The sequence below is a fragment of the Enterobacter cloacae complex sp. IR5401 genome (assembly GCF_049238425.1).
Classification (GTDB): Bacteria; Pseudomonadota; Gammaproteobacteria; order Enterobacterales; family Enterobacteriaceae; genus Enterobacter; species Enterobacter hormaechei_C.
The window spans coordinates 57,672-173,014 of record NZ_JBMKHN010000001.1 but is presented as its reverse complement, the minus strand read 5'-3'; the positions used below and the strand labels follow the sequence as shown (position 1 = coordinate 173,014).

At 55.8% G+C, this 115,343-nt stretch carries 101 protein-coding genes and 8 tRNA genes (1 of these 109 only partly in view); 54 read left to right on the top strand and 55 right to left on the bottom strand.

The features are described 5' to 3' along the window. Positions 1–176 precede the first annotated feature (176 nt). A complete protein-coding gene (lpxP, locus tag ACOTX1_RS00795; protein ID WP_086527955.1) occupies positions 177–1,097 on the top strand; it encodes a kdo(2)-lipid IV(A) palmitoleoyltransferase in 921 nt (306 codons plus the stop codon). Between the two features lie 359 nt (positions 1,098–1,456). Continuing rightward, on the top strand, positions 1,457–1,528 hold the full coding sequence (ypdK, locus tag ACOTX1_RS00790) for a membrane protein YpdK (RefSeq protein WP_099458937.1): 72 nt from the start codon (positions 1,457–1,459) through the stop codon (positions 1,526–1,528). 58 nt (positions 1,529–1,586) lie between these two features. On the opposite strand, the gene alaC is transcribed toward ypdK, so the two are convergent. Then, positions 1,587–2,822: an alanine transaminase gene (gene alaC / locus ACOTX1_RS00785; RefSeq protein WP_023314600.1), complete on the bottom strand. Its 1,236-nt coding sequence runs from the start codon at positions 2,820–2,822 to the stop codon at positions 1,587–1,589. Between the two features lie 385 nt (positions 2,823–3,207). Here alaC and ACOTX1_RS00780 point away from each other — a divergent pair, with 385 nt between their 5' ends. Both ACOTX1_RS00780 and ACOTX1_RS00775 read left to right on the top strand, forming a co-directional pair. Next, entirely contained in the window at positions 3,208–4,905 is a 1,698-nt protein-coding gene (locus tag ACOTX1_RS00780; protein ID WP_003861356.1) for a sensor histidine kinase, read from the top strand. Between the two features lie 13 nt (positions 4,906–4,918). Then, on the top strand, positions 4,919–5,650 hold the full coding sequence (locus ACOTX1_RS00775) for a LytR/AlgR family response regulator transcription factor (RefSeq protein WP_003861354.1): 732 nt from the start codon (positions 4,919–4,921) through the stop codon (positions 5,648–5,650). A 35-nt stretch (positions 5,651–5,685) separates the two neighbouring features. Here the strand turns inward: ACOTX1_RS00775 and glk are convergent, their stop codons facing one another. After that, the gene (gene glk / locus ACOTX1_RS00770) at positions 5,686–6,651 is read right to left on the bottom strand and encodes a glucokinase (protein ID WP_003861352.1); all 966 of its coding nucleotides are present in this window, start codon (positions 6,649–6,651) and stop codon (positions 5,686–5,688) included. Between the two features lie 205 nt (positions 6,652–6,856). Between glk and ACOTX1_RS00765 the strand changes: the two genes are divergently transcribed. Continuing rightward, entirely contained in the window at positions 6,857–8,092 is a 1,236-nt protein-coding gene (locus ACOTX1_RS00765; protein WP_023314601.1) for an ion channel protein, read from the top strand. Here the strand turns inward: ACOTX1_RS00765 and ipdC are convergent, their stop codons facing one another. Further along, the gene (ipdC, locus tag ACOTX1_RS00760; protein WP_126497653.1) at positions 8,093–9,751 is read right to left on the bottom strand and encodes an indolepyruvate decarboxylase; all 1,659 of its coding nucleotides are present in this window, start codon (positions 9,749–9,751) and stop codon (positions 8,093–8,095) included. Between the two features lie 186 nt (positions 9,752–9,937). Here ipdC and ACOTX1_RS00755 point away from each other — a divergent pair, with 186 nt between their 5' ends. Beyond that, positions 9,938–10,936: an aldo/keto reductase gene (locus ACOTX1_RS00755; RefSeq protein WP_023314603.1), complete on the top strand. Its 999-nt coding sequence runs from the start codon at positions 9,938–9,940 to the stop codon at positions 10,934–10,936. A 126-nt stretch (positions 10,937–11,062) separates the two neighbouring features. Further along, positions 11,063–11,410: a DUF2502 domain-containing protein YpeC gene (ypeC, locus tag ACOTX1_RS00750; RefSeq protein ID WP_003861345.1), complete on the top strand. Its 348-nt coding sequence runs from the start codon at positions 11,063–11,065 to the stop codon at positions 11,408–11,410. A gap of 33 nt (positions 11,411–11,443) precedes the next feature. On the opposite strand, the gene ACOTX1_RS00745 is transcribed toward ypeC, so the two are convergent. Beyond that, entirely contained in the window at positions 11,444–12,682 is a 1,239-nt protein-coding gene (locus tag ACOTX1_RS00745) for an Nramp family divalent metal transporter (protein WP_023314604.1), read from the bottom strand. Positions 12,683–13,027: 345 nt separating this feature from the next. Between ACOTX1_RS00745 and nupC the strand changes: the two genes are divergently transcribed. After that, positions 13,028–14,215, top strand: coding sequence for a nucleoside permease NupC (gene nupC / locus ACOTX1_RS00740; RefSeq protein ID WP_003861341.1), 1,188 nt, complete (start codon positions 13,028–13,030; stop codon positions 14,213–14,215). A gap of 45 nt (positions 14,216–14,260) precedes the next feature. Here nupC and ACOTX1_RS00735 read toward each other — a convergent pair whose 3' ends face one another. The 3 genes from ACOTX1_RS00735 to ACOTX1_RS00725 all read right to left on the bottom strand — a co-directional run bounded on the left by ACOTX1_RS00735 (position 14,261) and on the right by ACOTX1_RS00725 (position 16,854). Next, positions 14,261–16,450 (bottom strand): EAL domain-containing protein, encoded by a 2,190-nt coding sequence (locus ACOTX1_RS00735; RefSeq protein WP_032634217.1) that lies wholly within the window; start codon positions 16,448–16,450, stop codon positions 14,261–14,263. 211 nt (positions 16,451–16,661) lie between these two features. After that, positions 16,662–16,737 (bottom strand) — tRNA-Ala (locus tag ACOTX1_RS00730). Positions 16,738–16,778: 41 nt separating this feature from the next. Further along, positions 16,779–16,854, bottom strand: a tRNA-Ala gene (locus ACOTX1_RS00725). Positions 16,855–17,071: 217 nt separating this feature from the next. Between ACOTX1_RS00725 and ACOTX1_RS00720 the strand changes: the two genes are divergently transcribed. Continuing rightward, a complete protein-coding gene (locus ACOTX1_RS00720) occupies positions 17,072–17,431 on the top strand; it encodes a YfeC-like transcriptional regulator (RefSeq protein WP_023314606.1) in 360 nt (119 codons plus the stop codon). Between the two features lies 1 nt (position 17,432). After that, a complete protein-coding gene (locus ACOTX1_RS00715; RefSeq protein ID WP_017383469.1) occupies positions 17,433–17,819 on the top strand; it encodes a YfeC-like transcriptional regulator in 387 nt (128 codons plus the stop codon). A gap of 52 nt (positions 17,820–17,871) precedes the next feature. Here ACOTX1_RS00715 and gltX read toward each other — a convergent pair whose 3' ends face one another. After that, a complete protein-coding gene (gene gltX / locus ACOTX1_RS00710) occupies positions 17,872–19,287 on the bottom strand; it encodes a glutamate--tRNA ligase (protein WP_003861336.1) in 1,416 nt (471 codons plus the stop codon). A 258-nt stretch (positions 19,288–19,545) separates the two neighbouring features. Between gltX and ACOTX1_RS00705 the strand changes: the two genes are divergently transcribed. The 7 genes from ACOTX1_RS00705 (at position 19,546) to ACOTX1_RS00675 (ending at position 20,599) form a co-directional block, all read left to right on the top strand. Then, a tRNA-Val gene (locus ACOTX1_RS00705) sits at positions 19,546–19,621 on the top strand. A gap of 41 nt (positions 19,622–19,662) precedes the next feature. Then, a tRNA-Val gene (locus tag ACOTX1_RS00700) sits at positions 19,663–19,738 on the top strand. A gap of 41 nt (positions 19,739–19,779) precedes the next feature. After that, a tRNA-Val gene (locus tag ACOTX1_RS00695) sits at positions 19,780–19,855 on the top strand. Between the two features lie 29 nt (positions 19,856–19,884). Continuing rightward, positions 19,885–19,960 (top strand) — tRNA-Val (locus tag ACOTX1_RS00690). A 4-nt stretch (positions 19,961–19,964) separates the two neighbouring features. Further along, positions 19,965–20,040, top strand: a tRNA-Val gene (locus tag ACOTX1_RS00685). Positions 20,041–20,044: 4 nt separating this feature from the next. Beyond that, positions 20,045–20,120, top strand: a tRNA-Lys gene (locus ACOTX1_RS00680). Between the two features lie 137 nt (positions 20,121–20,257). Next, a complete protein-coding gene (locus tag ACOTX1_RS00675) occupies positions 20,258–20,599 on the top strand; it encodes a FlxA-like family protein (protein WP_023314607.1) in 342 nt (113 codons plus the stop codon). Here the strand turns inward: ACOTX1_RS00675 and ACOTX1_RS00670 are convergent. Beyond that, complete coding sequence (locus tag ACOTX1_RS00670) at positions 20,590–21,531, bottom strand: LysR family transcriptional regulator (protein ID WP_023314608.1); 942 nt, start codon at positions 21,529–21,531, stop codon at positions 20,590–20,592. The two genes, ACOTX1_RS00675 and ACOTX1_RS00670, sit on opposite strands and share 10 nt — an antisense overlap. A gap of 89 nt (positions 21,532–21,620) precedes the next feature. Here ACOTX1_RS00670 and ACOTX1_RS00665 point away from each other — a divergent pair, with 89 nt between their 5' ends. Then, positions 21,621–22,616, top strand: a complete 996-nt coding sequence (locus tag ACOTX1_RS00665; RefSeq protein ID WP_023314609.1) for a bile acid:sodium symporter family protein — start codon at positions 21,621–21,623, stop codon at positions 22,614–22,616. Here ACOTX1_RS00665 and ACOTX1_RS00660 read toward each other — a convergent pair. The 3 genes from ACOTX1_RS00660 to zipA form a co-directional block, all read right to left on the bottom strand. Beyond that, positions 22,613–22,828 (bottom strand): DUF3820 family protein, encoded by a 216-nt coding sequence (locus ACOTX1_RS00660; RefSeq protein WP_003861328.1) that lies wholly within the window; start codon positions 22,826–22,828, stop codon positions 22,613–22,615. The genes ACOTX1_RS00665 and ACOTX1_RS00660 overlap by 4 nt on opposite strands. 1 nt (position 22,829) lies before the next feature. Further along, positions 22,830–24,845: an NAD-dependent DNA ligase LigA gene (gene ligA, locus ACOTX1_RS00655; protein ID WP_032634218.1), complete on the bottom strand. Its 2,016-nt coding sequence runs from the start codon at positions 24,843–24,845 to the stop codon at positions 22,830–22,832. A 67-nt stretch (positions 24,846–24,912) separates the two neighbouring features. After that, a complete protein-coding gene (gene zipA, locus ACOTX1_RS00650; RefSeq protein WP_032609784.1) occupies positions 24,913–25,944 on the bottom strand; it encodes a cell division protein ZipA in 1,032 nt (343 codons plus the stop codon). 229 nt (positions 25,945–26,173) lie between these two features. Between zipA and cysZ the strand changes: the two genes are divergently transcribed. The 5 genes from cysZ to crr all read left to right on the top strand — a co-directional run bounded on the left by cysZ (position 26,174) and on the right by crr (position 30,968). Continuing rightward, on the top strand, positions 26,174–26,935 hold the full coding sequence (cysZ, locus tag ACOTX1_RS00645) for a sulfate transporter CysZ (RefSeq protein ID WP_023314612.1): 762 nt from the start codon (positions 26,174–26,176) through the stop codon (positions 26,933–26,935). 163 nt (positions 26,936–27,098) lie between these two features. Beyond that, the gene (gene cysK / locus ACOTX1_RS00640) at positions 27,099–28,070 is read left to right on the top strand and encodes a cysteine synthase A (RefSeq protein ID WP_006811453.1); all 972 of its coding nucleotides are present in this window, start codon (positions 27,099–27,101) and stop codon (positions 28,068–28,070) included. 317 nt (positions 28,071–28,387) lie between these two features. After that, a complete protein-coding gene (gene ptsH / locus ACOTX1_RS00635) occupies positions 28,388–28,645 on the top strand; it encodes a phosphocarrier protein Hpr (RefSeq protein WP_000487600.1) in 258 nt (85 codons plus the stop codon). Positions 28,646–28,690: 45 nt separating this feature from the next. Then, positions 28,691–30,418 carry a phosphoenolpyruvate-protein phosphotransferase PtsI gene (gene ptsI / locus ACOTX1_RS00630; RefSeq protein ID WP_023314613.1) on the top strand — a complete coding sequence of 576 codons (1,728 nt, stop codon included), beginning with the start codon at positions 28,691–28,693 and terminating at the stop codon, positions 30,416–30,418. 40 nt (positions 30,419–30,458) lie between these two features. Continuing rightward, positions 30,459–30,968, top strand: coding sequence for a PTS glucose transporter subunit IIA (gene crr / locus ACOTX1_RS00625; protein WP_003861316.1), 510 nt, complete (start codon positions 30,459–30,461; stop codon positions 30,966–30,968). Between the two features lie 44 nt (positions 30,969–31,012). Here crr and pdxK read toward each other — a convergent pair whose 3' ends face one another. The 10 genes from pdxK to ACOTX1_RS00575 form a co-directional block, all read right to left on the bottom strand. Then, entirely contained in the window at positions 31,013–31,849 is an 837-nt protein-coding gene (gene pdxK / locus ACOTX1_RS00620) for a pyridoxine/pyridoxal/pyridoxamine kinase (RefSeq protein WP_023314614.1), read from the bottom strand. A gap of 5 nt (positions 31,850–31,854) precedes the next feature. Further along, the gene (gene cysM, locus ACOTX1_RS00615) at positions 31,855–32,766 is read right to left on the bottom strand and encodes a cysteine synthase CysM (RefSeq protein WP_023314615.1); all 912 of its coding nucleotides are present in this window, start codon (positions 32,764–32,766) and stop codon (positions 31,855–31,857) included. A 67-nt stretch (positions 32,767–32,833) separates the two neighbouring features. After that, the gene (gene cysA, locus ACOTX1_RS00610; protein ID WP_003861309.1) at positions 32,834–33,928 is read right to left on the bottom strand and encodes a sulfate/thiosulfate ABC transporter ATP-binding protein CysA; all 1,095 of its coding nucleotides are present in this window, start codon (positions 33,926–33,928) and stop codon (positions 32,834–32,836) included. Further along, positions 33,918–34,793 carry a sulfate/thiosulfate ABC transporter permease CysW gene (gene cysW, locus ACOTX1_RS00605; protein WP_003861305.1) on the bottom strand — a complete coding sequence of 292 codons (876 nt, stop codon included), beginning with the start codon at positions 34,791–34,793 and terminating at the stop codon, positions 33,918–33,920. Before cysW ends, cysA begins: the two co-directional genes overlap by 11 nt. Continuing rightward, the gene (cysT, locus tag ACOTX1_RS00600; RefSeq protein WP_003861303.1) at positions 34,793–35,626 is read right to left on the bottom strand and encodes a sulfate/thiosulfate ABC transporter permease CysT; all 834 of its coding nucleotides are present in this window, start codon (positions 35,624–35,626) and stop codon (positions 34,793–34,795) included. Before cysT ends, cysW begins: the two co-directional genes overlap by 1 nt. Further along, positions 35,626–36,639 (bottom strand): sulfate ABC transporter substrate-binding protein, encoded by a 1,014-nt coding sequence (locus ACOTX1_RS00595; RefSeq protein WP_023314617.1) that lies wholly within the window; start codon positions 36,637–36,639, stop codon positions 35,626–35,628. Before ACOTX1_RS00595 ends, cysT begins: the two co-directional genes overlap by 1 nt. 175 nt (positions 36,640–36,814) lie before the next feature. Further along, a complete protein-coding gene (locus ACOTX1_RS00590; protein WP_421766812.1) occupies positions 36,815–37,714 on the bottom strand; it encodes a Dyp-type peroxidase in 900 nt (299 codons plus the stop codon). A gap of 92 nt (positions 37,715–37,806) precedes the next feature. Beyond that, the gene (locus ACOTX1_RS00585) at positions 37,807–38,382 is read right to left on the bottom strand and encodes an RpoE-regulated lipoprotein (RefSeq protein ID WP_003861296.1); all 576 of its coding nucleotides are present in this window, start codon (positions 38,380–38,382) and stop codon (positions 37,807–37,809) included. Positions 38,383–38,445: 63 nt separating this feature from the next. After that, positions 38,446–38,895 (bottom strand): DUF2919 domain-containing protein, encoded by a 450-nt coding sequence (locus ACOTX1_RS00580; RefSeq protein WP_023314618.1) that lies wholly within the window; start codon positions 38,893–38,895, stop codon positions 38,446–38,448. Continuing rightward, positions 38,882–39,307: a GNAT family acetyltransferase gene (locus tag ACOTX1_RS00575; RefSeq protein WP_003861292.1), complete on the bottom strand. Its 426-nt coding sequence runs from the start codon at positions 39,305–39,307 to the stop codon at positions 38,882–38,884. Before ACOTX1_RS00575 ends, ACOTX1_RS00580 begins: the two co-directional genes overlap by 14 nt. A gap of 212 nt (positions 39,308–39,519) precedes the next feature. Between ACOTX1_RS00575 and amiA the strand changes: the two genes are divergently transcribed. Together amiA and hemF are read left to right on the top strand one after the other, a co-directional pair. Further along, a complete protein-coding gene (gene amiA, locus ACOTX1_RS00570) occupies positions 39,520–40,395 on the top strand; it encodes an N-acetylmuramoyl-L-alanine amidase AmiA (protein ID WP_023314619.1) in 876 nt (291 codons plus the stop codon). Continuing rightward, entirely contained in the window at positions 40,395–41,294 is a 900-nt protein-coding gene (hemF, locus tag ACOTX1_RS00565; protein WP_023314620.1) for an oxygen-dependent coproporphyrinogen oxidase, read from the top strand. Before amiA ends, hemF begins: the two co-directional genes overlap by 1 nt. Positions 41,295–41,358: 64 nt before the next feature. Here hemF and maeB read toward each other — a convergent pair whose 3' ends face one another. Continuing rightward, positions 41,359–43,638, bottom strand: coding sequence for an NADP-dependent oxaloacetate-decarboxylating malate dehydrogenase (gene maeB, locus ACOTX1_RS00560; protein WP_003863546.1), 2,280 nt, complete (start codon positions 43,636–43,638; stop codon positions 41,359–41,361). Positions 43,639–43,924: 286 nt separating this feature from the next. Between maeB and tal the strand changes: the two genes are divergently transcribed. Together tal and tkt are read left to right on the top strand one after the other, a co-directional pair. Further along, positions 43,925–44,875, top strand: a complete 951-nt coding sequence (tal, locus tag ACOTX1_RS00555; RefSeq protein WP_023314621.1) for a transaldolase — start codon at positions 43,925–43,927, stop codon at positions 44,873–44,875. 19 nt (positions 44,876–44,894) lie between these two features. Beyond that, positions 44,895–46,883: a transketolase gene (gene tkt / locus ACOTX1_RS00550; protein WP_023314622.1), complete on the top strand. Its 1,989-nt coding sequence runs from the start codon at positions 44,895–44,897 to the stop codon at positions 46,881–46,883. A gap of 59 nt (positions 46,884–46,942) precedes the next feature. On the opposite strand, the gene ACOTX1_RS00545 is transcribed toward tkt, so the two are convergent. From ACOTX1_RS00545 to aegA, 3 genes are all read right to left on the bottom strand, one after another. Then, positions 46,943–47,986 carry a DUF1176 domain-containing protein gene (locus ACOTX1_RS00545; protein WP_023314623.1) on the bottom strand — a complete coding sequence of 348 codons (1,044 nt, stop codon included), beginning with the start codon at positions 47,984–47,986 and terminating at the stop codon, positions 46,943–46,945. A gap of 106 nt (positions 47,987–48,092) precedes the next feature. Beyond that, positions 48,093–48,686, bottom strand: a complete 594-nt coding sequence (nudK, locus tag ACOTX1_RS00540; RefSeq protein WP_023314624.1) for a GDP-mannose pyrophosphatase NudK — start codon at positions 48,684–48,686, stop codon at positions 48,093–48,095. A gap of 67 nt (positions 48,687–48,753) precedes the next feature. Further along, on the bottom strand, positions 48,754–50,730 hold the full coding sequence (gene aegA / locus ACOTX1_RS00535) for a formate-dependent uric acid utilization protein AegA (RefSeq protein WP_023325026.1): 1,977 nt from the start codon (positions 50,728–50,730) through the stop codon (positions 48,754–48,756). A 152-nt stretch (positions 50,731–50,882) separates the two neighbouring features. Here aegA and narQ point away from each other — a divergent pair, with 152 nt between their 5' ends. Next, positions 50,883–52,577, top strand: a complete 1,695-nt coding sequence (gene narQ, locus ACOTX1_RS00530) for a nitrate/nitrite two-component system sensor histidine kinase NarQ (protein WP_023314626.1) — start codon at positions 50,883–50,885, stop codon at positions 52,575–52,577. A 141-nt stretch (positions 52,578–52,718) separates the two neighbouring features. After that, positions 52,719–55,832, top strand: coding sequence for a multidrug efflux RND transporter permease AcrD (gene acrD / locus ACOTX1_RS00525; protein WP_126497654.1), 3,114 nt, complete (start codon positions 52,719–52,721; stop codon positions 55,830–55,832). A gap of 110 nt (positions 55,833–55,942) precedes the next feature. Here the strand turns inward: acrD and ypfM are convergent, their stop codons facing one another. Beyond that, positions 55,943–56,002 (bottom strand): protein YpfM, encoded by a 60-nt coding sequence (gene ypfM, locus ACOTX1_RS00520; RefSeq protein ID WP_015572204.1) that lies wholly within the window; start codon positions 56,000–56,002, stop codon positions 55,943–55,945. 387 nt (positions 56,003–56,389) lie between these two features. On the opposite strand from ypfM, the gene ACOTX1_RS00515 reads away from it, so the two are divergent. From ACOTX1_RS00515 to ACOTX1_RS00505, 3 genes are read left to right on the top strand one after another with little or no spacing between them, the layout of a single operon-like run. Next, complete coding sequence (locus tag ACOTX1_RS00515; RefSeq protein ID WP_015572203.1) at positions 56,390–56,746, top strand: ArsC family reductase; 357 nt, start codon at positions 56,390–56,392, stop codon at positions 56,744–56,746. Positions 56,747–56,749: 3 nt separating this feature from the next. Next, complete coding sequence (dapE, locus tag ACOTX1_RS00510) at positions 56,750–57,877, top strand: succinyl-diaminopimelate desuccinylase (RefSeq protein WP_003863566.1); 1,128 nt, start codon at positions 56,750–56,752, stop codon at positions 57,875–57,877. 24 nt (positions 57,878–57,901) lie between these two features. Beyond that, positions 57,902–58,099, top strand: a complete 198-nt coding sequence (locus ACOTX1_RS00505) for a YpfN family protein (protein ID WP_000383991.1) — start codon at positions 57,902–57,904, stop codon at positions 58,097–58,099. Positions 58,100–58,197: 98 nt separating this feature from the next. Here the strand turns inward: ACOTX1_RS00505 and ypfH are convergent, their stop codons facing one another. The 6 genes from ypfH to dapA form a co-directional block, all read right to left on the bottom strand. After that, on the bottom strand, positions 58,198–58,893 hold the full coding sequence (gene ypfH / locus ACOTX1_RS00500; RefSeq protein ID WP_023314628.1) for an esterase: 696 nt from the start codon (positions 58,891–58,893) through the stop codon (positions 58,198–58,200). Between the two features lie 73 nt (positions 58,894–58,966). Further along, positions 58,967–60,913 carry a tRNA(Met) cytidine acetyltransferase TmcA gene (locus ACOTX1_RS00495; RefSeq protein ID WP_023314629.1) on the bottom strand — a complete coding sequence of 649 codons (1,947 nt, stop codon included), beginning with the start codon at positions 60,911–60,913 and terminating at the stop codon, positions 58,967–58,969. Beyond that, a complete protein-coding gene (locus ACOTX1_RS00490; protein WP_001303362.1) occupies positions 60,913–61,782 on the bottom strand; it encodes a neutral zinc metallopeptidase in 870 nt (289 codons plus the stop codon). Before ACOTX1_RS00490 ends, ACOTX1_RS00495 begins: the two co-directional genes overlap by 1 nt. Before the next feature lie 120 nt (positions 61,783–61,902). Further along, complete coding sequence (gene purC / locus ACOTX1_RS00485; protein WP_001171626.1) at positions 61,903–62,616, bottom strand: phosphoribosylaminoimidazolesuccinocarboxamide synthase; 714 nt, start codon at positions 62,614–62,616, stop codon at positions 61,903–61,905. A 109-nt stretch (positions 62,617–62,725) separates the two neighbouring features. Further along, the gene (bamC, locus tag ACOTX1_RS00480) at positions 62,726–63,760 is read right to left on the bottom strand and encodes an outer membrane protein assembly factor BamC (RefSeq protein ID WP_003860539.1); all 1,035 of its coding nucleotides are present in this window, start codon (positions 63,758–63,760) and stop codon (positions 62,726–62,728) included. Positions 63,761–63,776: 16 nt separating this feature from the next. After that, positions 63,777–64,655, bottom strand: a complete 879-nt coding sequence (gene dapA, locus ACOTX1_RS00475; protein WP_003860542.1) for a 4-hydroxy-tetrahydrodipicolinate synthase — start codon at positions 64,653–64,655, stop codon at positions 63,777–63,779. Positions 64,656–64,800: 145 nt separating this feature from the next. Here dapA and ACOTX1_RS00470 point away from each other — a divergent pair, with 145 nt between their 5' ends. Then, positions 64,801–65,370 carry a glycine cleavage system transcriptional repressor gene (locus ACOTX1_RS00470; RefSeq protein WP_000213743.1) on the top strand — a complete coding sequence of 190 codons (570 nt, stop codon included), beginning with the start codon at positions 64,801–64,803 and terminating at the stop codon, positions 65,368–65,370. Continuing rightward, positions 65,370–65,840 carry a thioredoxin-dependent thiol peroxidase gene (gene bcp / locus ACOTX1_RS00465; RefSeq protein WP_023314630.1) on the top strand — a complete coding sequence of 157 codons (471 nt, stop codon included), beginning with the start codon at positions 65,370–65,372 and terminating at the stop codon, positions 65,838–65,840. The genes ACOTX1_RS00470 and bcp overlap by 1 nt, the downstream gene beginning before the upstream one ends. 140 nt (positions 65,841–65,980) lie before the next feature. Here the strand turns inward: bcp and ACOTX1_RS00460 are convergent, their stop codons facing one another. Further along, positions 65,981–67,045 carry an AI-2E family transporter gene (locus tag ACOTX1_RS00460; RefSeq protein ID WP_023314631.1) on the bottom strand — a complete coding sequence of 355 codons (1,065 nt, stop codon included), beginning with the start codon at positions 67,043–67,045 and terminating at the stop codon, positions 65,981–65,983. Between the two features lie 220 nt (positions 67,046–67,265). Between ACOTX1_RS00460 and bepA the strand changes: the two genes are divergently transcribed. Both bepA and arsC read left to right on the top strand, forming a co-directional pair. Next, on the top strand, positions 67,266–68,729 hold the full coding sequence (gene bepA / locus ACOTX1_RS00455; protein ID WP_023314632.1) for a beta-barrel assembly-enhancing protease: 1,464 nt from the start codon (positions 67,266–67,268) through the stop codon (positions 68,727–68,729). 13 nt (positions 68,730–68,742) lie between these two features. Next, positions 68,743–69,099: an arsenate reductase (glutaredoxin) gene (arsC, locus tag ACOTX1_RS00450; protein ID WP_003860549.1), complete on the top strand. Its 357-nt coding sequence runs from the start codon at positions 68,743–68,745 to the stop codon at positions 69,097–69,099. On the opposite strand, the gene ACOTX1_RS00445 is transcribed toward arsC, so the two are convergent. Next, on the bottom strand, positions 69,096–69,920 hold the full coding sequence (locus ACOTX1_RS00445) for a hypothetical protein (protein ID WP_023314633.1): 825 nt from the start codon (positions 69,918–69,920) through the stop codon (positions 69,096–69,098). The two genes, arsC and ACOTX1_RS00445, sit on opposite strands and share 4 nt — an antisense overlap. A 147-nt stretch (positions 69,921–70,067) precedes the next feature. On the opposite strand from ACOTX1_RS00445, the gene celB reads away from it, so the two are divergent. From celB to ACOTX1_RS00430, 3 genes are read left to right on the top strand one after another with little or no spacing between them, the layout of a single operon-like run. Next, positions 70,068–71,387: a PTS cellobiose transporter subunit IIC gene (celB, locus tag ACOTX1_RS00440; protein ID WP_003860552.1), complete on the top strand. Its 1,320-nt coding sequence runs from the start codon at positions 70,068–70,070 to the stop codon at positions 71,385–71,387. 3 nt (positions 71,388–71,390) lie between these two features. Then, a complete protein-coding gene (locus ACOTX1_RS00435; protein ID WP_023314634.1) occupies positions 71,391–72,347 on the top strand; it encodes a N(4)-(beta-N-acetylglucosaminyl)-L-asparaginase in 957 nt (318 codons plus the stop codon). Continuing rightward, positions 72,347–73,765, top strand: a complete 1,419-nt coding sequence (locus ACOTX1_RS00430) for a leucyl aminopeptidase family protein (RefSeq protein WP_126497691.1) — start codon at positions 72,347–72,349, stop codon at positions 73,763–73,765. The genes ACOTX1_RS00435 and ACOTX1_RS00430 overlap by 1 nt, the downstream gene beginning before the upstream one ends. A gap of 86 nt (positions 73,766–73,851) precedes the next feature. Here ACOTX1_RS00430 and ACOTX1_RS00425 read toward each other — a convergent pair whose 3' ends face one another. The 4 genes from ACOTX1_RS00425 to ACOTX1_RS00410 all read right to left on the bottom strand — a co-directional run bounded on the left by ACOTX1_RS00425 (position 73,852) and on the right by ACOTX1_RS00410 (position 78,295). Beyond that, on the bottom strand, positions 73,852–74,553 hold the full coding sequence (locus tag ACOTX1_RS00425; RefSeq protein WP_211482948.1) for a DnaA inactivator Hda: 702 nt from the start codon (positions 74,551–74,553) through the stop codon (positions 73,852–73,854). Between the two features lie 96 nt (positions 74,554–74,649). Next, positions 74,650–75,939 (bottom strand): uracil permease, encoded by a 1,290-nt coding sequence (gene uraA, locus ACOTX1_RS00420; RefSeq protein ID WP_017692944.1) that lies wholly within the window; start codon positions 75,937–75,939, stop codon positions 74,650–74,652. Positions 75,940–76,021: 82 nt separating this feature from the next. Next, entirely contained in the window at positions 76,022–76,648 is a 627-nt protein-coding gene (upp, locus tag ACOTX1_RS00415; RefSeq protein WP_003860560.1) for a uracil phosphoribosyltransferase, read from the bottom strand. A gap of 216 nt (positions 76,649–76,864) precedes the next feature. Then, on the bottom strand, positions 76,865–78,295 hold the full coding sequence (locus tag ACOTX1_RS00410; RefSeq protein WP_126497655.1) for a 6-phospho-beta-glucosidase: 1,431 nt from the start codon (positions 78,293–78,295) through the stop codon (positions 76,865–76,867). A 266-nt stretch (positions 78,296–78,561) separates the two neighbouring features. On the opposite strand from ACOTX1_RS00410, the gene purM reads away from it, so the two are divergent. The 4 genes from purM (at position 78,562) to ppx (ending at position 84,068) form a co-directional block, all read left to right on the top strand. Beyond that, the gene (purM, locus tag ACOTX1_RS00405; RefSeq protein ID WP_003860563.1) at positions 78,562–79,599 is read left to right on the top strand and encodes a phosphoribosylformylglycinamidine cyclo-ligase; all 1,038 of its coding nucleotides are present in this window, start codon (positions 78,562–78,564) and stop codon (positions 79,597–79,599) included. Beyond that, positions 79,596–80,237, top strand: coding sequence for a phosphoribosylglycinamide formyltransferase (purN, locus tag ACOTX1_RS00400; protein WP_003860566.1), 642 nt, complete (start codon positions 79,596–79,598; stop codon positions 80,235–80,237). The genes purM and purN overlap by 4 nt, the downstream gene beginning before the upstream one ends. 228 nt (positions 80,238–80,465) lie before the next feature. After that, complete coding sequence (gene ppk1, locus ACOTX1_RS00395; RefSeq protein ID WP_003860568.1) at positions 80,466–82,526, top strand: polyphosphate kinase 1; 2,061 nt, start codon at positions 80,466–80,468, stop codon at positions 82,524–82,526. Between the two features lie 3 nt (positions 82,527–82,529). Then, a complete protein-coding gene (gene ppx, locus ACOTX1_RS00390; RefSeq protein ID WP_003860570.1) occupies positions 82,530–84,068 on the top strand; it encodes an exopolyphosphatase in 1,539 nt (512 codons plus the stop codon). A gap of 4 nt (positions 84,069–84,072) precedes the next feature. On the opposite strand, the gene ACOTX1_RS00385 is transcribed toward ppx, so the two are convergent. Next, the gene (locus tag ACOTX1_RS00385; RefSeq protein WP_023314636.1) at positions 84,073–86,313 is read right to left on the bottom strand and encodes an EAL domain-containing protein; all 2,241 of its coding nucleotides are present in this window, start codon (positions 86,311–86,313) and stop codon (positions 84,073–84,075) included. Between the two features lie 368 nt (positions 86,314–86,681). Here ACOTX1_RS00385 and ACOTX1_RS00380 point away from each other — a divergent pair, with 368 nt between their 5' ends. Beyond that, the gene (locus tag ACOTX1_RS00380; RefSeq protein WP_017383512.1) at positions 86,682–86,852 is read left to right on the top strand and encodes a YfgG family protein; all 171 of its coding nucleotides are present in this window, start codon (positions 86,682–86,684) and stop codon (positions 86,850–86,852) included. On the opposite strand, the gene ACOTX1_RS00375 is transcribed toward ACOTX1_RS00380, so the two are convergent. Continuing rightward, the gene (locus ACOTX1_RS00375) at positions 86,849–87,739 is read right to left on the bottom strand and encodes a LysR family transcriptional regulator (RefSeq protein WP_023314637.1); all 891 of its coding nucleotides are present in this window, start codon (positions 87,737–87,739) and stop codon (positions 86,849–86,851) included. The genes ACOTX1_RS00380 and ACOTX1_RS00375 overlap by 4 nt on opposite strands. A gap of 97 nt (positions 87,740–87,836) precedes the next feature. Here ACOTX1_RS00375 and ACOTX1_RS00370 point away from each other — a divergent pair, with 97 nt between their 5' ends. From ACOTX1_RS00370 to ACOTX1_RS00360, 3 genes are read left to right on the top strand one after another with little or no spacing between them, the layout of a single operon-like run. Next, positions 87,837–89,066, top strand: a complete 1,230-nt coding sequence (locus tag ACOTX1_RS00370) for an MFS transporter (RefSeq protein ID WP_023314638.1) — start codon at positions 87,837–87,839, stop codon at positions 89,064–89,066. Between the two features lie 51 nt (positions 89,067–89,117). After that, positions 89,118–89,585: a DUF6130 family protein gene (locus tag ACOTX1_RS00365; RefSeq protein ID WP_023314639.1), complete on the top strand. Its 468-nt coding sequence runs from the start codon at positions 89,118–89,120 to the stop codon at positions 89,583–89,585. 10 nt (positions 89,586–89,595) lie between these two features. Next, positions 89,596–90,342, top strand: a complete 747-nt coding sequence (locus tag ACOTX1_RS00360; RefSeq protein WP_023314640.1) for an alpha/beta fold hydrolase — start codon at positions 89,596–89,598, stop codon at positions 90,340–90,342. Between the two features lie 129 nt (positions 90,343–90,471). Here the strand turns inward: ACOTX1_RS00360 and ACOTX1_RS00355 are convergent, their stop codons facing one another. Continuing rightward, entirely contained in the window at positions 90,472–91,308 is an 837-nt protein-coding gene (locus tag ACOTX1_RS00355) for a MipA/OmpV family protein (RefSeq protein WP_003860587.1), read from the bottom strand. Between the two features lie 203 nt (positions 91,309–91,511). Between ACOTX1_RS00355 and ACOTX1_RS00350 the strand changes: the two genes are divergently transcribed. The 3 genes from ACOTX1_RS00350 (at position 91,512) to ACOTX1_RS00340 (ending at position 94,224) form a co-directional block, all read left to right on the top strand. Beyond that, positions 91,512–92,189, top strand: a complete 678-nt coding sequence (locus ACOTX1_RS00350) for a response regulator (RefSeq protein WP_022651566.1) — start codon at positions 91,512–91,514, stop codon at positions 92,187–92,189. Then, entirely contained in the window at positions 92,189–93,577 is a 1,389-nt protein-coding gene (locus ACOTX1_RS00345) for a sensor histidine kinase (protein ID WP_023314641.1), read from the top strand. Before ACOTX1_RS00350 ends, ACOTX1_RS00345 begins: the two co-directional genes overlap by 1 nt. A 167-nt stretch (positions 93,578–93,744) precedes the next feature. After that, entirely contained in the window at positions 93,745–94,224 is a 480-nt protein-coding gene (locus ACOTX1_RS00340) for an RrF2 family transcriptional regulator (protein WP_003860591.1), read from the top strand. Positions 94,225–94,290: 66 nt separating this feature from the next. Here the strand turns inward: ACOTX1_RS00340 and oqxB are convergent, their stop codons facing one another. Beyond that, the gene (gene oqxB / locus ACOTX1_RS00335; RefSeq protein WP_003860594.1) at positions 94,291–97,443 is read right to left on the bottom strand and encodes a multidrug efflux RND transporter permease subunit OqxB; all 3,153 of its coding nucleotides are present in this window, start codon (positions 97,441–97,443) and stop codon (positions 94,291–94,293) included. A gap of 23 nt (positions 97,444–97,466) precedes the next feature. Next, positions 97,467–98,642 (bottom strand): efflux RND transporter periplasmic adaptor subunit, encoded by a 1,176-nt coding sequence (locus tag ACOTX1_RS00330; protein ID WP_003860596.1) that lies wholly within the window; start codon positions 98,640–98,642, stop codon positions 97,467–97,469. A 338-nt stretch (positions 98,643–98,980) separates the two neighbouring features. On the opposite strand from ACOTX1_RS00330, the gene ACOTX1_RS00325 reads away from it, so the two are divergent. Continuing rightward, a complete protein-coding gene (locus ACOTX1_RS00325; RefSeq protein ID WP_022651570.1) occupies positions 98,981–99,334 on the top strand; it encodes a helix-turn-helix domain-containing protein in 354 nt (117 codons plus the stop codon). A gap of 102 nt (positions 99,335–99,436) precedes the next feature. Here the strand turns inward: ACOTX1_RS00325 and guaA are convergent, their stop codons facing one another. Together guaA and guaB are read right to left on the bottom strand one after the other, a co-directional pair. Beyond that, the gene (gene guaA / locus ACOTX1_RS00320) at positions 99,437–101,014 is read right to left on the bottom strand and encodes a glutamine-hydrolyzing GMP synthase (RefSeq protein ID WP_003860599.1); all 1,578 of its coding nucleotides are present in this window, start codon (positions 101,012–101,014) and stop codon (positions 99,437–99,439) included. Between the two features lie 67 nt (positions 101,015–101,081). Further along, a complete protein-coding gene (gene guaB, locus ACOTX1_RS00315; RefSeq protein WP_003860601.1) occupies positions 101,082–102,548 on the bottom strand; it encodes an IMP dehydrogenase in 1,467 nt (488 codons plus the stop codon). A 159-nt stretch (positions 102,549–102,707) separates the two neighbouring features. Here guaB and xseA point away from each other — a divergent pair, with 159 nt between their 5' ends. Genes xseA through ACOTX1_RS00300 form a run of 3 tightly spaced genes read left to right on the top strand, consistent with a single transcriptional unit; the run spans position 102,708 to position 105,509 of the window. Further along, positions 102,708–104,081: an exodeoxyribonuclease VII large subunit gene (gene xseA / locus ACOTX1_RS00310; RefSeq protein WP_023314642.1), complete on the top strand. Its 1,374-nt coding sequence runs from the start codon at positions 102,708–102,710 to the stop codon at positions 104,079–104,081. A 58-nt stretch (positions 104,082–104,139) separates the two neighbouring features. Next, the gene (locus tag ACOTX1_RS00305; protein WP_023314643.1) at positions 104,140–105,159 is read left to right on the top strand and encodes a M4 family metallopeptidase; all 1,020 of its coding nucleotides are present in this window, start codon (positions 104,140–104,142) and stop codon (positions 105,157–105,159) included. Next, complete coding sequence (locus ACOTX1_RS00300) at positions 105,159–105,509, top strand: protealysin inhibitor emfourin (protein WP_003860606.1); 351 nt, start codon at positions 105,159–105,161, stop codon at positions 105,507–105,509. The genes ACOTX1_RS00305 and ACOTX1_RS00300 overlap by 1 nt, the downstream gene beginning before the upstream one ends. Here the strand turns inward: ACOTX1_RS00300 and ACOTX1_RS00295 are convergent. The 9 genes from ACOTX1_RS00295 to ACOTX1_RS00255 form a co-directional block, all read right to left on the bottom strand. After that, positions 105,506–105,727, bottom strand: a complete 222-nt coding sequence (locus ACOTX1_RS00295) for a zinc ribbon domain-containing protein (RefSeq protein WP_003860607.1) — start codon at positions 105,725–105,727, stop codon at positions 105,506–105,508. The genes ACOTX1_RS00300 and ACOTX1_RS00295 overlap by 4 nt on opposite strands. A gap of 58 nt (positions 105,728–105,785) precedes the next feature. Beyond that, a complete protein-coding gene (locus ACOTX1_RS00290; protein ID WP_023314644.1) occupies positions 105,786–107,327 on the bottom strand; it encodes a peptide MFS transporter in 1,542 nt (513 codons plus the stop codon). Between the two features lie 300 nt (positions 107,328–107,627). Then, a complete protein-coding gene (der, locus tag ACOTX1_RS00285) occupies positions 107,628–109,100 on the bottom strand; it encodes a ribosome biogenesis GTPase Der (RefSeq protein ID WP_003860611.1) in 1,473 nt (490 codons plus the stop codon). A 112-nt stretch (positions 109,101–109,212) separates the two neighbouring features. After that, positions 109,213–110,391, bottom strand: a complete 1,179-nt coding sequence (bamB, locus tag ACOTX1_RS00280) for an outer membrane protein assembly factor BamB (RefSeq protein WP_023314645.1) — start codon at positions 110,389–110,391, stop codon at positions 109,213–109,215. Positions 110,392–110,401: 10 nt separating this feature from the next. Then, positions 110,402–111,022: a YfgM family protein gene (locus tag ACOTX1_RS00275; protein ID WP_003860614.1), complete on the bottom strand. Its 621-nt coding sequence runs from the start codon at positions 111,020–111,022 to the stop codon at positions 110,402–110,404. A gap of 13 nt (positions 111,023–111,035) precedes the next feature. Next, positions 111,036–112,310 carry a histidine--tRNA ligase gene (gene hisS, locus ACOTX1_RS00270; protein WP_022649001.1) on the bottom strand — a complete coding sequence of 425 codons (1,275 nt, stop codon included), beginning with the start codon at positions 112,308–112,310 and terminating at the stop codon, positions 111,036–111,038. A gap of 81 nt (positions 112,311–112,391) precedes the next feature. Further along, entirely contained in the window at positions 112,392–113,510 is a 1,119-nt protein-coding gene (gene ispG / locus ACOTX1_RS00265; RefSeq protein ID WP_023314646.1) for a flavodoxin-dependent (E)-4-hydroxy-3-methylbut-2-enyl-diphosphate synthase, read from the bottom strand. A gap of 26 nt (positions 113,511–113,536) precedes the next feature. Beyond that, a complete protein-coding gene (gene rodZ / locus ACOTX1_RS00260; protein ID WP_003860621.1) occupies positions 113,537–114,544 on the bottom strand; it encodes a cytoskeleton protein RodZ in 1,008 nt (335 codons plus the stop codon). A 291-nt stretch (positions 114,545–114,835) separates the two neighbouring features. Beyond that, on the bottom strand, positions 114,836–115,343 hold the 3' portion of the coding sequence (locus ACOTX1_RS00255; RefSeq protein WP_003860623.1) for a bifunctional tRNA (adenosine(37)-C2)-methyltransferase TrmG/ribosomal RNA large subunit methyltransferase RlmN. Its footprint extends 659 nt past the window's final position; 508 of the gene's 1,167 nt are visible here — the last part of the coding sequence; the start codon falls outside the window, past its right edge; the stop codon is at positions 114,836–114,838.

The following is a 115,343-nucleotide window of genomic DNA, read 5'->3' as shown; positions in this document are numbered from 1 at the left end:
GTGATAGCTCATAATGTATAACGGTGCTACATTATGCCGCCCACCCAAGTCAGCAATGGCCAGGCAACGTCGTAAAGAACGGTAAAGCCTGCAACCATGACCTCGTCCTACGGTCTTAATGGCACGTGGTATCGCGAAGTCTGCGCTACCTTCACAGGCTTTACATAGGTTCCACTATTTTGTCTCAATCCAAATTTCAGCGGGCGTTTCTGCACCCGCGCTACTGGTTTACGTGGTTTGGCCTTGGCGTACTTTGGCTGCTGGTTCAACTTCCTTATCCCGTGATCCGTTTCCTGGGTTCGAAGCTCGGCAGCGCATCGCGTCACTTCCTTAAGCGTCGTGAGTCCATTGCCCGAAAAAATCTCGAACTTTGCTTTCCGCATTACAATGCGCAGCAGCGCGAAACGCTGATTGCGGAAAACTTTAAATCTATCGGTATGGCGCTGCTTGAAACCGGTATGGCCTGGTTCTGGCCAGACGAGCGTGTCCGTAAATGGTTTGACGTGGAAGGTCTGGATAACCTGAAACGTGCCCAGATGCAAAACCGCGGCGTGATGGTTGTGGGTGTGCATTTTATGTCGCTTGAGCTGGGTGGCCGCGTTATGGGCCTTTGTCAGCCGATGATGGCAACCTATCGCCCGCATAACAGCGCGCTGATGGAATGGGTACAAACGCGGGGCCGCATGCGTTCAAATAAGGCGATGATCAGCCGTAACAATTTGCGCGGTATGGTTGGCGCCCTGAAAAAAGGTGAAGCAGTCTGGTTTGCCCCGGATCAGGACTACGGTCCTAAAGGCAGCAGCTTTGCCCCTTTCTTTGCGGTTAAAGATGTCGCTACGACGAACGGTACCTTTGTGATTTCACGTCTCTCAGGCGCCGCGATGTTGACGGTGACCATGGTCAGAAAAGCGGATAAGTCAGGCTATCGTCTGCATATCTCCCCAGAGATGGCGAACTATCCTGAAGATGAGAGTGAAGCCGCGACCTTTATCAATAAGGTGATTGAGTTTGAGATTATGCGTGCGCCTGAGCAGTATCTGTGGATGCACCGCCGCTTTAAAACCCGTCCCCTGGGCGAAGCCTCACTTTATATCTGACCCCTTTCGAAGGTTAGTTTCGCTAAGAAACTAACCTTTTCAAACACCTGTAATCACAGTGCGTAACGGCTTTTATCGACCGTCGCTCAACAGGCATTTATTGCGTACCGAAATCAAACTGTCGCCGTTCCACGACACTCGTAAGTGTCGGAAATTATTTAAAAAAATGCCTCTTGTCACTCCTGAAATTTAGGCGTACATTAGCGCCGTCTGGCGACAGGAAAGCACAGAATTCAGAGCTGAAGTTAGCGACGTAACGGGATAATTCCGATTTCCCCTTTCGCATGATTTCAACTCTCTATACTCAGTTGGACTCTGTTTTTTTAATGCGTACCGGAAGATACGCGGAGCGATGAAACGTGAAATATTTCTTTATGGGCATTTCGGTTATTGTTTTAGTTTGGGCCGGAACGTTTGCTCTGATGATCTAGTTAAGAAAATGCAGTCAAAAAAACAGGCGCCGTTGGCGCCTGTTTTTTTTGGGGTCTGTTACGACTCGGGTTGTTCCGCAACGCTCTTCGCTGCAAGCAGGCCATCCGCACGGAACATGCTTTTAATGCCCCGCACTGCCTGACGAATACGGTCGCTGTTTTCAATCAGCGCGAAACGCACATGCGTGTCACCGTAGTCACCAAAGCCAATGCCTGGAGAGACGCAAACCTTCGCATCCTGAAGCAGTTTTTTGGCAAATTCCAGAGAACCCATCGCCGCATACGGCTCGGGGATTTTCGCCCAGACGTACATGGAGGCTTTAGGCATTTCCACCATCCAGCCTGCTTCATGAAGCCCTTTTACCAGCACATCACGACGGCGTTTGTACTGAGCGGCAATATCGAGCACGCACTGCTGATCCCCTTCCAGCGCCGCGATGGCCGCGACCTGTAACGGCGTAAAGGTGCCATAGTCATGGTAGCTTTTAATACGCGCCAGGGCACTCACCAGCGTTTTGTTTCCCACCATAAAACCAATTCGCCAGCCCGCCATGTTGTAGCTTTTCGACAGGGTGAAAAACTCAACCGCCACATCACGGGCACCCGGTACCTGCATAATTGACGGCGCTTTCCAGCCATCATAAACGATATCGGCGTAGGCGAGATCGTGTACCACCAGCACGTCGTAACGCTTAGCCAGCGCGACCACTTTCTCGAAGAATTCGAGTTCAACGCATTGTGCCGTTGGGTTTGACGGGAAACCGAGGATCATCATTTTCGGCTTCGGATAGCTTTCACGAATCGCCCGTTCCAGCTCGTTAAAGAAGTCGACGCCTTCCACCAGCGGGACAGAACGCACCTGCGCCCCGGCAATCACCGCCCCATAGATGTGAATCGGGTAGCTCGGATTCGGCACCAGTACGGTATCGCCGTGATCCAGCGTCGCCAGCATCAGGTGGGCCAGCCCCTCTTTGGAGCCAATGGTCACAATCGCTTCATTTTCAGGATCGATATCGACCTGATAACGATCCTGATACCAGCGGGAGATCGCCCGACGTAAGCGTGGAATGCCGCGTGAGGTGGAATACCCATGGGTATCGGGACGCTGGGCAACCGTGCAGAGTTTCTCAACAATGTGCGGCGGCGTTGGGCCGTCAGGGTTACCCATACTGAAATCGATAATGTCTTCGCCGCGCCGACGCGCAGCCATTTTCAGTTCAGCAGTGATATTGAAAACATAAGGGGGGAGACGATCGATACGCGTAAAACGGCGTTCAGGACTGAATTCAGCCATAGATTCCTCAGAGTCACGTTAGCGCCCGGACCGTCCGAGCGACGCTGCCACCCGTGTGGCATGCTTAGAAAATAACCTGAAGAAAAAGACGCTGTCGAGAGGATAACGGCAAAACAATATTTTGCGCTAAAACGGGAATGCGATTGCAGTGAAAAGCGGAACTCCTATCGCGAACAGGCAGTTTTAAGCTCTACAATTTAACACAATATTTTCAGTATCGTTACTTGACGTTTCTCCCCAAACGGAAAAGCGCCGGCTTTTAGTCAAAAGCCAGCAATCCCCTTTGAGAATTATGGTTTTCCCCATTTGATAAATCTGATGGATAGCTGGTCATCAGGCCCTATGTTTTCTATCATAGATTTTTCCCGTTTTCCCAGGCCTGACCGTGCACGAAATCTTCAATATGCTCCTCGCGGTGTTCGACCGCGCGGCATTAATGCTGATCTGTCTCTTTTTCCTTATCCGCATCCGCTTGTTCCGCGAACTGTTGCATAAATCTGCCCATTCGCCAAAAGAGCTGCTGGCCGTCACGTTTATCTTTTCGATGTTTGCCCTGTTCAGCACCTGGTCCGGGGTGCCGGTAGAAGGCTCGCTGGTGAACGTGCGCATCATCGCCGTCATGTCGGGCGGGATCCTCTTTGGTCCCTGGGTCGGGATTATCACAGGCATTATCGCTGGCACCCATCGATACCTGATTGATATTGGCGGCGTGACGGCAGTTCCCTGCTTTATCACCAGCATTATTGCCGGGCTGCTCTCGGGCTGGATTAACCGCAAAATCCCGAAAAAGCAGCACTGGCGTGCGGGGATTATCGCGGGGATGGTCTGCGAAACGCTGACCATGATCCTGGTCATCGTCTGGGCGCCAACCGTTGCGCTGGGGCTGGATATCGTCTCGAAGATCGGTATTCCGATGATCCTCGGGAGCGTCTGTATCGGTTTTATCGTGCTGCTGGTGCAAAGCGTGGAAGGTGAAAAAGAGGCCAGCGCCGCGCGTCAGGCCAAGCTGGCGCTGGATATCGCCAACAAGACGCTGCCGCTTTTCCGGCACGTTAACGCCGAATCTTTACGTCAGGTTTGCGATATCATCCGCCGTGATATTCATGCCGATGCGGTCGCTATCACCAATATTGATCACGTGCTGGCTTACGTTGGCGTCGGTGAGCACAATTATCGCGACAGCGACGACACCATCAGCCCAACCACCAGACAGGCGATTAACTACGGAAAAATCATCATTAAAAACAATGACGAAGCCCACCGGACGCCAGAGATCCACTCAATGCTGGTGATCCCGCTGTGGGAAAAAGGCGTGGTCACGGGGACGCTGAAAATTTACTACTGTCATGCGCACCAAATCACCTCCTCGCTCCAGGAGATGGCGATTGGCCTGTCGCAGATCATCTCCACTCAACTAGAGGTTTCGCGTGCAGAGCAGCTGCGAGAGATGGCAAATAAGGCAGAGCTGCGCGCCCTGCAAAGCAAGATCAATCCCCATTTTCTGTTTAACGCGCTGAACGCTATCTCCTCTTCCATCCGTCTGAATCCGGACACCGCGCGGCAGCTGATATTTAATCTGTCGCGCTATCTTCGCTACAACATTGAGCTAAAAGACGACGAGCAGATCGACATCAAAAAAGAGCTGTATCAAATCAAGGATTACATCGCGATCGAGCAGGCTCGCTTTGGCGATAAGCTGACGGTCATTTACGATATTGATGAAGAGGTCAACTGCGTGATCCCAAGCCTGCTGATCCAGCCTCTGGTGGAAAACGCCATTGTTCACGGTATTCAGCCGTGTAAAGGCAAAGGCGTGGTAACAATTAGCGTAACGGAAAGCGGTAACCGCGTGCGTATCGCCGTGCGCGATACCGGGCACGGCATCGATCCGAAAGTTATCGAACGCGTCAAATCAAACGAAATGCCGGGCAACAAGATCGGACTGCTGAATGTGCATCACCGGGTCAAACTGCTGTACGGTGACGGGCTGCATATTCACCGCCTTGAGCCGGGCACCGAAATTGCCTTTTATGTTCCGAATGAGCGAACGCCCGTGAATGCCCCCATATCCTTGTTGCCGTAGGCCGGAGTAACAGATGAAAGTCATCATCGTAGAAGATGAATTTCTGGCTCAACAGGAGTTGAGCTGGCTTATCAAAACCCACAGCCAGATGGAGATTGTTGGCTGTTTTGAGGATGGTCTGGACGTGCTGAAATTTTTACAGCATAACCGGGTCGACGCGATATTCCTCGATATTAATATTCCGTCGCTGGACGGCGTCCTGCTGGCGCAAAATATCAATCAGTTCGCCCACAAGCCGTTTATTGTGTTTGTCACCGCGTGGAAAGAGCATGCCGTGGAGGCCTTCGAGCTTGAGGCGTTTGACTATATTCTAAAGCCGTACCAGGAGTCGCGTATTATCAGCATGCTGCATAAGCTGGAAGCCGCGTGGCAGCAGCAGTCCTTACCCGCCAGTGCCAGCCCGGCAGCGCGGGAAAACGACACGATTAATCTGGTGAAGGACGAACGGATCATCGTCACGCCTGTCGACGATATTTACTATGCCGAAGCGCATGAAAAAATGACATTTGTCTATACGCGGCGTGAATCCTACGTCATGGCGATGAACATCACCGAATTCTGCAATAAACTCCCGGCCGCCCACTTCTTCCGCTGCCACCGCTCGTTCTGCGTCAACCTGAACAAGATCCGCGAAATCGAACCCTGGTTTAACAACACCTATATATTGCGGCTGAAGGATCTGGATTTTCAGGTGCCGGTAAGCCGCAGCAGAGTGAAAGAGTTCCGCCAGCTCATGCACCTGTAGCACGTTCCCTCTCCCGCAGGAGAGGGAAATGAGCGTCAGAGGATCTGACCAAGAACCTGACGCAGATGCGCGCCGGATCCCAGTAAGCCTGGGTTGTCGTGGACAATCAGGTAAACAGGAATGTCCTGGACATAGCTCCTGAAGCGGCCTTTGTCTTCGAAGCCGCCACGGAAGCCGGAGGCGGTAAAGAAATCGAGGAAGCGCGGCACGATCCCGCCCGCAATATAGACCCCGCCAAAGGTGCCAAGGTTCAGCGCCAGGTTGCCGCCAAAACGCCCCATGATGACGCAGAACAGCGACAAAGCACGGCGGCAGTCAATACAGCTGTCGGCCAGCGCGCGTTCGGTCACATCTTTCGGTTGCAGATTTTCCGGCAGACGACCGTCTGATTTGACAATCGCCCGATACAGGTTCACCAGACCCGGACCAGAAAGCACCCGCTCGGCCGACACGTGACCAATCTCGGCGCGTAGCTCCTCAAGAATAATGCCCTCTTCTTCGCTGTTCGGCGCAAAATCCACGTGACCGCCCTCGCCCGGCAGGCTGACCCAGCGTTTGTCGACGTGGACCAGGTGCGCCACCCCCAGACCGGTTCCCGCGCCGTAAACGGCAATCGGTTTGCCTTCAACCGGGGCCGTACCGCCGAACTGAATCAGATGCTCTGGTTTAAGCATTGGGATAGCCATGGAAACCGCAGTGAAGTCGTTGATAATTTCAAGGTGCGAGAAGCCGAGGTTTTTCCGCATTTCGGCAATTGAGAAGGCCCACGTGTGGTTGGTCATCGCCACCCAGTCGCCGGTGATCGGACAGGCGATGGCGATACAACCGTCTTCAACGCTCACTTTATGCTCTTCCAGATAGACGCGAACCACCGCTTCCAGGCTTGGGTAATCCAGCCCTGAATAGGTTTTCGCCTGAGAAATTTCACCGCTGTTCACATCGCACAGGGCAAGGCGCGCGTTGGTGCCGCCTACATCACCTACCAAAGCATACTTTGTCATTCTTCTACTGCTCCGCTAAAGTCAGAATAAATCTTTGGGACACTGTAAATTCAAGGCGTGATAACAACAACGACCAGAAGGTGACTGCCCATGGATTATCGATCTTCGTCACATAATAACTTTACCGTTTCAGCACCTTTTGCACTATTGCCACAATGCTGATTGTGCAAAGTAACGTTAAGCCGTTTTGTACAAGGAAATCATCATGCTCCATCCGCGAGCCAAAACCATGCTGTTATTGGCTGTCCCGGCGCTGATTATTGGCGTGGCGTCGAGCCTGGTGCTCATCGTCGTCATGAAAGTGGCGGCGGTGCTGCAAACGATTTTATGGACCGCGCTTCCGGTAAAACTCGGCATCAGCAGTGACTCGCCGGGCTGGATCATGGTGATGCTGACCCTGACCGGGATTGCCGTAGGGCTGGTGATCCGCTATAGCCCGGGCCATGCCGGGCCGGACCCGGCACTGGAACCCTTGATTGGCGCGCCTGTCTCTCCCTCGGCTCTGCCGGGGCTTATCATCGCGCTGATAATCGGTCTTGCGGGCGGCGTAAGCCTCGGGCCTGAACATCCCATTATGGCGGTGAATATCGCGCTGGCGGTCTTTCTGGGGGCGCGTCTTTTCCCGCGCGTTGGCGCGCTGGACTGGACGATCATGGCCTCCGCTGGCACCATCGGGGCGCTGTTTGGCACTCCGGTCGCGGCTGCGCTCATTTTTTCGCAAACGCTCAGCAGTGATCATGAGGTGCCGCTTTGGGATAAACTCTTCGCGCCGCTAATGGCCGCCGCTGCGGGAGCCCTCACCACCAGCCTGTTTTTCCATCCCCATTTTTCACTCTCCATTCCCCACTACGGCCAGATGCAACTCACCGATATTTTCAGCGGCGCCGTCGTCGTCGCGATCGCCATTGCGTTGGGGATGGTCGCGGTGTGGTGTCTTCCTCGCCTGCATCGCCTGATGCACAGGCTGAAGCATCCGGTGCTGATTCTGGGCATGGGGGGTTTTATTCTGGGCGTTTTAGGCGCTATCGGCGGGACGGTTACGCTGTTTAAGGGTCTGGACGAGATGCAGCAGCTGGCCTTCAGCCAGGTCTTCAGCGTCTCAGATTATCTGCTGTTCGCGCTGGTGAAACTGGCGGCGCTGGTGGTCGCGGCGGCCTGTGGTTTCCGGGGAGGTCGTATCTTCCCGGCGGTATTTGTTGGCGTCGCGCTGGGGCTGATGCTGCATGAGCACGTTGACGCTGTCCCTGCGGCGATTACCGTCTCCTGCTCCATTCTGGGGCTGGTACTGGTGGTCACGCGCGATGCGTGGCTGAGCCTGTTTATGGCGGCCGTTGTCGTGCCGGATACCACGCTTCTGCCGCTGCTCTGTATCGTGATGTTGCCCGCCTGGCTCCTGCTGGCGGGCAAACCGATGCTGATGGCATGGCGAAACGACAGGTAATCAGGAGTTATTGCGCGCCTCCAGCGCTTTGGTCAGCGCGCTCAGCAGCGGCGGAATATCGGCTTTCGGCAGCATGACCTCGATCAGCGAAAGCCGCTCATGGTGTGCCACTTTATCCAGCACCTCCGCCAGCGCTTCCGCTTCGCTGACGCGCCAGCACTCTGCCTGAGGCGCCAGGCTCAGCGCCTGCGGTATCTGCGTCCAGTTCCAGAGGGCAATATCGTTATAGCGCTGCTCCGGCCCGTGGATGGCCCTTTCCACCGTGTATCCTTCGTTGTTAAGCACCAGAATAATCGGGCGCTGCTTGTCGCGCAGCATGGATCCCAGCTCCTGAATGGTCAACTGCGCGGCGCCGTCGCCCGTCAGGACAATCACGCGTCGATTCGGACACGCCGTTTGCGCGCCAAACGCCGCCGCCAGCGTGTAGCCAATCGATCCCCACAGCGGCTGGACGATAAAGTTCACGTCCGCCGGTAAACGCAGATCGATAGCGCCGAAAGCAGACGTCCCCTGGTCAGCCAGAATAATGTCTCCGGGGCGAATAAACGTTTGCAGGGTGCGCCAGAAGCTCTCCTGAGTCAGCGCCCCTTCAATAGTCGGGAACGAAAAGCCGCTGTGATCCGATGGCGCTCGCGTATCACGAACATAGGTTTTACACAGCGCTGTCAGCGTTTCAATGGCCTCCCTCATCGGGATACCCGTAAACCAGACGTCGCCGACGCGGGACGCGTGAGGCTGAACCTCTATCGTCTGGTCTGGCGTAAGCTGGTGGGTAAATCCGGCAGTGAGCGTATCGGTAAAGCGCGTGCCAATGCACAGCACCGTATCAGCACCCTCGATGGCCTCTTTGACCGGCGCGGCGCTCGCCGATCCGCTGTAGGTGTCGTAAAAACCGCTCTGTCGTTCGTCAAAAATGCCCTTGCCCATCAGCATGGTGGCGTGTGCCATCGGCACCTCTTTCACCCAAGTCTGAAGGGCCGCGCGCAGACCGTGGCGGAGTACCAGGAAGTCAGCTAACAGCGCGGTGCGTTTGCTCGTAGACAAGCGCTTTTCGGCAGCCTCACGGAACGCCTGCAAGCAGGCTGAATCGGCCGGTGCGGGGTTAACAGTGAGAGCGCTTACAGGAGGTGTAGCGGCTTTTTTCGCCACATCGGCGGGCAGCATCAGATAGCCCGGACGGCGCTCCCGCAGCATGGTGGTCAGGACTCTGTCAATTTCATAGCAGGCGTTTTGTTCCGTAAGCACCGCCTGCGCAACGGTGATGGGTTCGCTCATATGATAGAAGTGGCGGAACTCGCCGTCGCCCAACGTATGGTGCAGTAACTCTCCTCGCTGCTGCGCCGCCATACCCGGGGCCCCTACAATATGGAGGACGGGAACATGTTCGGCAAAGCTGCCCGCCACACCGTTCATGGCGCTTAACTCCCCAACGCCGAATGTCGTCAGGAGTGCGGCAAAGCCCTTACAGCGGGCATAGCCGTCTGCGGCGTAGGACGCGTTCAGTTCGTTGGCACAGCCCACCCAGCAGATGTCCGGGCTGTCTATCACGTGATCGAGAAATTGCAGGTTATAGTCGCCCGGCACGCCAAACAGATGATCGGCACCACAATCTGTTAGTCGGTCCAGCAGGTAATCGGCGACGCAATAGGGGGTACGCATATTATAAGTGTCCTTCTGACGTTGACCTCACTCTGAGTATTAAATAAGCGTGAAGCGTGTCCAGAATTGACGACAATCAGGGGCTGGAAAGAATGCTTTACGAAAAAAGCTGCGCTATGCTCATTTTCTTCAGATTAGTGTAAACGTATACACGGATGTTTCTTTCCAGCGCCAGAGGTCTCACAAATGGGTTATCAGCCTGACAAAAATCGTTATCAGACAATGCAATATCGCCGCTGTGGGCAAAGCGGTCTTAAGCTTCCCGCCATCTCGCTGGGGCTGTGGCATAATTTTGGCGACGCGACGTTGCTCGAAAACAGCCGTCAACTTTTACAGCGTGCTTTCAATTTGGGTATTACGCATTTTGACCTTGCCAATAATTACGGCCCGCCTCCTGGTTCGGCCGAACGTAATTTTGGGCGCATTTTGCTGGAGGATTTCCTGCCCTGGCGCGATGAGCTGATCATCTCCACTAAAGCGGGCTACACCATGTGGGACGGGCCTTATGGTGACTGGGGCTCGCGTAAATATCTGATCGCAAGCCTGGACCAGAGCCTCAAGCGTATGTGGCTGGAGTATGTCGATATCTTCTATCACCACCGCCCGGATCCACACACGCCGCTACGTGAAACCATGAAAGCGCTTGACCATGTGGTGCGTCAGGGCAAAGCGCTGTACATCGGTCTGTCCAACTACCCGGCAGAAATGGCACGGCAGGCGATTGAAATAATGGAGGATCTGGGCACGCCATGTTTGATCCACCAGCCGAAGTACTCCATGTTTGAACGTGCGCCTGAAGAGGGGTTGCTGGACGTGTTGCAGCAAAAAGGGGTGGGATGTATCCCCTTCTCTCCCCTGGCGGGCGGACAGTTGACCGATCGCTATCTGAACGGCATCCCAGCGGATTCTCGCGCAGCAAGCGGCAGTAAGTTCCTTAATCCGGAACAGATCACCGACAAAAAGCTGGAAAAGGTACGTAAGCTGAATGCGCTGGCGGAAAAACGGGGGCAAAAGCTGTCGCAAATGGCACTGGCCTGGATCCTGCGCCACGATGCGGTGACATCCGTGCTCATCGGCGCAAGCAAGACCGGACAAATTGATGATGCAGCAGGCGTGCTTGAAAATTGTCGGTTCACGGCAGAAGAGCTCAAGACGATAGATACGATCCTGTCCAGTTCAGATTAAAAACACTTTTAGCAAAAAGTGCTCTCGTTCATGATTTAGGAGTTGAGGCGATGAAACGAATGTTTACCAACTCGTAAAATTGCGTTAACAGGTCGCACAGCGGCCCCGATCGTGAAGGAGAAGAGTATGTTCAGGTCACTGATTCTTGCAGCGGTATTACTGGCTTCGGCCCCGCTGGTCGCCAATGCGGGCGAAATCACCCTGTTGCCATCGATTAAATTACAAATTGGCGATCGTGATGACTACGGCAGATACTGGGACGGTGGCTACTGGCGCGACCGTGACTACTGGCATCGCCATTATGAATGGCGTCAAAACCGCTGGTGGAAACACGATAACGGCTATCACCGTGGCTGGGATAAGCGTAAGGCTTACGAACGCGGCTACCGCGAAGGCTGGAAAGATCGTGACGACCGCCGTGGCGGCTGGGGTCACGGAAAAGGCAGAGGCCACGGTCACGGCCATCACCATTAACAACAAAAAGGAGCCTTCCGGCTCCTTTTTCTTTTACAGGCCTGCGGCTGTGCCTATCAGCAACCACAAGTTTAACGCCACCACCACGACCACAATGGCCCACCCGGCGCGTTTCACCCACGTCGAATTCACCAGATCGCCCATCAGTGATTTGTTGCTGGTGAAGATCAGCAGCGGCACCAGCGCCAGCGCAATCCCGAAACTCAGCAGCACCTGACTCATCACCAGAATGCGGGTCGGATCCAGTCCCATCAGGATCACAACAAAGGAAGGCAGCATCGTGACCGAGCGGCGAACCCACAGCGGAATATGGAAACGTACGAACCCCTGCATCACCACCTGCCCGGCCAGTGTCCCCACAACCGTAGATGAAAGGCCCGCAGCAACCAGGCTTAAACCAAAAATAGTGGCAGCGGCATGACTCAGCAACGGCTCCAGCGTCAGGTAAGCCTGGTCAAGATCGGCAACCCCGGTATGCCCGTTAAAGTGGAACGCGGCGGCGGCGGTGGCCATCATCGCCAGATTCACAAATCCGGCAATGGTCATCGCGATAGCCACATCCCATTTCGAGGCGGAGTAGCGCTCTTTACTCGTCCCGCCATGCAGATTCTGGGTTAATGAAGAGTGTAGATAAATGACGTGCGGCATAATTGTCGCCCCCAGCACCCCGGCAGCCAGAAAAACGGCTTCAGAAGTAGGTAACGACGGGATCACCATCCCTTTCGTCAGCTGCGCCAGATTCGGCTGGGAGAAAATCAGCTCAACAATATAGGCGGCAGCGACGAACAGCAGCAGGCCGCCGATGACTTTCTCCAGCGGTTTTTGCCCCCGCCGCTGGAGCATCAGAATCAGGAAAGTGGCGATCCCGGTCAGCACGGCCCCCTGAAGCAGAGAGACGCCCAGAATAAGCTTAAAGCCGATCGCCGCCCCGATAAACTCGGCGAGATCGGTGGCCATGGCGATAATTTCCGCCTGAACCCAGTAAAACCAAACTGCCGGACGTGGATAATGATCGCGGATTTGCTCCGCCAGGTTTTTTCCGGTAGCAATACCCAGCTTCGCGGAGAGCATCTGAATCAGCATCGCCATCAGATTGGCCCAGACCACAACCCACAGCAGTTTATAGCCGAAACTGGCCCCGGCCTGAATGTTGGTCGCAAAATTACCCGGATCGATGTAGCCAATCGCGGCAATGAATGCCGGTCCCATTAATGCGAGCCGCAGCTTGCGTGCCGCTCTGCCGCTGCTACTCTCTACGCGAATATTCGTCATTTCTGCCTCTGGAAATATAGCCTTTGCTATGTTTTATGCTATCAAAATGAGAATGATTATCAAGTTCATTTGAAATGGTTAACATGATTTCTCTGATAGCCAGGAACGATAGACAGGCAGGTGGAGCAAGGTCACAGAATGTGAAAATGCGCAGACATTTGTGAAGCGTAGCACACAAACTTAACTTTTCACTCATTTACCTAACATAACAAAAATGTATTGTTGATCACTATTTTTGAGACTCGTCACAGGATGTAACTATAGTGTGGGCTTGATCTCGTTTTCTTTGTGCTTGTTACATAGAATGTGCACGGAAATTAAACCTGCCTCATATTTGGAGCAAATATGGACCGCGTCCTTCATTTTGTCCTGGCACTTGTTGTCGTTACTGCACTTGCATTGCTGGTCAGCACAGACCGCAAAAAAATTCGTATTCGCTATGTTGTCCAGCTGCTGGTCATTGAAGTTTTACTTGCGTGGTTCTTCCTGAACTCCAACGTAGGCCTCGGCTTCGTGAAAGGCTTCTCCGAAATGTTCGAAAAACTGCTCGGATTTGCCAACGAAGGGACAAACTTCGTCTTTGGCAGCATGAACGATCAGGGTCTGGCCTTCTTCTTCCTGAAGGTACTCTGCCCTATCGTCTTCATCTCTGCCCTGATCGGTATCCTTCAGCACATCCGCGTTCTGCCGGTGGTTATCCGTGCGATCGGCTTCCTGTTATCGAAAGTTAACGGCATGGGTAAACTGGAATCCTTTAACGCAGTCAGCTCACTGATCCTCGGTCAGTCTGAGAACTTCATTGCGTATAAAGATATCCTCGGCAAGATGTCCCGTAACCGCATGTACACCATGGCGGCGACAGCAATGTCTACCGTTTCCATGTCTATCGTGGGCGCGTATATGACTATGCTGGAACCTAAATACGTGGTTGCGGCCCTGGTTCTGAATATGTTCAGCACCTTTATCGTTCTTTCGCTGATTAACCCGTACCGCGTGGATGCCAGCGAAGAGAACATTCAGATGTCTAACCTGCACGAGGGACAGAGCTTCTTCGAAATGCTGGGTGAATACATTCTGGCGGGTTTCAAGGTTGCAATTATCGTTGCCGCGATGCTGATTGGCTTTATCGCGCTGATCGCTGCGCTGAACGCCCTGTTTGCGGCCGTACTCGGTATCTCCTTCCAGGGCATTCTGGGCTATATCTTCTACCCGGTTGCCTGGGTGATGGGTGTACCGGCTCACGAAGCGTTGCAGGTGGGCAGCATCATGGCAACGAAACTGGTATCCAACGAATTCGTGGCGATGATGGATCTCCAGAAGATTGCCAGCACACTCTCCCCACGTGCGGAAGGGATCCTGTCCGTCTTCCTGGTCTCCTTCGCGAACTTCTCTTCCATCGGTATCATCGCTGGCGCGATTAAAGGCCTGAACGAAGAGCAGGGTAACGTGGTTTCTCGCTTTGGCCTGAAGCTGGTTTACGGTTCAACGCTGGTGAGCGTCCTGTCTGCCTCTATTGCAGCACTGGTTCTGTAATTCATACCGCGTAATAAAAACCGGGAGTCCTCGCTCCCGGTTTTTTTATGCTTCCAGCGCCGCCAGAGGCTGGGGTTTACCAATCAAATAGCCCTGCAAATAATCTACGCCAAATCGCAACAACATCTCGCGTTGTTCAGCCGTTTCCACATATTCAGCCACCACACACAGCGATTTCGTTTTTGCCATGTTGCAAATGGACTGCACGATCATCGCATCCATGCTGTCGGTGCAGATATCTTTCACGAAGCAACCATCGATCTTAATGATATCGGCCTCCAGCCGCTTCAGGCGCTCAAAGTTGGCATAGCCGGTACCAAAGTCGTCTATGGCAATGCGGAAGCCGTAATCACGCAGCTGCTGGATATTTTTGATGCTGCTTCCCGAGTCTGAGAAAGCCTGTTCCTCGGTGATCTCAATGATGATATTTTGCGGCGCGATAGCGTAGCGTTCAAAAAGCGCGATGATCTCAGCCGCAATCTCATTTTGCATCAGCGTCAGCGGCATCAGATTAACGGAGAAGCGCGTTCCTGCACGTCCGGACGGATGGCTGCGCATCCACATCAGCAATTTTTCCAACACGTTCAGGTCAAACCGGTGACTCAGGTTGAACTGAGCAATCAGCGGAATAAAGCGGTCAGGGGTGATGATCTCGCCATCGCTTTCCAGCCTGGAGAGGATTTCAAAGTACCCTTCCCCGCGCGCGTTGTGAATTGGCTGGGCGTAAAGGTGAAGACCGCCGATATCAAGGGCGCGTTTTATGCGGGCCAGCATTAGCACCCTGTCCGTCGTCTGACCAGAGACATCATCCAGACTGTTGGTTAACGCCAGAACGTTATGCCCGCCACAGGATTGCTCGGACAGCCAGCTCAGCTGACCCAGCGTGTGGTGCAGGCTTTCCCCATCCGGTACTTCGCCCCAGGAGGCGCCAAACTCAATGTCGAGCTCAGTCTTGTTCCAGACAATCTTACGGCTGTTCAGATGATCAACCATATATTGCAGACGTTCAGCCGTGCCCGGCCCCAACAAGACCACCACCAGCTCACTGCCTGGCAACTGAAAGAGCTTCTCGTCTTTTTGCAATAACGGTTGCAGCGACGCGGTGATCATCTTTTTACAGTGTACACGCATGAGGATGCCGTAATGACGGCTCAGAAATTCCAGATTATCCAGGCGCAGGCAGCAGATTTTGGCTTCGGGATGGTGCTGTAAAAACACTTCCAGCGCACGAATGTTAGGCAGACCGGTGAGCGGATCGGTAAGCGCCCTCTCCTGCCACCCCTGTTTCAGCCATTCACTTTTCTGATAGATCCGCGACATGTAAAGCAGGCAGATGGCGAAAGAGATCAGTACCGACAAGATAAAGGAGAGCGAGTGGCCCGATTCAACGCCATTAAGAAAATTATAATTGTAGGTCAACAGCATGAGCGCCGAGGCCGCCCAGAGTAAAGAGATGAGCGCATAGCTCAGACGACCAATCCCCAGGGTAAAAAGAATAAAAACGATTGGCATCAAATAACCAGCAATAAACTGTGACTCGAAAGGCGCGCACAAAATAGCGATCATCGAGACCAACAGCATCAGCCACACAACGATAATTAACACTTTTTTGTGACAAAAGAGGGGCTTCACGCTTCGCCGCCAGAATGTTCGGGCATACCGGGGATTAATTATCATTCTTAACGGGTAGTAGAACATCATGGTGAAAATCAGGGCGGCACAAATCAGGCTTTGAATATCGATAACGTTATAAATTGCAGAGCCTTCGCCGAAATAGGAGGAGATTGTCACCGGAAAATCAAATAAATATCCCGCCAGATACATCGATAATTTGATGCCTACAGGAACCACAAATCCGAGCCAGAAAATACGTATACCGATGTACTTATTCGGGATGCTGTGTCGCCAGCGTTTGCCCAGCATCAGACGGATGACGCCACAGGCAGCGAAGACGGCAAACGTCTGACAAATTAATAACACGGAAGATTGTAGTAATGCTAAATCAAAGTAATAAATGTTAGTAACGCTAAATCCAATCAGTAAAGGAATGATTGCCCGACGTCCAAATAACAATACGATGGCGAGCATGGCGCTTAAGGGCAACCACGCTAAATAAACATCATTTTCGTTGACGATAGCGCGCGGGGAGATATAACGGGAAAAGGGGATCGTAATCAGGCTTAACGCCAGGACAATCATAAATATTTTTACATTATTGTAAATTTTTCTATTCATTAATCCGTGTGATCTATTTAACCATCGTCTTATTGACCGGATGGATAATAGGTTTATTAATTGCACGAATCAAGTTCAGGTCTATTTATAGACTTGTTTATTGATTTGGATTGAGGTGATGTATAGAAAACGACATTGCTGGCAACAAAAAGAGTCTAAACATTTTACAAGATATAAAAAAACCCCCGTCTTGCGACGAGGGTTTAAATTTTGGTGGAGCTAAGCGGGATCGAACCGCTGACCTCTTGCATGCCATGCAAGCGCTCTCCCAGCTGAGCTATAGCCCCACATGTTACTTTACCTACCGCACTCTGTTGGGTTCAGAGTTTGGTGGAGCTAAGCGGGATCGAACCGCTGACCTCCTGCATGCCATGCAGGCGCTCTCCCAGCTGAGCTATAGCCCCGTCGTAAAGCTGTCATGTTGACGGGCGGCATAATATGAATTCCGCCGCAGAGTGTCAACGGCAAATTCAACCTCCGCCTTTCAACCGCCGAAAAATCATGCAAATGAATCACTTTGCGAGCCTGCTCGCAGCCAGGAGTTAAGCTTGTCACGTTTTCACGTAAAACGGTGCTATAAAATGAACCACTAATTAACCCCACAGATATTCAGGAAATTGTATGATCAAGGAACGAATGACGCCAGAAGAGATAGCCCTGCTGACTGGCTATAGCCGACAGACCATCAATAAATGGGTACGCAAAGAGGGTTGGATTACATCGCCAAAGCCAGGCGTTCAGGGTGGCAAGGCGCGTCTGGTACACGTCAATGAAAAAGTGCGCGACTTTATTCGCAGCGCGCGCAGGGCAACAGAGACGCCGGAACTGCCAGATACGTACCACGAGGGCTCGCTTCATGCCCTGCTCCTGACGCTGGCGAATGAAATGACGCCGGAAGAGCAAAAGCAGATGACATCGCTGTTACTGCGGGAAGGGATTACCGGCTTGTTACAACGTTTAGGGATTCGCGACCAACGCTGATATGAAAAGATTACGCAGCAAAATGACCACGGAAGAGCTGGCGGACAGTCTGGGCGTAGCCCGACAAACCGTTAATCGCTGGATACGACAGAAGGGATGGAAAACGGAAGGTATCAACGGTGTAAAAGGCGGAAGAGCGAGGGTGATATGTATTGATGCGCACGTTAAGGAGCACATCATTAGCCTTCCTGCCATTCGTAACCGTCGGGCTGTTTACCATGTGGCGGAAAGCCCTTCCCATTACGGCGTGGCAACCTCATCCAGCCTGCTTCCACAAATTATCGACTCGCTGGAAAACATGACGACTGTCGAACAGGAACGTTTGCACAAGTTGCTCGCTCGTGAAGGGTTGCAGGGTTTTCTCACGCGTCTTGGTATTGCTGAATAACAGGCATAAAAAAACGGCAGGTTACCCTGCCGTTTTTTGTATTACACGAGCATTACTGCTGGCTTTCGCGCTCAGCAATAAAGTCCAGCGCTTTGTTGATACGCGCAACGCTACGTGATTTGCCGATGGCATGAACGGTCACGTCCAGCGCCGGAGACTGGCCTGCCCCCGTCACCGCAACGCGCAGCGGCATACCGACTTTACCCATGCCAATTTCCAGCTCATCAGCGGTAGCCTGAATCGCGTGGTGAACATTTTCCGCAGTCCATTCGGTAATGGCTTCGAGTTTGTCACGCACCACTTCCAGCGGCTGACGCGCAACCGGACGCAGGTGTTTCTTGGCCGCGTCGGCGTCGAACGCGTCAAACTCTTCATAGAAGTAACGGCAGCTTTCAGCAATTTCTTTCAGCGTTTTGCAACGCTCGCCAAGCAGCTTCACCAGATCCGCCAGTTCAGGGCCCGTACGGGTATCGATGTTTGCCTGTTCAATGTGCCATTGCAGATAAGTCGCTACATATTCTGGCTGCATGGTATTGATGTAGTGATGGTTCAGCCACAGCAGTTTGTCAGTGTTGAACGCGCTGGCTGATTTGCTCACCGAGTTCAGAGAGAACAGCTCGATCATCTCTTCGCGGCTGAAGATCTCCTGGTCACCATGAGCCCAGCCCAGACGCACCAGGTAGTTCAGCAGCGCTTCCGGCAGATAGCCGTCATCACGGTACTGCATCACGCTCACCGCGCCATGACGTTTGGACAGCTTTTTACCGTCGTCACCGTTGATCATTGATACGTGCGCATACACCGGTACAGGCGCGTTCAGCGCTTTCAGAATGTTGATCTGACGCGGGGTGTTATTGATATGGTCTTCACCACGGATCACGTGAGTGATTTCCATATCCCAGTCGTCCACAACTACGCAGAAGTTATAGGTTGGCGATCCGTCAGTACGACGAATGATGAGGTCATCCAGCTCCTGGTTGCTGAATTCGATCGGACCACGGATCTGGTCATCAAAGATAACAGAGCCATCCTGCGGGTTAGCAAAACGCACTACGCAAGGCTCATCAGCAGCATGCTCGCTGTGGTCATGGCGGCAACGACCGTCATAACGCGGTTTTTCGCCTTTTGCCATTTGCTCTTCGCGCAGCGCATCCAGACGCTCCCTGGAGCAGTAACACTTATAGGCCGTGCCTGCCACCAGCATCTCGTCAATTACGGCGTTATAGCGGTCAAAACGTTTGGTCTGGAAGTATGGGCCTTCGTCCCACGCCAGATTCAGCCAGTTCATCCCATCCATAATGGCTTCAATTGCTTCCGGCGTTGAGCGCTCCAGATCGGTGTCTTCAATACGCAGCACAAACTCACCGTTGTTGTGACGTGCGAAAAGCCAGGAGTAGAGAGCGGTACGTGCACCACCGACATGCAGATAGCCTGTCGGGCTCGGCGCGAAGCGAGTTTTGATTTTCATGAAATGGCCTTACGTTATAAAGATGCCGGTAATCGGCAAATTCCGGGAAGAAAACAATGGGCAATATTCTATCACTGTGGGCCGATTCCTCAATGTCGATCACTTTATCCGGTTCGAGATTGCTGTTTTTGTTTATAAATCATGCGCCACAGTCCGTTTTGCGATCGTTTTGACTAATTTTACGACGAACGAATAAAAACTTTAGAAAATGCGTTGACTCATTTTCAACTCTCCCTATAATGCGACTCCACACAGCGGGGGTGATTAGCTCAGTTGGTAGAGCATCTCCTTTACACGGAGGGGGTCGGCGGTTCGAGCCCGTCATCACCCACCATCTACTTCGGTAGACTCGCAGTGTAGATAAGAATTGAGATTGGGCGATTAGCTCAGTTGGTAGAGCATCTCCTTTACACGGAGGGGGTCGGCGGTTCGAGCCCGTCATCACCCACCATCTACTTCGGTAGACTCGCAGTGTAGATAAGAATTGAGATTGGGCGATTAGCTCAGTTGGTAGAGCATCTCCTTTACACGGAGGGGGTCGGCGGTTCGAGCCCGTCATCGCCCACCATTCTCACCTTATCGCAGCAGTTCCGAAATGGGCGATTAGCTCAGTTGGTAGAGCATCTCCTTTACACGGAGGGGGTCGGCGGTTCGAGCCCGTCATCGCCCACCATTTCGGGTCGTTAGCTCAGTTGGTAGAGCATCTCCTTTACACGGAGGGGGTCGGCGGTTCGAGCCCGTCATCGCCCACCATTTCGGGTCGTTAGCTCAGTTGGTAGAGCAGTTGACTTTTAATCAATTGGTCGCAGGTTCGAATCCTGCACGACCCACCAATGTAAAAAAGCGCCCTAAAGGCGCTTTTTTGCTATCTGCGACATAGCACATCCCCATTGCAGCCAGACCGCTTGTTTTACTCAAGCTCACGCCTTCTTTGCCGATACCTCTATTTTATGGCGAAAAGGATCTCAATATGACAACTCTTAAGCCCGTTTCTCTGTCGGCGATGGAAATCGGCAGCGTAGATAACAGCTCCGGCGGAAACGACATTGCTTCTCAAATCACCCGTCTGACCAAACAGATAACGAAAGTCACTCAGCAGCTCAAAGAAGTGGCCATGGGTGATGCCACAGCAGAAGAAAAGCAAAAGCAGCAAGAATTACTCGAATCTCAGCTGGCTATGTTGCAGGCACAGCTGGCGCAATTGCAGCGTCAGCAGGCCGAAGAGGCGATGCCAAAGCAGGAAAAAGGTGAGGCAGTCGCGGAAGGCATCAATAAGCCCTCCGCAGAACATAAGATTAATATCTACATCTGATTATTGGTTTCGTTAAAAAGTGGATCGCGTGTGCGGGCCTCCATCAAACGTTCGGCCTGCATACGCACCACATCCCAGCAGGCATGCGCCGCGCCGGAAAGAGACCTGTTTTTACGGCGTACCAGCATCAGCTGGCGTTCGACACAGGGTACGAAACGCTTCACGGTTAAACGACTCCCCTGCGGCAGTGGCAGCGCCAGCGCCGGCAGAACGCTGATGCCAATCCCCGCTTCGACCATGGGGAACAGCGTGGCAGGATGCCCGATCTCCTGCACAATGGTTGCCTTAACACCCTGCGCGGTCAGTGCGGCATCTATCAGCGGGCGGCTGCCTGATGCATAATCCTGTAACACCAGGTTTGCCCCCTGCAAGGCCTGCCAGGCCACCTGCGGCAGCGATGCCAGAGGATCATCATCGCGGCAGAGCAATAAAAAGGGCTCCGAGAGTACCACTTCACATTCCAGGTCGCTTACCGCTCCGGGATCAATAACGATGCCAAAATCCACATCCCCCTGACGGATACTCTCAAGTACCCACTGCTGCGGCCTGTCATGCAAAACAAAATCAATATCCGGATAGCGGTGATTACTTTCAGCGATGCACTGGGGAATAAGATGCGCCGAAATCGTCTGGCTCGCCGCCACTCTCACGGTGCCGGAAAGCTGTTGTCCGAGCCGGCCGACATCCCTGAGCGTACTGTTCAGTTCATCCAGCAGCCTCTCCAGACGCATTGCCAGCTGCTGTCCCGCTTCGGTGAGCACCACTTCTCGCGTCGTGCGGTCGAGCAGCTTCACGCCCGTTTGCGTTTCAAGCTCCTTAACGCTATGGCTCACCGCCGACTGGCTGAGGCCAATGATCTCCCCTGCCCGGCTAAAGCTGCGGGCCTGTGCGACGGTGACGAAAACGCGAAGCTGACGTAACGAATAATTCATCTGTTTAATTCATGAATGGATGCAATAAATCAATTTTATTTCTCAAAGGGAAGAAAGCACAATAGCGGCATCTGTTTTCAGGAGTGATTATGAAACTTTTTCGTATCCTTGATCCGTTTACGCTGACCCTGATTGGTGTCGTCTTGCTGGCCTCGTTCTTCCCGGCGCGGGGCAGTTTCGTTCCGGTTATTGAAGGACTGACCACGGCAGCCATTGCCCTGCTGTTCTTTATGCATGGCGCCAAACTCTCCCGGGAAGCCATTATTGCAGGCGGTAGCCACTGGCGACTGCATCTGTGGGTAATGTGCAGCACTTTTATCCTCTTCCCGGTTCTGGGCGTGCTGTTCGCCTGGTGGGCGCCGGTGAATGTCGATCCGGCGCTGTATACCGGTTTCCTTTATCTGTGCATTTTGCCGGCCACCGTGCAGTCTGCAATTGCCTTTACCTCGCTGGCGGGCGGTAACGTCGCGGCGGCGGTTTGTTCTGCTTCCGCTTCCAGCCTGCTCGGGATCTTTGTTTCACCGCTGCTGGTCGGTCTGCTGATGAACATGCACGGGGCGGAAGGCAATCTGGAGCAGGTGGGTAAAATTTGTCTGCAACTGCTGCTGCCGTTTGTGCTCGGACACTTATCCCGTCCCTGGATTGGGGAGTTTGTGGCGAAACATAAAAAATGGATCGGGAAAACGGACCAAAGCTCCATTCTGCTGGTGGTTTACACGGCCTTCAGCGAAGCCGTGGTGAACGGCATCTGGCACAGGGTGGGTGCTGGATCGCTGCTGTTTATTGTGGTGGTAAGCATCGTTCTGCTGGCCATTGTCATCGCGGTTAACGTCTTTGTGGCCCGCAAATGCGGCTTCAACAAGGCCGATGAAATCACCATTGTATTTTGCGGATCGAAAAAGAGCCTCGCCAACGGGATCCCGATGGCCAATATCCTGTTCCCGACGTCTGTCATTGGGATGATGGTGTTGCCGCTGATGATTTTCCATCAGATCCAGCTGATGGTGTGTGCGATACTGGCGCGGCGTTACAAGGCGCAGACTGAAAAGCTGGCGCAGGAAGAGACCCACGCCGCGAAAGTTTAAGGACGTTTCAGGGGCTGAACCAGCTGGGTCAGCCCCTCTGTTTTGATCAGTAACGTGATAGCCATCAGCTCGCCCAGACGCCCGGCGGGGAACTCATCCTTACGGGCAAACCACAGCAGATACTCTTCCGGTAAATCAATCAGCCTGCGACCCTTATATTTACCGAACGGCATCTCCGTATTGGCGATCTCAACGAGCTGCTCTTTTTCCACGTCACTCTCCTAACAGGCGCATCATTTCCGCTTCGTCGATTACCTCGATGCCAAGCTCCTGCGCTTTTGCCAGCTTCGAACCGGCCGCTTCCCCGGCAATCACCAGGTCGGTTTTCTTTGACACGCTTCCTGCCACTTTTGCCCCCAGCGCCACCAGGCGCGCTTTCGCATCATCGCGCGAGAGCTGGCTCAGGCTGCCGGTCAGCACCACCGTTTTACCGGCAAACGGGCTGTCGATCTCTTCGGCATTAACCACTACCGGTGCGGGCCAGTGAATGCCCTGTTCCAGTAATTTACCGATCACTTCACGGTTGCTCTCTTCGGCGAAGAAGTTGAAAACGTGGGTGGCGACCACAATGCCGACATCAGGAACTTTCTGTAGCTCGTCGATGGTGGCTTTCTCCAGCGCGTCCAGCGTGCCGAAATACGCCGCCAGCCCTGCCGCCGTCGCCTCTCCGACTTCACGAATGCCGAGCGCGTAAAGGAAACGGGCAAAGGTGGTGTTTTTGGCCGCCTCGAGCGCGTTAACGATGTTCTGGGCAGATTTCGGTCCCATACGCTCAAGACCGGTCAGCTTACCTGCCGTCAGGGTAAAGAGGTCCGCAGGCGTATGGACGTACTCTTTCTCAACTAGCTGGTCGATAATCTTGTCACCCATTCCGTCCACGTCCATCGCCCGGCGGGAGACGAAGTGCTTCAGGGACTCTTTACGCTGCGCGCCGCAGATTAACCCGCCCGTACAGCGCGTTACCGCTTCACCTTCCACGCGCTCAACGTCAGAACCACATACCGGACAGTGGGCTGGAAACTCGATGGCACGGGTGTCGGCAGGACGTTCAGACTCCACAACGTTAACCACCTGTGGGATCACATCACCCGCGCGGCGAATCACCACTTTGTCACCAATTCGCAGCCCCAGACGCGCAATTTCATCGGCGTTATGCAGCGTGGCGTTACTTACCAGCACGCCAGCCACCTGCACAGGCTCCAGACGCGCCACAGGCGTAATGGCCCCCGTACGTCCGACCTGAAACTCCACGTCGCGAACGAAGGTCATCTGCTCTTGCGCCGGAAACTTAAAGGCCACCGCCCAGCGTGGCGCACGGGCCACAAATCCCAACTGTTCCTGCAACGCCAGCGAATTAGCCTTGATCACCACGCCGTCAATATCAAACCCGAGCGTGGGACGAGCTTCTTCAACCTTGTGATAGAACGCCAGCACCGCCTCCGGAGAGTCGCAGAGCTGCACACGGTTGCTTACCGGTAATCCCCACTCTTTGAACTGCATTAAACGCCCCAGGTGGGTATCTGGCAGATCACCGCCTTCCAGGATCCCGACGCCGTAGCAGAAGAAAGTAAGCGGTCGCTTCGCGGTGATACGCGGATCGAGCTGACGCAGCGAACCTGCCGCCGCGTTACGCGGGTTAGCAAACACTTTCCCGCCGGTACGACGCGCTTCTTCGTTGATCTTCTCGAAGCCCGCCTGCGGAAGGAACACTTCCCCGCGCACTTCCAGCCGGGCGGGAATGTTATCGCCACGCAGTTTCAGCGGGATCGCACGAATAGTGCGCACATTGGTGGTGATGTCTTCCCCGGTAGTGCCGTCGCCGCGCGTTGCGGCACGCACCATCACGCCGTTCTCATAAAGAATACTGACGGCCAGACCATCCAGCTTTAGCTCGCAGCACCAGCTCAGATTGTCGACGCTCTTCAGGCGATCCTGCACGCGCTTGTTGAAAGCCAGAAAACTCTCTTCATCAAACACGTTATCCAGCGACAGCATCGGCACTTCGTGGCGCACCTGGCTGAAAGCGCCCAGCGGTTCCGCACCGACGCGCTGCGTTGGAGAATCGGGCGTAATCAGTTCGGGGTGCTGCGCTTCCAGCTCGCGCAGTTCACGCATCAGGCGGTCATACTCCGCATCCGGCACTTCCGGTGCGTCCATAACATGATAGAGATATTCATGATGGCGAAGCGTGGTTCGCAGTTCAGTAAGTTGTTGTTCGATTGAGTCCATATCGCACCATCAATGAGAAAAACCCCCGACAGGCGGGGGTTGAGGAGGAGTTAAGTTAACGCGACGATTACGCGTTCGCTTCCTTAACTTCGCGGATGCGGTCCTGATACTCGCGCAGTTTCTGCGGCGTCATCATTCGACGCTGATCGTCGAGCACCACACCGCCCACTTCGTCGGCGATGTGCTGAGCGGACTGTAGCATCAGCTTAAAGTTTTGCAGCTCGTCACCGTAGGACGGCACCTGCATAAAGATCGTAACGCCTGGCGTGACGAAATCACCGGTCATTTCCGGGTCAAACGTGCCTGGATTGACCATATTGGCCAGGCTGAACAGCGCCGGACCGCTGCCGTCAGGACTCAGGTGGCGATGGAAAATATTCATGTCGCCGAACTTGAAGCCTGCCTGTTGGATGCTGTTAAGCAGCACATCACCGTTCAGATGGGTGCCATGATGAGCAGCCACGTTCATAATGATCACCGCTTCTTTACGCTGCGGCTTTTCAACAACCGGTTCTGGCTCTGCAACCGGCTCTGGCTCAGCGCGCGGGGCGGGCTGTGGCGCAGGCGGTTCAGGCTGCGGCTGCGGTTGTTGTACCGGCTGCGGCTGCTGAACAGGCTGTGGCTGATGCACTGGCTGCGGCTGCTGAACAGGCTGTGGCTGATGCACTGGCTGTGCAGGCTGTTGGACAGGTTGCGGCTGTACAGGCTGTGGCGCAACGGGCTGCTGTTGCACAGGCTGGTGCGGCGGATGACGAACAGGTTCTTCCACTGGCGGCGGCGCTGGCTGGCGCGGCTGGGCAGAGGCATACGGTGGTTGATACTGGTGCTGCGGAGCGCGGGGGGCTTCATGCTCTCCATGCGCTGCGCCGGGCGCAGTATTGACCCGATGAACACGAACTTCACCCACGCCGTCGTCGTCAAGACCGTCGATGTCGTCTTCAACGTCATCGTCGTCACGACTGGACTTCATGCGCTTCAGTGGACGATCGCGAAACATAGAGGAACGCTCTTTACGGCTGGTCCAGAAACCATGTACCAGTAAAGCGATTATGGCGATCGCGCCAACAATGATTAATATCAGACGCAAATCCTGCATCATTATATTCTCTGTTGTTCTAACACCTTGCCACCACGGCAAACATTTACTCACTAAGAGTATTTGCCGTTTACGTCAAGTGCAAGTGTATGCAGAGCATTCACAGCATAAAGATGAACTAAATCGTGCTTTTTGCTGGTTTTTCGAACATTTCCGAACTGGTCATTGGCCCGTAACTGGATAATATAGGCGGGCAATTCCACTGGTTGTGTAAAAAGGAGTACAGCCTGGTATGGTTTCAACATCTTCTTCTGCCCCACGCAGCGGGGTCTGGTACTTTTCTCAGGGCTGGAAACTGGTCTCCCTGCCGGGCATTCGACGCTTCGTTATTTTGCCGTTACTGATCAACATTATTCTGATGGGCGGGGCCTTCTGGTGGCTGTTCACCAGACTGGAAACGTGGATCCCTTCCCTGATGAGCTATGTGCCGGACTGGTTACAGTGGCTAGACTACCTGCTCTGGCCGATTGCGGTTATCTCCGTGCTGCTGGTTTTCGGCTATTTCTTTTCGACGATAGCAAACTGGATAGCCGCGCCGTTCAACGGTCTGCTGGCCGAACAGCTTGAAGCGCGCCTGACCGGTGCGACGCCACCTGACACGGGCGTATTGGGGCTCGTGAAAGATCTCCCCCGCATCATGAAGCGTGAATGGCAGAAGTTCGCCTGGTACCTGCCGCGGGCGATTGTGCTGCTTATCCTTTATTTTGTACCCGGGATTGGCCAGACGGTCGCGCCCGTGCTGTGGTTCCTGTACAGCGCCTGGATGCTCGCTATCCAGTACTGTGATTATCCGTTCGATAACCACAAAGTGCCGTTTAAAGAGATGCGCACTGCCCTGCGCACTCAGAAGGTTGCCAATATGCAGTTTGGCGCGCTGACCAGCCTGTTCACCATGATCCCTTTCCTGAATTTGTTCATCATGCCCGTTGCCGTATGCGGCGCGACGGCGATGTGGGTGGACTGCTACCGCGCTAAGCACGCGTTATGGAAGTAATGCAAAAATGTGTAAAAGAGGGGTGGCTTATGCCGCCCCTTATTCCATACTGATCCCCATTATTTCCTTGCAGCATATAGATATGCGATTTCCTTACTTCCCCATACCTGTTCAACAGGTATGCTGGGTCGGTATCCCAATTTCATACAGTTAAGGACAGGCCATGAGTAAGATTTATGAAGACAACTCGCTGACTATCGGTCATACGCCCCTGGTTCGACTGAACCGTATCGGTAATGGACGCATTCTGGCGAAGGTCGAATCTCGTAACCCAAGCTTCAGCGTTAAATGCCGTATCGGTGCGAATATGATTTGGGATGCTGAAAAGCGTGGCGTGCTGAAACCTGGCGTTGAGCTGGTTGAACCCACCAGCGGCAATACGGGTATCGCTCTGGCCTATGTTGCGGCGGCGCGTGGCTATAAGCTGACGCTGACTATGCCTGAAACCATGAGCATTGAGCGTCGTAAGCTGCTGAAAGCGCTGGGTGCGAACCTGGTCCTGACCGAAGGCGCGAAAGGCATGAAGGGCGCGATTCAGAAGGCCGAAGAAATCGTCGCCAGCGATCCTGCAAAATATCTGCTGCTCCAGCAGTTCAGCAACCCGGCCAACCCGGAAATTCATGAGAAAACCACCGGCCCGGAAATCTGGGAAGATACCGACGGTCAGGTTGATGTGTTTATCTCCGGCGTAGGCACCGGCGGTACGCTGACCGGGGTGTCTCGCTATATTAAAGGCACGAAAGGTAAAAAAGATCTGATTACCGTTGCCGTTGAGCCAACCGACTCGCCGGTTATCGCTCAGGCGCTGGCAGGCGAAGAGATCAAACCAGGTCCGCACAAAATCCAGGGTATCGGGGCTGGCTTTATTCCAGGCAACCTCGATCTGAAGCTGATCGATAAAGTGGTCGCCATCACCAATGAAGAAGCCATCTCTACGGCGCGTCGCCTGATGGACGAGGAAGGCATTCTGGCGGGTATCTCTTCCGGTGCGGCGGTTGCGGCAGCGCTCAAACTGCTGGAAGACGAAACCTTTACCAATAAGAACATTGTGGTTATCCTACCGTCTTCGGGTGAGCGTTACTTAAGCACAGCACTGTTTGCCGATCTCTTCACAGAGAAAGAACTGCAACAGTGATGCCAGCATGTTAAAAACGCGTAAAAAAGCACCTTTTCAGGTGCTTTTTTGTGGCCTGCTTCAAAGTTTTACCCCTCCTGGCATTGCTTCACCCCGTTGGGTCTGGTATTTAAACCAGCAATTATTTTGATGCGCGAAATTAATCGGTGAACGAAATAGCGCTGCTGAATCGATTTTATGATTTGGTTCAAGTCTTGCTTTCACTGCATAATGTTTAATGACGATTGAAACGTCAGCGCTAACTATACAGGCTAAAGTTAAGTCGCCAGGCTAGACTTTAGTTCCACAACACTAAACCTATAAGTTGGGGAAATACAATGTTCCAGCAAGAAGTTACCATTACCGCTCCGAACGGTCTGCACACCCGCCCTGCTGCTCAGTTTGTTAAAGAAGCGAAAGGCTTCACTTCTGAAATCACTGTGACTTCCAACGGCAAAAGCGCTAGCGCAAAAAGCCTGTTCAAGCTGCAAACTCTGGGCCTGACTCAGGGTACCGTTGTTACCATCTCCGCTGAAGGTGAAGACGAGCAGAAAGCAGTTGAGCATCTGGTTAAGCTGATGGCTGAACTCGAGTAAGTTTACCGGGTTCTTTTCAATATCAGTCACAAGTAAGGTAGGGTTATGATTTCAGGCATTTTAGCATCCCCGGGTATCGCTTTCGGCAAAGCATTGCTGCTGAAAGAAGACGAAATCGTCATTGACCGGAAAAAAATTTCTGCCGACAAGGTTGATCAGGAAGTTGAACGTTTTCTGAGCGGTCGTGCCAAGGCATCTGCGCAACTGGAAGCGATTAAAACTAAAGCTGGCGAAACTTTCGGTGAAGAAAAAGAAGCCATCTTCGAAGGGCACATTATGCTGCTCGAAGATGAGGAGCTGGAGCAGGAAATCATAGCCCTGATTAAAGATAAAGGCATGACGGCCGACGCGGCTGCGCATGAAGTTATCGAAGGTCAGGCATCTGCCCTGGAAGAGCTGGACGATGAATACCTGAAAGAGCGTGCGGCTGACGTACGTGACATCGGTAAGCGCCTGCTGCGCAATATCCTGGGTCTGGCCATCATCGATCTGAGCGCGATTCAGGACGAAGTTATCCTAGTTGCCGCTGACCTGACCCCGTCTGAAACCGCACAGCTGAACCTGAACAAGGTGCTGGGTTTCATTACTGACGCAGGTGGACGTACCTCCCACACCTCAATCATGGCGCGTTCTCTGGAGCTGCCAGCCATCGTGGGTACCGGTAGCGTTACCTCTCAGGTTAAAAACGACGACTATCTGATTCTGGATGCCGTAAACAACGTGGTTTACGTCAACCCAACTAACGATGTGATCGAGCAACTGCGCGCCGTTCAGGAGCAGGTTGCTACCGAGAAAGCGGAACTCGCTAAACTGAAAGATCTGCCAGCCATCACGCTGGACGGCCATCAGGTTGAAGTGTGCGCTAACATCGGTACCGTACGTGACGTTGACGGCGCTGAGCGCAACGGCGCGGAAGGTGTGGGTCTGTATCGTACTGAATTCCTGTTCATGGATCGCGACGCTCTGCCAACGGAAGAAGAGCAGTTTGCAGCGTACAAAGCGGTTGCGGAAGCGTGCGGCTCGCAGGCGGTTATCGTCCGTACCATGGACATCGGTGGCGACAAAGAGCTGCCGTACATGAACTTCCCGAAAGAAGAGAACCCGTTCCTGGGCTGGCGTGCCGTGCGTATCGCCATGGATCGCAAAGAGATCCTGCGTGACCAGGTTCGCGCTATTCTGCGTGCCTCCGCTTTCGGTAAACTGCGCATCATGTTCCCGATGATCATCTCTGTTGAAGAAGTGCGTGCACTGAAGAAAGAGATCGAAATCTACAAACAGGAACTGCGCGACGAAGGTAAAGCATTTGACGAATCCATTGAGATCGGCGTGATGGTGGAAACACCGGCAGCCGCGACCATTGCGCGTCATTTAGCCAAAGAAGTTGATTTCTTTAGTATCGGTACCAATGATTTAACGCAGTACACCCTGGCAGTTGACCGTGGTAATGATATGATTTCACATCTCTACCAGCCAATGTCACCGTCCGTACTGAATTTGATCAAGCAAGTTATTGATGCTTCTCATGCAGAAGGTAAATGGACTGGCATGTGTGGTGAGCTTGCAGGCGACGAACGTGCTACACTTCTGTTGCTGGGTATGGGTCTGGACGAATTCTCTATGAGCGCCATTTCCATCCCGCGCATTAAGAAGATTATCCGTAACACGAACTTCGAAGATGCGAAGGTGTTAGCAGAGCAGGCTCTTGCTCAACCGACAACGGACGAGTTAATGACGCTGGTTAACAAGTTCATTGAAGAAAAAACAATCTGCTAATCCACGAGATGCGGCCCAATTTACTGCTTAGGAGAAGATCATGGGTTTGTTCGATAAACTGAAATCTCTGGTTTCTGATGACAAGAAAGACTCCGGAACTATTGAGATTGTTGCTCCGCTCTCCGGCGAGATCGTCAACATCGAAGACGTGCCGGATGTAGTGTTTGCTGAGAAAATCGTTGGTGATGGCATTGCTATCAAACCAACTGGCAACAAAATGGTTGCTCCAGTTGACGGCACCATCGGTAAAATTTTTGAAACCAACCATGCGTTCTCTATCGAATCCGATAGCGGTATCGAACTGTTCGTTCACTTCGGTATCGACACCGTTGAACTGAAAGGCGAAGGCTTCAAACGTATCGCGGAAGAAGGCCAGCGTGTTAAAGTTGGCGACCCGGTAATTGAATTCGATCTGCCACTGCTGGAAGAAAAAGCCAAGTCTACCCTGACGCCGGTTGTTATCTCCAACATGGACGAAATTAAAGAACTGATCAAACTGTCTGGCAGCGTTACCGTGGGTGAAACCCCGGTTATCCGCATCAAGAAGTAATTCTTGCCGCACGGTAAAATGGCGCCTTCGGGCGCCATTTTTGTTTATGCAGGCAGGATAAGCTCGTCATAGCCTTTCGACTGCGTATAGATCATCACGTCAGTCACCCTGTCGCCCGCCATGCGAATGGCGTCGGCCACGGTTTTACCCCCGACGATACCGCTCACCAGCTCCGAACAGAACAGATCCCCCGTCCCTTTCAGATCCGTCTCTACGCGCGGGTGCGCGCTAACGGTAACACCTTTTTCGCTCACCAGCACGACGTGGATATTCTGCGGATCGTCAGCCACTGGCGCACTAGTGATAGCCACCCATTTCAGCGAGTTGGACAGCAGCCCCTGCGCGGCGGCAATGGCGCTCTCCGGCGTACGGCACGGTTTGCCGCTCAGCACTTCCAGTTCATACACGTTGGGCGTAATGCCCTGGGCCAGCGGGAGCAGATGTTCACGGTAGGCTTCAGGAATATCCGGCTTCACGTACATCCCGCTGTCGATATCCCCGATTACCGGGTCAACCAGCACCAGCAGATCGGGATGTTGCACTTTGATCGCCTTCAGCCACTGCGCCAGCAGCACGATCTGGCTGGCACTGCCCATATACCCGGTTGTCACCGCTTTTAACTCGCGTAAAATCTCACGCTCTTCCAGCGCCTTCAGGTAGCCGCTGAACCACTCGTCCGGGATCACCCCGCCGTAGAAGGTGTCGTAGTGTGGCGTATTGCTGAACAGCACCGTCGGCACGGCGGTAACGTTCAGCCGGTGGGTGCGAATATTCGGCACCGCGATGCTGTTTCCCACGCTGCCGTACACCACCTGCGACTGTACGGCGACAATATCGGTTTGCTGCGCCCGGGTGTTATCCCGGAATAAAATCATCTCCATGACGCTTAAATCCCCGCCCCCTGCGAATAACTCTCTTCACCAAAGACGCCGGTAGACAGGTAACGGTCGCCGCGATCGCAAATAATCGCTACGACCACCGCTCCCGGCGTGGACTCAGCCACCCGGATCGCGCCCGCTACGGCACCGCCAGAGCTGACGCCGCAGAAGATGCCTTCACGTACGGCCAGCTCACGCATGGTATTTTCCGCCTCGCGCTGATGAATATCCAGCACCTGGTCCACAAGCTGCGCATTAAAGATGCCCGGCATATACTCCGCCGGCCAGCGGCGGATGCCCGGAATACTGCTCCCCTCTTCCGGTTGCAGGCCGACAATCGTCACTGGCTTATCCTGTTCACGCAGAAAGCGTGACACACCGGTGATCGTGCCCGTGGTCCCCATGCTGGAGACAAAGTGGGTGATGCGCCCGTCGGTTTGCTGCCAGATTTCCGGGCCGGTGGTGGTGTAGTGCGCGTACGGGTTGTCCGGGTTATTAAACTGGTCGAGCAGCTTGCCTTCCCCGCGCTCCGCCATCGCTAACGCTAAATCTCGCGCCCCTTCCATCCCCTGCTCTTTGCTCACCAGAATCAGCTCGGCCCCGTAGGCACGCATGGCGGCACGGCGCTCCTGGCTCATGTTATCCGGCATCAGCAGCTTCATACGATAGCCTTTCAGGGCGGCTATCATCGCCAGTGCGATACCGGTGTTACCGCTGGTGGCTTCGATCAGCACATCGCCGGGCTTTATCTCGCCGCGCTTTTCGGCCTGAACAATCATCGACAGCGCCGCCCGGTCTTTCACCGACCCCGCCGGGTTATTGCCTTCAAGTTTGACCCAGATTTCGCTGCCGTTGTCACACCCCATGCGCTGAAGTTTGACCAGAGGGGTGTTGCCGATGGTGTGTTCGAGTGTATTCACGATTTTTACTCAATAAAAAGCCCGGTAAGCATCACGCCACCGGGCGAAAAACATACTCAATAACCTATCAGGCTGACACCGCCAGAGCAATATCCTCGCGCGTCTCGATGCGCTCGTTGCCGTGATAAATGCGCGCGTGTTGCAGCCCCACAAACAGGCGTTCCCCCCGGTGCGGCGGCTCGTCGTCACGCATAACCACGGTCAGCGGCTCGGTGTACCAGCCCAGGGGCTGTACCACCAATTGGGTGTAGTGGCCTTTAGGGCTAGCTTCCAGCACCTGCACCGGAAGCGGTGAATCCAGGCTGGTACGGCGGCTGACGTCCACTTCCCACGGACGCAGGAACAGATCCACCGGCCCCTGATGCGCGGAGGTATACCCCAGCGGCCAGCGGTGCGCGCCAACGTGGAACTGACCGCCGCGAATGGTGCCCTGAAGGCGGTTTACTTCTCCCATAAACTCCAGCACAAAGCGGGTCGCCGGTTCACGCCAGAGCTGCTCTGGCTCGTCAACCTGCTCAATGTTGCCCTGACTCATTACTACCACGCGGTCGGCCACTTCCATCGCCTCTTCCTGATCGTGGGTCACGAAAACGCTGGTGAACTGGAGTTCCTCATGCAGCTGACGCAGCCAACGGCGCAGCTCTTTACGCACCTGCGCATCCAGCGCGCCAAACGGTTCGTCCAGTAGCAGGATTTGCGGTTCAACGGCTAACGCACGCGCCAGCGCCACGCGCTGCTTCTGCCCGCCGGAAAGCTGAGCCGGGAAGCGGTCCGCCAGATGTGCAAGCTGCACCATCTCCAGCAGTTTGGTCACTTTCGCTTTGATGGCGGCGGCATCTGGACGTTCACGACGCGGCAGCACGGTCAGGCCAAACGCAATGTTGTCAAATACCGTCATGTGGCGGAACAGCGCGTAATGCTGGAATACAAAGCCCACTTTACGGTCGCGGGCATGCAGGCGGCTCACGTCCGTACCGTGGAAGCGGATATGTCCGCTGGTCTGGTGCTCAAGCCCGGCGATAATACGCAGCAGCGTGGTTTTACCGGAGCCAGACGGCCCCAGCAGCGCCACCATTTGTCCGGAAGGGATATCCAGCGAGATATCATTCAGCACCTGGGTGCGACCAAAAGACTTCTTAATATTGGCAATCTCAATGCTCATGATTTCCCTCCTGATGCTGACGTTTTTCCTGATTCTCTAAACGCCACTGCACCACACTCTTCAAAAACAGGGTCAAAATGGCCATCAGCGTCAGCAACGCTGCGGCCGTAAAGGAACCGACGGTGTTGTAGTCCTGTTCCAGTAATTCAATCTGTAACGGCAGCGACAGGGTTTCGCCGCGAATCGAGCCGGATACTACCGACACCGCGCCAAACTCACCGATCGCACGGGCGTTGGTCAGCACCACGCCGTAAAGCAGTGCCCAGCGGATATTCGGCAGCGTGACGCGGCGGAACATCTGCCAGCCGGAAGCGCCGAGCAGCACCGCGGCTTCATCTTCATGGCTGCCCTGGCTGAGCATCACTGGCACCAGCTCGCGCACCACGAACGGACAGGTGACAAAGACGGTCACCAGCACCATCCCCGGCCAGGCGAACATGATTTGCAGGTCGTGTTCATCCAGCCAGCCGCCCAGCGGGCCATTGGAGCCGTAGAAGAGCAGATAAACCAGACCCGCCACCACAGGAGACACCGCAAACGGGATATCCAGCAGGGTCAGCAGCAGCTGACGCCCCGGGAAGTTAAAGCGCGTTACCAGCCAGGCCAGCAATACGCCAAACACCAGATTCACCGGGACAGTGATCAGGGCAATCATCACCGTCAGCCAGATGGCGTGGAGCATGTCCGGATCGGCCAGATTTTGCAGCGCGGGCATAATCCCTTTGCTGAAGGCCTGTACGAAGATGTACACCATCGGCACGACGAGAATGAATGCGGAGACCAGCACGCCGGTACCAATCAGAAACCATTTGCCCCAGTTGATGCGGGGCGCGTCATAGCGCTTCAATTGCGTAACTTCCGCCATCAGTGACCTACCACACGTCGACCAAAGCGACTTTGCAGAGTGTTAATCGAAAACAGTAGCAGCAGCGACGCGGCAAGGATCACCGAGGCAATCGCGCTCGCGGCCGGATAATCAAACTCCTGCAAACGGACAAAAATCATCAGCGAGGTCACTTCGGTTTTCCACGCGATGTTCCCGGCGATAAAAATGACCGCGCCAAATTCACCGAGGCTGCGGGTAAAGGAGAGCGCCACCCCCGCCAGCAAGGCCGGAGAAAGTTCCGGCAGAACAACCTTACGGAAACTCTGCCAGCGCGTGGCGCCCAGGGTTTCCGCGGCCTCTTCGTATTCGGGTCCTAACTCTTCCAGCACCGGCTGCACGGTACGCACCACAAACGGGATGCTGGTAAAGGCCATCGCCACCGCGATACCGAGCCAGGTATAGGTCACTTTGATATCAAACTTCGCCAGCCACTCACCGTAAAAGCCGTTCACGGAAAACAGCGACGCCAGCGTCAAACCGGCCACTGCCGTCGGCAGGGCAAAGGGCAGATCCATCAACGCGTCGAGGAGCGTGCGGCCCGGGAAGCGATAGCGGGTTAAGATCCACGCCATCAGCAGGCCAAACACGCCGTTAAAAATCGAGGCCACGAACGCAGACAGCAGCGTGACCTTATAGGCCGCCACCACCTGAGGGTTGGTGACCACTTCCCAGTACTGGGACCAGCTCATCTCAGCGAGCTGCATCACCAGAGCGCTGAGCGGTAACAATAAAATCAGACAGACGAACAGCAGGCTGGTCCCGAGGCTTAAGGTAAAACCCGGCAGCACACGTCTTGTTGATCCTGCAAACATTACTTACGCCCCGCCGCCAGCAATTTGTCTAACTCACCGCCGCTGGCAAAATGCGTTTTCATCACCTCAGGCCAGGCGCCGAAATGATCTTCCACGCGGAACAGCTCGGTCTGCGGGAATTTGTCTTTCAGCTTGCTCATCACGTCCGGGTTGTTGACACGGTAGTAGTAGTCGGTGATAACGGTCTGCGCCTGCGGGCTGTACAGATAGTTCAGGTAGGCTTTCGCCGCCTTTTCTGTGCCGTTAGCCTTAACGTTTTTATCCACCCACGCCACCGGGAACTCGGCCAGAATGTTGGTTTTCGGGATAACCACTTCGAAGCCCTGCGCTTCGTACTGTTTACGAATATTGTTCACCTCGGATTCAAAGCTGATCAGCACGTCGCCCAGCCCGCGTTCGGCGAAGGTAGTGGTTGCGCCACGACCGCCGGTATCAAACACCTCGACGTTTTTCAGGAACTGGGTCATAAACTGTTCGGTTTTCGCTTTATCGTTACCGTCAGCTTTGTCCGCCGCGCCCCACGCCGCCAGATAGGTGTAACGTGCGTTGCCGGAGGTTTTCGGATTCGGGAAGATCAGCTTTACGTCTGAACGCACCAGGTCGTTCCAGTCGTGGATGTTCTTCGGGTTGCCCTTGCGCACCAGGAAGCCCATGGTGGAGTAGAACGGCGAACTGTTGTTCGGCAGGCGGCTTTGCCAGTCCGCCGGGATAAGCTTGCCTTTGTCGTGCAGGATCTGCACATCCGTGACCTGGTTGTAGGTCACCACATCGGCTTTCAGCCCCTGCAAAATGGCCAGCGCCTGCTTGGATGAGCCAGCGTGCGACTGTTTGATGGTCAGCTTGTCGCCGTTGTTCTCTTTCGCCCACTGCTGTTCAAATGCGGGATTAAGGGCGGCAAACAGCTCGCGCGAAACATCATAAGAACTGTTCAGCAACTCGGTTGCCTGCGCCTGCGCCACCAACAGTAAACCTGCCAGTGCCAGCGATCCTTTTTTCAGTACAGTAACGGCCATTGCGCACCCTTATAAATGTGATGACTATCTTATAGTCATAATATTTATAACGGAGTCTAAAGGAGTAACGGTTTTATATACCGTTTGGTGATTTAGAAGCAGAAAAGGGAATAAGGGTGCGAGAGAAATTGCCGGGTGGCGCTAACGCTTACCCGGCCTACGAATGGAGAGCGATTTACAGCGCCAGCAGGCGCTCAACGGACGGCGCAAAGTAGTAGCCGCCAGTCACCGGACGGGTGAAGCGCAGCATGGCGTCACGCTTGCCGTCGGTATCGCCAAACATGCTCAGCAGCTGCTGTTCAATGTTGTAGAGGCGCGCGCAGTAAGCGCAGAAGTACAGGCCGTGCGTACCGCTCGCGGTGCCGTACGGCAGGCTCTGGCGAACAATCTTCAGCCCCTTACCGTCTTCTTTAAGGTCAACGCGGGACAGGTGGGACGTGACCGGACGCGCATCGCCGTCAATCTCTCCATTGGCGTCTTTGGTGCGGCCAATCATCATCTCCTGGTCATGCACGCTCATGCGGTTGAGCTGCCTGAGGTTATGCTCCCAGCGCTGGACGAACACGTAGCTGCCGCCCGCGTCAACGCCATCCTTGATTACAGCCACCTCGCGGCGCGTCTCTTCCCCGGCCGGGTTTTCGGTGCCGTCGACGAAGCCGCTCAAATCGCGCTCTTCCACCCAGCGGAAACCGTGGATCTCTTCCTGCACGTCGATGCTGTCACCAAAGGCCTCAATCGCTGCCTGAGCGATGGAGAAGTTCACGTCGTGGCGCAGGGAGAGGATATGGATCAGGACGTCATACTGGGTGGCAGGCGCAAGACCTTTGCCATAAGGAATAAAATCTTTCAGCTCTTCTGCGCCTTCGCCGCCGCTCAGCTGACGCCAGACGGTATTGCCAAAGGCAACCACCGCGCCCAGATGGGCTTCGGGGAATTTGGCCTGGAAGGTGGCCAGTTTATCAACGAAAACTTTGCTGGCCGCGCGCAGGGCATCCACATCCCCTTTGACGTTGGCTTCAATCCAAATCGCCGCGCGGCAATGTTCTGGCAAAATGCCACTCTGAACCTGAGACATCGCTCCTCCTGAAAAAAAGATGCCACGACTGCGTGGCATTGATGGCGGCTATTATACCTGGATTTCAGCGAGGCGGCTTGCTCAGGCGCAAATTACTGCTTCCAGATAATTTTGCTCACTTTCCACTTTTTCAGGGTGTCGTCAGACGGCATTAACCCTTCCGGACCGTTCCAGGTGCCGCTGAATACATAGCTAATGTGCTGGCTGCCGTCGGCCTTACACTCGACCGCCACGCTCTCCTCCGACGGCACACTGGCGCAGTGGCCAAACGCTTTCTGATAGAGTTCGCCAAACGGCGTTCCCACCTTCACGCCACCTGAGGTCGGGATCTCTTCATCCATCACCGCAATGCGGTTGACCGTACCTTTATCGCCGTTGATGACCATTGCCACCTTGTCATCTTTCAACGCTTCGAAATAGCGCACGATGTTGCCGTTCTCGGTTTTCATGCCGCTGCGCAGGCGATAATCACTGCCGATGGCATCCTGAATGGCATCCTGATCCAGCGCCGTCGAGGCGGTAATTTTGCCCACGCCCTGCTCGGTCACTTCCGTTGAGGATCCAAACCAGTTCCACGGATAGGCCGCAGACCAGTTGATGGATGAGAGCGTGGAACAGCCGGTTAACGCCAGCGGGAGAGCGCATAAAAGTAAACGCAGCGATTTCATTGAGACGTCCTTACGTAGTAAATCAACGCTTGTTGGAGTGCAGTATCGGCAAAAAGTGCCGTTTTAATCTGACTCTTGCGTAAAAAAGGCGCGTAAACGGGGATTCGTGACCAGCCACAGCAGCGCGACAATATCCGCCACCACCAGCGCAATCCCGATACCTGATAGCGGCTCGCCGTACAGCCAGAGCACGGGCTGCCAGACCAGGAGCACAACCTGCGCCAGAATCAATAGCCAGCGAAGTGCGCGCCAGAAGCGCGGGAGGAACTGCCGCCGTCCGCTGCACAGGAACGCCAGCACCGCCGGTACACCGGGCAGTAACCCCAGCCAGAACGCATCGTGATCGGGATAAAAGAGATTCAGTAGCGTATCGCCCTGCCCGCGCGACGCGCCAGCCATCACGAACAGCACCCAGGTGCGGGCCTGCAACAGCAAAACGCACCAGAACAAAAAAGGCAGACGCAGACGACCGTGAACGTCGTAGTCGCCAGGGTGGAACTCAGTACTCTTCATCTTCGATCAGGCGCTTACCCAGCGTCAGTACATCCGCATGCTCGTAGCCCAGACGTTCATACATGCCCAGCACCACGTCGTTATCTTCCCGGACCATAATCTGGATTTTCGGGCAGCCACGGGCGATCAGCTTCTTTTCCAGACGGTTAAGCAGCGCGTTGGCGATGCCGCGCGCGCGGTATTCCGGGTGCACGCCCAGATAGTAGGCCGAGCCGCGGTGGCCGTCGTACCCGCCCATCACCGTCCCGACTACTTCGCCGTTGACCTCAGCGACCAGAAACAGACTGACATCGTGATTCACCTTCCGTTCGATGTCCATCTCCGGATCGTTCCACGGACGCAGCAGATCGCAGCGCTCCCAAAGGGTGATCACCTCTTCGAAATCTTCCTGGCGAAAAACGCGTATCTCCATGGTATTAACCGCCTTTTCGGGTTTAAAAACAGTGATTATGGCGTGAACAGGGCATTTAGCCAATAACCGGGGAAAAACTCGCCAAAATTTGGCATAATGTCACTTTGTCACGTATTGAAATGAAAAGTAAAACAATTCTCAATAAGGACTGTCGTAACGGGAAACACGATACGATATAACACCAGGACCCCAATTTTTACAATTCAGGCCGCATGAGCACATTCAAACCATTAAAAGCACTCACATCGCGTCGTCAGGTTCTCAAAGCGGGGCTGGCGGCCTTAACGTTAACGGGCATCGCAAAGCAGGCTCAGGCAAAAGAAGAGAGCACGCTTAAAACCAGTAACGGACACAGCAAGCCGAAAACCAAAAAAGCCGGCGCAAAGCGTCTGGTCATGCTCGATCCAGGCCACGGCGGGATCGACACCGGCGCCATTGGCCGAAACGGTTCGAAAGAAAAACACGTCGTGCTGGCAATTGCAAAAAATGTGCGCGCAATTTTACGCAGCAACGGTATTGACGCCCGCCTGACGCGCACGGGCGACACGTTTATCCCACTGTACGATCGCGTGGAGATTGCCCACAAGCACGGCGCAGACCTGTTTATGTCCATTCACGCGGATGGCTTCACAAACCCTTCCGCCGCAGGCGCCTCGGTGTTCGCTCTCTCCAACCGTGGCGCCAGTAGCGCCATGGCGAAATACCTCTCCGATCGTGAAAACCGGGCGGATGAAGTGGCCGGGAAAAAAGCTACCGACAAAGACCATCTGTTACAGCAGGTTCTGTTTGATCTCGTGCAGACCGATACCATCAAAAACAGCCTGACGCTCGGCTCGCATATCCTTAAACGGATTAAGCCCGTGCACCGTCTGCACAGCAAAAGCACCGAGCAGGCCGCGTTTGTGGTGCTGAAGTCCCCGTCCATACCGTCCGTGCTGGTGGAAACCTCGTTCATTACCAACCCGGAAGAAGAGCGTTTACTCGGCACTAAGGCGTTTCGTCAGAAGATCGCGAACGCCATCGCCTCCGGGGTCATCAGTTATTTCAACTGGTTCGATAATCAAAAAGCGCACTCCAGGAAACGTTGATGAAACCGAATGCACAGCTGGTCAAAACTTTCCTGATGCAGTTACAGGACGCGATTTGCCAGAAACTTTCCGCCGCAGACGGCGGTGAATTCCAGGAAGACACCTGGCAGCGCGAAGCGGGCGGCGGCGGGCGCAGCCGCGTGCTGCGTAACGGCGGTATTTTTGAACAGGCCGGGGTCAACTTCTCCCACGTCCACGGTGATGCAATGCCAGCGTCCGCCACGGCGCATCGGCCTGAACTGGCGGGCCGCAGCTTCGAGGCGATGGGCGTCTCGCTGGTAGTGCATCCGCATAACCCGTTTGTGCCAACCAGCCACGCCAACGTGCGCTTTTTCATCGCGGAAAAACCGGGGGCCGATCCGGTCTGGTGGTTTGGTGGCGGTTTCGACTTAACGCCTTACTATGGCTTCGAAGAGGACGCCGTGCACTGGCACACCACCGCGCGCGACCTCTGCCTGCCGTTTGGCGAAGACGTTTACCCGAAATACAAAAAATGGTGCGATGACTATTTCTATCTGAAGCACCGCGACGAGCAGCGCGGCATCGGCGGACTGTTCTTTGACGATCTCAACACCCCGGATTTTGATACCGCATTCAGCTTTATGCGCGCGGTGGGTGAAGGCTTTACCAACGCCTATATTCCGATTGTCGAACGCCGCAAAGACACCGACTACGGCGTGCGCGAGCGTGAGTTCCAGCTTTACCGCCGCGGGCGCTACGTGGAGTTTAACCTGGTATGGGATCGCGGGACGCTGTTTGGCCTGCAAACCGGTGGGCGCACGGAGTCCATTCTGATGTCGATGCCGCCGCTGGTGCGCTGGGAATACAGCTACGCGCCAAAAGAAGGCAGCCCGGAGGCTGCCTTGAGTGAGTTCCTTAAAGTACGCGACTGGATTTAACTGCCGGATGGCGCTGCGCTTATCCGGCCTACTCAATCCGTAGGTCGGGTAAGCAAACGCGCCCTTACAGCGGCTGCGTCTGTGCCTCAACCACCGCCAGCGCCACCATGTTGACGATACGACGCACGGAGGCAATCGGCGTTAACACATGCACCGGTTTTGACACCCCCATCAGCACTGGCCCTACGGTCACCCCTTCAGAACTCGACACACGCAGCAGGTTATAGCTGATACGCGCCGCTTCTACGTTCGGCATAATCAGCACGTTCGCCGAGCCTTTCAGCGGGCTGTCCGGCATACGTTCATTACGAATGCTCTCCACCAGCGCGGCGTCGCCGTGCATCTCGCCGTCGATCATCAGCTCCGGCGCACGCTCGCGCACCAGGTCCAGCGTCTGGCGCATTTTGCACGCCGCCGCGGATTTGGATGACCCGAAGTTAGAGTGCGACAGCAGCGCCACTTTCGGCTCGATACCAAAGCGGCGCACGGTTTCCGCCGCCATCACGGTGATTTCCGCCAGTTCCTCCGGGGAAGGATCGTCGTTGACGTAGGTATCGGCGATAAAGGTGTTACCGCTTGGCAGCAGCAGCGCGTTCATTGCGCCGGCAGTATGGACGCCCTCGCGATAGCCGAAGATCTCCTGCACCACGCTGAAATGCTCATGGTACTCGCCGATGGTGCCGCAGATCAGCGCATCCGCCTCACCGCGATGAACCATGATCGCGCCGATCACCGTGGTATTGCTGATCACCGCCCGCTGCGCCTGCTCCTGGGTGATCCCGCGACGCTTCATGATCGAATAGTATTCGTTCCAGTACTCTTTGAAGCGCGGATCGGATTCGTTATTGACGATCTCAAAGTCGACGCCCGGCTTAATTTGCAGGCCCAGCTTCTGAATACGCATCTCGATCACGCTCGGACGACCAATCAGGATCGGTTTCGCCAGCCCTAAGGTGATCAGCTCCTGCGTGGCATGCAGCACGCGCGCCTCTTCCCCTTCCGCCAGCACCACGCGCTTCGCGTCAGCGCGCGCCTGGGAGAAGATCGGCTTCATAAACAGGTTGGTTTTGTAGACGAACTCGGTGAGTTTATCGACGTAGGCATCGAAATCTTCAATCGGCCGCGTCGCCACGCCGGAGTCCATCGCCGCTTTAGCCACCGCTGGCGCGATCTTCACGATCAGACGCGGGTCAAATGGTTTAGGGATAATGTAGTCGGGGCCGAAGCTCAGATCCTGATCGCCGTAGGCGGAGGCCACCACTTCGCTCTGCTCGGCGTGCGCCAGCTCTGCGATAGCATGAACGGCGGCGAGCTTCATCTCTTCGTTGATTGCCGTAGCGCCGACGTCCAGCGCACCGCGGAAGATGAACGGGAAGCAGAGCACGTTGTTCACCTGGTTCGGGTAGTCCGAACGTCCGGTACAGATGATCGCGTCTTCACGCACCGCCTTCGCCAGCGGCGGCAGAATTTCCGGCTCCGGGTTCGCCAGGGCCAGGATCATTGGCGCGCGCGCCATCTTCTGCACCATCTCCTGGGTCAGTACTTTCGGGCCTGAACAGCCGAGGAAAATGTCGGCACCTTCAATGACGTCTTCTAGCGTGCGCTTGCCGTCGTCTTCCACCGCATAGGCCGCCTTGGTTTCCGCCATGTTTGGCTCGCGGTCTTTGTAAATCACGCCCTTGGAGTCGCAGACCACAATATTGTGCTTCTGCATGCCCAGCGCCACCAGCAGGTTCATACAGGCGATGGCCGCGGCGCCTGCGCCGGAGACCACCATGCGCACGTCGGAGAGATTTTTCTCTACCACGCGCAGGCCGTTCAGAATGGCGGCGGTACTGATAATCGCCGTGCCGTGCTGGTCGTCATGGAACACGGGAATGTTCATACGCTCGCGCAGCTTCTGCTCGATATAGAAACATTCCGGCGCTTTGATGTCTTCCAGGTTGATGCCGCCGAAGGTCGGCTCCAGCGCCGCCACCACGTTGATGAATTTATCCGGATCCAGTTCGTCCACTTCGATATCGAAGACGTCGATACCGGCAAATTTCTTAAACAGAACGCCCTTCCCTTCCATCACCGGCTTACCGGCCAGCGCACCGATGTTCCCTAACCCCAGCACCGCCGTACCGTTAGAGATAACGGCCACCAGGTTGCCACGGGCGGTGTATTTGTACGCTGCCAGCGGATCTTTTTCGATTTCCAGGCACGGAGCAGCCACGCCTGGCGAGTAGGCCAGCGCCAGATCGCGCTGGGTCGCCAGCGGTTTGGTCGGGGATACCTGGATTTTACCCGGAACAGGAAACTCGTGAAAATCGAGAGCGCTTTGTTTTAACTGATCATCCATCTTGTTATTCCTTTCACGTTTCGGTCAAAAAGGGTGATGTTGACGTTCCTATGCACACCCTGGTGTGCCGCATAGTATCGCCGCAGGCAGGCTCCTAAACTTTGAAGGCTGCCAAACTCTCACCATTGCAGAATAAAAATTGTTATCAATTTATAACAACCATGTTACCCGTCTCAGACAGCAATGCCTCCCCCGTCTGCTATGCTTTTTTGTTAAGTCCATCATGATTTTCTCAGAAGTGTGAACTAACGCACTCGACTAACTCTTTTATTTCCAAGGAGTAATTATGAACCAGCTAGACGGCATCAAACAATTTACCACCGTGGTTGCAGACAGCGGCGACATCGAGTCGATTCGTCACTACCAGCCGGAAGACGCGACCACCAACCCCTCGCTGCTGCTCAAGGCGGCCGGTCTTGCGCACTTTAGTCATCTGATTGATGACGCCCTTGCCTATGGCAAACAGCGCGGGCAAACGCAGGAGCAGCAGGTCGCCGAGGCCAGCGACAAGCTGGCGGTCAATATCGGTGCGGAAATTCTTAAAAGCATACCGGGACGCGTCTCCACCGAAGTGGACGCCCGCCTCTCGTTTGACCAGGAAAAGAGCATCAACAAGGCTCGCCGCCTGGTGGAACTCTACCAGGAGCAGGGGATCGATAAGTCACGCATCCTGATCAAGCTTGCGTCTACCTGGGAAGGCATCCGCGCGGCGGAAGTGCTGGAGAAAGAGGGGATCCACTGCAACCTGACGCTGCTGTTCTCCTTCGCCCAGGCGCGTGCCTGCGCCGAAGCGGGCGTGTTCCTGATTTCACCGTTTGTCGGACGTATCTACGACTGGTATCAGGCGAAACAGCCAATGGATCCGTACGTGGTGGAAGAAGATCCTGGCGTGAAATCGGTGCGTAATATCTACGATTATTACAAGCAGCACCGCTACGAAACCATCGTGATGGGGGCCAGCTTCCGCCGCACCGAGCAGATCCTGGCGCTCGCGGGCTGCGACCGGCTGACCATCTCCCCTGACCTGCTGAAAAAGCTTCAGGAGAGTGAAGAGACGGTGATCCGCAAGCTTGTGCCGACCTCTACCGTTCTGCCAAAACCAAAACCCATGACCGAAGCGGAATTCCGCTGGGAGCACAATCAGGACCCAATGGCCGTGGAAAAACTGGCGGACGGCATCCGTCAGTTCGCCGTCGACCAGCGCAAACTCGAAGATCTTCTCGCTGCCAAACTTTAACCTTGCCACGGAGTGAACTATGTCCCGTAAAGAGCTCGCCAACGCCATTCGCGCCCTCAGCATGGATGCCGTACAAAAAGCCAATTCCGGCCACCCTGGCGCCCCCATGGGTATGGCTGATATTGCCGAAGTGCTGTGGAACGACTTCCTCAAGCACAACCCGACCGATCCGACCTGGTACGATCGCGACCGTTTTATTCTCTCCAACGGTCACGCATCGATGCTGCTCTACAGCCTGCTGCACCTCTCCGGCTACGATCTGCCGCTTGAGGAGTTAAAAAACTTCCGCCAGCTGCACTCCAAAACGCCGGGCCACCCGGAGATCGGCTATACGCCGGGCGTTGAAACCACTACCGGCCCGCTGGGCCAGGGGCTGGCGAATGCCGTCGGCCTGGCGATTGCAGAGCGTACGCTGGCCGCGCAGTTCAACCAGCCCGACCACGAGATTGTCGATCACTACACCTATGTCTTTATGGGTGATGGCTGCCTGATGGAGGGGATCTCCCACGAGGTCTGCTCGCTGGCGGGCACCCTGGGCCTGGGCAAGCTGATTGGCTTCTACGATCACAACGGTATCTCCATTGACGGGGAAACCGAGGGCTGGTTTACCGACGACACGGCAAAACGCTTTGAAGCCTATCACTGGCACGTGGTGCACGAGATCGACGGTCACGATCCTGAGGCGGTGAAAAAAGCGATTCAGGAAGCGCAGAGCGTGAAGGACAAACCGTCCCTGATCATCTGCCGCACCACCATCGGCTTCGGCTCGCCGAACAAAGCGGGCAAAGAAGAGGCGCACGGCGCGGCGCTGGGTGAAGAGGAAGTGGCGCTGACCCGCCAGAAACTGGGCTGGAAACACCCGGCCTTTGAGATCCCAAAAGAGATCTACAAGGCCTGGGATGCTCGCGAAACAGGTGAAAAAGCGCAGCAGGCCTGGCACGAGAAGTTTGCCGCTTACAAAAAAGCGTATCCGGATCTGGCGGCTGAGTTTACCCGCCGCATGAGCGGCGGCCTGCCGGAAGACTGGGAAGAGAAAACCCAGGCGCTGATTGAAAACCTGCAATCCAACCCGGCGAAAATTGCCACCCGTAAGGCATCACAAAACACCCTGAACGCAATTGGCCCAATCCTGCCCGAACTGCTGGGCGGATCGGCGGATCTGGCGCCAAGTAACCTTACCATCTGGTCCGGCTCTAAATCCCTGAAGGAGGACATTGCCGGGAACTACATCCACTACGGCGTGCGCGAGTTCGGGATGACCGCCATTGCCAACGGCATCGCCCACCATGGCGGCTTCGTGCCGTACACCGCTACCTTCCTGATGTTTGTCGAATATGCCCGTAACGCGGCGCGTATGGCGGCTCTGATGAAGGCGCGGCAAATCATGGTGTACACCCACGACTCCATCGGACTGGGTGAAGATGGGCCGACGCACCAGGCGGTAGAGCAGCTGGCGAGCCTGCGCCTGACGCCAAACTTCAGTACCTGGCGTCCGTGCGATCAGGTTGAAGCGGCAGTGGGCTGGAAGCTGGCCGTAGAGCGTCATAACGGACCCACGGCGCTGATCCTGTCGCGCCAGAACCTGGCGCAGATCGAGCGCACGCCGGAGCAGGTGAAAAATATCGCCCGCGGCGGGTACATCCTGAAAGACAGCGGCGGCAAGCCAGACGTGATCCTGATTGCCACCGGTTCAGAGGTGGAAATCACGGTAAAAGCGGCGGAGAAACTAACCGCCGAGGGTCACGCGGTGCGCGTGGTTTCCCTGCCTTCAACGGATATCTTTGATGCCCAGGATGAGGCGTACCGCGAATCGGTGCTGCCTTCAAACGTCGCGGCGCGCGTGGCGGTTGAAGCTGGCATTGCCGACTACTGGTACAAATATGTGGGTCTGAAAGGGGCGATTGTCGGCATGAAGGGTTACGGTGAATCCGCCCCGGCCGATAAGCTGTTCCCGTACTTCGGCTTTACCGTTGAGAACGTAGTGGAGAAGGCGCTGAGCGTGCTGTAGTGCGATCTGCGTTGCCGGGTGGCGGCTGCGCCTGACCCGGCCTACAAATCGGCAAAACCCTACCTTGTGATCCACAGCGTGGGCCAGGCATCTGGCCCATTCCAGTTATCACAGCTTGGCTCTTCCGCGTAGCGTACCAGACGGAAGCGCTGGCCGTTAAAACGCCAGCGGGTCTGGATCCCACAGTCGCCAATCCCGCGTCCCAGCGCCAGCGTGGTCAGCTCGCGCGTTTTTTCATCGAAGCTGGCATTCATCAGCTCCATGTCGCTACTCTGGCTGGAAGGGGTAAACGGCAGACGCAATCTCACGCTCCTGGCCGCAAACGGTTTTTTACGCGACACCAGCCACGCCAGGTCGACGGTGTTGTACGCCCCCGCCTCACAGCTGATGATCATCAGCGCTTTGTCATCGGTCAGCGCGGTCACGCGCACCTCACGCCGGTTCGGATCGAGAGAGCACTGGCTGTGGTTCATGCGCCAGTTACCGTAATCCAGCAGATCGTTCAATTCGTTATGCGTCAGCGGCGTTGGCGTGGGGTTCACCACCGCCACCTTTTTCAATGCCGGCGCAGGCGGCACGCTCAGCGGTGGACTATCCCCTTTTTTAATCCATGCCGTTTCACTTCCGACGCGTTTTTGCTGGGCATCGATAAACAGCAGCGCCGCTTTCAGCCCGGCCAGAGAGATTGTCTGCTTCCCCCCGCGCAGAGTCAGCGCCTGACCTTCCTGAATGGTCTTCAGAAACGTGGTGATGGTGCCCGTATCGTCTGTTTTAAGATGCCAGGGGGTTAACTGCCAGTGTTGCGACGTGAGTTTAAGCGGCACATTGTCGAGCAGCAGGCGCGGGGCGATGTCAGGCTCTTTCACCGGAGGCACCGAAAGCCCGCCGAGATCGATGCGCAGGCTGGCGTCCGTTTTTGCCCCCGCACTGCGGCTCAGCGTCATGACCAGACCGCGATGCTCGCCAGTGTTGCGCGCTACGCAGAAGTTCTGGTTATTGCAGGTCACCTGCCAGTCAGAAAAAGACTGCTGCGCAGGCGCAGCCCACACCCGAGGTGCGGGAAGCACGCAAATGAAGAAGAGAAGAAAAACGCAGTAGCGCATGAACGGCACAGCCCCGCAAACGAATAGGTCAATCTGGGGCGTATCTTCGTGCCCTGGGCGGGCTGGCTCAATCGGATTTATCGGATAGATTTATCTGAAATACAACTTATCGCGCTACCGCCGCCGCATTCATCAGCCCGCTGGTTTGCAGATATTGCAACAGGATCACCGCTTTACCGTCGCGGATCTCGCCGCGTTTCACCATGTCGACAGCCTGCGCGAAAGGCATTTCCAGCACTTCAATGTCTTCATCGTCCACGCCGCCGCCCCGGTGCGTGCGCTGGGCATCGGTATATTCCGCAATGAAGAAGTGGATCAGCTCGGTAACCCCGCCAGGGGACATAAACAGCTCAAAGACTTTCTGCACCGTCCCCACCTCAAAACCCGTCTCTTCAATGGCTTCTTTGCGGATACACACTTCCGGCTCATCGTCGTCCAGCAGACCTGCACAGGTTTCAATCAGACGTCCGTCCGCGTTGCCATTGACCCATGTCGCGATGCGAAACTGGCGGATCAGCACTACGCTTTGCTTTTCACGGTTATACAGCAGAATGGTTGCACCATTGCCCCGGTCGTAGACTTCGCGTTTATGGCGAATGACGTCCCCGTTCTTACGGGTGAGATCGTAAGTGATGTTACGCAGGACAAAGTAATTTTCAGAAAGGATTTTGTCTTTAATAACGCTAATGTTCGGGGACATACGGGCTCCACGGCAAAATGAGTCTGTTTATACTACGCCGTGAAGCCCGCTTTGTCGCCCGTCTGCGTTAATGCATGTTGCGCGGCGGCACGCCAAGCCAGTCCATGATCCCCTGCGCGGCATGGCGCCCTTCCGCCATCGCGGTGACCACCAGATCCGCACCGCGTACCGCATCACCGCCAGCAAAAATCTGCGGATTCGAGGTCTGGTAGCGATAACGGCTCTCCACGGAGGCCCTGATGCGCCCCCAGTCGTCGGTGTCGACGCCCTGCGCCTGAAGCCACGGCATGGCGTGCGGATTAAACCCAAACGCCATGATCACCGCATCCGCTGGCATGACAAACTCACTGCCCGCCACCGGGACAGGACGACGCCGCCCCTGCGCATCCGGCTCGCCCAGACGGGTGCGCAGCATCCGGATACCGTTGACCTTCCCGTCGGTATCCAGCGTGAGCTCAACCGGCTGGACATTAAATTCAAAGGCCGCGCCCTCTTCTTTCGCGTTTTTAACCTCTTTCTTTGAGCCCGGCATGTTGGCCTCGTCCCGCCGATAGGCGCAGGTGACTTTCGCCGCGCCATGTCGCAGCGCGGTGCGCACGCAGTCCATCGCCGTATCGCCCCCGCCCAGCACCACCACGTTTAACCCCTGCGTGTCGATAAACGGCTCGTCTGCGGCAGGGTCAAGGCCCATCACGTTCCGCGTGTTCGCCACTAAAAACGGCAGCGCGTCGTACACGCCCGGCGCGTCTTCGTGAGGGATACCCGCTTTCATGGAACGATAGGTCCCTACGCCGATGAACAGGGCATCGTAGTCGTTTTGCAGTTGGGCCATCGATACGTCTTTTCCCACCTCGCAGTTCAGCTCGAAGCGGATGCCCATCGCGCTGAATATCTCTCTGCGCCGCGCTAGCAGGGATTTATCCAGCTTGAAGGCCGGAATACCAAAGGTCAGCAATCCGCCGATTTCCGGATGGCGATCGTAGACCGTCACACCGACGCCGCTGCGCACCAGTACGTCGGCGCAGGCCAGCCCTGCCGGACCGGCACCGATGATGGCGACGCGCTTACCGACCGGCTTAACGTGGCTGACGTCCGGCGTCCAGCCCATCGCCAGCGCCCGATCCGAGATATACCGTTCGATATTCCCGATGGTTACCGCCCCTGACGCATCCCGCAGGGTGCAGGCGCCTTCACATAATCGATCCTGTGGACAGACGCGGCCGGTAATTTCCGGTAAACAGTTAGTCTGGTGAGAAAGCTCAGCCGCACCGATGATATCCCCCGCCCTGATCCGCTCAATCCACTGTGGAATATGGTTATGCAGCGGGCAGGTCCACTCGCAAATGCTGTGGTCGCCACATTTCAGGCACCGGGATGCTTCGCGCTGCGCCTGTTCCGGGCGAAACGGCAGGTAGATCTCGTTAAAATGACCTGCGCGCGCGTCGGGGCTGAGCTTATCCGGCTCACCGCGCGCCGGGGTGTTTTGCATCTGTTGCCGTTTGGTTTGCGGAGGGACTGACTGAACCGCCTCGCTGTGCCACGGCAGCGCGTCCAGCCTTGCGCTGCGCTGTCGGCGCTGCTTAACCAGCTTATCCAGCACGGCTGGGGTGGCAAGCGTAAGCACCTCTGCCGGGCAGTTTTCAACGCAGGCCGGGCCTTGCGGCCTTTCCAGGCAGAGGTCGCATTTGTGCGCCGAGGCCTTTACGCTGTCGTTTTCCAGCGGGGCGATCAGCATGTCCATCGTGCCAAACGGACAGGCCACCACGCAGGCTTTACAGCCAATGCATTTTTGTTGATTGACCTGTACGCTGTCGCTGTGTTGCGTGATGGCTCCGTTCGGGCAGCTTTGCGCGCAGGGCGCGTTTTCACAGTGGTGGCAGGTCACGGGGCTTTTTCGCAAGCCTGAGGTAAGGACCGTAATGCGGGGATGAAAATGGCGCTCGCTCAGCGCGTGCTGCTCCCCGTTGTGCGCCATCACACAGGCAACTTCGCAGGTGCGACAACCGATACACTGTTGAGCGTTGGCCATAATAAAACGATTCATAACAACACCTGTTTTTGGTTCAATAACCTTATTCTTTCTATTGTTATCGTATTTACCCACAGCGGCATGGCGACGCAATGTTCAAATGCCCTGGAAGGCGAACTATTTCCAGTGAACCTGTGGCAGATCAATTTAATTCAGGAAGCCGATGAGTGACCGTTAAACGCCCCGTATCGGGAAGCCTGGCTCGGGCTTTCTTTTCGATGATTGTCTTGTCCGTTCTGATCAGCGCCATTGCGCTGGTTACGCTCGCCAGCAGCCAGCGCGACGCCGAGGCGATTAACATTGCCGGTTCGCTGCGTATGCAGAGCTACCGCCTGGGCTACGAGTTGCAGCGCGCCAGCCCGTCGCTGGCGGAGCACCGTGCGTTCTGGCAGAAAACGCTGAGCGCGCCTGCGTTGCAGAAGCTAAACCGCTGGTACGTGCCAGAGGACGTCAAACAGCGTTACCAGCAGTTGCACCTTGGCTGGCAGGAGATGGACACGCGAATCGCCAGCGGCGATACCGGGTGGTATCAGAGCCACATTGAGGATTTTGTGGGCCGGATAGATGCCTTTGTGCTGGCGCTACAGCACTACACCGAACATAAAATTCAGCTGGTGATTTTCATGTCGCTGACGGGCGGCCTGGGCATCCTGCTGCTGGCGGTGGTGACCCTGCGGCGCATCCGCCGTCAGGTTGTGCTGCCGCTGAATAATCTGGTGGCGGCGAGCGAACGTATCGAACAGGGGCAGTTCGACACCCCCGCACCGGATATTATGCTTCCCAACGAGCTGGGCCAGCTTTCCCGCGCCTTCAACCATATGTCGGCGGAATTACACACCCTGTACCGTTCCCTGGAGCACTCCGTTGCCGAAAAAACCCGCCACCTGAATGAAGCGCATCAGCAGCTTGAAATGCTGTTCAAATGCTCACAGGCGTTGAATACCGGGCAGATAGACAGCCACTGCTTCCGGCATATTTTGCAGATTGTGCATGACTATACGCAGATGAATTACCTGCAATTGCGCACCAGTGACGACTGGCAGCTTTACGAAGGACAGGAGTCCCCGGGCGAGAAAATGCACAATTTACCGGTGTTAATGCAGGACACCCTGTACGGCGAACTGCGCTGGCAAAGCGCGACCGGGGATGTTCCGCTGCCGCTCATGGAAAGCGTGGCGACGATGCTGGGCCGGGGGCTCTATTTTAATCAGGCGCAGAAACATTATCAGCAACTGCTGCTGATGGAGGAGCGCGCCACCATCGCGCGCGAGCTGCATGATTCGCTGGCGCAGGTGCTCTCCTATTTGCGTATTCAGCTTACGCTGCTGAAGCATGCCGTGCCGGGCGACAATGCCCCGGCGCAGGCCATCATTACGGACTTCTCCCGCGAGCTGAATAACGCCTGGCATCAGCTACGCGAGCTGCTCACCACCTTCCGCCTGACGCTCAATCACGCCAATCTTCCTGCCGCGCTACAGGAGTCTCTTGACGGGTTGCAAAGCCAGACCAGCGCGAAGTTGGTGCTCGACTGCCGTCTCTCATCGCTGGCGCTGGACGCGCAAAAACAGGTGCACCTCTTACAGATTGTGCGTGAGGCAGTGCTGAATGCGATTAAACATGCCGACGCGAGCGAGATTGTGGTCAGCTGCGTCACCACCGCGGACGGCACTCACACAGTCACGATCCGCGACAACGGTATTGGTATCGGCGACGCCAGTGAACCGCCGGGGCATTACGGGCTGAATATCATGCGCGAACGCGCGGGACGGCTCGGCGGGACATTACACTTTTCTCAGCCGCCACAGGGTGGGACACAGGTCAGCGTAACGTTCCGGACGCCTGCGGCGCAGGCTGAAAAATAGTGGGAAAGAAGGCGCGCTGAAAAAAGCGCATGATAATTTACATTATCTCCTTTATTTCTCCACGTTTGACCTGGGCCTTACCGCTAAAGTTAGGCGGGCAATAAACAATAATGACGTGCAGCAAAACGAGGTCACACTTTAATGGCGAATTTTTTCATCGATCGCCCCATTTTTGCCTGGGTGCTTGCAATCCTGTTGTGTCTGACGGGTGTCCTGGCGATTACTTCCCTTCCTGTTGAGCAATACCCCGACCTCGCGCCCCCCAACGTGCGTATCACGGCGAACTATCCTGGCGCCTCGGCACAGACGCTGGAAAATACCGTCACGCAGGTTATCGAGCAGAACATGACGGGTCTTGATAACCTGATGTACATGTCCTCGCAGAGCAGTGCCACGGGCCAGGCGACGGTAACCCTGAGCTTTACGGCGGGCACGGATCCGGATGAAGCGGTGCAGCAGGTGCAAAACCAGCTGCAATCGGCCCTGCGTAAACTGCCTCAGGCGGTGCAGAACCAGGGGGTGACCGTGCGTAAAACCGGTGACACCAATATTTTGACCATCGCGTTTGTTTCAACCGATGGCTCGATGGATAAGCAGGACATCGCGGACTACGTCGCCAGTAATATTCAGGACCCGCTCAGCCGTATCAACGGCGTGGGGGATATCGACGCCTACGGCTCGCAGTACTCCATGCGTATCTGGCTGGATCCCAACAAGCTGAACAGCGTGCAGATGACCGCCAAAGATGTCACCGACGCTATCGAATCGCAGAACGCCCAGATTGCCGTGGGGCAGCTCGGCGGTACGCCGTCCGTGGATAACCAGGCGCTTAATGCCACCATCAACTCCCAGTCGCTGCTCCAGACGCCTGAACAGTTCCGCGATATTACTCTGCGCGTGAATCAGGACGGTTCGGAAGTGCGTCTGGGGGATGTCGCCACCGTGGAAATGGGGGCGGAAAAATATGACTACCTGAGTCGCTTTAACGGCAATGCCGCGTCCGGACTGGGGGTAAAACTGGCCTCCGGCGCCAACGAAATGGCGACCGCGCAGCGGGTGTTAGAGCGTCTGGATGAACTGTCGCATTACTTCCCGCACGGACTGGAGTACAAAGTCGCCTACGAAACCACCTCATTCGTAAAAGCCTCCATCGAAGATGTGGTGAAAACCCTGCTCGAAGCTATCGCGCTGGTGTTCCTCGTGATGTACCTGTTCCTGCAAAACTTCCGCGCCACGCTGATCCCCACCATTGCGGTGCCGGTGGTGCTGCTGGGAATCTTTGCGGTGCTGTATGCCTTCGGTTACAGCATCAACACCCTGACCATGTTCGCCATGGTGCTGGCCATCGGCCTGCTGGTGGATGATGCCATCGTGGTGGTGGAAAACGTCGAGCGCATTATGAGCGAGGAAGGGCTTTCGCCCCGCGAGGCCACGCGCAAATCGATGGGACAAATTCAGGGCGCGCTGGTCGGTATCGCCATGGTGCTGTCGGCGGTATTTATCCCGATGGCATTTTTTGGCGGCACCACGGGCGCGATTTATCGCCAGTTCTCGATCACCATCGTCTCTGCAATGGTGCTCTCCGTACTCGTGGCAATGATCCTTACCCCTGCCCTGTGCGCGACGCTGCTCAAACCGCTGCATAAGGGCGAACACCACGGTCAAAAAGGCTTCTTCGGCTGGTTTAACCGCATGTTTAACCGCAATGCGGCGCGCTATGAAGCTGGCGTGGGTAAAGTACTGCACCGCAGCGTGCGCTGGATGGTGGTTTATGTCCTGCTGCTCGGCGGCATGGTGTTCCTGTTCCTGCGGCTGCCAACCTCGTTCCTGCCGCTGGAAGATCGCGGCATGTTTATTACCTCCGTACAGTTACCGAGCGGCTCGACCCAGCAGCAGACCCTGAAAGTGGTGCAGAAGGTTGAGAACTACTTCCATACTCAGGAGAAAGATAACGTGGTCTCCGTCTTCTCCACCGTCGGCTCTGGCCCCGGCGGTAACGGGCAGAACGTGGCGCGTATGTTTGTGCGCCTGAAAGACTGGGACCAGCGCGACAGCGATACCGGCTCCTCCTTTGCCATCATTGAGCGTGCAACCAAAGCGTTCAACAAAATCAAGGAAGCGCGCGTTTTCGCCAGCAGCCCGCCCGCCATCAGCGGCCTGGGCAGCTCAGCCGGGTTTGATATGGAGCTTCAGGATCACGCGGGTGCCGGGCATGACGCGTTGATGGCTGCTCGCGATAAACTGCTCGAGCTGGCCGGGAAAGATCCGCAGCTTACCCGCGTTCGTCATAACGGTCTGGATGACAGCCCTCAGCTACAGGTGGATATTGACCAGCGTAAAGCGCAGGCGCTGGGCGTCTCCATCGACGACATTAACGACACCCTGCAAACGGCATGGGGCTCAAGCTACGTAAATGACTTTATGGATCGCGGCCGCGTGAAGAAGGTCTACGTTCAGTCTGCCGCCAAATACCGCATGCTGCCGGACGATATCAACCGCTGGTATGTGCGCAATAACACCGGCGGCATGGTGCCGTTCTCGGCGTTTGCGACGTCACGCTGGGAGACCGGTTCGCCGCGTCTGGAGCGTTACAACGGCTATTCGGCGCTGGAGATTGTCGGTGAAGCCGCGCCGGGCGTCAGTACCGGTACCGCAATGGACATTATGGAAAAACTGGTTCAGCAGTTACCGACTGGCTTTGGCCTGGAGTGGACGGCGATGTCCTACCAGGAACGGCTTTCCGGCGCTCAGGCGCCTGCCCTGTATGCTCTTTCGCTGCTGGTGGTATTCCTTTGCCTGGCGGCGCTGTATGAAAGCTGGTCAGTGCCGTTCTCGGTGATGCTGGTGGTGCCTCTCGGGGTCATCGGCGCGCTGCTGGCAACCTGGATGCGCGGCCTGGAAAATGATGTCTATTTCCAGGTCGGACTCCTCACCGTGATCGGATTGTCGGCAAAAAACGCCATTCTGATCGTCGAATTTGCCAATGAGATGAATGCCAAAGGTCACGAACTGATGGCCGCCACGCTGCACGCCTGTCGTCAGCGCCTGCGTCCGATCCTGATGACCTCTCTGGCGTTTGTGTTTGGCGTCCTGCCGATGGCCACCAGCTCCGGCGCAGGCTCCAGCAGCCAGCACGCAGTGGGTACGGGCGTTATGGGGGGAATGATATCCGCGACGATACTGGCTATCTATTTCGTACCGCTGTTCTTTGTGCTGATACGTCGTCGTTTCCCGCTGAAGGATAACCCGGAATAACCCGTTGAAATAAAAAAAGGCGGCTTTACAGGCCGCCTTTTTATTGTGTGATTCTTTCACACTATGGTTATTTTAGTTAATTAAGTGCTCTTGCATTTCTTACCGGAAATTCATTTACGAAGCATGCCTTCGATAAAATCTTTCCAGTTCCCCAGTTCACGTTCAATCATAACAACCTCTCTTATTATTATGCGCATTCTACGAAAACGTATCATCATTGTGAAGCCACTTTAACCGATTGCTGTGATTGAGCCCCGCTGTACTGGTAGGTTTAGGATCACTATGAGCGTTGCCGGTTAAATTTTATGTGACCTACAGCAATATTTTGAAATAGTCGGAAAAATGACAGCATTTTTAATTTCCCCCTGAGTTTATTGGCAATTTAAACAGGGTGGACAACTATGCTTAAAAGATGAAAGACTATTCAGCTTACAGCTGTTCGTTGAATTATGGAGAATTGTAAATCCCGAAAAATTCCGAATGTGTTATATTCCACTTAAGGATATATCTTCGAAAATATTGAACATTAAATCCACAAAAGAACAAAAGGATTCACTATGGTTGTGATGTACGGCATTAAGAATTGCGACACGATTAAAAAAGCCCGCCGCTGGCTGGAAGCACACAACATCGACTATCGGTTCCACGATTACCGTGCCGACGGGCTTGACCCCGCGTTTCTCCATTCCGCCATCAACGAACTGGGATGGGAAGCGCTGCTGAATACCCGCGGGACCACCTGGCGAAAACTGGATGAATCTCTCCGGGCCACGATCAACGACGCCGACAGCGCAGCCAAATTGATGCTTGAAATGCCGGCAATCATCAAACGCCCATTGCTCTGCAAGCCAGGTCAGCCTATGCTGCTGGGTTTCAGTGAAACCCTTTATTCAGATTTATTCGTTGAGGTGTAGTCTATGTCATGCCCGGTCATTGAGCTGACTCAGCAGCTTATTCGCCGTCCTTCCCTTAGCCCGGACGACGCAGGTTGTCAGGCATTAATGATTGAGCGCCTGCGTGCCATCGGTTTTACCGTGGAGCACATGGATTTTGGCGATACGCAGAACTTCTGGGCATGGCGCGGTCAGGGGGAGACGCTGGCGTTTGCCGGACATACTGACGTAGTTCCCGCGGGCGACGCAGACCGCTGGATCAACCCGCCTTTTGAGCCGACCATCCGCGACGGCATGCTTTTCGGACGCGGCGCTGCGGACATGAAAGGTTCCCTGGCTGCGATGGTCGTGGCGGCAGAGCGTTTCGTCGCCCAGCATCCGAACCATAAAAACCGTCTTGCGTTTTTGATTACCTCCGACGAAGAAGCCAGCGCCCATAACGGCACCGTGAAGGTCGTTGAGGCGCTGATGGCGCGCAATGAACGTCTGGACTACTGTCTGGTGGGCGAACCGTCCAGCACCGAAGTGGTGGGCGATGTTGTGAAAAATGGCCGCCGTGGATCCCTGACCTGCAATTTGACTATTCATGGCGTGCAGGGCCACGTTGCCTATCCGCACCTGGCGGATAACCCGGTACACCGCGCCGCGCCGATGCTGAACGAACTTGTGAGCATTGAATGGGATAAAGGCAATGAATTTTTCCCGCCAACCAGCATGCAGATAGCCAACATCAAGGCTGGCACCGGCAGCAACAACGTCATTCCCGGCGATCTCTTCGTCCAGTTTAACTTCCGCTTCAGCACCGAACTGACTGACGAGATGATCAAAGCGCGAGTGATTGCGCTGCTCGAGAAATATCAGCTGCGCTATACCCTCGACTGGTGGCTGTCTGGCCAGCCGTTCCTGACGCAGCGCGGTAAACTGGTGGATGCGGTAGTGAACGCCATTGCGCACTATAATGAAATTAAGCCACAACTGCTGACAACGGGCGGCACGTCTGACGGACGCTTTATCGCCCGCATGGGCGCACAGGTTGTCGAACTGGGTCCGGTTAACGCGACGATTCACAAAATCAATGAATGCGTGAACGCTGCCGATTTACAACTGCTGGCCCGCATGTATCAACGTATTATGGAGCAACTCGTCGCCTGACGGGTGCTTAAAGAGGATTAGCGAATGGACTGGCTTTCAAAGTACTGGTGGATTCTGGTGTTGGTATTTCTGGTAGGCGTGCTGCTTAACGTGATTAAAGATCTCAAGCGCGTTGACCACAAAAAGTTCCTTGCCAACAAACCGGATCTTCCGCCGCATCGTGATTTTAACGACAAGTGGGACGATGAAGACGACTGGCCGAAGAAGGACCAGAAGAAGTAATTGTACACACCCCTCACCCCCGGCCCCTCTCCCCAGAGGGACGAGGGGGGTTTTGTTCCCTCTCCCTTTGGGGAGAGGGTTAGGGTGAGGGGAAATGTTTAAATAAACTCGACGATATCATCGTCATTCGGCTTCGCGCCGCTGAGCGCTTCATCAAAGTAGTGCTTCGGTACGGTATAACGCAGATGATCGAGCGCGAACTGCATGCTGCGATCGTCAATGGCATGCCCCAGATCGTCTACGATATCCAGCGTCACATCTCCGCCCTCGCGCATCAGCGTCTCCTGGGCGGCTACTGCATGCGAAAGCTCAATTACCCGGTCTTCACCCCCATGAATGAGATGGATCGTGGTCTGCGTGGTCGCGCTTTGCGGTAACGTCGCAAAACGCCCGTTAAAGGCAATCACGCGGGACACCAGTCCGGGCTGCGCTTTTACGCTTTCCAGCGACATGATTGAACCCTGAGAGAAGCCAATCAGCGCCGTTGCGTCGGCGCCTACGCCGCTCTGCTGCTGCCAGTAACGCACGGTATCGATAAAGGCTGGCATAACGGCATCAATACGCGCCTGACGATTCTCCTCCGTCACGCCCTCGACGGAAAACCACTGCCGACCGTCCGGACCGCACGGCTCCACGCCGCCGATGCTGACGATCAGCGCGTGTGGGAAAACGGGTGCAAACCAGCTGCCAATCTGTCCCATATTGACGGCATTGTCGCCCACGCCATGAAACAGAAGCAGGAGCTGTTTAGCAGGCGTATCCGGGCTTTGCACAACAAAATGGTCATGTTTCATGGCGATCTCCTTAATTGATAAGCAGGATTTTACGCCTCTGCGGGGTAATGACCATGCCACTTTACTGAAGAAGTCATTGAAAAAATTGCCATTGCAAAATGTCGGCTTTCAGCTGCTGGCTACGGGAGTAATCAAGCCTTTCAAGCGCGCGTGCGGTTTCCTCGCGTAGCTTCGCCAGCAACGCTTTGCGCCCGAAATCGTGCGTATTCCCTTCCATTTTCCCGCGCAGCGCCGGGAGTGGGATGTCCACGGCTAACACCAATCGCGTTAGCGCCGCAACCGAGGTTGAAAACGCCCGGTGAGCAAAGGCAAACCCCGCCAGCTCCAGCCAGTCATCACTATTAAGGGTAGCTTCCCATGCATCCGTCACTGGGATCTTTTCGCCATTCCAGGCCGACAGGACGCGCATATCACGACATAAACGCTGATGCGCCTGTTCGCAGAGCTGATGCCCCGCCTCGCTCAGCGGCAGCAACGCCATCGCCGTATAGCACCCGCTGCTGGCTTCCCGGTGGCTGCCCATCCGCACCAGCACAAACCCGCACTGCCGCCAGAAACGCCACAGCTCGTCGGTATAGCCAAAGCTGACCGAGAGATAATCTTCTCCGCTGGCACTGCGGATCAGCCGCTGGCCGATGCCTTCCCGCTGGCGATGGGGATGAACCGCAATGCGGCTGACGCGTCGGCCTTTCAGCGTCGCCGCGAGCGGCGAACCGCCGTGCGCCGCCAGCGACTGCGCCACCAGATTTCCACGCGGCCGACGAAACCCCGCCCATACTGCGCGGCTAAGTTCAGGGGGTAATCCCCCCTCCTCCACCAGCCAGAGCGCGCCCGCGATCTCCGCGCCCGCCTGAGCAACAGCAAAGTGCTGGCCGGGGGCGTCCATCATCCGGCGTAAATCGAGGGGGGACGTTCGGTAGTGCGCGGCACACAGCAGTTCATACACGCCTGCCCCGCGCGCCGGATCGTTCTCCCATATCCCGGGCTCCAGCGACGTTAAACGTACCTCCCCTGCCGGTTTGCGATCGATAAGCGCATCGTCGAACAGCAGCGCGTTCGCCACTATCCGCTCAAGGGGGCATCCGGCAGCCCAGCGAACTGGCGTGGATAAGGTATAACGCCGCAGCCCGCTGAACCGGGCGCAGAACTTCAGCAGGAATCCCCTGCCCGTGCCTTCATAACCCTGCACCGTGGTGGTCAGCAACACGCGGGGAAAGCGCGACACCAGCTTCTCCAGCAGCGGGCCGGGGATGGCGGCTGCCTCATCGACAATCAGCCAGTCAGCTTCTGTGGTGGAGGCCAGCAGCGCATCCGGGGCCATAAAGTGAAAATGTTCCCCGGCGAAACGCGCGATGACATCCGTCGCCCCTTTTGCCGGTGCCGTCACTACTGCACTCCCCTGAATGCCGCTCAGCAACATGCCCGCCAGGGCGGACTTTCCCCGTCCGCGCGGCGCCGTCACGGCGGCCACGCCCGCAGGCATGGTCAGAAGAGCGTCGAGGATTTCAGCCTGCTCGCGCTGCGGTTCACCGCTGGCGGGCTGCCAGGCGGGTAAATCTGGCGCAACGGGAAGGCACAGAGGACGATGTTGATGCCAGACGATGGCATCTGAATCGGCGGCAAGCATCCGGCAAAAGTGATGAACAAAGTGCGGGGTGGCGATCGGCTCTGCGCTGTCGCTCCAGCGCAGAGAATCCCTGTCGGGCCTGTCAGCCCAGACGGAGAACGGCGGCACCAGCAGCACCAGAAGGCTTCCGGCGCGCAGGGTCCCGCTGAGGGCGGCGAAGGCCGAGACGTCAAACCCGTCTCGCGCGTCAAAAACGGCGTGCAGGTATTCACGTCCCAGCAGGCCGCTGATGGCCTTAGAGGGGTTTTCCTCCAGCCACAGCCAGTCTCCTGGTAACGTATCGCGCAGATGGGTCGCCTGGCTCAACGTCCACGCTTCATCGCCGCTGAGCACCACCAGCCGGCGGTGCCCGGTACGCTGAAGCTGGTTAACCAGCTGTTCAAACCCCAACATCACATAGCTTTGCCGAAGGTATTACACTGCGACGGGTTGCCGCTGTCGAAGCCACGCTTAAACCAGCTGTAGCGCTGCTCTGAGGTGCCATGGGTAAAGCTGTCCGGCACAACGCGCCCCTGGCTCTGCTGCTGCAAGCGATCGTCACCAATCGCCTGTGCGGCATTCAGGGCCTCTTCCAGATCGCCTGTTTCCAGCACGCCCTGCTGCTGCATGCTGTGTCCCCAGACGCCAGCGAAGCAGTCGGCCTGAAGCTCCATGCGTACGGACAGACGATTCACCTCCGCCTGAGACGCATTCTGCTGCATCTGACGCACTTTAGGCTCAATGCCGAGGAGCTTCTGCACATGGTGGCCGACTTCATGCGCGATCACGTAGCCCTGGGCAAAATCGCCGTCGGCGCCCAGCTTGCTTTTCATGTCGTCATAGAAGGAGAGATCGATATAGACGGTGCTGTCCGCCGGGCAGTAGAACGGCCCCATAACGGACTGCCCGGTGCCACAGCCGGTGCGGGTTGCGCCCCGGTACATCACCAGTTTTGGCGGCTGATAAGTCCGCCCCATTTTCTCGAACTGCTGACCCCAGGTATCTTCGGTCGTCGCGAGAATAACGGAAGTAAATTTCGCCGCTTCATCTTCATTTGGGCTGATGGAGCGCTGAGAATACTGCTGCTGTTGCCCGGTTTCACCGGTCATCAAACCGGTCAGGTCGACACCGTAGTAGCCCGCCACCAGCACGACGACCAGCAGAATAATGCCGCCCTTGCCGCTGGGTAACCGGAAACCTGGCCCGCCCATAGACGGACCACCGCCACCACTGCTGCGTCTGTCTTCTACGTTGTCACTTTCACGACGCCCTTGCCAGCGCATAAACACCTCGAACTATTCCATTTATAATAGCTATGATCGTAGGCGGTTAATGAAAGGATTACCATAGTAAACAAGGATAAGACGCCAAAGGATGCCAACATCCTTTGGCAAATGCGCAGTTTAGTCGAGCTTAACGCCTAAACGGTGAGCAACCGCTTCGTACGCTTCGACCACGCCACCCAGACTCTGGCGGAAACGGTCTTTGTCCATTTTATCCAGCGTCTCTTTGTCCCACAGGCGGCTGCCGTCCGGAGAGAATTCGTCGCCCAGCACCACTTCGCCTTTGTACAGACCGAACTCCAGCTTGAAGTCGACCAGGATCAGGCCCGCGTCATCAAACAGCTTTTTCAGCACGTCGTTGGCTTTGTAGGTCAGTTCCTGCATGCGCGCCAGGTTCTCTTTGCTTACCCAGCCGAAGGTTTCACAGTAGGATTCGTTGACCATCGGGTCATGCATGGCGTCGTTTTTCAGGAACAGATCGAACAGCGGTGGATTCAGTTCGATACCTTCTTCGATGCCCAGACGCTTCACCAGGGAGCCTGCGGCACGGTTACGGATCACGCACTCAACCGGCACCATATCCAGTTTTTTTACCAGACATTCCGTATCGGACAACAACGCTTCCATCTGAGTCGGGATACCGGCTTCGGCCAGTTTGGTCATAATGAAGTGGTTGAACTTGTTGTTCACCATGCCCTTACGATCGAACTGCTCAATGCGTGCGCCGTCTCCTGCTGACGTATCATTGCGGAATTCGAGCACCAACAGATCCGGGTTTTCCGTGCTGTATACGGTTTTCGCTTTGCCACGATACAACTCAGCTTGCTTCTGCATCTTCATTACTCCTGGTGTGATGATTTGTATTCAAAACTGGCCATATTATGCCACGCACACGTTTGCGTAGCACGAAAATAAAAAGGGCTGGAATAACCAGCCCTCACTATTATTTGCTGAATGCGGCCTGGAAGGCAGCGACCAGCGCATCGTTCTGCGCCTGGGTCAGCGTGTGTCCTTTCGGATCGATAAATTGCAGGCTGCTGCGGTTATCGAGGTCGCCGACCTGGATTTTGTAGTCACCGGAAGGCAGCTGTGGATCGCTTGCCCCCAACTCCTGCCAGGCGCTATCAGACAGCGGCTTATAGGTCGCTGTGATACTGCCCGTTGAACGGGTGCTGTCAGTCACCTTCATGCCCACTTTTTCAAGCGTTGCTGGCAGACGCTGCCAGGTCTGGTTAAACGGCGCACGCACCACCAGCATCGGCAGACCGGTATCGTCTGCACCGCTCTGCACGTCAAAGGTTGAGCCGTTACGGTTCTGCGCGGCGTTTGCGGCATCGGTAGCGTTCTTATCCAGACCCGCTGCAATCACGTTCAGCATTTCAGTGCTGTAGCGCTGCATGGCGGACGGATCGGCAACCGGTTTACCTGCCTGCTCAAGATTCAACAGCTTAACGGTAACCGCCTGCTGATAACCCTGCGGCTTAACGGAGACTTGATAACGACCACGGTACTGCTGGTCTTCATCGAGACGGTTCCACTCAATCCAGTCGGTAGTTAAAGCTTGGCTGGCGTCGTCGCGTTTATCAATCGTATAGTTTTTCGACTGAATGACGCTTACAACCTGCGGCCACAGCGTTGTACCGCGTGCGCTTTCCACCAGCAGAGAAGCTGTATCACCGGTGAACTGCGTGCGCGCGCCGCTCACGAGCGCCAGAGGCTGAGCTGGCGGACGAATATCGAGCGCTTTACCCACCAGGCCGCTGCCGTTGGTAACCGGAATATTATAATCACCGTTCTGGATCGGCAGGATCATGCCGGCAGGCGCGTGAAGTTCAGCAAGCGGCGGCGCATCCAGATAGGATTCATCACCGCTCACCTGGCGCTTGTAGCGCGAGTCTGAACTACAGGCAGCGAGGAGCATAACAAGCGAAACACCCGCAACCTTCGCCAGGCGCGACTTCTGTACTGAATAAGCCATCAAATCTCCCTAAACTTTACAGCAAACCGGCATGCTTCAGCGCGCCAGCGACAATTTCACGACCGTGGTCGGTAATCGGTGTCATTGGCAGACGCAGCGTGTCGGTTGCTACAAGCCCCAACTCCTTACATGCCCATTTCACTGGGATCGGATTGGGTTCGACAAATAATTTATTGTGCAACGGCATCAGACGCTGATTAATCACGCGAGCTTCATCAAAGTGACCGGCTGCGGCCAGTTTGCACATGTCAGCCATATCGCGCGCCGCCACGTTCGCCGTCACGGAAATCACGCCGTTACCACCGAGCTGCATAAAGTCCAGCGCGGTCGCATCATCACCGCTCAACAGGATAAAGTCGTCTGAAACCAGCTCTTTGATCTGATGAACGCGGCTTAAGTTCCCTGTCGCCTCTTTAATCCCGATAATATTTTTTACTTTCGAGAGACGGCCAACGGTTTCCGGCAGCATATCGCAACCGGTACGGGACGGCACATTATACAGAATTTGTGGCAAGTCAGTATGTTCAGCGATGGCTTTGAAATGCTGGAACAAACCTTCCTGAGTAGGACGGTTGTAATAAGGGGTCACCGTCAGACAGCCGACAATGCCGCTGTCGTTAAAACGTTGGGTCAGACTGATAGCTTCTGCGGTTGCGTTTGCGCCCGTCCCCGCGATGACCGGAATACGCCCGTCCGCCAGTTCCAGGGTCAGCATCACAACGTCGCCGTGCTCTTCGTGGCTCAGCGTAGCGGATTCACCGGTAGTCCCTACCGAAACGATCGCCGAGGTTCCATTGGCGACATGGTAATCAATGAGCTTCTTCATGCTTGACCGGCAGACATTACCTTTTTCATCCATCGGTGTAACAAGCGCGACAATACTTCCCGTGAACATGAGCCATCCTCTGTGCGAACAAGAGCCTCAATGTTACGTTTGGAACTGTAATAAAAGCAAGCGACCTGAGGCTCTCAGGCGGTTGTATGCATGTTTTTTTTATGCTTTCCTTAGGAAGACTTAACCACGCAAAGGAAGAACAGGTTTGACAACCTCATCACAACATTACCTGGTTATCACTGCGCTGGGTGCTGACAGGCCGGGTATCGTGAATACCATCACTCGCCACGTGAGCAGCTGCGGCTGCAACATCGAAGACAGCCGGCTGGCTATGCTTGGCGAAGAGTTCACGTTCATCATGCTGCTTTCCGGAACATGGAATGCCATTACCCTCATCGAATCTACCCTGCCGCTGAAAGGCGCAGAGCTGGATTTACTGATTGTGATGAAGCGCACCACCGCGCGCCCGCGTCCGGCTCTGCCTGCCACGGTCTGGGTACAGGTTGAAGTGCCTGATTCACCTCATCTGATTGAACGTTTTACGGCGCTGTTTGACAGCCATCAGATGAACATTGCCGAACTGGTTTCCCGCACGCAGCCGGGCGATGAAAACGCAATCCCGACGCTGTTTATTCAAATTACCGCACACAGCCCTGCCTCGCAGGATGCGTCAAATATCGAGCAAGCGTTCAAAGCCCTCTGTACAGAATTACACGCGCAAGGCAGTATAAGCGTCGTCGATTATTCGCAGCACGAACAGGATGGAGTTGAGTAATGAACCCACTGAAAGCCGGTGATATCGCACCGAAATTTAGCTTACCGGATCAAGACGGCGAGCAAGTAAATTTGACCGACTTCCAGGGACAGCGTGTTCTGGTCTATTTCTACCCGAAAGCCATGACCCCGGGCTGTACCGTACAGGCCTGCGGTCTACGCGACAACATGGATGAGTTGAAAAAGGTCGGTGTGGAAGTGCTGGGCATCAGCACCGATAAGCCAGAGAAGCTGTCACGTTTTGCGGAAAAAGAGCTGCTGAACTTCACGCTGCTTTCCGATGAAGACCACCAGGTTTGCGAGCAGTTTGGCGTCTGGGGTGAGAAGTCCTTTATGGGCAAAACGTACGACGGTATTCACCGTATCAGCTTCCTGATTGGCGCTGACGGTAAAGTTGAGCACGTGTTTGATGATTTCAAAACCAGCAACCACCACGACGTGGTGTTGAAGTGGCTGAAAGAGAACGCGTGATCATTTTAGTGCCGGGTGGCGCTGCGCTTACCCGGCCTACAAGGTATATGCAAAACGGTAGCGCATGCTACCGTTTTTAGTGTTTGCCCCCCTCTCCCCGTGGGAGAGGGTTGGGGTGAGGTCATCAGCCCGCACTAAATCTACTTATCTTCCACCGCCGGCACATCCGGCCACGCGTGGACCACGGCTTTAATCAGCGTCGCCAGCGGAATGGCGAAGAATACCCCCCAGAATCCCCACAGCCCGCCGAAAATCACCACTGACAGGATAATCACCAGCGGATGCAGGTTAACGGCTTCTGAGAACAGCACCGGTACCAGCAGATTTCCGTCCAGTCCCTGAATAATCAGGTATACGGCGAAACAGCTCCAGAACTCCGTACCCAGACCAAACTGGAACAGCGCCACCCCCACAACCGGAATGGTCACCACAAACGCGCCGATATACGGGATCAGAACCGAGAATCCGACCAGCACCGCCAGCAGCAACGAGTAGTTCAGCCCGAAGATCACGAAGCCAATCCAGGTCGCCACGCCCACCACAATCATCTCCAGCACTTTGCCGCGAATGTAGTTGGTGATCTGCTGGTTCATCTCCTGCCAGACCTGACCGGCGAGACCGCGATTGCGCGGCAGCACGCGGCGCACCGCGTTCAGCATCTGCTCTTTATCTTTGACCAGGAAAAACACCATTAGCGGCACGAGAACAAGGTAAACCGCCAGCGTCAGCAACCCCACCAGCGAGGCCAGAGAGTATTTCACCACCGAATCACCCATGGTCATGATGCGGGCGCGCATGTTTTCGGCCATCGCATCGATAATCCCGGCGTCCATCAGCGCAGGATAGCGGCGCGGCAGCGTGGCGGCAAAATCAGACAGTTTATTCAGCATGCCGGGCATATCACGGATCAGGTAGATCCCCTGTTGCCAGGCGATGGGCATCACCACGAAGGACATCAGCAGCAGAATACCGACAAACAGCACCAGGACAATGCTGGTCGCCCAGCGGCGGGAACAGCCGATATGTTCCAGACGCGCGGTGGGCCACTCCAGCAGATACGCCAGTACAATCGCCACCAGTAGCGGTGCCAGCAGGCCACTAAAGAAGAACAGGATACCGAATCCGGCAACCAGAATGACCAGCAAAGCAATGGCTTCCGGGTCGCTAAACCGACGCCGATACCACTGCATTAACATTTCGAGCATACAACCCTTCCCTGAATCGAATGGCGGGAGTGAGACGGTGAATTGTATCTAACTGTCACAAAAAAGACTTTCCTTTTTGTTTCACTGTCAGGTTTCGCAAAACCCTGATGAATGGGATTTTCTTCATCTCTTAACACGGCTACACTCGCAGAGTAGCGGAGATGAACGTTATGCGGGTTCATCGGTCAAATTAGCACATCCAAAATACAGGACAGTGGTTATGTTCAGGCAGTTGAGAAAAACACTGGTTGCGACACTGATTGCCGCCGTGACGGTGGGTCAGGTGTTGCCCGCTTTCGCTGACTCGTCCGATTCATTGCCGGACATGGGCACCACGGCAGGAAGCACGCTCTCCATCGGGCAGGAGATGCAGATGGGTGATTATTACGTACGCCAGCTGCGCGGCAGTGCTCCGCTGATTAACGACCCTTTGCTGGTGCAGTACATCAACGGTCTGGGGATGCGGCTGGTGGCGCACGCCGACTCGGTAAAAACGCCCTTCCACTTCTATTTAATCAATAACGACGAAATCAACGCCTTCGCCTTCTTTGGCGGGAACGTGGTGCTGCATTCGGCGTTGTTCCGTTATTCCGATAACGAAAGCCAGCTGGCGTCCGTCATGGCGCACGAAATTTCGCACGTCACCCAGCGCCATCTGGCGCGTGCGATGGAAGATCAGAAGCGTAACGCCCCCCTGACCTGGGTGGGCGCGCTGGGTTCCATTTTGCTGGCGATGGCCAGCCCGCAGGCCGGGATGGCGGCGCTTACCGGGACGCTGGCGGGGACGCGTCAGGGGATGATCAGCTTTACCCAGCAGAACGAGCAGGAAGCAGACCGCATCGGCATTCAGGTTTTACAGCGTTCCGGCTTTGACCCGCAGGCCATGCCGAGCTTCCTGGAAAAACTGCTCGACCAGGCACGCTACTCGTCGCGCCCGCCTGAAATTCTGTTGACCCACCCGCTGCCGGAAAGCCGACTCTCGGATGCCCGTAACCGTGCCAACCAGATGCGTCCGGTCGTGGTGCAGTCTTCGCAGGATTTCTACATGGCCAAAGTGAGAACGCTTGGCATGTACAACTCCGGACGTAATCAGCTCACCAGCGATCTGCTGGACGCGCTGGCGAAAGGCAACGTGCGCGAGAAAAACGCGGCGCAGTATGGTCAGGCGCTCCAGGCGATGGAGGCCAGCAAGTACGATGAAGCGCGTAAAGCGCTACAGCCGCTGCTGGCGTCGGCGCCTGACAATCCATGGTATCTTGACCTCGCCACCGATATCGATCTGGGGCAGAAAAAAGCGACCGATGCGATCAATCGTCTGAAAGGGGCGAAAGACATTCGCAACAATCCGGTATTGCAGCTTAACCTGGCGAACGCCTACTTACAGGGCGGCCAGCCCGGCGAGGCGGTGATCATTCTGAACCGCTACACCTTTAACAATAAAGATGACCAGAACGGCTGGGAACTGCTCGCCCAGGCCCAGGGGCAACTGGGTAACCGCGATCAGGAGCTGGCCGCGCGTGCGGAAGGCCTGGCGCTGGCGGGTCGCCTCGATCAGGCCATTTCCCTGTTGAGCAGCGCCAGCTCACAGGTGAAGCTTGGCAGCCTGCAACAGGCCCGCTACGATGCGCGAATCGACCAGCTGCGCGGCCTGCAACAACGCTTTAAGCCGTACGAGAAGATGTAATAAAGGAGAAGTCATGACAGACGCGGTAAAAATTTACCATAACCCTCGCTGCTCCAAGAGCCGCGAGACGCTGAATCTGCTGAAGTCTAACGGCATCGATCCGGAAGTGGTGTTGTATCTGGAGACGCCGCCGGATGCGCAGACGATCCGCCAGCTGCTGAAGATGCTTAACATGGGCAGCGCACGCGACCTGATGCGTCAGAAAGAAGATCTGTATAAGTCGCTTAATCTGAACGATACCAGTCTCACAGAAGATCGGCTGATTCAGGCGATGGTCGACAATCCAAAGCTGATTGAGCGCCCGATTGTGGTGGCGAACGGCAAGGCGCGTATCGGCCGTCCGCCGGAAGACGTGCTCGGGATCGTCTAATCGTTACGCCGCAGCGCTTCCAGAAACGCCTGCGGCGTACGCTCTCCCAGCTTTTTCTGCGCTTTTCCCCGGTTGTAAAACTCACACAGTTGGATCAACAGCGCTTCCGCCGGTTCACTGTTCACCCGCGGAATGATCTCACGTAACGGCACGGTGGCCTGAAGGGCAAGATAATACTGTGAATGCACTTTTACGGTGACGTTATGCTCCGGCAAGTTCACTGCCAGCCCAAAAGTCTCAACAGATTGAATATCAGCCGGACAGGCAGCCAGCACCTCGTTCGTCCAGCGGGTCAGCAACTGCGGCGAGACACCGGCATAAAGCCGGGCGTAGCACCAGCCGCTAACGGGTTCACGCGCCCAGAGCAGGTGTTGCTCCCCACCGTCGTCCATATGCAGCGATAGCGGCTGATGATGCAGAAGTAGCTTCTGCGGCATGATACCGGCCTTCAGCGCCTTTTTGCCCTGCAACGACGCCCCCTTTTGTCTTACCGAAGCCGGTTTGAGGTAGCGGTTCAGGGTCGCGCGGGAAACGGCGATCCCGAGTCCGTCATTCACCAGCAGCAGCAGTTCATCCAGCGGTGCACCGGTGATATCACGCAGAGCATTTATCAGTGCTGCCTGCTCTTGTCTCAACGCTTTATGTATCACTTTTGGCGTGGTGTGGTTATCCGAAACCTGGTCGCGGTTGCGCCAGCGCCTGACGGTGGTGACCGAGATACCCAACTCAACGGCAAGCTCTCTGTCGCTTTTATCTGACTGCTGAAGATAACGACGGATACGCGGTGTGGTGGTGGCGTTGGCATGCAGTTTGATTTCCATCGCGTCTCTCTCCGCAACTAATCTTATGAGATTTATATCAGAGCAGCGAATGCTTTGTGACCGATTTCACCTTTCGCTCGCCGCGCTTCACTGATAATCCACAGACATAACATAAACAACACCTCTCAATCTTGTACGGAGTTCACAATGAACAATGTTCTGGGATTTCTTGAAGCAAAACTGATGCCGCTGGCGGCGAAAACGGCCCAGCAGCGTCATCTTGGGGCCATTCGTGGGGCCTACGTTTCATTCATGCCGTTTATCATCGTCGGCTCCATCCTGCTGGTGATCTCCTCCTTCCCGAATCAGGCCTATCAGCAGTTTATGTCTCAGGCCTTTGGTGAGAGCTGGAGTGCGATTATAGAGATCCCGTTTAACGCGGTGTTCTCAACCATGTCGCTGTTTATCAGCTTCCTGGTGGCCTACCGCCTGGCTGAGCATTATGGCGAGGACCGCATCTCCTGCGGCATCCTGGCGCTGGTCGCGTTTCTGATCCTGACGCCCTTTATCAAAGTGGCGGAAAACGGCGGCATTACCGTGATGCCGGTGGAGTGGATTGGCAGCAAAGGGCTGTTCGTGGCGATGATCGGTTCCCTGCTGTGGACGGAACTGTTCTGCTGGCTGAAGCGCAAAAAGCTGGTCATCAAAATGCCGGACGGCGTGCCTCCTGCGGTGCAGGAGTCGTTCGCGGCCCTGATCCCGGCCCTGCTGGTGATGATTCTGGTGCTGCTTATCCGCATCATCTTTGAAAACACCCACTACCACACCATCCACCAGTTTATTTATGAAGTGGTTGCCACCCCGGTGCGCCACTACGGCACCTCTTATTTCGGGGCGCTGATGACCGTATTCAGCATCACCATTCTGTGGTCAGTGGGCATTAACTCAGGTTCGATGATCAACGGGATTATTCGTCCGCTGTGGATGGAGAACCAGACCGACAACATCGCCGCGATTCAGGCGGGAACGACGCCGCCGCACATCATCACCGAACAGTTTTTTGACATGATCTGGATGGGCGGCGCGGGCGCCACGCTGTCGCTGGTGATTGCGATGCTGATTTTCGCCCGCAGCAAAAACATGCGCGAAGTGGCGCGCCTCGGTGCGGGTGCCTCGGTGTTTAACATCAACGAACCGATCCTGTTTGGCCTGCCGGTGATCATGAACCCGATCATGCTCATCCCGTTCAATCTGGTGCCGCTGGTGCTGGTCACCGTGCAGTATTTGGCGATGAAAATTGGTGCGGTCGCCGTCACCACCGGGGTGTTTATCCCCTGGACGCTGCCGCCGGTCATCAGCGGCTTTATTGTTACCGGGCACCTGAGCGGCAGCGTGATGCAGCTGATCAACCTGCTGATTGGTGCCATGCTCTACCTGCCTTTCATGCGTATCCTGGATAAACAGTACCGCGCGGCGGAAATAGCCAGCGTTACGCAAACCGACACCACCCTTGCAAAACAGGAGTAAAGCATGTGGGGAATTATCGCAACCTGGCGAATGGCGCTTGAAGGGGTAACGGAATCCGCGTCTGCCCTGGCTGCGGGCAAACCTGTCGCTGCGGCGGTAGTGGATGCCGTCGCCGCCGTCGAGGACTTTCCGTTTTATAAATCCGTCGGCTACGGCGGGCTGCCCACCGAAAACGGCGAGGTAGAGCTGGACGCGGCCTATATGGACGGCGACACGCTGGCGTTCGGCGCCGTGGGGAATCTGGTGGATATCGCCAACCCAGTGCGCGTGGCGCACGCGCTCAGCCGCCAGCGCTATAACAGCCTGCTGGTCGGCCAGGGCGCGCGCGAATGGGCGCTGAGTCAGGGCTTTGCCGATAAAACCATGCTCACGGATCGCGCCATGCAACACTACCGTAAGCGCTGCCGCGAAACGCTGGATAAGGGGTTAAGCCCCTACGACGGACATGACACCGTCGGCATCATCGGCCTCGATAAACAGGGCTCGATGAGCGTCGCCACTTCCACCAGCGGCCTGTTTATGAAAAAACGCGGTCGCCTCGGTGACTCACCCATCATCGGCTCCGGCTTTTACTGCGACAGCGAAACCGGCGCGGCCACCGCCACGGGCGTCGGTGAAGATCTGATGAAGGGCTGTACCAGCTACGAAATCGTTCGCCGGATGGCGCAAGGCATGACGCCGCAGCAGGCGGCGGATTCGGTCGTGTTCGAACTGGAAGAGAAACTGATGTCGCGCTTCGGTCGCGCGGGCGATCTCTCCGTGGTGTGCATGAACAGCAAAGGAGAATTTGGCGCCGCGACCAACATCAAAACCTTCTCGTTCGTGGTGGCGACGGCTCGCCAGCCCCTCACCGTTTTCCGTACTGAACGCCTGCGGGAGAAAACGCACTATCACGCGGTAGATGAGGAGTGGATGCAGGCCTATGCCGCGCGGATCCGCGCACCGATTGAGGAGTTATGATGATCACGTACCAGTTTATCAACGCACTATCAGACGCGAAGCCGCAGAGCCATTTGATTGCGCGCGCTGACAGTTCCCTGTTACCGGATAGCGCTCTTATCGCTGAAATGCGCCAGCAGAGCACCGTCGCGGACGCGCGCTTTGGCTGCGCGCCGTTTGCCCGCATCACTCTGTTGCCGGATGCGCTCTGGCATGACGCCCTGACCGAAGGGTTGATCACGGCCCTGCGACCGCTGCTTACCGCCCCCGCCAGCGCCGAACTCGTGCTGGACGTGACGGATATCGACGATGTGGTGCTGGCGCAGGTACTGCGTTTTCTCTTTAATCAGGCGCACAGGCTCAGTGACCTGAAGCTGAAGAAGACGGACGAAGCGCTGCGCCTTACCTGCATCACTGCCCTCTGCCTGCCGGAACAGCAGGCGAAGCTGGAGACGACCTTCCGCCAGCAGCAGGCCATTGCGCTCGGCATGGTTGCGGCACGACGTCTGGCGGATATGCCATCCGACCGCTGTACGCCGCAGTTTGTGGTGGAAGAGGCGCAAAAACTGTGTGCCGCCAGCCCTGCTCTGCGCTGCGAGGTGTTGGATGAAAAGCAAATTGTTGAGCAGGGGATGGGGCTACTGCACGCCGTTGGCAAAGGGGCGACCTGCCCGCCTCGCCTGCTGGCTATTCACTATAACGGCGTGTCTGATGGCCCGGTGCGCTGCTTCGTGGGAAAAGGCATTACCTTTGACACCGGCGGCCTGTGGCTGAAGGAAGGCGCGGGCATGTACACCATGAAATATGACATGTGCGGCGCGGCTAACGTGCTCGGGCTGATGCTGACCGTTGCGGAGCTGAAATTACCCGTGCGCATCATGGGCGTGCTGGCGCTGGCGGAAAACGCCATCGGCCCCGACGCCATGCAGCCCGGCACGGTGGCAACAGCCTGCAACGGCATTACGGTGGAAATCAACAACACCGATGCCGAGGGCCGGCTGGTGCTGGCAGACGCTATCGCCTGGGCGAGTCAGCGCCATCCGCAGGCGCATTATATTATTGATATGGCGACCTTAACCGGAGCGGTGGTGAAAGCGCTGGGGTATGAGCTGAGCGGGCTGATGACCCAGGATGAGCCGTTGCGTCAGGCACTGACGCTCGCGGGCAAACGGAGCGGCGACGAGGTGTGGTCCCTGCCGCTGGATGCGAGGCTGAGAAAGCAAACCGACAGCGCGATTGCCGATCTGTGCAACACGCCGACCAACAATGCGGCGATCAGCGCCTCGGCGGCGTGGCTGCTGCACCATTTCTGCCCGCCGACTATTCCGTGGGCGCATCTGGATATCAGCGGGACGGCGCTGTGGCGAGAAAACGGACGGAGCGTGGCGTCGGGAAGACCGATTCCGCTGCTGGTGGAGCACTTGTTGGGGGATCTTTAGCCGGGTGGCGGCTGCGCCTTACCCGGCCTGCAAGGTATGACGGGTTTTCGTAGGCCTGGTAAGCGCAGCGCCACCGGGCAAAAAACTCAAAGCTTAAGAATATCTTTCACAAACGGAATGGTCAGCTTGCGCTGGGCGGTGATGGAGGCGCGATCGAGCTGATCGAGCGTATCAAAGAGCGTGCGCATCTCCCGATCCAGACGCTTGAGCAGGAAGCGCCCTACGTCTTCCGGCAGTTCAAATCCGCGCAGTCTGGCGCGCAACTGAAGTGCCTGGAGTTTGTCTTCATCCGACAGCGGTTGCAGCTTGTAGATTTGCCCCCAGTCCAGACGAGACGCCAGATCCGGCAGCCCCAGATTGAGCTGGCGCGGCGGACGATCGCCGGTGATCAGCAGCCGGGTTTTGCCCGACTCCAGAATGCGGTTGTAGAGGTTAAAGATCGCCATTTCCCACGGTTCGTCCCCCGCCACGCATTCGATATTATCAATGCAGACCAGGGAGAGATGTTCCATGCCCTCCAGCACCTCAGGCACAAACCAGGTGCGTTTATCCAGCGGCACATAGCCTACCGCGTCACCGCGCGCAGAAAGCTCCGCACAGGCGGCATGAAGCAGGTGGCTGCGTCCCGCGCCTTCGCGTGACCAGATATAGATGTATCCGCTGTGTTCCTGGCGCAGCACGTTTTGCAGTGCAGCCAGTAAAGAGGGGTTATCACCCGGCCAGAAACTCGCGAAAGTTTCATCGTCAGGGAGATAAAGTGGCAGAGAGAGCTGTGCCGGTCCGTTCAGAAATACCTCAACCAGAGATCTTACATAAAATCGGAATGGAGTTTAACACGGAACCTGCAAGGAGAGAACCGGGCGATCCTTCGCCCGGCATGACGATCAATGTGGCGCTTTTTCGCTTTCGTCCGCGTCCAGCACTACCTCTTCCGGGCGGATCACCGAGATCAGCTTGAAAATCAGGCTCAGGCCGACGCCGACGATGGTCGCCAGCGCCATCCCCTTCAGCTCTGCCGCGCCGATGTGCACCTTCGCGCCGCTCACGCCGATAATCAGGATAACGGAGGTCAGGATCAGGTTCTGCGCCTTGCTGTAATCCACTTTGGATTCAATCAGCACGCGAATACCGGAGGCACCGATCACCCCGTACAGCAGCAGAGAAACGCCACCCATCACCGGCACCGGGATAATCTGGATCGCTGCCGCCAGTTTACCAACGCAGGAGAGCAGAATGGCGATGATCGCCGCGCCGCCGATAACCCAGGTGCTGTAGACGCGGGTGATCGCCATTACGCCGATATTCTCACCGTAAGTCGTGTTTGGCGTGGAGCCGAAGAAACCAGAGATGATGGTGGAGAAACCGTTGGCAAACATGGAGCGATGCAGGCCCGGGTCGCGGATCAGGTCGCGCTTCACGATGTTCGCCGTCACCACCAGGTGGCCGACGTGCTCAGCAATCACCACCAGCGCAGCAGGAAGAATGGTGAAAATGGCGAACCATTCAAAGCGCGGGGTGTAGAAGGTTGGCAGCGCGAACCAGTGCGCCTCGGCAATCGGGGTGGTATCCACAACGCCCATCACGAAGGAGAGCGCGTAACCCGCCAGCACGCCGATCAGGATCGGGATAATCGCCATAAAGCCGCGGAAGAGGACGGAACCGAATACCGTCACGCCCAGCGTCACCAGCGAAATAATAATGGTTTTAGAATCCGGTGACTGACCGTCCGCAGGCAGCAGCCCAGCCATGTTCGCCGCCACGCCCGCCAGCTCCAGGCCGATGACGGCAACGATGGCCCCCATTGCCGCAGGCGGGAACATCACGTCCAGCCAGCCGGTACCGGCTTTCTTCACGATGAAGGAGACCAGGCAGAACAGCACGCCGCACATGATGAAGCCGCCCAGCGCGACCTCATAACCCAGCGGCAGCAACAGCAGTACCGGGGAGATAAACGCGAAGCTCGACCCGAGATAGGCCGGGATTTTGCCTTTACAGATGAAGAGGTAAAGCAGCGTACCGATGCCGTTAAACAGCAGCACGGTAGCCGGGTTAATGTGAAACAGGATTGGCACCAGCACGGTTGCGCCAAACATGGCGAACAGGTGCTGCAAACTAAGCGGGATTGTCTGTAAAAGCGGCGGTCTTTCACTCACCCCGATAGCACGGCGCGTCATAGTGTTTTCCTCTGAGTGTCATTGTTGGTTTTTATTCAAAAAAAAGCCGACTATCAAAGTCGGCTTCTTTATCGTTATTCGATTATTTAGTACCAAAAATCTTATCGCCGGCATCGCCGAGCCCCGGGATGATGTACCCGTGCTCGTTCAGTCCCTGGTCGACAGACGCGGTATAGAGTTCAACGTCCGGGTGCGCTTTTTCCAGCGCCGCGATACCTTCCGGCGCCGCAACCAGTACCAGCACTTTGATGCTGCTGCATCCCGCTTTTTTCAGCAGGTCGATGGTGGCGATCATCGAACCGCCGGTCGCGAGCATCGGGTCAACCACCAGCGCCATACGCTCATCAATGTTAGAGACCAGCTTCTGGAAGTACGGGACCGGCTCAAGCGTCTCTTCGTTACGGTAGATACCCACCACGCTGATACGCGCGCTTGGGACGTGCTCCAGCACGCCTTCCATCATGCCCAGACCCGCACGCAGGATTGGCACCACGGTAATTTTTTTACCTTTGATCTGCTCAACCTGTACCGGGCCGTTCCAGCCTTCGATGGTCACTTTTTCCGTTTCCAGATCAGAGGTCGCTTCGTAGGTCAGCAGGCTACCCACTTCAGAAGCCAGTTCGCGAAAACGCTTCGTGCTGATGTCATGCTCACGCATCAGGCCCAACTTGTGTTTAACGAGTGGGTGTTTCACTTCCACAATCTTCATTCTCTTTCTCCTCTGAGGTGGCATCCGCAAAAAAATCGCGGGATTATACCGCTTTTTTCGGATTGCGCCATACCCATCTTGCTTGACATACATCAATCAAAAACAAAAAAGCCGGAGGCGAGGCTCCGGCTTGGGGGCGGGATTCTGCCGGGTGGCGCTAACGCTTACCCGGCCTGGACATCCCGTAGGCCCGGTAAGCGCAGCGCCACCGGGCAATTATAGCTGCTCTCCGTTGCTGGCAATCACCGGCTTATACCAGTCGAACGATTTCTTCTTGCTGCGGTTCAGCGTACCGTTACCTTCGTTATCTTTATCGACAAAGATAAAGCCGTAGCGTTTCTTCATCTCGCCGGTGCCGGCAGAGACCAGGTCGATACAGCCCCACGGCGTGTAGCCCATCAGATCCACGCCGTCTTCCACCACCGCTTTTTTCATCTCGCGGATGTGGGCGGAAAGGTAGTCGATGCGGTACTGGTCGTTCACCGTGCCGTCGCTCTCCTGCACGTCGATCGCGCCAAAACCGTTTTCCACAATAAACAGCGGCAGCTGATAGTGATCCCAGAACCAGTTCAGGGAGTAGCGCAGCCCGACAGGATCGATCTGCCAGCCCCAGTCCGATTTCTGCACGTACGGGTTAGAAACCAGGCTCTTGCTCTCGTCGTAATCCAGCGTCGGATTATCCGCCGTCGCTTTGGTAGCGAAAGACATGTAGTAGCTGAACCCGATGTAATCCACGCAGCCCTGCGTCAGCGCCACTTTATCTTCTTCGGTAATATCCAGCGCGAAGCCGCGACGTTCAAAGTAGTTGAGCAGATGCTGCGGATACTTGCCGCGCACGTGAACGTCGGTGAACCAGTAGCGGCGATGCATGGCGTTCATCGCCATCATCATGTCGTCCGGGGCACAGGTCAGCGGATAGATGGGGCACATGGCAATCATGCAGCCGATTTGCAGTGACGGGTTGATCTCGCGCCCCGCCTTCACCGCCAGAGCACTGGCCACCAGCTCATAGTGCGCCGCCTGGAACATCACCGGCTCGCGATCTTCTCCCGGCGCATATTTCAGCCCGGAGTTGGTAAACGGCGCAAAGTCTTCGTGGAAGTTGGCCTGGTTGTTGATCTCGTTAAAGGTCATCCAGTACTTCACTTTATGCTGGTAGCGCTCAAAAACGACCTTCGCGAAGCGGACAAAGAAGTCGATCAGCTTACGGTTGCGCCAGCCGCCGTATTCCGTCACCAGGTGGAAAGGCATCTCGAAGTGGGAAAGCGTGATCACCGGCTCGATGCCGTGCTTCAGGCACTCGTCGAACAGATCGTCATAGAATTGGAGTCCCGCTTCGTTCGGCTCCAGCTCGTCGCCTTTCGGGAAGATACGCGTCCAGGCGATGGAGGTGCGAAAGCATTTGAACCCCATTTCGGCAAAGAGTTTGATGTCTTCTTTATAGCGGTGATAGAAGTCGATGGCTTCGTGGTTTGGGTAATTTTTCCCCTCCATCACGCCGTTGGTGATTTCACGCGGTACCCCATGGGCACCTGCCGTCATGACATCGGCAACGCTCACGCCCTTGCCGCCCTCTTTCCAGCCGCCTTCAAGCTGGTGCGCCGCAACGGCCCCACCCCACAGAAAACCTGCTTTAAATCCTGACATTCGCTATCCCTCATTCTGCGTTATTTTCTGCAAAAACAGTTACAGAAACCGGTTTCAGTTTGATGATGTGCAAAGGGGATTGCCGTTGCAAGCAGATCGCCGAAACCGGTTTCATTTTCGTGAACAGAGTCAAGTTTGTTGCCCTGTACAGGCCGCACAGAAAAAAAGATCCCCACGCCGAGAATAGGCTCGCAAACGTTTGCCTGGACTGTTAGAATTGCGCCGATTTTTCTTACTAGCTATGCAATCGCGTGGGGATTTAAGCCGTGACCAACAAAACTTCTCTCAGCTACAAAGATGCCGGTGTTGATATTGACGCAGGTAATGCGCTGGTTGACCGAATCAAAGGTGTGGTGAAAAAAACCCGCCGCCCGGAAGTGATGGGTGGCCTGGGTGGATTCGGCGCACTGTGCGCGCTGCCGCAAAAATATCGTGAACCTGTGCTGGTCTCGGGTACGGATGGTGTCGGTACAAAACTGCGCCTGGCGATGGATCTTAAGCGTCACGATACGATTGGTATCGATCTGGTGGCGATGTGCGTCAACGACCTGGTGGTACAGGGCGCTGAGCCGCTGTTCTTCCTGGATTACTACGCGACCGGCAAGCTGGACGTGGATACCGCAGCCAGCGTCATTAACGGTATCGCCGAAGGCTGCCTGCAATCCGGCTGTGCGCTGGTCGGCGGTGAAACCGCAGAAATGCCTGGCATGTATCACGGTGAAGATTATGACGTCGCAGGCTTCTGCGTCGGCGTGGTAGAAAAATCAGAAATTATCGACGGCAGCAAAGTGGCTGACGGCGATGTGCTGGTTGCGCTGGCCTCCAGCGGTCCGCACTCCAACGGCTACTCTCTGGTGCGTAAGATCCTCGAAGTGAGCGGTTGCGACCCGCTGACCACCGAGCTGGACGGCAAACCGCTGGCCGATCACCTGCTGGCCCCGACCCGCATCTACGTGAAAAACGTGCTGGAGCTGATTGAGAACGTTGACGTGCACGCCATCGCTCACCTTACCGGCGGCGGCTTCTGGGAAAACATTCCGCGCGTGCTGCCGGATAATACCCAGGCGGTGATCGACGCCTCCTCATGGCAGTGGCCGTCCGTCTTCAACTGGCTGCAAACCGCAGGCAACGTGAGCGAGCATGAAATGTACCGCACCTTTAACTGCGGCGTGGGCATGGTTATCGCCCTGCCCGCCAGCGAAGCGGATAAAGCGATTAAGCTGCTGACAGAAAAAGGTGAAAACGCGTGGAAAATCGGTACGATTAAAGCTTCCGATTCCGAACAGCGTGTGGTCATTGAATGAAAAACATCGTGGTGCTCATTTCCGGCAACGGAAGCAATTTGCAGGCAATCATAGACGCCTGCAAACAGAAGAAAATCAATGGCACCATTCGGGCAGTATTCAGCAACAAGGCCGATGCATTCGGCCTTGAGCGCGCGCGGGAAGCGAACATTCCTGCGCACGCGCTGGAAGCCAGCCAGTTCGCCGGGCGTGAAGCCTTTGACCGTGAGCTGGTGCAGGAGATTGACGCCTACGCGCCTGACGTGGTGGTGCTGGCAGGCTACATGCGCATCCTGAGCCCGGCTTTTGTTGCACACTACGCCGGACGACTGCTCAATATCCACCCTTCCCTGCTACCAAAATACCCCGGTCTGCACACCCATCGTCAGGTGCTGGAGAACGGCGATGAGGAGCATGGTACCTCCGTGCATTTCGTTACCGACGAGCTGGACGGCGGTCCGGTCATTTTGCAGGCAAAAGTACCGGTCTTTGACGGTGACAACGAAGACGACGTGACCGAACGTGTACAGGCTCAGGAACACGCCATTTATCCGCTGGTGGTAAGCTGGTTTGTTGACGGCCGTCTTGAGATGCGCGACGGCGCAGCCTGGCTGGACGGAGTGAAGTTGCCCCCGCAGGGTTATGCTGCCGAAGAGTAGTCTGTTTGAATTGCCCGGCGGCGCTTCGCTTGCACGGGCCTACGGTCCCGTAGGTCGTGGTAAGCGCAGCGCCACCCGACATCCCCTCCCCCAACCCTCTAAATTCCCCAATAAAAAAATAACTGTCATACTTTTCTGGCACTGTTGGACATATCGTGGAAATGCTCGCCATAATAAGGACGAGACGGATTTACCACGTCCTGTGATTGAACTGGAGTGTGAGCTGTAATGGGTCAGGAAAAGTTATACATCGAGAAAGAGCTAAGCTGGTTAGCATTCAACGAACGTGTACTTCAGGAAGCGGCCGATAAAACCAACCCGCTGATTGAACGTATGCGTTTTTTAGGCATCTATTCCAACAATCTGGATGAGTTCTACAAGGTTCGCTTCGCCGAACTGAAACGCCGAATCATCATCAGCGAAGAACAGGGCTTAAACTCCCACTCGCGACATCTGCTTGGAAAAATCCAGTCTCGCGTCATGAAAGCCGATCAGGAATTTGATGGCCTCTATAACGAGCTGCTGCTGGAAATGGCACGCAACCAAATCTTCCTGATCAACGAGCGCCAGCTCTCCGCGAATCAGCAAAACTGGCTGCGCCACTATTTTAAACATTATCTGCGCCAGCATATCACCCCGATTCTGATCAACCGTGAAACCGATCTGGTGCAGTTCCTGAAAGATGACTACACCTATCTGGCGGTAGAAATCATTCGTGGTGAGACCATTAACTACGCGCTGCTGGAAATACCGTCTGATAAAGTCCCACGCTTTGTAAACCTGCCGCCGGAAACCCCGCGCCGACGTAAGCCGATGATCCTGCTGGATAACATCCTGCGCTACTGCCTGGACGATATCTTCAAAGGCTTCTTCGATTACGACGCGCTCAACGCCTACTCGATGAAGATGACCCGTGACGCCGAGTACGATCTGGTGCATGAGATGGAGGCCAGCCTGATGGAGCTGATGTCTTCCAGCCTCAAGCAGCGCCTGACGGCGGAGCCAGTGCGGTTTGTCTATCAGCGTGATATGCCGGACGCAATGGTGGAGATGCTGCGCGATAAGCTGACCATCTCCCGCTACGACTCCATTATTCCCGGCGGGCGTTACCACAACTTTAAAGATTTCATTGGCTTCCCGAACGTCGGCAAAGCCAATCTGGTGAACAAACCGCTGCCGCGCCTGCGCCATATCTGGTTCGATAAGTTCCGCAACGGGTTCGACGCCATCCGCGAACGGGATGTACTGCTCTACTATCCGTATCATACCTTTGAGCACGTGCTGGAATTGCTGCGTCAGGCCTCATTCGATCCGAACGTGCTGGCGATTAAAATCAATATTTATCGCGTGGCGAAAGATTCCCGCATCATCGATGCGATGATCCACGCGGCGCACAACGGCAAGAAAGTGACCGTGGTAGTTGAGCTCCAGGCTCGCTTCGACGAAGAGGCCAACATCCACTGGGCACGCCGACTGACGGAAGCGGGCGTGCACGTCATCTTCTCCGCGCCGGGGCTGAAAATTCACGCCAAGTTGTTCCTGATCTCCCGTAAAGAGGGTGACGAGGTGGTGCGCTACGCCCATATTGGTACCGGGAACTTTAACGAGAAAACCGCGAGAATCTACACCGACTATTCGCTGCTGACTGCCGATGCCCGCATCACCAACGAAGTGCGTCGGGTGTTCAACTTCATTGAGAACCCGTACCGCCCGGTGAGCTTCGATTATCTGCTGGTGTCACCGCAGAACTCACGGCGCCTGCTGTACGATATGATCGACAAAGAGATTGCCAATGCGCAGAACGGCTTGTCGTCCGGCATTACGCTGAAGCTCAACAATCTGGTGGATAAAGGGCTGGTGGACCGCCTGTACGCGGCCTCCAGTTCTGGCGTTCCGGTAAATCTGCTCATTCGCGGCATGTGCTCGCTCATTCCGGAACTGGAAGGCATTAGCGATAACATCCGCGTGATCAGCATTGTGGATCGCTATCTTGAACACGATCGCGTCTATATTTTCGATAACGCCGGTGATAAGCGCGTATACCTCTCGTCCGCCGACTGGATGACGCGTAACATTGATTACCGTATTGAAGTGGCGGCACCGCTGCTGGATCCTCGCCTGAAGCAGCGTATCCTGGACATTATCGAGATCCTGTTCAGCGATACGGTGAAAGCACGTTATATCGACAAAGAACTCAGTAATCGCTATGTACCGCGCGGCAATCGCCGTAAAGTGCGCTCGCAGCTGGCGATTTACGATTACATTAAATCACTTGAGCAACCCGATTAACCTATGCCAATAAACGATAATACCCCACGCCCGCAGGAGTTCGCTGCGGTCGATCTTGGCTCAAACAGTTTCCATATGGTCATCGCCCGCGAGGTGGATGGCGCGATGCAGATCATCGGTCGTTTGAAGCAGCGTGTGCATCTGGCCGATGGTCTCGACGCGCGTAACATGCTGAGCGAAGAGGCTATGGAGCGCGGGCTGAACTGCCTGTCGCTGTTCGCAGAACGTCTGCAAGGCTTTTCACCGTCCAGCGTCTGCATCGTTGGAACGCATACGCTACGCCAGGCGCTGAACGCGCCGGAATTTCTTAAGCGCGCGGAAAAGGTTATCCCCTACCCGATTGAGATCATCTCGGGTAACGAAGAAGCGCGCCTGATTTTTATGGGCGTGGAGCATACGCAGCCGGAAAAAGGCCGCAAGCTGGTGATTGATATCGGCGGTGGCTCCACGGAACTGGTGATTGGCGAAGACTTCGAGCCGCGTCTGGTGGAAAGCCGCCGTATGGGCTGCGTCAGCTTCGCGCAGATGTATTTCCCGGGCGGCGTCATCACCCGCGAAAACTTCCAGCGCGCGCGCATGGCCGCCGTACAAAAACTGGAAAATCTGGCCTGGCAATACCGTATTCAGGGCTGGAACGTGGCGCTGGGCGCATCAGGGTCGATTAAAGCGGCCCATGAAGTGCTGCTGGCGATGGGTGAAAAAGACGGGTTTATTACGCCTGAGCGCCTGGTGAAACTCACCGAAGAGGTGCTTAAGCATAAGAGCTTCGACGCCCTGAGTTTGCCGGGTCTGTCCGACGAACGTAAAGCCGTGTTCGTACCGGGGCTGGCGATCCTCTGCGGCGTGTTTGACGCGCTGGCGATCAAAGAGCTGCGCCTCTCTGACGGCGCCCTGCGTGAAGGCGTGCTGTATGAGATGGAAGGACGTTTCCGTCATCAGGATATTCGCAGCCGTACCGCGCAGAGCCTGGCCAACCAGTACAACATCGACCGTGAACAGGCGAAGCGCGTTCTCGAAACCACGGTGCAGATGTACGAGCAGTGGGAGGAGCAAAATCCTAAGCTGGCGCATCCGCAGCTGGCCGCACTGTTAAAATGGGCCGCCATGCTGCACGAGGTGGGGCTGAACATTAACCACAGCGGAATGCATCGCCATTCAGCCTATATTCTGCAAAACAGCGATCTGCCTGGCTTCAACCAGGAGCAGCAAACCATGATGGCGACGCTGGTCCGCTATCACCGCAAGGCCATCAAGCTCGACGATCTGCCGCGCTTTACGTTGTTTAAGAAAAAGCAGTTCCTGCCGCTCATTCAGCTGTTGCGCCTGGGCGTATTGCTCAATAATCAGCGACAGGCGACCACCACGCCGCCGACGCTGAAGCTAAAAACGGATGACTATCACTGGACGCTGAGCTTCCCGCACGACTGGTTCAGCCAGAACGCGCTGGTACTGCTGGATCTGGAAAAAGAGCAGCAGTACTGGGAAGCGGTCACCGGCTGGCTGTTGAAGATTGAAGAAGAGAGTTCTGAGGCGGCAGCGTAACGGCTCAGGCGCTCTCCTGAGAAGGCTCCGTGTCGAGCAACGTATCAAGCTCAGCCGGCAACCCAATCAAATAACCCTGCACATAATCGATACCTAGCGCGTGCACCGCGCTACGTATCTCTTCTGTTTCCACATATTCCGCCACCACCAGCATTTTCTTCATCCGGGCCAGATGGCAAATAGAAGCCACAATCTGGTAATCCAGGCTGTTGCTGACAATATTGCGAATAAAACCGCCGTCGATTTTGAGGATGTCGGCGTCCACGCTTTTTAACCGCGCATAGCTGGCGTAGCCGGTGCCAAAATCATCAATGGCGATCCGGATGCCCATTTTTTGTAATTTCCTGAGGGTAGACGCCGCCAGATCCGCATGACCAAAGGCGCTGCTTTCGGTCACTTCAAAGATCAACTGCCATGCTTCAACGGCGTATTTAGCTAACAGGCGGCTCACTTCAAGCGGGAACTGCGCCCGGTAGACGGTAGAAGGTGCGAGGTTGATCGCAAAGCGCTGGCCCGGCAACCGCTGGCGGTGCTGTGCCAGGAAACTCAACGTACGCTCCAGTACCCATAAATCGACACGCGACGATAAACCAAACTCCTGTGCTATGGGCAGGAACTGTTCGGGAAAGATCAGCGCCCCATTATCATCACGCATTCGCAGCAGCACCTCGTGATAACAATCGCCGCGCAGCCCGCGAACGGGTTGAACCAGCAGGGTAAAAGCGTCCTGCTCCAGCGCGGCCTGTAAACGGCTCATCATCGCGACCTTATCTTTCAGGCTACGCTGCAAGTGAACAGCCCCGCGCTGCTGAAGATTTTCCGGGTGGTTGGTAGAAAGGGAGAGATCGGCCACGATGCCCAGCTCCCCCAGCACCAGATAGAGGTGATTGACGGGTGAGCGCACATAGCAATAGCTTATGCCGACCTGAGGCTGTACCGGCATACCATCCCAGACAAAAACGAACTGCTTGATATGCTCGTCCAGCGTCTCAATGCGCTGTTGATGCGACTCCGCATCCAGACGCACCGCCATGTCATACCCGGTGAGGTGATAGACTCGCTCATTGGGCTGTAGAGTGCCGTTTATCCATTGCGCCAGCTGCTGTTTATACTGGATCCGCAGCATCACGCCGTAATTGCGTCCCAGTACCTCCAGCTCGGGCACGCGCAGTAAACAGAGCGCTGACCACGGATGACTGGCCAGCTCGCGCGACAGCGCCCGCAGGTTGGGCATATGCACCACCGGATCGAGAAAAGCCTGACTGCGGGAGCGAATATTGATGGCGCGCTGGCGTGTCGCCAGCATCGACATGTACGTCACAACGAAGGAAAAGACCAGATAGCTGGATGAGGTGATCGCCAGCTGAATGCCATACCCCTCTTGCACCGGAATGTAGTGATAAAAAAAGTGAATCGACACCAGCAGGACCGGCGTCCAGATGAGTGACATCAGCTTGTAGCCAAAGCGCATCGCCCCCCAGAGCATCACGGGCATCAGCAGGGACAAGGTGTAGTTGGTACTGAAAATGGAACTGTTTGCATTCATGGGCAGCAGCAGCATGACCAGCAACCCGCCCAGGGCTAAAAACCACACCACAAACTCAACGGCCGTCACCTTTTTGTCTATTTGCGCGCGGAGCTGGGACATCAGTCCCTTGATATAGCGCGGATGCCGTATCAGGCGGATCAGCAGGTAGCTTAGCGGCACGCCCGTCAGCCCGCTCACCAGTAGCCCCTGATAGTTAATAAGTGTCCGAATATTGAGGGGATTTAGTCCCGCGAGGCTCTGGCGGCTCTCATAAATGCCGAGATAAACCGCAAACTGAAACAGCACCAGAAAAAGCGTTGCCGGACAAAATACCTGCCAGAAAATACGCTGCCCCATCAGGCGTATGTCACCGTAAGCGGTCATATTACGCCGGGGCGCAAATACGCGATAACCGCCCCAGCTGAGCACCAGAGGAACGATAAAATGCAGAATGCCAGCCACGGTTTCAAATAACCCAACGGAGGGGTAATAACGTAAAAATAGCGATACCACCACCCCGGGGAGGGCTTCCAGGCCAAAGAACAACATCAGCGCCAGCAGAAAAGAGAGCGGGAGATAATAGAGCGCAACGATACCGTCGCCCAGCTGCGTTAAGGTATTAGCCACACTTAGTACCGGGAGTAACACGACGGGTAAAATAAGAGGAAGTGCCCACCAGCGGTCTTTATTTTGCTTCAGGATGTGGTGAATATTCATAGATGCTCGTTTACAACCCTTGCGCTCCAGAGGGTAAAGGAAGACAGGCATCCAACCTGACGTACACGTTGCCCGGAAAATTCCTGGCAAGCACAGTGGAGGAGGGATTTTAAATATCAACGACGGGATGCGGTTGACCTAAATCAAATTAATTTATCTGAATAAACCTTTCTTACGTTTTTTTTGAATATTTTTCCTGTAATTATCAATGCGATAAATAAAATCGTTGTTTTTAATAACATAAATTAATGTAAGCATTGACGGTATTTTACATTTCGCCGAATTGACCCAGACTTGCGGCTGTGCCTTAATAGCCGTATCGCCCAAAAGGGTATACTCAGGAAAAGAAAGTGAGTCAGGCTACGCGTATGCGAAAACGACATCGATTTAACACCCGGATGACCCGCATCATACTGCTCATCAGTTTCCTGTTTTTCTTTGGCCGCTTTGTTTATTCCTCCATTGGCGCCTGGTATCACCATCAGGACAAAATTCAGTCGCAGCAATCAGGCCTCGTAGTGGATTCGCCCGAGCGCTAACGTTCATGTTCACGCTGTAACAGCCGAATAATCACTGTCATCCCTTTGCTGAGGATCTTATCCTGACGCATCACTATCGCCAGTTGCCGGCGCAGAACGGGCGTTAACGATTGAACGCGTAATCCCTCCCGGTCGTCGGCATGCTCCACCGCCATTCGCGGCACAATACTGTAGCCCAGCCCTGCACGTGCCATGCGTTTGATGGCCTCAATACTGCCAAGCTGCATAACCGGTGAGACGGCTAGTCCGCGGGCTTCAAACCAGCCGTCAATCAACGTTCGCGTACCGCTGCCCGACTCAAACGCAATGAGCGGCTGAGCGTATAAAGAGTCTGGCGTAAACTGCTCCCCTTCTTCCGGCTGAACCTGCGCGCCAATCCAGACAAACTCTTCCTCCATCGCGTGCATAATCGCCAACGTACGACCGCTCGCCGGTAGCGTGACCAGCCCCATATCCAGCCGATTCTCCTCAATCGCCCTGACGATATCTGGCGTATTTCCCGTCGTCACTCCGATCCGTAACAGGGGATACTCCTCACGAAGCTGCTGCAACAGCGCTGGAAGCAGATGAATACAGGCCGTCGCGCCCGTGCCAAGCGTGATGGTGCCGCTCACTTCCTGATTGAATGCGCTAACCGAACGAATTGTCTCCTCAACCGCCAGTTCAAGACGTTCACCGTGCACCCGTAGCGCCTCACCGGCAGCAGTGGCTTTGATTCCACGCCCCGTACGTTCGATCAGCCGCGTCTGAAGAAACTGCTCCAGCTGGCGTATTTGCAGGCTGACGGCGGGCTGGGAAATACCCATTACATCTGCTGCCGCAGAAAAGCTGCCGCGTTGAACGACCAGACGAAAAGTGGCGAGGTGTCCCAGATTGAGCGTCGTCATGCAAAGTTTCTCTTATAGGGTGAATAAGGATACGGCTCTGCCAGCACAATACCGCGCCCTGTATGCTCGGGACAACTGCCTAACGGAATGAAAAATAATGGAAACACCTGCACTCCCTCGCCGTCTTGCGCTCACTGCGGGATGTAATCAACTCATTAACTGGGGGATCTCCTTTTACATGCCGGGAACCTTTGCTCATGCCATTACAGCAGACCGAAGCTGGTCGTCCCCCGAAATCTATCTCGGCCTGACGCTGGCCATGCTGGTTATGGCTATTGTCTCGCCGTTTGTCGCTCCTCTGCTGGCGCGTTTTGGTGGACAAAGGGTGGTAATGAGCGGGACCTTGCTGATCGCCGTAAGCTGTCTGTCAATGGCCTTTACGCCCACACTTTCAGGCTGGTATGGCGCCTGGTTGCTGACCGGCATCGGGATGCGCCTGTCGCTGTATGATGCGCTTTTCTCCGCTCTTGTGAACCTATACGGACCGCAGGCACGCAGGACAATCTCTCGTGTCACCCTGGCGGGCGGGCTGGCGTCCGCTGTCTTTTGGCCGCTGGGAGACGCCTTACTGAACGTGATGGGTTGGCAGGATGCGCTGAAGATCTACGCCCTGTTCGGTCTGCTCAGTGCCCTGCTTCTTCGGCGCTTCCCGCGCCAGCGCTTTACGGTCAAGCCCAAAGCATGTACGCAGGTTTCCCCTCTTGACAGGCGTAATGGCTGGCTTTATGCAACCTTCATTGCTCTCATCACCTTCGTCTCTAACGGCACCTCTACACACCTTCCCGAATTTATCGCCAGCTTCGGCCTGCCGGTCGCCGTCGGCATGCTGTGGGGAATGGGGCAGACCGGTGCGCGCCTTATGGAGGTGCTGGCAGGGGCGCGCCTCACTCCGCTAAAACTGACGCTTTTCACTGCGCTCGCCATGCCGCTTTGTTTTCTCATCGGACTGAGCAGCGACATGCTGGCCTGGTGTGCCGCCGGATTTGTGTTCGGCTTTGGTGCCATTAACGGGCTGGTGACTATCGTCAAAGCGACGCTACCCCTGGAACTGTTTAGTACAGAGCGCTATGCCAGCCGCACGGGGCTGCTGCTTATTCCAGGCCAACTGATGGCAGCCGCCTCTCCGTTTGCGTATGCGTGGCTGAATAAGTCGCTGGGTATAACAGGCGGAATGTGGGTTTCCGCAGGACTGACGCTGGTCATTGCGGGGTTCGCAGTGGCGCTCGTGCGCAGCCCAGGCAAACAAACTGTATCGCACTGTATCCCGAGCGCTACGCTGACAAACCGGTACAAAACGCCCGCAGAAGCAAACATCCCCGATACATAAAAATGGTCTTCTGTATCCCTCGCCATAATAAACTGATGAGGAGAGACACAGATGATTCGTCGATATTTCCTGCTTCCTGTATTTGCGCTGACGTCCTTTGCTGGCGCACTGGCCGCACCGTTAGATGGCCTGAGCGCTGCTGATGTTAATGGCCCGGCCGCCGTAGCGCCGCAGGAAAAACCCCAGCCGCCAGCAAAACTGATCGTCGACCCACCGCTGGCGGGACCGCTGAGTAAAGGTGCAGTCTTTATTCAGTACCGCGTCGAAAACCTGCGCATTGAACCTGTATTTGGACCCGACGCGCTGAAAGTCACTCCGCGTATCGGCCATATTCACGTTGTGGTGGATGACGCGCCCTGGCACTGGGCTGATACCAGCGGCGAGCCGGTGATCCTGGTCGGGCTGCCCGCCGGGAAACACAAGGTAACCATCATCGTTGCCGACCCGACGCATAAGCCCATCGACCATAAAACCGTTGAATTCACCGTGCCGCCACACCCCGCGGTTCACCACTTTTAAGGAGCCTGTTATGAAAGCATTGTCTGTATTAACAGCGGCGCTGCTGGCGGTTTCCACCAGCGCGCTGGCAGAGACGAAAGCCAGCGTGGTGCTGGTGCACGGGGCGTTTGCCGACGGCAGCAGCTGGAATAAGGTGATTACCCGGCTGCAAAAACACCATACCGAGGTCATTGCGGTACAACTTCCGCTCACGTCTCTGAAAGATGATGTCGCCGCCACGCAGCGTGCTATCGCCCGGACTCATGGCGACGTTGTGCTGGTCGGGCACTCCTGGGGCGGGTCGGTAATCAGCGAAGCGGGCAATAATGCGCGGGTGAAGTCTCTGGTTTACGTTGCCGCTTTTGCGCCGGATTCCGGCCAGTCGACCGCAGATCTGGCAGACAGTTATCCTGCTCCGCCAGGGAGCGCCAGCCTCGCTAAAACGTCAGAGGGGTATTTATATCTGCCGACAAAAGCGGTCAGCGAGAATTTTGCCCCTGACGTGAAGGACGTTGAGCGCAGCGTGATTGCCGCGACGCAAAGCCCTATTAAGGCCGATGCGTTTGGGGAGAAAGTCGCGCATGCCGCCTGGCATGACAAACCGAGCTGGTATGTGATCAGCAAAAATGACCGGATGATCAATCCTGAGCTTGAGCGCGCAATGGCGAAGAAAATCAACGCCAACACCACGGAGGTAGCGGCAAGCCATGTATCGATGGTCAGCCAGCCGGACGTCGTTACCCGTACGATTGAACAGGCGTTATCGGGTCAACAGTGATAAAAAAGCCCGCATGATGAACGGTCCGACTTCGGGCCACGCCATCCTGCGGGCTTTATGCACTTCTGGCTTCTGCAACGGGGTTATGTGCGGTTTTGTCACAAACGCGCCTTCCCCCTCTCTTAACCATCAGAAGCTGTACGTCACCTTCAAACTTCCCACAGGAGACGTTTTTCGCTGAACAATTGGGCTATCGCCAGCCTCTCCCGTCAGCTGCGTAACGCCAGCTGCGGCAAGCAGGCTCCAGCGGGAGGTGAGCTTATGAGTCCAGTCCAGGTTCAGCGAATACGCATATAGTCCCGATCCGGCATCGTGTCGGGCAAAACCCGATGCGGCCGACTGGGCGGCATTCACCCCGTAATAGGTTTGCACGTACTTACTGGATCCCCAGCTACCGGTCAGCGCCAGCGTTAACGCATTTTTCGGAGATGTATAGAACGGGCTGGCAATGCCGAAATGCACAGCCTCACCATTGTCTCTCTCAGAAACCGGAACCTCTGCCTGCAACTGCACGGTCAGCCAGTCAGTCACCCTGTACCCCAGCCCTGGCACAACGATAGCTGAGCCTTTAATGTCACCCATTCCCCGCAGGTCGTCGCTGCCGGAGGCGATCGAATCGCTGCTTACGTCGCGATCCTTACGTCCAGCGCGATAGCTCAGCGCTGCGTTGTAGTCCAGGTTACCAAAGCTGTTGCCGTAGCCGATCCCCCGCGTGGTGCTGACAAAAAAACCATTTGCCATCGCGTAATCAACCACCTGAGCCGCAGAGACCCGGCTCTTGTCCGAACCGGAATAGCGTGGCGCAACATCCACGCCGCCTCCCAGGGTTAACACGTTGCCCTGGCGCTGATCTGCCGCCAGGGCCGTGGTAGCCAGTAACGCCAGGACGGCCCCCGGCAAGATGCTTTTCATGCTGCGACCGATGCGTGAACGGGGGAAACTATGACGCAGTGTGATGTTTCTCATTAAAGAAGCCCTTTGGATTCAGATAATTGCGATACAAGCGGTGTTAAACGCCAGAGCGCTCATTCTGAATACTCACCTTAAGGTTCTTATGAGCCGTAAATGAAGAAATGCTGAAGCAAGTGAAGGTTCTGTAAACCCTGAAGAATTCCTGATACCGTTTTTTCTTCAGTTGTTCTTCATGCACTGTTGATACAGTTACCAATGTGAAAATTCTACTAATTGAAGACGACCTGGATCTCGGCAATGGCGTACGTATCGCCCTTGCAGATCAAGGATTTGATGTCATATGGGTACGCCGCAAAGAGGATGCGCTGCATCAGCTTGGGATCTGCGTGCCGGAACTTATTTTGCTAGACCTGGGGCTGCCCGATGGCGATGGCATGAGCCTGATGACGCGCCTGCGTCAACAGCTTAAGGGCGTCCCCGTCATCATCCTGACGGCGCGAGGCACGCTACAGGACCGCCTGTGCGGTCTGGATGCAGGCGCAGACGATTATCTGGTCAAACCTTTTGTTCTCGCCGAACTGCTGGCGCGCGTGAGAGCCCTTGCGCGGCGCAGTTACGGTTTTGAAAATGAGGCAATAGAAATTCGCGGTTTGTCGCTTCATATTCCGACGCGTCGCGTAACGGTGAGCGCACGCCACGTTGAGCTGACGGCAAGCGAATATGCGCTGCTTGAAACGTTAATGCTGCGCGCCGATCGCGTGCTTACGCGACGGTATCTGGAAGAAAGGTTATTTGGCACGAAAGAAAACCTCAGCAACGCACTTGATGTGCATATGGGTAACCTGCGGCGAAAAATTGGCGATGGCTTTGTGCGAACGGTGAGAGGCGTTGGGTATGTCATTGATACCGTACCCGTTCAGAAGGCGGCAGGTTGATGCGTAATTTTTGGCACCACCTCAGGCTTCCCACACTGGTCAGGCGAATGCTGGTCGCCCAGATGCTGCTGCTTACGTTGCTCTGGTGTCTCTTTTTAACCTTCATTTTGCTGGAAGACCTGCGTAGTCCTCCCATACTGACGGGCAATGAGACTTACGAAACCGTTTTTTCCCTGGTAGAGAGCATGGACGATCGCCCGCAGGCGCGTAATGCCGTGCTGGCAGCGTTCAGCAAGGCGCTGCGGGAGGGCTATGGCGGCGGTGAAGACCCGGAGCTGTCCATCAACCTCATTGTTCGCAAGAATAACGAGATTATTTTTTCTTCGGATGGTGCGCCAACGGGGGTAAAAAATAGCCGTCTGGGGGTCATGCAGCATGTCCAGAGTGAGGACCATACATGGACAAGCCGTACCCTCAAATCCGCGCACTCCGACGTGGAGGTCACCCTTTTTACCCCTGCCGGTAGCTGGAATTTCTTTATCTATCTGAACTCGCGCGGCTACTACGTCATGCCGCTGATGATATGCATCCCTTTTCTTCTGTTCCCCGCGTGGCTGTCCATCCGCATCGCGATGCGCCCCTGGAACAAGGTGGTAGATGAAATTTCATTGCGCACGCCGGACGATCTCTCGCCTTTAAAAGCCGTCCCCAGACACAGAGAGCTTCGCCAGACGGTCGACGCGATTAATGACTTTCTGGCCAGGGTGCGGGAAAGCGCCGAAAGGGAAAAAATGTTTATTGCCGATGCCGCTCACGAACTGCGTACGCCTCTGGCCGCGATGCGGATCAACGTCGAGGCATTGCAGTCCTGGGTCATCAGCGAAAGCCAGCAGGAACTGCTTGCGGGCATTGTTCGCAGCAATAGCCGTGCTGCGCGTCTCGTCAATCAGCTTCTGCTGATGATGCACAGCGAAGCACACATCAGCACGGTGATGTCGCCTGTGCCGCTGACAACGCTTATTCAGGAGCGAATGGCTGCCCTGGAACCGCTGGCGTCCGGACGCAGAATTGAGTTTGAATTCTTCGCCGACGATGAAATCCATGTCGCAGGCATTCGGGAACGTCTGGTGTCGCTGATCGACAATTTAATTGAGAATGCCGTGAAGTACAGCCCTGAGGGTGGACGCATTGAGGTACAACTGCAATCGCGTGATAAGTGCGCTCAGCTGCGCGTCTCAGACGCGGGCCCCGGTATCCCGATTGAACTGCGGGAGCGCGTGTTCGACAGATTTTTCCGCGATCCTAATCAGATCCAAAGCGGGAGTGGACTGGGGCTTGCCATCGTCAAAGCCGTTACGCAGCAACACAACGGCAGGGTCAATCTGAGTACGTCAGCCGAAGGTGGTCTTATGGTGACCGTTGATTTCCCGAATCCGGCGTTCGCATGAACGTAAACCCGGCGCTACACGTCCTGACATGTGTCAGCGCAGCGTTACTTCACGTATGCCGCAGATTGCTTCAATAAAATTACCGTATTTGTTATATTGTTACTTACTGATTATTCACCTCTGCGGTGCCAAAAAGAACAAGATTCACCGCAACCCAGGACAGAAAAATGTTAGATTACCGCTTCCCGACAGCTTTGCAGATGGTTCTCAGCGTAGCGATGGCGGAGCAATCGGGTGAACGTTCGACGAGTGCAATCCTGGCTTACGGCCTGGAAGCGAATCCGAGCTTTATCCGCAAATTAATGGTTCCTCTCGCCCGCGACGGCATTATCGTCTCCACGCTTGGCCGCAACGGCTCTATTCATCTTGGCCGCCCGGCTGAAGAGATCACCCTGCGTGATATCTACCTTTCCGTCACTGAAGATAAAAAGCTGTGGGCGTCCCGTCCTGACGTCCCGGCCCGCTGCGTGGTCAGCGCCAACGCCTGCTGGTACTTCAAATCAATCGCTGATGAAGCGGAGCAGGCTTCGTTAGCGGTTTTAGCGCGCCATACCGTCGCCAGCGCGCTGGAAGAGGTGAAAAAAGCCGATACCAGCGGGTGCGATCCGGTGCCGGAACTCTGTACGCAGCATAAAAAAGCGCCTTAATCCTGACAGACTGCGAAAAAAAAGCCGCCTTCATTGTGAAGGCGGCTTTTTGCTATCTGCTACGTCCTACGCAGGCAACACCTCTCTTTCCGCTTTGCCGCGCGTCACGAACTTACGCAGCGTCACGTAAAAGACCGGCGTCAGGAACAGACCAAACAGCGTCACGCCCAGCATCCCGGAGAAGACGGTGATCCCGGTGACGCCGCGCACTTCTGCCCCTGCCCCGTGACCAAGGATCAGTGGAATAGTCCCGGCAATAAAGGCGATAGAAGTCATTACAATCGGGCGTAAACGCAGGCGGCACGCCTCCAGCGCAGCCTCCATGATGCCTTTGCCCTGAATTTCCAGCTCGCGGGCAAACTCCACGATAAGTATCGCGTTTTTACAGGCCAGCCCCATCAGCACAACCAGCCCTACCTGCACGAAGACGTTGTTATCGCCCCCGGTCAGCCAGACGCCGAACAGCGCGGAGAGCATCGTCATCGGCACGATGAGGATCACCGCCAGCGGCAGCGTCCAGCTTTCATACAGCGCCGCCAGCACCAGGAACGCCAGCAGCACTGCGACCGGGAAGACGATCAGCGCCGTGTTGCCCTGGGTGGCCTGCTGGAAGCTCAGGTCCGTCCATTCAATATTCATCCCGTTCGGCAGGATCTGCTTAGACATAGCGTCCAGCTGCGTCATCGCCTGCGCGGAAGAGAGCACGCGCGGGTCGGCATCACCAATCAGATCCGCCGCCGGGTAGCCGTTGTAGCGGATCACCGGGTCCGGACCGTAGGTGGTCGTGATGTTCACCATACTGCCAATCGGCACCATTTCGCCCTGGCTGTTGCGGGTACGCAGATTCGCAATATCTTCCACGCTGTCGCGGAACTGCCCGTCGGCCTGCGCCATCACGCGCCAGGTACGCCCGAACTGGTTGAAATCATTGACGTACGACGAGCCCAGATAGGTTTGCAGCGTCCCGAAGAGATCGGTCAGCGACACGCCCTGCGCTTTCGCCTTATCGCGGTCAACCTGGACGTCCAACTGCGGCACGTTAGCCTGGTAGGTTGAGATGGGGAAATGCATCCCCGGCGTCTGCATAATCGCCCCGGACATGGTGTTCACCGCGTTTTGCAGCGCGCCATAGCCCAGACCAGCGCGATCCTGTATGTACAGCGAATAGCCCGACCCCTGACCCAGCCCTAAAATCGGCGGCGGCAGAATCGAGAAGCCAAAGCCCTGCTGGATTTGCGCGATTTTCGCGTTGATCTCCGCGTTAATTTCCGCCGCGGAATGTTTACGCTGGTCGAACGGCTTCAGGCCAAAAAAGACCGTCCCGGTGTTCGGCGTATTGGTGAACTGGAGCGCATTCAGGCCAGGAAACGCGACCGCATAATCCACGCCTTCGGTATTCATCCCGATTTCGCTCATTTTGCGGATCACCGCATCGGTACGCGCCAGCGACGAGCCTTCCGGCATTTTCACGCCGCCAATCAGGTACAGCTTATCCTGCGTCGGAATAAACCCGCCGGGAACGGCTTTAAACATCACCCCCGCAGCGCAAAGCAGCAGCAAATAAACCACAAACACCGCCCCGCGTCGGCCGAGCGTTTTGCTCACCAGCCCCTGATAGCCAGTCGAGCTGCGGTGGAAAAAGCGGTTAAACGGACGGAAAATCCAGCCGAACAGACGATCGATAAGCCGGGTCGGGAAATCTTTCGGGGCGCCATGCGGCTTCAACAGCAGCGCGGCCAGCGCTGGCGAGAGCGTCAGCGAGTTGATGGCGGAGATCACCGTGGAAATGGCTATCGTTACCGCAAACTGTTTGTAAAACTGACCGGTCACGCCGGAGAGGAACGCCATCGGAACGAATACCGCACAGAGCACCAGCGCAATGGCAATAATCGGCCCGGACACCTCACGCATCGCCTGATGCGCTGCCGCAAGTGGGGCGAGCCCCTCTTCGATATTTCGTTCGACGTTTTCCACCACCACGATGGCATCGTCCACTACGATACCAATCGCCAGCACCAGCCCGAATAGACTCAGGGTATTCAGCGAAAAGCCCAGCAGGTAGAGAATACTGAAGGTACCCACTACCGATACCGGCACCGCAATCAGCGGGATAATCGACGCGCGCCATGTTTGCAGGAACAGGATCACCACCAGCACGACCAGCACCACCGCTTCCAGCAGCGTTTGCACCACCGCGCGGATCGAGTCGCGTACAAATACCGTCGGGTCGTAAGGCGCCGCCCATTTCATATCGTCCGGGAATCGCGTCGACAGTTCGTCCATTTTGGCGCGCACCGCGTTAGACAGATCGATGGCGTTCGCCCCAGGAGACTGGAAGATACCAATCCCGACCGCATCTTTATTGTTCAGCTGGGAACGCAGGGCATAGCTCCCGGAACCCATTTCAATCCGCGCCACATCGCGCAGGCGGACGACCGTACCATCCTGCGTTGTTTTCAGGACAATATTGCCAAACTCTTCTTCGGTATGCAGGCGGCCCTGGGCGTTAATGGAGATCAGGAAGTCACTCTCTTTCGGCAGCGGCTCGGCGCCAAGTTGCCCGGCAGACACCTGCACGTTCTGCTCCTGCATCGCCGTCACTACGTCCGAAGCGGTCAGACCGCGGGCAGCCACCTTGTTCGGATCCAGCCAGACGCGCATCGCGTATTCACCCGAGCCAAAAATCTGGATCTGACCCACGCCGGGCAGACGCGCCAGCTCGTCCTTCACCTTCAGCGTGGCGTAGTTACGCATATACAGTGAATCGTACTTACCACCAGGCGAAAACAGATGCACCACCAGCGTCAGCGTTGGCGACTGTTTCTGAGTCGTGATGCCCAAACGCCGCACGTCTTCCGGCAGACGCGCCTCGGCCTGCGCGACGCGGTTTTGCACCTGAACCTGCGCCTGATCCGGGTCAGTCCCCGGACGGAAGGTCACGGTGGTCACCAGCACGCCGTCCGAGCCCGCGACGGATTTCATGTACATCATGTTTTCAACGCCGTTGATCGCCTCTTCCAGCGGTGTTGCCACGGTCTCAGCAATCACTTTCGGGTTGGCGCCCGGATACTCGGCGCGCACCTGCACGCTTGGCGGCACGACGTCAGGGTATTCGCTCACCGGCAGCAGCGGGATGGCGATTAATCCTGTGATAAAAATCAGAATCGACAGTACGGCGGCAAAAATCGGCCTGTCGATGAAAAAACGGGAAAAGTCCATGGATTGGATTCTCAGGTAAGGGATCAGTTGAGGGCGGCGCTGGCGGTCATGGCAACGGTTTTTGCATTAACCGGCATACCCGGCATAAACACTTTTTGTAAACCATCGACGATGACTTTATCCCCGGGATTCAGCCCCTGCTGTACGATACGTAAACCGTCGGCCAGACGCCCGGGCGTGATGTCGCGGCGCTGCGCTTTTCCGTCTTTATCCACGATATAGACGTATTTACGATCCTGATCGGTTAGCACCGCCTTATCGTCAACAAGCGTGGCTTTAAATTCCGCACTGCCCGGCAGGCGTACGCGGGCAAACAGTCCCGGCGTGAACTGACGCTGTGAGTTATCCAGCAGCGCGCGCATGCGGATGGTCCCCGTACCCTGCGTAAGCTGGTTATCCAGGAAATCCACTTTGCCCTGATGGGGATAGCCCTCTTCGCCCGTCAGGCCAATCTCCACCGGCAGCGCCGTGTGATTGCTTGACGCCCCCTGCCCGCTGCGGGCCAGTTTCTGATAGTGAAGGTAGGTTGACTCGTCCACGTCGAAGTAGACATAAACCGTCTTCTGCGAGACCAGGGTGGTGAGCACGCTGGCGCTGTCGCCCGCCGTCACCAGGTTACCGCTGGTGATCAGCGCCCGGCTGGCGCGACCGTCGATAGGCGCGGTCACTTTGGTGAAGTCAAGGTTAAGTTGCGCAGCGTCAACCGCCGCCTGCGCGGCGCGAATGTCGGCCTGCGCCTGAACGGCAGCCGAGCGACGCTGCTCCCACTCTTCCCGTGAGACCAGATGGGTATTGATCAACTTATCGGTACGGTTGGCTTCACTTTGCGCGAGGCTGGCCTGCGTTTTGGCTCTTGCCAGGTTCGCCTGCGCCTGTTCCAGCGCGGCGCGATAGGTTCGGTCATCGATGGTGAACAGCACCTCGCCCTTCTTCACTTCCTGGCCGTCGGTGTAATTCACTTTCTCAATGTAGCCGGACACGCGCGGACGCAGCTGAACGCTTTCCACCGCTTCAATGCGACCGTTAAAGCTGTCCCACTGGCTAATGGATTTCACCACCACGTCAGCAGCGCTGACAACGGGCGCTTGCGGCGCGGCATTTTGCGCGACGCTGTCATCGCACCCGACGAGAAGCACGGAGAGTAAAACCACCCCCATCGCGCTCAGATGAAAGTTACCCCAGGTTTTTTGCAGGCTCATTATTTTTATTCCGGTTATTGTAGCCGCCGGGCAAGACGCAGCGGGAGACGCCGCGCCACTTCCTTTGTCCGGTAGCTGGCTTAAGGCCATTTGTGTCGTTCATCGCCACAAAACTGTAACAGTTGCGAATACACTATTCGCGGCGATTGTAGGAAGGCGCTTAACTAAGTGCAAGAATAATTGTTGCACTTTATGTGCTATTTGCGGCAAAGGTAAATCACGTGTTTTGAGCAGGGATTTAAATGCAACAATAAAACTTGCAATTAATGTAAAAACGGGTCACCTTTAAGTGCAACAAACAAAGATGCTTTTTAATGCGTGGCGTAGGGGGAAGCAAGATGAACACGGGTGCATTCATTCACGATTTACTCGACTGGATCGACAACAACCTCGATAGCCGTCTGGACATTGAAACCGTCTCCAGGCGAGCCGGCTATTCGAAATGGCACCTCCAGCGACTTTTCAAAGAACATACCGGCTCCCCTCTCGCCGAATATATTCGCGCGCAAAAGCTGCAAAAATCGGTTGAGCGCTTAGCCCACAGCGATGAACCGATTCTGAACGTGGCGATCGCGCTGGGCTTTGACTCTCAGCAGTCCTTCAATCGCAGCTTTAAGCGTCAGTATGGTCAGGCGCCAGGGGCATGGCGACGCAGTATCGGCTGCCGTGGATCCCGGCAGATGAGCCAGTAGCTCACGTCCCGTTCGGATATCAGCTACAAAAGAAAAACCCTCTGTAAACAGAGGGTTTTATCAGTCTTACCTGTTTATAACTTCGCAGGAAAGGTTATGGGCTTACTCCCACTCGATCGTCGCCGGTGGCTTGCCGCTGATGTCATACACCACGCGGGAAATGCCATTGACTTCATTGATTATTCTGTTAGACACGCGGCCTAAGAAGTCATACGGCAGGTGCGCCCAGTGCGCGGTCATGAAGTCGATTGTTTCCACCGCACGCAGGGAAACAACCCAGTCGTACTTACGTCCATCGCCCATTACGCCTACAGAACGAACCGGCAGGAACACGGTGAACGCCTGGCTTACCTTGTTGTACAGGTCAGCCTTGTGCAGCTCTTCGATGAAGATCGCGTCCGCACGACGCAGCAGGTCGCAGTACTCTTTCTTCACTTCGCCCAGCACGCGTACGCCGAGGCCCGGGCCCGGGAACGGGTGACGGTAGAGCATGTCGTACGGCAGCCCCAGCTCCAGACCGATTTTACGCACTTCGTCTTTGAACAGCTCACGCAGCGGTTCCACCAGACCCATCTTCATCTCTTTCGGCAGGCCGCCCACGTTGTGGTGAGATTTGATAACGTGCGCTTTACCGGTTGCGGAGGCCGCAGACTCGATCACGTCAGGGTAGATAGTGCCCTGCGCCAGCCATTTCACGTCTTCCAGCTTCAGCGCTTCTTCGTCGAACACTTCCACGAACACGCGACCGATGATCTTACGTTTCGCTTCCGGATCGTTCTCGCCTTTCAGCGCGTCCAGGAAACGCTGCTCGCCTTCCACGTGAACGATGTTCAGACCGAAGTGGTCGCCAAACATGTCCATAACCTGCTTCGCTTCGTTCAGGCGCAGCAGGCCGTTATCCACGAAGACACAGGTCAGGTTTTTGCCGATGGCGCGGTGCAGCAGCATCGCGGTCACAGAGGAGTCCACGCCACCGGAGAGGCCGAGGATCACTTTGTCATCGCCAACCTGCTGGCGGATACGCTCCACGGCGTCGTCGATGATTTTTGCCGGGGTCCACAGGGCTTCACACTGGCAGATGTCACGCACGAAGCGCTCCAGCATGCGCATACCCTGACGGGTGTGGGTCACTTCCGGGTGGAACTGCACGCCGTAGAAACGTTTTTCTTCGTTCGCCATGATGGCGAACGGGCAGCTTTCGGTGCTGGCAACGGTCACGAAGTCGGATGGGATGGCGGTGACTTTGTCGCCGTGGCTCATCCACACGTCCAGCAGCGGCTTGCCGTCTGCGGTCAGGGAGTCTTCGATACCGCGCACCAGCGCGCTGTCGGTGACAACTTCAACCTGCGCGTAGCCGAACTCACGCTCGTTAGAGCCTTCTACGTGGCCGCCCAGCTGCATCGCCATGGTCTGCATACCGTAGCAAACGCCGAACACCGGTACGCCCGCTTCGAACACGTACTGCGGCGCGCGCGGGCTGTTCTCTTCGGTGGTGCTTTCCGGGCCGCCGGACAGGATGATGCCGCTTGGATTGAATTCGCGAATCTGTGCTTCCGTGACATCCCACGCCCACAGCTCACAGTAAACGCCCAGCTCACGCACGCGGCGCGCCACCAGCTGAGTGTACTGAGAACCAAAGTCCAGGATGAGAATGCGATGTTTATGAATGTTTTCCGTCATTGACGCTAATTCCGAGGCAAGTGAAACAAAACAAAGCGCCCGGCATTGAGCCGGGCGCGGAAATTTATCAGGAGCCCAGACGGTAGTTCGGGGACTCTTTGGTGATCGTCACGTCGTGAACGTGGCTCTCCTGGATACCCGCACCGCTGATGCGTACGAATTCCGCTTTGGTACGCAGCAGGTCAATGGTACCACAGCCGGTCAGACCCATACAGGAGCGCAGGCCGCCCATCTGCTGGTGAATGATCTCTTTCAGGCGGCCTTTATACGCCACGCGACCTTCGATACCTTCCGGTACCAGTTTGTCAGCAGCGTTATCGGTCTGGAAGTAACGGTCGGAGGAACCTTTGGACATCGCGCCCAGGGAGCCCATACCGCGGTAGGATTTATAAGAACGCCCCTGGTAGAGTTCGATTTCACCCGGAGATTCTTCGGTACCGGCCAGCATGGAGCCCACCATCACGGCTGCGGCACCTGCGGCGATCGCTTTGGCGATGTCACCAGAGAAGCGGATACCGCCGTCCGCGATAACCGGAATACCGGTGCCTTCCAGCGCTTCAACCGCGTCAGAAACCGCCGTGATCTGCGGCACGCCTACGCCAGTGACGATACGGGTGGTACAGATAGAGCCAGGGCCGATACCCACTTTCACCGCGCTGCAACCCGCTTCCGCCAGCGCGCGAGCGCCTGCGCCTGTTGCCACGTTACCGCCGATAATCTGGAGATCCGGGTATTTAGCACGGGTTTCACGAATACGTTGCAGAACGCCTTCGGAGTGGCCGTGGGAGGAGTCAATCAGCAGCACGTCAACGCCCGCGGCAACCAGCGCGTCAACGCGCTCTTCGTTACCTGCGCCCGCGCCAACCGCAGCGCCGACGCGCAGACGGCCATGCTCGTCTTTACAGGCGTTCGGTTTACGTTCTGCTTTCTGGAAATCTTTAACGGTGATCATGCCGCGCAGGTGGAAGTTCGCGTCCACAACCAGCGCTTTCTCAACGCGTTTTTCGTGCATTTTCGCCAGCACCACGTCGCGGGTTTCGCCTTCACGCACGGTCACCAGACGCTCTTTTGGCGTCATGTAGACGCTTACAGGCTGGTTCAGGTCAGTCACGAAACGCACGTCACGACCGGTAATGATGCCGACCAGTTCGTTGTCTTCAGTGACTACCGGGTAGCCTGCAAAGCCGTTACGCTCGGTCAGGGCTTTCACTTCGTGCAGCGTGGTGGTTGGCAGAACGGTCTGAGGATCGGACACGATACCGGATTCATGCTTCTTCACGCGGCGAACTTCTTCCGCCTGACGCTCGATAGACATGTTTTTGTGGATAAAGCCAATGCCGCCTTCCTGTGCCAGGGCGATAGCCAGACGCGCTTCAGTCACGGTGTCCATTGCTGCGGAGAGCATAGGAATGTTCAGACGAATGGTTTTCGTCAACTGCGTGCTGAGGTCGGCAGTATTCGGCAGAACGGTGGAGTGAGCGGGAACGAGGAGGACGTCGTCAAACGTCAGTGCTTCTTTAGCAATACGTAGCATGGGCAATATCTCTGACCTGGGTGGTTAAATATTGCCGTGGCATTATACAGAGCGTAACCGATTGCATCCACACTTTTTTGAAAAAAATGCTTGCGCTCACCTCTCAGCAGGTTACTATCGACTGAATAACTTGCTGATTTAGAATTTGATCCCGCTCACATGTTATCCTCTCAATCCCCCTCAATCTATACTGTCAGCCGCCTTAATCAGACGGTGCGTTTGCTGCTTGAGCAGGAAATGGGACAGGTCTGGATCAGCGGTGAAATCTCTAACTTCACGCAGCCTGCTTCCGGCCACTGGTACTTTACGCTGAAAGACGACACCGCTCAGGTGCGCTGCGCGATGTTCCGCAACAGCAACCGTCGCGTGACGTTCCGTCCTCAGCATGGCCAGCAGGTTCTGGTTCGCGCCAACATTACCCTGTATGAGCCGCGCGGCGATTATCAGATTATCGTCGAGAGCATGCAGCCCGCCGGTGAAGGCTTGCTGCAACAGAAGTACGAGCAGCTAAAAGCCATGCTTTCGGCTGAGGGATTGTTCGACCAGCAGTTTAAAAAACCCCTTCCCTCACCAGCCCACTGCGTTGGGGTTATCACGTCGAAAACCGGTGCGGCCCTGCACGATATTTTGCACGTCCTTAAGCGCCGTGACCCTTCCCTGCCCGTCATTATCTACCCGACTGCCGTTCAGGGTGACGATGCGCCGGGGCAGATCGTGCGCGCCATTGAGCTGGCGAATGCGCGTCAGGAGTGTGATGTCCTGATCGTCGGGCGCGGCGGCGGCTCGCTGGAAGACCTGTGGAGCTTTAACGACGAGCGCGTGGCGCGGGCAATCTTTGCCAGCCTTATCCCGGTGGTAAGCGCCGTCGGCCATGAAACGGATGTGACGATAGCGGATTTTGTCGCGGATTTACGCGCGCCCACGCCGTCCGCGGCGGCAGAGGTAGTCAGCCGTAACCAGCAGGAGCTGCTGCGTCAGATCCAGAACGGGCAGCAGCGCCTGGAGATGGCGATGGACTACTTCCTCGCCAACCGTACCCGCCGCTTTACCCAGCTTCACCATCGTCTGCAACAGCAGCATCCGCAATTGCGTCTCGCGCGTCAGCAAACTGTGCTGGAACGTCTGCGTCAGCGGATGAACTTCGCGCTGGATAACCAGCTTAAGCGGGCGGTATCGCGCCAGCAGCGCACGACGCAGCGTCTGAACCAGCAGAATCCGCAGCCGAAGATTTATCGCGCACAAACGCGGATCCAGCAGCTTGAGTATCGCCTCGCGGAAAATATCCGCTCACGCCTGAGCACCACGCGCGAGCGTTTTGGCAATGCGGTCACCCATCTGGAAGCCGTCAGCCCGCTCTCCACGCTGGCCCGCGGCTATAGTGTGACCACCGCGACGGACGGCAAAGTGTTGAAGCAGACGAAACAGGTCAAAGCCGGGGATGTACTCACCACCCGGCTTTCTGACGGCTGGGTCGAGAGTGAGGTGAAAGAGATCAAACCGATGAAAAAAACGCGCCAGCGTAAAAGCGGATAAATCTTCGCCGGTTACAAACTATACTGCTGCTATTGCCTTTTTTAATAAGGAGAGCAGCATGCCCCATCTTCATAGCGTCATCCCTCCGTATATTCTTCGTCGTATTATCGAAAGCGGGTCAGAGCCCCAGCAGCGCTGCGCCCGTCAGACATTAACCCATGTGCAAACCCTGATGGCGCATATGCCGGGCAAGCCCGCCGCGCCGCATGTGAATAAAGCCGGACAGCTTGAGCGTGACATCTACGATGCGAAACAGACCCAGGAGCTGCCGGGTACCCAGGTGCGCTATGAAGGCCAGCCCTCCAACGGCGATGTGGCGGTGGATGAAGCGTACGATTATCTGGGTATCACCCATGATTTCTTCTGGAAAGAATATCAGCGCGATTCACTCGATAACAAAGGACTGATCCTCACCGGCACCGTGCATTATGGTCGGGAATATCAGAACGCCTTCTGGAACGGCCAGCAGATGGTCTTTGGCGACGGTGACGGGGAAATCTTCAACCGCTTCACCATTGCCATCGACGTGGTGGCGCATGAGCTGAGCCACGGTGTGACGGAGACCGAAGCCGGGCTCATTTACTTTGAACAATCTGGCGCGCTGAACGAGTCGTTATCCGACGTGTTTGGTTCGCTGGTGAAGCAATACTATCTTAAGCAAACCGCCGACCAGGCAGACTGGCTGATTGGCGAAGGGCTGCTGGCAGCGGGGATTAACGGCAAAGGGCTGCGCTCAATGTCTGAACCCGGCACCGCCTACGACGATCCCCTCCTTGGCAAAGACCCGCAGCCCGCGCACATGAAAGATTTCATCAAAACGCGCGAGGATAACGGCGGCGTACACCTCAACTCTGGCATCCCCAACCGGGCGTTTTACCTGGCCGCAACGGCAATCGGTGGCTACGCCTGGGAAAAAGCGGGTTATGCCTGGTACGACACGGTTTGCGATCGCAACCTGGCGCAGGATGCGGATTTTGACGCTTTCGCAAAACTGACGATCGCCCACGGCGAGAAACGCTCCGGTAGCGACGTTGGGGCGGCCATTAAACAAGCCTGGGAACAGGTGGGAGTACTGTAATGCAGGTACCGGAACTGACGGATGACGCCGTGGTTGAGCTGGCCCGGGAAGGCGGCGTCGCCTTTATTCCTAAGCTGAGCGGTCAGCGCACGATCGCCCTCTCCACGCTCAACGAGGCGCAGCGTCAGCGCGTGGTGAATATTCTGGAACAGGCTATCCCGCGCGGACAGCCTCCGGGCCAGGCGTCGTCTCCGGGCAGCGGCGATCAGCGCTATTTTCGCATTCAGATAATCTGGACCCGGCACAATCAGGCGCAGTATACCGATATTATTGTGCTGGTTCCGGAGCAGGAAGCGCCGGAATCGCTGATCGAGCTATGGCAAAAAGGAGAAGGCTGCGTGTGCGATTAAGCCCCAGCCCTGACGAACTCGACGCGTTTTTTTGAGATCAGCCCGTGGCCGTTCTGACAGAAGTAATCCACCGCGCCGCAGGCCTTGAGTACCTGAAGCGGCTGATGGCAGTCAGGGCAGCGCGCTTCGAGGGGAATATCTTTATTGCAGCTGTCGCAGTGCGCGATACCGTTTTGCGGCTCGAGCGCTGCGTGGCAATCCGGACAGGTAATCGACATGCTCTCTCCTGTTGAGTTGGGCCGGGACAGGACAACTGCCCCGGCAGACTGAATAGTATCAGGCTTCGGTAGCCGGTTTAGTTTGCGCATTTTCCAGCATGCGACGCACCGGAACAATGAGGACGAACAGCACCGCAGCACAAATCAGCAGCGCGATAGAGCAACGGGCAAAGAGGTCTGGCAGCATATCCAGCTGGTCGGCCTTCACGTGACCGCCAATCAGCCCCGCAGCCAGGTTACCCAGCGCACTGGCGCAGAACCACAGGCCCATCATCTGGCCGCGCATTCTTTCCGGCGCCAGCAGGGTCATGGTCGCCAGACCAATCGGACTCAGGCACAGTTCCCCGAGCGTCAGCATCAGGATACTACCCACCAGCCAGAACGGAGAAACCCCTGCCCCACCGTTGCTCAGTACGTTCTGCGCCGCCAGCATCATCAGGCCAAAGCCCGCCGCTGCACACAGAATACCGATCACGAACTTGGTGATGCTGCTCGGACGAATGTTTTTGCTCGCCAGCTTCGGCCATGCCCAGCTAAATACCGGGGCCAGCAGAATGATGAACAGGGCATTAATCGACTGGAACCACACCGCCGGGATCTCAAAATCACCGATCATGCGGTTAGTGTAGTCGTTGGCGAACAGGTTGAAGGAGGTTGGCTTCTGCTCGAACGCGGACCAGAAGAACGCGGCGGAGACCAGCAGAATAAAGCACACCAGCAGCCTTGCGCGCTCTTTGCGATTCAGCCCGGCGAAGATGAACAGATAGATGAAGTAGAGCGCGACGGAGGCGGCAATCACATACACCAGCACGCTGGCGACCGCGACCGGATTAATCACAATCACGCCCTGGGCAATCAACGTAACGATGATTGCAACACCCACAGCCAGCGCCAGCAGCCAGGCGCCCACGCCGTTACGTTTCACTACCGGACTGTTCCAGGTGGAGTCCAGACCGACTTCGCTGTCGTAACGCTTCATGGCCGGAACGGCAAACACGCGGAAGATAATCAGGGCGACCAGCATCCCAATACCACCGATACCAAAGCCCCAGTGCCAGCCGTGGGTTTTAATCAGCCAGCCGGAAATCAGAGGGGCAATGAACGAGCCCATGTTGATGCCCATATAGAACAGCGAGAAACCGCCGTCACGACGCGCATCGCCCTTTTTGTACAGTGTCCCCACCATGACCGAGATACAGGTCTTGAACAGGCCGGAGCCGAGCACGATAAACATCAGGCCGATGAAGAACAGGTTGTCGCCCATGATGGCCGACAGGGCAATCGACAGGTGCCCAAGCGCAATCAAAATCGAACCGTACCAGACGGCCCGCTGCTGGCCGAGCCAGTTATCCGCCAGCCAGCCGCCCGGCAGCGCGGCGAGGTACATGGTGCCAGCAAAAATACCGACAATCGCCGAGGCGTTTTCACGCGCCAGGCCCATTCCGCCGTCATACACGGTGGCGGCCATAAACAGGATCAGTAGCGGGCGAATACCGTAAAACGAGAAACGCTCCCACATCTCGGTGAAGAACAGAGAACCGAGCGGATAAGGATGGCCGAAGAAGGTTCGGCTCTCTTTTTGATTAACAGAGGATTGCATAATTCTCCCGAAAAGGTATGTGTCGTGCTTGTAAACACCAGCATGTACGCCGAACGGTTACGTATCCGATCGATTTTTTACATGCGGCGAAATGTTGGTTAACCATTTGATAACCAGGCGCTAGTTTTGTCTAGTACCGAACCCTGGACTTTAAGACGAAAATTCGACGATTGTCTACTTTCTTAGATATAAACATGGTTCAAAGCGAATAGTGATTGACATCACACAGGGAAGGCGGGCCTTTTGAATGAGCGAAAAAAAACCCGCGACAGGCGCGGGTTTTAGTGAGATCGGTAAGGATTATTTGCTTTTCTTAATGTGCTTAATCAAACGCTTACGCTTACGCATCTGGTTCGGCGTCAGGGTGTTGCGTTTATTCGCAAACGGGTTTTCCCCTTCCTTGAACTGAATACGGATAGGCGTACCCATCACGTCCAGCGACTTGCGGAAGTAGTTCATCAGGTACCGTTTGTAGGAGTCCGGCAGATCCTTCACCTGGTTACCGTGGATCACCACGATAGGCGGGTTATATCCCCCGGCGTGAGCATATTTCAGCTTCACGCGACGACCGCGCACCAGCGGCGGCTGGTGGTCTTCAGCAGCCATGTTCATGATACGGGTCAGCATCGCCGTGCTCTGACGGCGGGTAGAGCTGTCATAAGCTTCACGAACGGATTCGAACAGGTTGCCGACACCACTCCCGTGCAGGGCAGAGATAAAGTGAACGCGGGCAAAGTCGATAAAGCCCAGACGGAAGTCCAGCGTCTCTTTCACCTGCTCGCGCACTTCATTGCTCAGGCCGTCCCACTTGTTGACGACGATAACCAGTGAGCGCCCACTATTGAGGATAAAGCCGAGCAGAGAGAGATCCTGATCGGAGATACCTTCACGTGCGTCAATAACCAGCAGCACCACGTTGGCGTCTTCAATCGCCTGAAGGGTCTTGATCACCGAGAATTTTTCCACCACATCGGTGATTTTCCCGCGCTTACGCACCCCTGCGGTGTCGATAAGTACGTACTCACGTTCATCGCGCTGCATTGGAATGTAGATGCTGTCACGCGTTGTGCCTGGCATGTCGTAAACCACCACGCGCTCTTCGCCGAGAATACGGTTAGTAAGCGTAGACTTACCCACGTTTGGGCGACCCACGATAGCCAGCTTGATAGGCAGATCCTGCGGGTTGAAGTCGTCTTCCGGCTCTTCCTCTCCTTCTTCTCCGGCTTCAAACTGCGCCCAGTATTCAGCGTCCTCGTCCACCTCTTCCGGTGGGTTTACTTCATCAACCCACGGCAGCAGAACGGTTTCCAGCAGGCTGGTGACGCCACGGCCATGCGAGGCCGCGATAGGATAGATATCGCCCAGGCCTAAAGACCAGAAATCCGCAATGGCCTGATCGGCATCGATGCCGTCAGTTTTGTTCGCCACCAGGAAGGTTGGCTTTTCGCGTGAACGCAGATGTTTAGCGATAGCAGAATCCGCGGGCATCAGGCCAGCGCGAGCATCCACCATAAACAGAACCACATCTGCTTCTTCGATAGCCAGCAGAGATTGCTCTGCCATGCGGGTTTCTACGCCGTCTTCCGTACCGTCAATACCCCCGGTATCGATACAGATGAACTCGCGTCCTTCCACCTCTGCACGACCGTACTTACGGTCACGCGTCAGCCCCGGGAAATCCGCAACCAGCGCATCACGGGTGCGTGTTAAACGGTTAAAAAGAGTGGATTTTCCAACGTTAGGGCGCCCGACAAGCGCGACCACAGGTACCATGTTTGAAGCCTCATAAAATTCAAAATAACGTCGCTTTCGCAGCGTTTTTAAAAATGTCAAAACGGCTCCTGAGTGAACAGGAGCCGTTTAGTATACTACAACCGCCGTGTAATTAACGCGTGATCGCGTACAGCGTGCCGTCTTTTGCCTGAATCAGCAGTTTGCCGTCAGCCACAACGGGCTCCGTCAGGAAGCCTGAGCTATCCACTTTCTGCTGTGCCACGAAGCGGCCATTCTCTGGATCGATCCAGTGCATATAGCCTTCGCTGTCGCCCACCACCAGGCTGCCGTTATACAGTGCCGGTGCGGTCAGCAGACGGTGCAGCAGATCGCTTTGCGTCCACAGCGTTACGCCACCTTCGGTGCTCAGCGCCAGCAGGCGGTCGTTCTGATCCACCATATAAATACGGTTGCCGTCGACGATGAAATCGTTCACGGAACCCAGCTCACGTTTCCACATGATCTGGCCGCTACGCAGGTTCAGCGCCGTCAGGTTGCCGTTATACGCCAGCGCGTAAACCACACCGTCGACGATAACTGGCGTGGTGTCCACGTCACTCAGACGGTCGATTTCAGTTGAACCGGTCGCCTGGGAAATACGCTGCTGCCAGATCATCTGGCCCTGCTGCATCAGTACCGCACTGACACGGCCGTTGTCACCGCCCACAATGGCGGCGCCAAATGCGGTCGCCGGAGCAGATTCACCACGCAGAGACAGCGCTGGCATATCCAGGTTAACCGTCCATTTTACCAGACCATCGGCTTCGTTCAGCGCCTGCAACTGGCCGTTGCTGGTATGGATCAGCACCAGGCCGTCGCTGACAACCGGACGCGACAAGGATTCACCGGCAACGGTGGTCTGCCATGCAACCGAACCGTCGCTGGCATTCAGCGCGTAAACCTGCGCTTTTTCGCTGCCCACATACACGTGACCGCCAGTAACGGTCAGGCCGCCAGAAAGCAGTGCAGGTTTACGGGAGAACCAGCCGTCTTTTTCCGCCAGGTTAATGGACCACACTTCTTTTCCGTCATCAGCGTTCAGCGCTTTAACGGTGCCTTTGCGATCGGCCGCATAGACAACGCCGTCAGCAAATGCCGGGTGCAGGTTGGAATAAAAATCGCCAATACCATCGCCTACGGAAGTGTCCCAGGCGGTGGATGGGGTGAACTGGTTTTCAACCGTCGGCAGCGGGGACATTTTAACAACGTCTTCTTCGCCACTGAACAGTGAACAACCACTCAATAACGTAACAGAAAGCAGTCCTGGCAGAAGTAATTTACGCAATTGCATTGGGTCCCTCTCAGACGGACAAATTATTTATTTTCATCTGCATCATTTCGCTCAGCGCAGGTGAAGCTTTACTATCCACGCCAGCTTGCCACGCTTTACGCGCGCCCGCTTTATCACCCTTACTCAGCAGTGCTTCACCGCGAAGATCGGCAACAATAGCGGCAAAGCCTTCGCCTTTAATGGTATCAAGCGTTTTGAGCGCGTCGTCGGCTTTTTTCTGCTGAACCTGGATACGCGCCAGACGCAGATTGATCACCGCTTTCAGATTATCGTCACTGGCAGCAGCAAGCCCCTGAGACAGTTGCGCAGCGGCTTTGTCCAGTTCGTTTTTATCAACATACTGCTGAGCCACTTCCAGCGCAGCCAGCGCGCCGTAGGTGTTTTTGTTGTCAGCGGCAAATTTCTCCGCAGCCGTCAGCGTTTGCGGCTGATCGGCACGGATTGCGCTAACGGTATTTTCGTAGTTCAGGGACGAACCGCGAGCAGAGTCAGCCTGATGATTGTTCCAGTAACGCCAGCCTACCAGCGCACCAACACCTAAAATAACCCCTACAACCAGTGCCTTGCCGTTTTCAGCAAAGAAGCGTTTAACCGCATCAACCTGGTCGTGTTCGTTCTCGTAAATTTCCACGCAGTCCTTCTCCTTAGCCCAATAGAGTGCGCAAGTGCGCCGCAACGCCATCCTGCGTTACCGTAGTTTGCTCACCAGAGCGCAGGTCTTTAACTACCACTTCGCCGTTGGCCACTTCGGACTCACCCAGCACCAGTGCGATACTTGCGCCCCACTTATCGGCACGAGCAAACTGTTTTTTAAAGTTGCCGCCGCCGTGGTTGGTCATCAGCTTAACGTCCGGCAGCGCATCGCGCACGCGTTCGGCAAGCTGCATTGCCGCAGACTGCGTATCCGCACCTGAGGCCACCAGGTATATATCGACAACAGGATCGGCTTTAAATTCCGGATTAACTGCCTGAACCAGCAAAACAAGTCGCTCAAGGCCCATCGCGAAGCCTACTGCCGGTGCTGCGCGACCACCCAGTTGCTCGACCAGACCGTCATAACGACCGCCAGCACAGACGGTGCCCTGCGAACCGAGGCTGGTGGTGACCCACTCAAATACGGTGCGGTTGTAGTAGTCCAGACCGCGCACCAGACGCTGGTTAACGGTATAAGCAATGCCCGCCGCTTCAAGCAGCTTGCACAGGCCGGCAAAGTGTTCGCGGGAATCCTCATCCAGGTAGTCACCCAGCGCTGGCGCATCATTCAGCAGCGCCTGTACGTCAGGATTTTTGGAATCGAGTACGCGCAGCGGGTTGCTGTACATACGACGCTTACAGTCTTCGTCGAGCTTCTCTTTGTGCTGTTCCAGGAACGCCACCAGCGCATCGCGATAGTTCGCACGCGCTTCCAGAGAACCGATAGAGTTCAGCTCCAGGGATACGTGCTCAGAAATACCGAGCGCACGCCACCAGCGGGCAGTAAGCATAATCAGTTCAGCATCGATATCTGGTCCTTGCAGACCAAACACTTCCACGCCAAGCTGGTTGAACTGACGGTAGCGGCCTTTTTGCGGACGTTCGTGGCGGAACATCGGGCCGATATACCACAGGCGCTGCTCCTGATTGTACAGGAGACCATGTTCGATGCCGGCGCGTACGCAACCCGCCGTCCCCTCAGGACGCAGGGTCAGGCTGTCGCCGTTGCGGTCCTCAAAGGTATACATCTCTTTTTCAACCACGTCGGTTACTTCGCCGATCGCGCGTTTGAATAACGGGGTCTGCTCTACAATCGGCAAACGAATTTCGCTGTAACCGTAGCTGCCGAGCACCTGCTTCAGTGTGCCTTCAATGCGCTGCCAGATGGCGGTTTCGCCAGGCAGATAATCGTTCATGCCGCGGATGGCTTGAATGTTTTTTGCCACGTTTATTCTCTTTCTATATACAAAAAAGAACCCAAAGAATGGGTTCAATCATACATGGGAAGCAGCCTGCTTCCCATCACGTTATTTTTCAACCTGCTGAACGCTGATGCGCTGCGCTTCGTCCATCATCGTCGCTTTTGCACGAATGCGGGCTTCGAGCTGGTCGATCATGTCACTATTATCCAGACGATCTTTACGAACGCCATCCTCATAGAGACCACTTTTCTTGTTACCGCCGGTCACGCCCAGCGTGGACACCAGCGCTTCACCCGGACCGTTCACCACGCAGCCGATGATGGAAACGTCCATCGGGGTGATGATGTCTTCCAGGCGCTGCTCCAGAGCATTCACGGTGCCGATCACGTCAAACTCCTGACGTGAACAGGTTGGGCAGGCGATGAAGTTGATCCCACGCGCGCGGATACGCAGTGATTTCAGGATGTCGAATCCGACTTTGATCTCTTCCACCGGATCGGCGGCCAGGGAGACACGTAACGTGTCGCCGATGCCTTCAGAGAGCAGCAGGCCGAGACCAATCGCAGATTTTACCGAACCGCTGCGCAGACCGCCCGCCTCGGTGATGCCAAGATGCAGCGGCTGATCGATCTGTTTTGCCAGCAGACGATACGATTCAACGGCCAGGAAGACGTCAGACGCTTTCACGCTCACTTTAAACTGATCGAAGTTAAGGCGATCCAGATGATCGACGTGACGCATTGCGGATTCGAGCAGCGCCTGCGGCGTCGGCTCACCGTACTTTTCCTGGAGATCTTTTTCCAGAGAACCAGCGTTTACGCCGATACGGATTGGAATGTTTTTGTCGCGGGCACAGTCAACCACCATGCGAATGCGATCTTCGTTGCCGATGTTGCCTGGGTTAATACGCAGACAATCGACACCGTATTCAGCGACTTTCAGCGCGATACGGTAATCGAAGTGAATATCGGCAACCAGCGGAACACTCACCTGCTGCTTGATCAGTTTGAACGCCTCGGCGGCGTCCATGGTAGGCACAGAGACGCGAACAATGTCCGCGCCGACGCGTTCTAATGCTTTGATTTGATTGACCGTCGCTTCTACATCCGTAGTACGCGTATTGGTCATCGACTGGACGGCGATAGGCGCCCCATCGCCGATTGGCACGTTCCCAACGTAAATCCGTTTCGATTTTCTACGTTGAATAGGAGCCTGGTTATGCATGTAAAATCTCCCGCATTGCCCGTCTGTTACTGTGCTGCTGATTGTTCGGCATTAACGGTAAGACGCGCAACCTGGTTAGTTCTGATAAAGCGGCTCAGATCGACAGGTTTTCCTTGATACTGGATCTGTACCGCTGCCGGTGCGCCGATTTTAAGCTTGTAAGGTGCCTGGCCCGTTAGATTTAACGTGCCATCTTTACGTTGCAGGCCGCTGAACAGCTTTTTACCTGTCGCGTCAGTCACTTCCAGCCAGCAATCAGCCGTAAAATTCATCACCAGCGCATTCGGGTCAACGGAAGGAGCCGCCGTGCCAGCCGGGTCAGTTGGCAGTGACGCCGCGGTGTTATCTGCCGGTGCCGTTGCCGCAGGGGCGGTATCAACATTGGCCTGAGAAGGTGATACGACCGCGTTCTGATCCTGGGTCTGGGTGGCTGGCGCTGTATTCGTCGTCGCTTCTGGCGTCGCCGCTGGCTCGGTTGCAGGCGTGTTGCTTGCTGCCGACTGAGGTTCGCTGGAGGTCGCCCCTTCGGTGCTCAACGGCACGCTTTGCGCGCCGTTATTACCAGACTGATTAAGCTCAGCGGAGGACTGATCGGCCATGGTGGTGATCTCTTCCTGCTGCGCTTTGTGGTTTTGCCACCACCATGCGCCCGTCAGGCCGACAACCACAAACAGGACCAGCCAGGTAAAGCTCATCAGCCAGCCATCGCGTTTTTTACGACGTTTACCCAGAGAGAAGCTTTGCATCGGCGCAACTTTTGCCGCACGCACAGGCGCCTGCTTCTCCATCATCGGCAGTAATTCGTCTTCAGGGATATGAACCAGTTTGGCGTAAGAACGGATATAACCGCGCAGAAACGTTGAAGCCAGATCGGCGGGTGCCTTATCTTCTTCAATATCGCGAACGGTGGAAACCTTCAGGCACAGGCGTTCTGCAACGGCTTGCTGGCTAAGTCCGAGTTGTTCACGGGCGTTGCGAAGACGAACGCCAGTGGAGAGTGCTGCATTTTGATCGTGAGTGGCTTCAGTATTCATTCGCTACAACTACTGGTACGTGAAAATAAGGGTTCAGGTGCCGGTGAGTCACAATGCCACCCGCACCGCGAAACTTTAGGTCAGTTAACCTGGAACAAACAGTATAAGACTGTCGGGCCGCAGATGACAGCGCTGGCAGGCCTTCACGCTAAACTGTTGTTACGTCGTTACATACTGCCCGAAAGTCGTATGAAACGCACCGTAATTATTAATCAGTCGTGATGATTGTGACTGAATATTCAGTAAATTAATGCTTCACGGCGCAAAAAATGCGCCGTGTCTGCATAATAATCAAACGGTTTTAACCGCGATTGACTCACCCTGCATACGCTTACGCAGCGTACGCTTGGTACGGTCAATAACGTCACCCGCCAGCTGGCCACAGGCTGCGTCGATATCGTCGCCACGCGTTTTACGTACGATGGTGGTGAAACCATACTCCATCAGCACTTTTGAGAAGCGATCGATACGGCTGTTCGAGCTACGGCCATACGGCGCGCCCGGGAACGGGTTCCATGGGATCAGGTTGATCTTGCATGGCGTATCTTTAAGCAGTTCAGCCAGCTCATGTGCATGCTCGGTACCGTCGTTAACATGATCCAGCATCACGTATTCAATGGTCACGCGGCCCTGGTTAGCGTTGGATTTCTCAAGGTAACGGCGCACGCCAGCCAGGAAGGTTTCGATATTGTACTTTTTGTTGATCGGCACAATTTCGTCACGGATGGCGTCGTTTGGCGCGTGAAGAGAGATGGCCAGCGCAACGTCAATCATATCGCCCAGTTTGTCCAGCGCAGGC

Coding starts and splice junctions, on each gene's coding strand:
- alaC (WP_023314600.1), bottom strand. CDS start 2,822: ATGGCTGAATTCAGTCCTGAACGCCGTTTTACGCGTATCGATCGTCTC.
- ACOTX1_RS00775 (WP_003861354.1), top strand. CDS start 4,919: ATGAAAGTCATCATCGTAGAAGATGAATTTCTGGCTCAACAGGAGTTG.
- glk (WP_003861352.1), bottom strand. CDS start 6,651: ATGACAAAGTATGCTTTGGTAGGTGATGTAGGCGGCACCAACGCGCGC.
- ACOTX1_RS00765 (WP_023314601.1), top strand. CDS start 6,857: ATGCTCCATCCGCGAGCCAAAACCATGCTGTTATTGGCTGTCCCGGCG.
- ipdC (WP_126497653.1), bottom strand. CDS start 9,751: ATGCGTACCCCCTATTGCGTCGCCGATTACCTGCTGGACCGACTAACA.
- ACOTX1_RS00755 (WP_023314603.1), top strand. CDS start 9,938: ATGGGTTATCAGCCTGACAAAAATCGTTATCAGACAATGCAATATCGC.
- ypeC (WP_003861345.1), top strand. CDS start 11,063: ATGTTCAGGTCACTGATTCTTGCAGCGGTATTACTGGCTTCGGCCCCG.
- ACOTX1_RS00745 (WP_023314604.1), bottom strand. CDS start 12,682: ATGACGAATATTCGCGTAGAGAGTAGCAGCGGCAGAGCGGCACGCAAG.
- nupC (WP_003861341.1), top strand. CDS start 13,028: ATGGACCGCGTCCTTCATTTTGTCCTGGCACTTGTTGTCGTTACTGCA.
- ACOTX1_RS00735 (WP_032634217.1), bottom strand. CDS start 16,450: ATGAATAGAAAAATTTACAATAATGTAAAAATATTTATGATTGTCCTG.
- ACOTX1_RS00720 (WP_023314606.1), top strand. CDS start 17,072: ATGATCAAGGAACGAATGACGCCAGAAGAGATAGCCCTGCTGACTGGC.
- ACOTX1_RS00715 (WP_017383469.1), top strand. CDS start 17,433: ATGAAAAGATTACGCAGCAAAATGACCACGGAAGAGCTGGCGGACAGT.
- gltX (WP_003861336.1), bottom strand. CDS start 19,287: ATGAAAATCAAAACTCGCTTCGCGCCGAGCCCGACAGGCTATCTGCAT.
- ACOTX1_RS00675 (WP_023314607.1), top strand. CDS start 20,258: ATGACAACTCTTAAGCCCGTTTCTCTGTCGGCGATGGAAATCGGCAGC.
- ACOTX1_RS00670 (WP_023314608.1), bottom strand. CDS start 21,531: ATGAATTATTCGTTACGTCAGCTTCGCGTTTTCGTCACCGTCGCACAG.
- ACOTX1_RS00665 (WP_023314609.1), top strand. CDS start 21,621: ATGAAACTTTTTCGTATCCTTGATCCGTTTACGCTGACCCTGATTGGT.
- ligA (WP_032634218.1), bottom strand. CDS start 24,845: ATGGACTCAATCGAACAACAACTTACTGAACTGCGAACCACGCTTCGC.
- zipA (WP_032609784.1), bottom strand. CDS start 25,944: ATGATGCAGGATTTGCGTCTGATATTAATCATTGTTGGCGCGATCGCC.
- cysZ (WP_023314612.1), top strand. CDS start 26,174: ATGGTTTCAACATCTTCTTCTGCCCCACGCAGCGGGGTCTGGTACTTT.
- cysK (WP_006811453.1), top strand. CDS start 27,099: ATGAGTAAGATTTATGAAGACAACTCGCTGACTATCGGTCATACGCCC.
- ptsH (WP_000487600.1), top strand. CDS start 28,388: ATGTTCCAGCAAGAAGTTACCATTACCGCTCCGAACGGTCTGCACACC.
- ptsI (WP_023314613.1), top strand. CDS start 28,691: ATGATTTCAGGCATTTTAGCATCCCCGGGTATCGCTTTCGGCAAAGCA.
- crr (WP_003861316.1), top strand. CDS start 30,459: ATGGGTTTGTTCGATAAACTGAAATCTCTGGTTTCTGATGACAAGAAA.
- pdxK (WP_023314614.1), bottom strand. CDS start 31,849: ATGGAGATGATTTTATTCCGGGATAACACCCGGGCGCAGCAAACCGAT.
- cysA (WP_003861309.1), bottom strand. CDS start 33,928: ATGAGCATTGAGATTGCCAATATTAAGAAGTCTTTTGGTCGCACCCAG.
- cysW (WP_003861305.1), bottom strand. CDS start 34,793: ATGGCGGAAGTTACGCAATTGAAGCGCTATGACGCGCCCCGCATCAAC.
- cysT (WP_003861303.1), bottom strand. CDS start 35,626: ATGTTTGCAGGATCAACAAGACGTGTGCTGCCGGGTTTTACCTTAAGC.
- ACOTX1_RS00595 (WP_023314617.1), bottom strand. CDS start 36,639: ATGGCCGTTACTGTACTGAAAAAAGGATCGCTGGCACTGGCAGGTTTA.
- ACOTX1_RS00590 (WP_421766812.1), bottom strand. CDS start 37,714: ATGTCTCAGGTTCAGAGTGGCATTTTGCCAGAACATTGCCGCGCGGCG.
- ACOTX1_RS00585 (WP_003861296.1), bottom strand. CDS start 38,382: ATGAAATCGCTGCGTTTACTTTTATGCGCTCTCCCGCTGGCGTTAACC.
- ACOTX1_RS00580 (WP_023314618.1), bottom strand. CDS start 38,895: ATGAAGAGTACTGAGTTCCACCCTGGCGACTACGACGTTCACGGTCGT.
- ACOTX1_RS00575 (WP_003861292.1), bottom strand. CDS start 39,307: ATGGAGATACGCGTTTTTCGCCAGGAAGATTTCGAAGAGGTGATCACC.
- amiA (WP_023314619.1), top strand. CDS start 39,520: ATGAGCACATTCAAACCATTAAAAGCACTCACATCGCGTCGTCAGGTT.
- hemF (WP_023314620.1), top strand. CDS start 40,395: ATGAAACCGAATGCACAGCTGGTCAAAACTTTCCTGATGCAGTTACAG.
- maeB (WP_003863546.1), bottom strand. CDS start 43,638: ATGGATGATCAGTTAAAACAAAGCGCTCTCGATTTTCACGAGTTTCCT.
- tal (WP_023314621.1), top strand. CDS start 43,925: ATGAACCAGCTAGACGGCATCAAACAATTTACCACCGTGGTTGCAGAC.
- tkt (WP_023314622.1), top strand. CDS start 44,895: ATGTCCCGTAAAGAGCTCGCCAACGCCATTCGCGCCCTCAGCATGGAT.
- ACOTX1_RS00545 (WP_023314623.1), bottom strand. CDS start 47,986: ATGCGCTACTGCGTTTTTCTTCTCTTCTTCATTTGCGTGCTTCCCGCA.
- nudK (WP_023314624.1), bottom strand. CDS start 48,686: ATGTCCCCGAACATTAGCGTTATTAAAGACAAAATCCTTTCTGAAAAT.
- aegA (WP_023325026.1), bottom strand. CDS start 50,730: ATGAATCGTTTTATTATGGCCAACGCTCAACAGTGTATCGGTTGTCGC.
- acrD (WP_126497654.1), top strand. CDS start 52,719: ATGGCGAATTTTTTCATCGATCGCCCCATTTTTGCCTGGGTGCTTGCA.
- ACOTX1_RS00515 (WP_015572203.1), top strand. CDS start 56,390: ATGGTTGTGATGTACGGCATTAAGAATTGCGACACGATTAAAAAAGCC.
- dapE (WP_003863566.1), top strand. CDS start 56,750: ATGTCATGCCCGGTCATTGAGCTGACTCAGCAGCTTATTCGCCGTCCT.
- ACOTX1_RS00505 (WP_000383991.1), top strand. CDS start 57,902: ATGGACTGGCTTTCAAAGTACTGGTGGATTCTGGTGTTGGTATTTCTG.
- ypfH (WP_023314628.1), bottom strand. CDS start 58,893: ATGAAACATGACCATTTTGTTGTGCAAAGCCCGGATACGCCTGCTAAA.
- ACOTX1_RS00495 (WP_023314629.1), bottom strand. CDS start 60,913: ATGTTGGGGTTTGAACAGCTGGTTAACCAGCTTCAGCGTACCGGGCAC.
- ACOTX1_RS00490 (WP_001303362.1), bottom strand. CDS start 61,782: ATGCGCTGGCAAGGGCGTCGTGAAAGTGACAACGTAGAAGACAGACGC.
- purC (WP_001171626.1), bottom strand. CDS start 62,616: ATGCAGAAGCAAGCTGAGTTGTATCGTGGCAAAGCGAAAACCGTATAC.
- bamC (WP_003860539.1), bottom strand. CDS start 63,760: ATGGCTTATTCAGTACAGAAGTCGCGCCTGGCGAAGGTTGCGGGTGTT.
- dapA (WP_003860542.1), bottom strand. CDS start 64,655: ATGTTCACGGGAAGTATTGTCGCGCTTGTTACACCGATGGATGAAAAA.
- bcp (WP_023314630.1), top strand. CDS start 65,370: ATGAACCCACTGAAAGCCGGTGATATCGCACCGAAATTTAGCTTACCG.
- ACOTX1_RS00460 (WP_023314631.1), bottom strand. CDS start 67,045: ATGCTCGAAATGTTAATGCAGTGGTATCGGCGTCGGTTTAGCGACCCG.
- bepA (WP_023314632.1), top strand. CDS start 67,266: ATGTTCAGGCAGTTGAGAAAAACACTGGTTGCGACACTGATTGCCGCC.
- arsC (WP_003860549.1), top strand. CDS start 68,743: ATGACAGACGCGGTAAAAATTTACCATAACCCTCGCTGCTCCAAGAGC.
- ACOTX1_RS00445 (WP_023314633.1), bottom strand. CDS start 69,920: ATGGAAATCAAACTGCATGCCAACGCCACCACCACACCGCGTATCCGT.
- celB (WP_003860552.1), top strand. CDS start 70,068: ATGAACAATGTTCTGGGATTTCTTGAAGCAAAACTGATGCCGCTGGCG.
- ACOTX1_RS00435 (WP_023314634.1), top strand. CDS start 71,391: ATGTGGGGAATTATCGCAACCTGGCGAATGGCGCTTGAAGGGGTAACG.
- ACOTX1_RS00430 (WP_126497691.1), top strand. CDS start 72,347: ATGATCACGTACCAGTTTATCAACGCACTATCAGACGCGAAGCCGCAG.
- uraA (WP_017692944.1), bottom strand. CDS start 75,939: ATGACGCGCCGTGCTATCGGGGTGAGTGAAAGACCGCCGCTTTTACAG.
- upp (WP_003860560.1), bottom strand. CDS start 76,648: ATGAAGATTGTGGAAGTGAAACACCCACTCGTTAAACACAAGTTGGGC.
- ACOTX1_RS00410 (WP_126497655.1), bottom strand. CDS start 78,295: ATGTCAGGATTTAAAGCAGGTTTTCTGTGGGGTGGGGCCGTTGCGGCG.
- purN (WP_003860566.1), top strand. CDS start 79,596: ATGAAAAACATCGTGGTGCTCATTTCCGGCAACGGAAGCAATTTGCAG.
- ppk1 (WP_003860568.1), top strand. CDS start 80,466: ATGGGTCAGGAAAAGTTATACATCGAGAAAGAGCTAAGCTGGTTAGCA.
- ppx (WP_003860570.1), top strand. CDS start 82,530: ATGCCAATAAACGATAATACCCCACGCCCGCAGGAGTTCGCTGCGGTC.
- ACOTX1_RS00385 (WP_023314636.1), bottom strand. CDS start 86,313: ATGAATATTCACCACATCCTGAAGCAAAATAAAGACCGCTGGTGGGCA.
- ACOTX1_RS00380 (WP_017383512.1), top strand. CDS start 86,682: ATGCGAAAACGACATCGATTTAACACCCGGATGACCCGCATCATACTG.
- ACOTX1_RS00375 (WP_023314637.1), bottom strand. CDS start 87,739: ATGACGACGCTCAATCTGGGACACCTCGCCACTTTTCGTCTGGTCGTT.
- ACOTX1_RS00370 (WP_023314638.1), top strand. CDS start 87,837: ATGGAAACACCTGCACTCCCTCGCCGTCTTGCGCTCACTGCGGGATGT.
- ACOTX1_RS00365 (WP_023314639.1), top strand. CDS start 89,118: ATGATTCGTCGATATTTCCTGCTTCCTGTATTTGCGCTGACGTCCTTT.
- ACOTX1_RS00360 (WP_023314640.1), top strand. CDS start 89,596: ATGAAAGCATTGTCTGTATTAACAGCGGCGCTGCTGGCGGTTTCCACC.
- ACOTX1_RS00355 (WP_003860587.1), bottom strand. CDS start 91,308: ATGAGAAACATCACACTGCGTCATAGTTTCCCCCGTTCACGCATCGGT.
- ACOTX1_RS00345 (WP_023314641.1), top strand. CDS start 92,189: ATGCGTAATTTTTGGCACCACCTCAGGCTTCCCACACTGGTCAGGCGA.
- ACOTX1_RS00340 (WP_003860591.1), top strand. CDS start 93,745: ATGTTAGATTACCGCTTCCCGACAGCTTTGCAGATGGTTCTCAGCGTA.
- oqxB (WP_003860594.1), bottom strand. CDS start 97,443: ATGGACTTTTCCCGTTTTTTCATCGACAGGCCGATTTTTGCCGCCGTA.
- ACOTX1_RS00330 (WP_003860596.1), bottom strand. CDS start 98,642: ATGAGCCTGCAAAAAACCTGGGGTAACTTTCATCTGAGCGCGATGGGG.
- ACOTX1_RS00325 (WP_022651570.1), top strand. CDS start 98,981: ATGAACACGGGTGCATTCATTCACGATTTACTCGACTGGATCGACAAC.
- guaA (WP_003860599.1), bottom strand. CDS start 101,014: ATGACGGAAAACATTCATAAACATCGCATTCTCATCCTGGACTTTGGT.
- guaB (WP_003860601.1), bottom strand. CDS start 102,548: ATGCTACGTATTGCTAAAGAAGCACTGACGTTTGACGACGTCCTCCTC.
- xseA (WP_023314642.1), top strand. CDS start 102,708: ATGTTATCCTCTCAATCCCCCTCAATCTATACTGTCAGCCGCCTTAAT.
- ACOTX1_RS00305 (WP_023314643.1), top strand. CDS start 104,140: ATGCCCCATCTTCATAGCGTCATCCCTCCGTATATTCTTCGTCGTATT.
- ACOTX1_RS00300 (WP_003860606.1), top strand. CDS start 105,159: ATGCAGGTACCGGAACTGACGGATGACGCCGTGGTTGAGCTGGCCCGG.
- ACOTX1_RS00295 (WP_003860607.1), bottom strand. CDS start 105,727: ATGTCGATTACCTGTCCGGATTGCCACGCAGCGCTCGAGCCGCAAAAC.
- ACOTX1_RS00290 (WP_023314644.1), bottom strand. CDS start 107,327: ATGCAATCCTCTGTTAATCAAAAAGAGAGCCGAACCTTCTTCGGCCAT.
- der (WP_003860611.1), bottom strand. CDS start 109,100: ATGGTACCTGTGGTCGCGCTTGTCGGGCGCCCTAACGTTGGAAAATCC.
- bamB (WP_023314645.1), bottom strand. CDS start 110,391: ATGCAATTGCGTAAATTACTTCTGCCAGGACTGCTTTCTGTTACGTTA.
- ispG (WP_023314646.1), bottom strand. CDS start 113,510: ATGCATAACCAGGCTCCTATTCAACGTAGAAAATCGAAACGGATTTAC.
- rodZ (WP_003860621.1), bottom strand. CDS start 114,544: ATGAATACTGAAGCCACTCACGATCAAAATGCAGCACTCTCCACTGGC.